Source organism: Stenotrophomonas sp. YJH_SMC_133 (assembly GCF_059370655.1).
Window position 1 is genome coordinate 112467 of the sequence record NZ_JCAFTW010000009.1, and the last position, 111065, is coordinate 223531.

The 111065-nt window shown below is 66.2% G+C and carries 109 protein-coding genes (2 of these 109 cut by a window edge); 42 read left to right on the forward strand and 67 right to left on the reverse strand.

The features are described from left to right. The 13 genes from AC5P78_RS14360 to AC5P78_RS14420 form a co-directional block, all read right to left on the reverse strand. Positions 1 to 319, reverse strand: partial view of a hypothetical protein gene (locus AC5P78_RS14360; protein WP_065184041.1) — the 5' portion only. The gene continues 26 nt to the left of window position 1, outside the view; only the first 319 of its 345 coding nucleotides appear in the window; its start codon is at positions 317 to 319; its stop codon lies off the left edge, out of view. Positions 320 to 353: 34 nt separating this feature from the next. Next, positions 354 to 1124 (reverse strand): LytR/AlgR family response regulator transcription factor, encoded by a 771-nt coding sequence (locus AC5P78_RS14365; protein ID WP_005407897.1) that lies wholly within the window; start codon positions 1122 to 1124, stop codon positions 354 to 356. Next, positions 1114 to 2373, reverse strand: a complete 1260-nt coding sequence (locus AC5P78_RS14370) for a sensor histidine kinase (protein WP_005407896.1) — start codon at positions 2371 to 2373, stop codon at positions 1114 to 1116. The genes AC5P78_RS14365 and AC5P78_RS14370 overlap by 11 nt, the downstream gene beginning before the upstream one ends. A gap of 212 nt (positions 2374 to 2585) precedes the next feature. Beyond that, the gene (locus AC5P78_RS14375; protein ID WP_043033935.1) at positions 2586 to 4235 is read right to left on the reverse strand and encodes a M28 family metallopeptidase; all 1650 of its coding nucleotides are present in this window, start codon (positions 4233 to 4235) and stop codon (positions 2586 to 2588) included. Between the two features lie 347 nt (positions 4236 to 4582). Further along, the gene (locus tag AC5P78_RS14380) at positions 4583 to 6229 is read right to left on the reverse strand and encodes a CsgG/HfaB family protein (protein ID WP_043033936.1); all 1647 of its coding nucleotides are present in this window, start codon (positions 6227 to 6229) and stop codon (positions 4583 to 4585) included. Positions 6230 to 6245: 16 nt separating this feature from the next. Beyond that, on the reverse strand, positions 6246 to 6923 hold the full coding sequence (locus tag AC5P78_RS14385; RefSeq protein ID WP_012479008.1) for a hypothetical protein: 678 nt from the start codon (positions 6921 to 6923) through the stop codon (positions 6246 to 6248). A gap of 97 nt (positions 6924 to 7020) precedes the next feature. Beyond that, complete coding sequence (locus tag AC5P78_RS14390; RefSeq protein ID WP_005407892.1) at positions 7021 to 8121, reverse strand: hypothetical protein; 1101 nt, start codon at positions 8119 to 8121, stop codon at positions 7021 to 7023. Continuing rightward, a complete protein-coding gene (locus AC5P78_RS14395; protein WP_033833696.1) occupies positions 8112 to 9308 on the reverse strand; it encodes a hypothetical protein in 1197 nt (398 codons plus the stop codon). Before AC5P78_RS14395 ends, AC5P78_RS14390 begins: the two co-directional genes overlap by 10 nt. A 107-nt stretch (positions 9309 to 9415) precedes the next feature. Further along, positions 9416 to 10678, reverse strand: coding sequence for an RNA polymerase sigma factor (locus AC5P78_RS14400; protein ID WP_099484182.1), 1263 nt, complete (start codon positions 10676 to 10678; stop codon positions 9416 to 9418). 45 nt (positions 10679 to 10723) lie between these two features. Further along, positions 10724 to 11080 carry a DUF1428 domain-containing protein gene (locus AC5P78_RS14405; protein ID WP_005407889.1) on the reverse strand — a complete coding sequence of 119 codons (357 nt, stop codon included), beginning with the start codon at positions 11078 to 11080 and terminating at the stop codon, positions 10724 to 10726. Between the two features lie 24 nt (positions 11081 to 11104). Continuing rightward, on the reverse strand, positions 11105 to 11515 hold the full coding sequence (locus tag AC5P78_RS14410) for a VOC family protein (protein ID WP_005407888.1): 411 nt from the start codon (positions 11513 to 11515) through the stop codon (positions 11105 to 11107). 34 nt (positions 11516 to 11549) lie between these two features. Next, positions 11550 to 11972: a VOC family protein gene (locus AC5P78_RS14415; protein ID WP_065184047.1), complete on the reverse strand. Its 423-nt coding sequence runs from the start codon at positions 11970 to 11972 to the stop codon at positions 11550 to 11552. A gap of 68 nt (positions 11973 to 12040) precedes the next feature. Next, positions 12041 to 12454 carry a YciI family protein gene (locus AC5P78_RS14420; protein ID WP_065184048.1) on the reverse strand — a complete coding sequence of 138 codons (414 nt, stop codon included), beginning with the start codon at positions 12452 to 12454 and terminating at the stop codon, positions 12041 to 12043. Positions 12455 to 13195: 741 nt separating this feature from the next. Between AC5P78_RS14420 and AC5P78_RS14425 the strand changes: the two genes are divergently transcribed. Further along, positions 13196 to 13603, forward strand: coding sequence for a YciI family protein (locus tag AC5P78_RS14425; protein ID WP_414498655.1), 408 nt, complete (start codon positions 13196 to 13198; stop codon positions 13601 to 13603). Here the strand turns inward: AC5P78_RS14425 and AC5P78_RS14430 are convergent. Further along, positions 13581 to 15662, reverse strand: a complete 2082-nt coding sequence (locus AC5P78_RS14430) for an NHL repeat-containing protein (RefSeq protein ID WP_099497478.1) — start codon at positions 15660 to 15662, stop codon at positions 13581 to 13583. The genes AC5P78_RS14425 and AC5P78_RS14430 overlap by 23 nt on opposite strands. Positions 15663 to 15827: 165 nt before the next feature. On the opposite strand from AC5P78_RS14430, the gene AC5P78_RS14435 reads away from it, so the two are divergent. Beyond that, on the forward strand, positions 15828 to 17348 hold the full coding sequence (locus tag AC5P78_RS14435) for a tetratricopeptide repeat protein (RefSeq protein ID WP_414498656.1): 1521 nt from the start codon (positions 15828 to 15830) through the stop codon (positions 17346 to 17348). 48 nt (positions 17349 to 17396) lie between these two features. On the opposite strand, the gene AC5P78_RS14440 is transcribed toward AC5P78_RS14435, so the two are convergent. Together AC5P78_RS14440 and cycA are read right to left on the reverse strand one after the other, a co-directional pair. Then, positions 17397 to 18173: a lytic transglycosylase domain-containing protein gene (locus tag AC5P78_RS14440; protein ID WP_005412099.1), complete on the reverse strand. Its 777-nt coding sequence runs from the start codon at positions 18171 to 18173 to the stop codon at positions 17397 to 17399. A 235-nt stretch (positions 18174 to 18408) separates the two neighbouring features. Continuing rightward, complete coding sequence (gene cycA, locus AC5P78_RS14445; RefSeq protein ID WP_164173150.1) at positions 18409 to 19782, reverse strand: D-serine/D-alanine/glycine transporter; 1374 nt, start codon at positions 19780 to 19782, stop codon at positions 18409 to 18411. A 230-nt stretch (positions 19783 to 20012) separates the two neighbouring features. Between cycA and AC5P78_RS14450 the strand changes: the two genes are divergently transcribed. Next, entirely contained in the window at positions 20013 to 21629 is a 1617-nt protein-coding gene (locus AC5P78_RS14450) for an EAL domain-containing protein (protein WP_005412097.1), read from the forward strand. 305 nt (positions 21630 to 21934) lie between these two features. On the opposite strand, the gene AC5P78_RS14455 is transcribed toward AC5P78_RS14450, so the two are convergent. Then, positions 21935 to 23119 carry an MFS transporter gene (locus AC5P78_RS14455; RefSeq protein ID WP_049459180.1) on the reverse strand — a complete coding sequence of 395 codons (1185 nt, stop codon included), beginning with the start codon at positions 23117 to 23119 and terminating at the stop codon, positions 21935 to 21937. After that, a complete protein-coding gene (locus AC5P78_RS14460; RefSeq protein WP_414498447.1) occupies positions 23116 to 24294 on the reverse strand; it encodes a serine hydrolase domain-containing protein in 1179 nt (392 codons plus the stop codon). The genes AC5P78_RS14455 and AC5P78_RS14460 overlap by 4 nt, the downstream gene beginning before the upstream one ends. A 228-nt stretch (positions 24295 to 24522) precedes the next feature. Between AC5P78_RS14460 and AC5P78_RS14465 the strand changes: the two genes are divergently transcribed. After that, positions 24523 to 25422: a LysR family transcriptional regulator gene (locus tag AC5P78_RS14465; protein WP_005407877.1), complete on the forward strand. Its 900-nt coding sequence runs from the start codon at positions 24523 to 24525 to the stop codon at positions 25420 to 25422. A gap of 225 nt (positions 25423 to 25647) precedes the next feature. After that, positions 25648 to 27255, forward strand: a complete 1608-nt coding sequence (locus tag AC5P78_RS14470; RefSeq protein ID WP_414498446.1) for an ATP-binding cassette domain-containing protein — start codon at positions 25648 to 25650, stop codon at positions 27253 to 27255. 105 nt (positions 27256 to 27360) lie between these two features. On the opposite strand, the gene AC5P78_RS14475 is transcribed toward AC5P78_RS14470, so the two are convergent. Further along, positions 27361 to 28686, reverse strand: a complete 1326-nt coding sequence (locus AC5P78_RS14475; RefSeq protein ID WP_133050820.1) for a GTP-binding protein — start codon at positions 28684 to 28686, stop codon at positions 27361 to 27363. Positions 28687 to 28755: 69 nt separating this feature from the next. Between AC5P78_RS14475 and AC5P78_RS14480 the strand changes: the two genes are divergently transcribed. Beyond that, on the forward strand, positions 28756 to 29142 hold the full coding sequence (locus tag AC5P78_RS14480; protein ID WP_099497472.1) for a MerC domain-containing protein: 387 nt from the start codon (positions 28756 to 28758) through the stop codon (positions 29140 to 29142). Positions 29143 to 29224: 82 nt separating this feature from the next. Here the strand turns inward: AC5P78_RS14480 and AC5P78_RS14485 are convergent, their stop codons facing one another. Continuing rightward, positions 29225 to 29509 carry a metal-sensing transcriptional repressor gene (locus AC5P78_RS14485; protein ID WP_019337974.1) on the reverse strand — a complete coding sequence of 95 codons (285 nt, stop codon included), beginning with the start codon at positions 29507 to 29509 and terminating at the stop codon, positions 29225 to 29227. 53 nt (positions 29510 to 29562) lie between these two features. On the opposite strand from AC5P78_RS14485, the gene dmeF reads away from it, so the two are divergent. Further along, the gene (gene dmeF / locus AC5P78_RS14490; protein ID WP_099490180.1) at positions 29563 to 30537 is read left to right on the forward strand and encodes a CDF family Co(II)/Ni(II) efflux transporter DmeF; all 975 of its coding nucleotides are present in this window, start codon (positions 29563 to 29565) and stop codon (positions 30535 to 30537) included. A gap of 88 nt (positions 30538 to 30625) precedes the next feature. Here the strand turns inward: dmeF and AC5P78_RS14495 are convergent, their stop codons facing one another. Continuing rightward, entirely contained in the window at positions 30626 to 30910 is a 285-nt protein-coding gene (locus tag AC5P78_RS14495; protein ID WP_208044070.1) for a hypothetical protein, read from the reverse strand. Positions 30911 to 31000: 90 nt separating this feature from the next. Between AC5P78_RS14495 and AC5P78_RS14500 the strand changes: the two genes are divergently transcribed. The 3 genes from AC5P78_RS14500 (at position 31001) to AC5P78_RS14510 (ending at position 32780) form a co-directional block, all read left to right on the forward strand. Further along, positions 31001 to 31417 (forward strand): hypothetical protein, encoded by a 417-nt coding sequence (locus tag AC5P78_RS14500; protein ID WP_414498445.1) that lies wholly within the window; start codon positions 31001 to 31003, stop codon positions 31415 to 31417. Positions 31418 to 31486: 69 nt separating this feature from the next. Further along, entirely contained in the window at positions 31487 to 31810 is a 324-nt protein-coding gene (locus AC5P78_RS14505) for a hypothetical protein (protein WP_495217229.1), read from the forward strand. 127 nt (positions 31811 to 31937) lie between these two features. Next, positions 31938 to 32780 carry a class I SAM-dependent methyltransferase gene (locus AC5P78_RS14510; RefSeq protein ID WP_414498443.1) on the forward strand — a complete coding sequence of 281 codons (843 nt, stop codon included), beginning with the start codon at positions 31938 to 31940 and terminating at the stop codon, positions 32778 to 32780. A gap of 3 nt (positions 32781 to 32783) precedes the next feature. Here AC5P78_RS14510 and AC5P78_RS14515 read toward each other — a convergent pair whose 3' ends face one another. Continuing rightward, entirely contained in the window at positions 32784 to 33752 is a 969-nt protein-coding gene (locus AC5P78_RS14515; RefSeq protein WP_414498442.1) for a polysaccharide deacetylase family protein, read from the reverse strand. Between the two features lie 70 nt (positions 33753 to 33822). Further along, entirely contained in the window at positions 33823 to 34482 is a 660-nt protein-coding gene (locus AC5P78_RS14520; RefSeq protein ID WP_043033956.1) for a hypothetical protein, read from the reverse strand. Between the two features lie 133 nt (positions 34483 to 34615). Here AC5P78_RS14520 and AC5P78_RS14525 point away from each other — a divergent pair, with 133 nt between their 5' ends. Further along, entirely contained in the window at positions 34616 to 35296 is a 681-nt protein-coding gene (locus AC5P78_RS14525) for a hypothetical protein (RefSeq protein ID WP_414498441.1), read from the forward strand. Between the two features lie 96 nt (positions 35297 to 35392). Here the strand turns inward: AC5P78_RS14525 and AC5P78_RS14530 are convergent, their stop codons facing one another. Beyond that, positions 35393 to 35566, reverse strand: coding sequence for a hypothetical protein (locus tag AC5P78_RS14530; RefSeq protein WP_005412082.1), 174 nt, complete (start codon positions 35564 to 35566; stop codon positions 35393 to 35395). 9 nt (positions 35567 to 35575) lie between these two features. Next, the gene (locus AC5P78_RS14535; protein ID WP_305730364.1) at positions 35576 to 36388 is read right to left on the reverse strand and encodes an alpha/beta fold hydrolase; all 813 of its coding nucleotides are present in this window, start codon (positions 36386 to 36388) and stop codon (positions 35576 to 35578) included. 221 nt (positions 36389 to 36609) lie between these two features. Between AC5P78_RS14535 and AC5P78_RS14540 the strand changes: the two genes are divergently transcribed. Continuing rightward, positions 36610 to 37089, forward strand: a complete 480-nt coding sequence (locus AC5P78_RS14540) for a nuclear transport factor 2 family protein (protein WP_305730365.1) — start codon at positions 36610 to 36612, stop codon at positions 37087 to 37089. Between the two features lie 76 nt (positions 37090 to 37165). Then, on the forward strand, positions 37166 to 37558 hold the full coding sequence (locus tag AC5P78_RS14545; protein ID WP_312384175.1) for an XVIPCD domain-containing protein: 393 nt from the start codon (positions 37166 to 37168) through the stop codon (positions 37556 to 37558). A 67-nt stretch (positions 37559 to 37625) separates the two neighbouring features. Here AC5P78_RS14545 and AC5P78_RS14550 read toward each other — a convergent pair whose 3' ends face one another. The 9 genes from AC5P78_RS14550 to AC5P78_RS14590 form a co-directional block, all read right to left on the reverse strand. Then, positions 37626 to 38771, reverse strand: coding sequence for a YncE family protein (locus AC5P78_RS14550; RefSeq protein ID WP_414498440.1), 1146 nt, complete (start codon positions 38769 to 38771; stop codon positions 37626 to 37628). A gap of 185 nt (positions 38772 to 38956) precedes the next feature. Beyond that, entirely contained in the window at positions 38957 to 39970 is a 1014-nt protein-coding gene (locus tag AC5P78_RS14555) for an XVIPCD domain-containing protein (RefSeq protein WP_414498439.1), read from the reverse strand. A gap of 2 nt (positions 39971 to 39972) precedes the next feature. Then, the gene (locus tag AC5P78_RS14560) at positions 39973 to 40608 is read right to left on the reverse strand and encodes a hypothetical protein (protein ID WP_049437017.1); all 636 of its coding nucleotides are present in this window, start codon (positions 40606 to 40608) and stop codon (positions 39973 to 39975) included. Then, positions 40605 to 41531, reverse strand: coding sequence for an XVIPCD domain-containing protein (locus AC5P78_RS14565; protein ID WP_414498438.1), 927 nt, complete (start codon positions 41529 to 41531; stop codon positions 40605 to 40607). The genes AC5P78_RS14560 and AC5P78_RS14565 overlap by 4 nt, the downstream gene beginning before the upstream one ends. Before the next feature lie 144 nt (positions 41532 to 41675). Then, positions 41676 to 42284: a hypothetical protein gene (locus tag AC5P78_RS14570; RefSeq protein ID WP_155761087.1), complete on the reverse strand. Its 609-nt coding sequence runs from the start codon at positions 42282 to 42284 to the stop codon at positions 41676 to 41678. A 74-nt stretch (positions 42285 to 42358) separates the two neighbouring features. After that, entirely contained in the window at positions 42359 to 45475 is a 3117-nt protein-coding gene (locus tag AC5P78_RS14575) for an XVIPCD domain-containing protein (protein ID WP_495217230.1), read from the reverse strand. After that, a complete protein-coding gene (locus AC5P78_RS14580) occupies positions 45472 to 45705 on the reverse strand; it encodes a hypothetical protein (RefSeq protein WP_495217231.1) in 234 nt (77 codons plus the stop codon). Before AC5P78_RS14580 ends, AC5P78_RS14575 begins: the two co-directional genes overlap by 4 nt. 34 nt (positions 45706 to 45739) lie before the next feature. Further along, the gene (locus AC5P78_RS14585) at positions 45740 to 46384 is read right to left on the reverse strand and encodes a DUF1629 domain-containing protein (protein ID WP_081284575.1); all 645 of its coding nucleotides are present in this window, start codon (positions 46382 to 46384) and stop codon (positions 45740 to 45742) included. A 188-nt stretch (positions 46385 to 46572) separates the two neighbouring features. Further along, complete coding sequence (locus tag AC5P78_RS14590) at positions 46573 to 46950, reverse strand: hypothetical protein (RefSeq protein ID WP_065183812.1); 378 nt, start codon at positions 46948 to 46950, stop codon at positions 46573 to 46575. Positions 46951 to 47117: 167 nt separating this feature from the next. Here AC5P78_RS14590 and AC5P78_RS14595 point away from each other — a divergent pair, with 167 nt between their 5' ends. From AC5P78_RS14595 to AC5P78_RS14610, 4 genes are all read left to right on the forward strand, one after another. Next, the gene (locus AC5P78_RS14595; protein WP_065183813.1) at positions 47118 to 47327 is read left to right on the forward strand and encodes a hypothetical protein; all 210 of its coding nucleotides are present in this window, start codon (positions 47118 to 47120) and stop codon (positions 47325 to 47327) included. Between the two features lie 91 nt (positions 47328 to 47418). Further along, the gene (locus tag AC5P78_RS14600) at positions 47419 to 47844 is read left to right on the forward strand and encodes an energy transducer TonB (RefSeq protein ID WP_065183814.1); all 426 of its coding nucleotides are present in this window, start codon (positions 47419 to 47421) and stop codon (positions 47842 to 47844) included. 452 nt (positions 47845 to 48296) lie between these two features. Then, positions 48297 to 48665, forward strand: a complete 369-nt coding sequence (locus AC5P78_RS14605) for a hypothetical protein (RefSeq protein WP_010484179.1) — start codon at positions 48297 to 48299, stop codon at positions 48663 to 48665. A gap of 624 nt (positions 48666 to 49289) precedes the next feature. After that, positions 49290 to 50198: an HNH endonuclease gene (locus AC5P78_RS14610; protein ID WP_065183815.1), complete on the forward strand. Its 909-nt coding sequence runs from the start codon at positions 49290 to 49292 to the stop codon at positions 50196 to 50198. A gap of 894 nt (positions 50199 to 51092) precedes the next feature. Here AC5P78_RS14610 and AC5P78_RS14615 read toward each other — a convergent pair. The 4 genes from AC5P78_RS14615 to aceE all read right to left on the reverse strand — a co-directional run bounded on the left by AC5P78_RS14615 (position 51093) and on the right by aceE (position 55912). After that, on the reverse strand, positions 51093 to 51797 hold the full coding sequence (locus AC5P78_RS14615) for a hypothetical protein (protein ID WP_155761089.1): 705 nt from the start codon (positions 51795 to 51797) through the stop codon (positions 51093 to 51095). A 9-nt stretch (positions 51798 to 51806) separates the two neighbouring features. Next, on the reverse strand, positions 51807 to 52187 hold the full coding sequence (locus AC5P78_RS14620) for a hypothetical protein (protein ID WP_065183816.1): 381 nt from the start codon (positions 52185 to 52187) through the stop codon (positions 51807 to 51809). An 89-nt stretch (positions 52188 to 52276) separates the two neighbouring features. Continuing rightward, positions 52277 to 53146 carry a ParA family protein gene (locus AC5P78_RS14625; protein WP_081284573.1) on the reverse strand — a complete coding sequence of 290 codons (870 nt, stop codon included), beginning with the start codon at positions 53144 to 53146 and terminating at the stop codon, positions 52277 to 52279. A 78-nt stretch (positions 53147 to 53224) separates the two neighbouring features. Continuing rightward, positions 53225 to 55912, reverse strand: coding sequence for a pyruvate dehydrogenase (acetyl-transferring), homodimeric type (gene aceE, locus AC5P78_RS14630; protein ID WP_019660853.1), 2688 nt, complete (start codon positions 55910 to 55912; stop codon positions 53225 to 53227). A 569-nt stretch (positions 55913 to 56481) separates the two neighbouring features. Here aceE and AC5P78_RS14635 point away from each other — a divergent pair. After that, positions 56482 to 57042 carry a PadR family transcriptional regulator gene (locus AC5P78_RS14635; RefSeq protein ID WP_414498437.1) on the forward strand — a complete coding sequence of 187 codons (561 nt, stop codon included), beginning with the start codon at positions 56482 to 56484 and terminating at the stop codon, positions 57040 to 57042. A 59-nt stretch (positions 57043 to 57101) separates the two neighbouring features. Continuing rightward, positions 57102 to 57899, forward strand: a complete 798-nt coding sequence (locus AC5P78_RS14640) for a siderophore-interacting protein (protein WP_414498436.1) — start codon at positions 57102 to 57104, stop codon at positions 57897 to 57899. 93 nt (positions 57900 to 57992) lie between these two features. Here the strand turns inward: AC5P78_RS14640 and AC5P78_RS14645 are convergent, their stop codons facing one another. After that, positions 57993 to 58814 (reverse strand): hypothetical protein, encoded by an 822-nt coding sequence (locus AC5P78_RS14645; protein ID WP_111198117.1) that lies wholly within the window; start codon positions 58812 to 58814, stop codon positions 57993 to 57995. Between the two features lie 209 nt (positions 58815 to 59023). Here AC5P78_RS14645 and AC5P78_RS14650 point away from each other — a divergent pair, with 209 nt between their 5' ends. Then, a complete protein-coding gene (locus tag AC5P78_RS14650) occupies positions 59024 to 59425 on the forward strand; it encodes a hypothetical protein (protein WP_138970212.1) in 402 nt (133 codons plus the stop codon). Positions 59426 to 59624: 199 nt separating this feature from the next. On the opposite strand, the gene AC5P78_RS14655 is transcribed toward AC5P78_RS14650, so the two are convergent. Both AC5P78_RS14655 and AC5P78_RS14660 read right to left on the reverse strand, forming a co-directional pair. Further along, positions 59625 to 60332, reverse strand: coding sequence for a YceI family protein (locus tag AC5P78_RS14655; protein WP_005407837.1), 708 nt, complete (start codon positions 60330 to 60332; stop codon positions 59625 to 59627). Between the two features lie 86 nt (positions 60333 to 60418). Continuing rightward, positions 60419 to 61009 (reverse strand): malonic semialdehyde reductase, encoded by a 591-nt coding sequence (locus tag AC5P78_RS14660; protein ID WP_005407836.1) that lies wholly within the window; start codon positions 61007 to 61009, stop codon positions 60419 to 60421. A gap of 126 nt (positions 61010 to 61135) precedes the next feature. Between AC5P78_RS14660 and AC5P78_RS14665 the strand changes: the two genes are divergently transcribed. The 6 genes from AC5P78_RS14665 to AC5P78_RS14690 all read left to right on the forward strand — a co-directional run bounded on the left by AC5P78_RS14665 (position 61136) and on the right by AC5P78_RS14690 (position 65074). Further along, a complete protein-coding gene (locus AC5P78_RS14665) occupies positions 61136 to 62095 on the forward strand; it encodes a mitochondrial fission ELM1 family protein (protein WP_005407835.1) in 960 nt (319 codons plus the stop codon). A 153-nt stretch (positions 62096 to 62248) separates the two neighbouring features. Continuing rightward, positions 62249 to 62479 (forward strand): hypothetical protein, encoded by a 231-nt coding sequence (locus AC5P78_RS14670; protein ID WP_005407834.1) that lies wholly within the window; start codon positions 62249 to 62251, stop codon positions 62477 to 62479. Positions 62480 to 62527: 48 nt separating this feature from the next. Further along, positions 62528 to 63379 carry a DUF2145 domain-containing protein gene (locus AC5P78_RS14675; RefSeq protein WP_060380533.1) on the forward strand — a complete coding sequence of 284 codons (852 nt, stop codon included), beginning with the start codon at positions 62528 to 62530 and terminating at the stop codon, positions 63377 to 63379. A 19-nt stretch (positions 63380 to 63398) separates the two neighbouring features. Continuing rightward, positions 63399 to 63893: a hypothetical protein gene (locus AC5P78_RS14680; protein ID WP_005407832.1), complete on the forward strand. Its 495-nt coding sequence runs from the start codon at positions 63399 to 63401 to the stop codon at positions 63891 to 63893. A 32-nt stretch (positions 63894 to 63925) separates the two neighbouring features. Then, entirely contained in the window at positions 63926 to 64438 is a 513-nt protein-coding gene (locus tag AC5P78_RS14685; protein ID WP_049397247.1) for a hypothetical protein, read from the forward strand. A 75-nt stretch (positions 64439 to 64513) separates the two neighbouring features. Continuing rightward, complete coding sequence (locus tag AC5P78_RS14690) at positions 64514 to 65074, forward strand: queuosine precursor transporter (RefSeq protein ID WP_111174409.1); 561 nt, start codon at positions 64514 to 64516, stop codon at positions 65072 to 65074. A gap of 631 nt (positions 65075 to 65705) precedes the next feature. Here AC5P78_RS14690 and glnE read toward each other — a convergent pair. Next, positions 65706 to 68501: a bifunctional [glutamate--ammonia ligase]-adenylyl-L-tyrosine phosphorylase/[glutamate--ammonia-ligase] adenylyltransferase gene (glnE, locus tag AC5P78_RS14695; RefSeq protein WP_414498658.1), complete on the reverse strand. Its 2796-nt coding sequence runs from the start codon at positions 68499 to 68501 to the stop codon at positions 65706 to 65708. Between the two features lie 421 nt (positions 68502 to 68922). On the opposite strand from glnE, the gene scpC reads away from it, so the two are divergent. Then, the gene (gene scpC, locus AC5P78_RS14700) at positions 68923 to 70437 is read left to right on the forward strand and encodes a succinyl-CoA:acetate CoA-transferase ScpC (protein WP_138970210.1); all 1515 of its coding nucleotides are present in this window, start codon (positions 68923 to 68925) and stop codon (positions 70435 to 70437) included. A 173-nt stretch (positions 70438 to 70610) separates the two neighbouring features. Here the strand turns inward: scpC and hglS are convergent, their stop codons facing one another. From hglS to AC5P78_RS14745, 9 genes are all read right to left on the reverse strand, one after another. Then, complete coding sequence (gene hglS, locus AC5P78_RS14705) at positions 70611 to 71975, reverse strand: 2-oxoadipate dioxygenase/decarboxylase HglS (RefSeq protein WP_414498617.1); 1365 nt, start codon at positions 71973 to 71975, stop codon at positions 70611 to 70613. 166 nt (positions 71976 to 72141) lie between these two features. Further along, on the reverse strand, positions 72142 to 72630 hold the full coding sequence (locus AC5P78_RS14710) for a hypothetical protein (protein WP_049448574.1): 489 nt from the start codon (positions 72628 to 72630) through the stop codon (positions 72142 to 72144). 31 nt (positions 72631 to 72661) lie between these two features. Next, complete coding sequence (locus tag AC5P78_RS14715; protein ID WP_049448571.1) at positions 72662 to 73414, reverse strand: HAD family hydrolase; 753 nt, start codon at positions 73412 to 73414, stop codon at positions 72662 to 72664. 84 nt (positions 73415 to 73498) lie between these two features. Next, positions 73499 to 73915 (reverse strand): EF-hand domain-containing protein, encoded by a 417-nt coding sequence (locus AC5P78_RS14720; RefSeq protein ID WP_005407824.1) that lies wholly within the window; start codon positions 73913 to 73915, stop codon positions 73499 to 73501. Positions 73916 to 74147: 232 nt separating this feature from the next. After that, positions 74148 to 74519, reverse strand: coding sequence for a hypothetical protein (locus tag AC5P78_RS14725; protein WP_183153732.1), 372 nt, complete (start codon positions 74517 to 74519; stop codon positions 74148 to 74150). Positions 74520 to 74917: 398 nt separating this feature from the next. Beyond that, the gene (locus AC5P78_RS14730) at positions 74918 to 75631 is read right to left on the reverse strand and encodes a M15 family metallopeptidase (RefSeq protein ID WP_099596239.1); all 714 of its coding nucleotides are present in this window, start codon (positions 75629 to 75631) and stop codon (positions 74918 to 74920) included. Further along, positions 75564 to 77117, reverse strand: a complete 1554-nt coding sequence (locus tag AC5P78_RS14735) for a serine hydrolase domain-containing protein (protein WP_049397775.1) — start codon at positions 77115 to 77117, stop codon at positions 75564 to 75566. The genes AC5P78_RS14730 and AC5P78_RS14735 overlap by 68 nt, the downstream gene beginning before the upstream one ends. 55 nt (positions 77118 to 77172) lie before the next feature. Continuing rightward, complete coding sequence (locus tag AC5P78_RS14740; RefSeq protein ID WP_183153731.1) at positions 77173 to 80196, reverse strand: TonB-dependent receptor; 3024 nt, start codon at positions 80194 to 80196, stop codon at positions 77173 to 77175. A 51-nt stretch (positions 80197 to 80247) separates the two neighbouring features. Further along, positions 80248 to 81720 (reverse strand): transglutaminase-like domain-containing protein, encoded by a 1473-nt coding sequence (locus tag AC5P78_RS14745; RefSeq protein WP_414498616.1) that lies wholly within the window; start codon positions 81718 to 81720, stop codon positions 80248 to 80250. 132 nt (positions 81721 to 81852) lie between these two features. On the opposite strand from AC5P78_RS14745, the gene AC5P78_RS14750 reads away from it, so the two are divergent. The 6 genes from AC5P78_RS14750 to AC5P78_RS14775 all read left to right on the forward strand — a co-directional run bounded on the left by AC5P78_RS14750 (position 81853) and on the right by AC5P78_RS14775 (position 88337). After that, positions 81853 to 83289: a C40 family peptidase gene (locus AC5P78_RS14750; RefSeq protein WP_138970206.1), complete on the forward strand. Its 1437-nt coding sequence runs from the start codon at positions 81853 to 81855 to the stop codon at positions 83287 to 83289. After that, the gene (locus tag AC5P78_RS14755; RefSeq protein ID WP_005412042.1) at positions 83290 to 84384 is read left to right on the forward strand and encodes a dipeptide epimerase; all 1095 of its coding nucleotides are present in this window, start codon (positions 83290 to 83292) and stop codon (positions 84382 to 84384) included. A gap of 595 nt (positions 84385 to 84979) precedes the next feature. Continuing rightward, positions 84980 to 85828, forward strand: coding sequence for a MurR/RpiR family transcriptional regulator (locus AC5P78_RS14760; protein WP_138970205.1), 849 nt, complete (start codon positions 84980 to 84982; stop codon positions 85826 to 85828). Between the two features lie 15 nt (positions 85829 to 85843). Then, on the forward strand, positions 85844 to 86605 hold the full coding sequence (locus AC5P78_RS14765; protein ID WP_043035505.1) for a L,D-transpeptidase family protein: 762 nt from the start codon (positions 85844 to 85846) through the stop codon (positions 86603 to 86605). Continuing rightward, the gene (locus AC5P78_RS14770; RefSeq protein ID WP_005407814.1) at positions 86602 to 87903 is read left to right on the forward strand and encodes an APC family permease; all 1302 of its coding nucleotides are present in this window, start codon (positions 86602 to 86604) and stop codon (positions 87901 to 87903) included. Before AC5P78_RS14765 ends, AC5P78_RS14770 begins: the two co-directional genes overlap by 4 nt. A 110-nt stretch (positions 87904 to 88013) precedes the next feature. Continuing rightward, entirely contained in the window at positions 88014 to 88337 is a 324-nt protein-coding gene (locus tag AC5P78_RS14775; RefSeq protein WP_005412038.1) for a hypothetical protein, read from the forward strand. A gap of 87 nt (positions 88338 to 88424) precedes the next feature. On the opposite strand, the gene yiaA is transcribed toward AC5P78_RS14775, so the two are convergent. Continuing rightward, complete coding sequence (gene yiaA, locus AC5P78_RS14780) at positions 88425 to 88877, reverse strand: inner membrane protein YiaA (protein ID WP_342289861.1); 453 nt, start codon at positions 88875 to 88877, stop codon at positions 88425 to 88427. A 168-nt stretch (positions 88878 to 89045) separates the two neighbouring features. Here yiaA and AC5P78_RS14785 point away from each other — a divergent pair, with 168 nt between their 5' ends. Beyond that, positions 89046 to 90215 (forward strand): PQQ-dependent sugar dehydrogenase, encoded by a 1170-nt coding sequence (locus AC5P78_RS14785; protein WP_024958188.1) that lies wholly within the window; start codon positions 89046 to 89048, stop codon positions 90213 to 90215. A gap of 64 nt (positions 90216 to 90279) precedes the next feature. Here AC5P78_RS14785 and AC5P78_RS14790 read toward each other — a convergent pair whose 3' ends face one another. The 4 genes from AC5P78_RS14790 to folB form a co-directional block, all read right to left on the reverse strand. Continuing rightward, a complete protein-coding gene (locus tag AC5P78_RS14790) occupies positions 90280 to 90825 on the reverse strand; it encodes a hypothetical protein (RefSeq protein ID WP_024958187.1) in 546 nt (181 codons plus the stop codon). A gap of 130 nt (positions 90826 to 90955) precedes the next feature. Continuing rightward, positions 90956 to 93130 (reverse strand): glycoside hydrolase family 3 N-terminal domain-containing protein, encoded by a 2175-nt coding sequence (locus AC5P78_RS14795; RefSeq protein WP_414498599.1) that lies wholly within the window; start codon positions 93128 to 93130, stop codon positions 90956 to 90958. Positions 93131 to 93258: 128 nt separating this feature from the next. Continuing rightward, entirely contained in the window at positions 93259 to 94530 is a 1272-nt protein-coding gene (locus AC5P78_RS14800) for a mechanosensitive ion channel family protein (RefSeq protein ID WP_005407808.1), read from the reverse strand. Between the two features lie 91 nt (positions 94531 to 94621). Beyond that, positions 94622 to 94975 (reverse strand): dihydroneopterin aldolase, encoded by a 354-nt coding sequence (folB, locus tag AC5P78_RS14805; RefSeq protein WP_005407807.1) that lies wholly within the window; start codon positions 94973 to 94975, stop codon positions 94622 to 94624. Positions 94976 to 95329: 354 nt separating this feature from the next. Between folB and AC5P78_RS14810 the strand changes: the two genes are divergently transcribed. Next, positions 95330 to 95983 (forward strand): hypothetical protein, encoded by a 654-nt coding sequence (locus AC5P78_RS14810; protein ID WP_032966371.1) that lies wholly within the window; start codon positions 95330 to 95332, stop codon positions 95981 to 95983. 33 nt (positions 95984 to 96016) lie between these two features. On the opposite strand, the gene tsaD is transcribed toward AC5P78_RS14810, so the two are convergent. Beyond that, positions 96017 to 97042 carry a tRNA (adenosine(37)-N6)-threonylcarbamoyltransferase complex transferase subunit TsaD gene (tsaD, locus tag AC5P78_RS14815; RefSeq protein ID WP_032966370.1) on the reverse strand — a complete coding sequence of 342 codons (1026 nt, stop codon included), beginning with the start codon at positions 97040 to 97042 and terminating at the stop codon, positions 96017 to 96019. 166 nt (positions 97043 to 97208) lie between these two features. Between tsaD and rpsU the strand changes: the two genes are divergently transcribed. The 6 genes from rpsU (at position 97209) to AC5P78_RS14845 (ending at position 102359) form a co-directional block, all read left to right on the forward strand. After that, complete coding sequence (gene rpsU / locus AC5P78_RS14820; protein ID WP_002808376.1) at positions 97209 to 97424, forward strand: 30S ribosomal protein S21; 216 nt, start codon at positions 97209 to 97211, stop codon at positions 97422 to 97424. 133 nt (positions 97425 to 97557) lie between these two features. Then, positions 97558 to 98001: a GatB/YqeY domain-containing protein gene (locus tag AC5P78_RS14825; RefSeq protein ID WP_005412032.1), complete on the forward strand. Its 444-nt coding sequence runs from the start codon at positions 97558 to 97560 to the stop codon at positions 97999 to 98001. Positions 98002 to 98106: 105 nt separating this feature from the next. Beyond that, positions 98107 to 99027 carry a YihY/virulence factor BrkB family protein gene (locus AC5P78_RS14830; RefSeq protein ID WP_043035498.1) on the forward strand — a complete coding sequence of 307 codons (921 nt, stop codon included), beginning with the start codon at positions 98107 to 98109 and terminating at the stop codon, positions 99025 to 99027. A 61-nt stretch (positions 99028 to 99088) separates the two neighbouring features. Further along, positions 99089 to 100828, forward strand: coding sequence for a DNA primase (gene dnaG, locus AC5P78_RS14835; RefSeq protein ID WP_033833640.1), 1740 nt, complete (start codon positions 99089 to 99091; stop codon positions 100826 to 100828). 27 nt (positions 100829 to 100855) lie between these two features. Then, the gene (locus tag AC5P78_RS14840) at positions 100856 to 101356 is read left to right on the forward strand and encodes a protein tyrosine phosphatase family protein (RefSeq protein ID WP_043035497.1); all 501 of its coding nucleotides are present in this window, start codon (positions 100856 to 100858) and stop codon (positions 101354 to 101356) included. A gap of 31 nt (positions 101357 to 101387) precedes the next feature. After that, positions 101388 to 102359, forward strand: a complete 972-nt coding sequence (locus AC5P78_RS14845) for a bile acid:sodium symporter family protein (protein ID WP_005407800.1) — start codon at positions 101388 to 101390, stop codon at positions 102357 to 102359. 116 nt (positions 102360 to 102475) lie between these two features. On the opposite strand, the gene AC5P78_RS14850 is transcribed toward AC5P78_RS14845, so the two are convergent. The 5 genes from AC5P78_RS14850 to AC5P78_RS14870 form a co-directional block, all read right to left on the reverse strand. Beyond that, positions 102476 to 103282 carry a hypothetical protein gene (locus AC5P78_RS14850; RefSeq protein ID WP_049396183.1) on the reverse strand — a complete coding sequence of 269 codons (807 nt, stop codon included), beginning with the start codon at positions 103280 to 103282 and terminating at the stop codon, positions 102476 to 102478. A 146-nt stretch (positions 103283 to 103428) separates the two neighbouring features. Next, complete coding sequence (cyoE, locus tag AC5P78_RS14855) at positions 103429 to 104322, reverse strand: heme o synthase (protein WP_005412028.1); 894 nt, start codon at positions 104320 to 104322, stop codon at positions 103429 to 103431. 4 nt (positions 104323 to 104326) lie between these two features. After that, the gene (locus AC5P78_RS14860) at positions 104327 to 105490 is read right to left on the reverse strand and encodes a COX15/CtaA family protein (protein ID WP_005407797.1); all 1164 of its coding nucleotides are present in this window, start codon (positions 105488 to 105490) and stop codon (positions 104327 to 104329) included. Between the two features lie 10 nt (positions 105491 to 105500). Continuing rightward, positions 105501 to 106070 carry a redox-active disulfide-containing membrane protein gene (locus AC5P78_RS14865; protein WP_005412027.1) on the reverse strand — a complete coding sequence of 190 codons (570 nt, stop codon included), beginning with the start codon at positions 106068 to 106070 and terminating at the stop codon, positions 105501 to 105503. Positions 106071 to 106178: 108 nt separating this feature from the next. Next, the gene (locus AC5P78_RS14870) at positions 106179 to 106892 is read right to left on the reverse strand and encodes an SURF1 family protein (protein ID WP_043035493.1); all 714 of its coding nucleotides are present in this window, start codon (positions 106890 to 106892) and stop codon (positions 106179 to 106181) included. 57 nt (positions 106893 to 106949) lie between these two features. Between AC5P78_RS14870 and AC5P78_RS14875 the strand changes: the two genes are divergently transcribed. Further along, entirely contained in the window at positions 106950 to 107168 is a 219-nt protein-coding gene (locus tag AC5P78_RS14875) for a twin transmembrane helix small protein (RefSeq protein WP_005412025.1), read from the forward strand. A gap of 20 nt (positions 107169 to 107188) precedes the next feature. Here AC5P78_RS14875 and AC5P78_RS14880 read toward each other — a convergent pair whose 3' ends face one another. The 5 genes in view from AC5P78_RS14880 to coxB are tightly spaced (at most 59 nt apart) and all read right to left on the reverse strand, a layout consistent with a single transcriptional unit that may run on beyond the window. Next, a complete protein-coding gene (locus tag AC5P78_RS14880; protein ID WP_005412024.1) occupies positions 107189 to 108064 on the reverse strand; it encodes a cytochrome c oxidase subunit 3 in 876 nt (291 codons plus the stop codon). 13 nt (positions 108065 to 108077) lie between these two features. Continuing rightward, entirely contained in the window at positions 108078 to 108668 is a 591-nt protein-coding gene (locus tag AC5P78_RS14885; protein ID WP_414498610.1) for a cytochrome c oxidase assembly protein, read from the reverse strand. After that, positions 108665 to 108901 (reverse strand): hypothetical protein, encoded by a 237-nt coding sequence (locus tag AC5P78_RS14890; protein WP_049417770.1) that lies wholly within the window; start codon positions 108899 to 108901, stop codon positions 108665 to 108667. Before AC5P78_RS14890 ends, AC5P78_RS14885 begins: the two co-directional genes overlap by 4 nt. Before the next feature lie 8 nt (positions 108902 to 108909). Further along, positions 108910 to 110517 carry a cytochrome c oxidase subunit I gene (gene ctaD / locus AC5P78_RS14895; RefSeq protein WP_005407790.1) on the reverse strand — a complete coding sequence of 536 codons (1608 nt, stop codon included), beginning with the start codon at positions 110515 to 110517 and terminating at the stop codon, positions 108910 to 108912. Positions 110518 to 110576: 59 nt separating this feature from the next. Next, positions 110577 to 111065: the 3' portion of a cytochrome c oxidase subunit II gene (gene coxB, locus AC5P78_RS14900; protein WP_495217232.1), read on the reverse strand. The gene runs 468 nt beyond the window's last position; 489 of the gene's 957 nt are visible here — the last part of the coding sequence; the start codon falls outside the window, past its right edge; it ends in the stop codon at positions 110577 to 110579.

Sequence of the window (111065 nt, forward strand, 5' to 3'; positions counted from 1 at the left end):
GATCCTCGCTGACGCACTGGGCGAAGCCCTTCGGCAGGTCCCTGAACTCCTGGGTGGTGCCGACCGCCAACGCGAACGACCGTATCGGCGCTTTCGCACACGCCGCGTCAGGACGACAGGCCGGGTCCAGCAACAGGTAATGGCACTGACCGCTGCGGCTGGCCATGCACTCAAAACGCGCCACGCCGTCCACTATCGTGCGCTTGCTGTACAGCGTGTCCACGCCATTGGCAGTGGTGCGGGTGATCGCGGTTTCGGTGGACTTCTGGCAACCGGCAAGCGCCAGTGCAGCGAGGCCTGCAAGCAGGAAAAGACGCATGCAATGCTCCTGGTAGCGGAAAGGTGCGGTGCGGCTACATGCCGCGGAACAGGCTCATGAATGGTTGGCTGACCACCAGTGTTTCCGTCCGGCCCCGCAGCCGCAGCACACCGCGCCCGGTATCGTCGCGGCTGACCGCCGCCACCGCCTTCATGTTGACAATGGTCGAGCGGTGGATCTGGCGGAAGTGCTGCGGGTCGAGTACTTCCAGCAGTTCGCGCAATGGTGTGCGCAACAGGCTCTCGCCGGCAGCGGTGACCACGGTGGTGTACTTGTTGTCGGCACGGAAGTAGGCGACATCTTCCAGCATGATCAGCTGCGTCTCGCGGCCGTTGCTGGCGGTGATCCAGGCCAGCGGCGGGCGCTCGGCAGCACCCTGCGATGGCCCCAGCCGCTGCAGCAGGCGTTCAAGCACGGCGTCATCCTGGCGCGTCGATGGCAGCCGCGACAGGATGCGCTCACGCGTCGCCAGCAGGCGTTCGTCACTGACCGGCTTCAGAAGGTAATCCATCGCGCCCTGCTCGAACGCGTCGATGGCGTACTGGTCATAGGCGGTGACGAACACCACCTGGGTGCGCGGGCTCAGCTCGGACAGCGAGCGCGCAACTTCGATGCCACTGATGCCGGGCATGCGGATGTCGAGGAACGCGATGTCCGGCTGCGTCTCGGCCAGTTGCTCCAGCGCACTGGCGCCGTCCTCGCACTCGGCCACCAGTTTCAGCTCCGGCCACAACCGGCGCAGCTGCTCCACCAGTGACTGCCGCAGCAGTTCCTCGTCTTCGGCAATGAGGGCTTCAAGCGGCATGGCTGCGCTCCTTGTGTGTCTGCGGCAAGGTCATGGTCGCGGCCACACCGCTGGGGAAGTTGGCAACGATCGCCACGCCGGCCTGCTCGCCACAGGTCAGGCGCAGGCGTTCGCGCAGGTTCTTCAGGCCGATGCCGGTGCCGCTGGTGCCCTGGCCGAAGCCGAGCCCGTCGTCGGCGACGGTCACGGTCACATGGTCATCGAAGCCACGCGCCAGGATCCAGATCGTGCCACCGCCGGGCTTGGGCTCCAGGCCATGCTTGATCGCGTTCTCCACCAGCGTCTGCAGTGCCATCGCCGGCAGGTGCACGCCATGCAGCTCATTCGGTACCTGCACTTCCACCGCCAACCGTGCGCCCATGCGGATGCGCAGGATCTCCAGGTAGGCGCGCGTGCGTTCCAGCTCCACCCCCAGCGTCGACACCGACTCGTCCACCTGCGGCAACGAGCTGCGCAGGTACTGGATAAGGTGGCCGAGCATCTGCTCGGCACGTGCCGGGTCGGTGCGGGTCAGCACCTGCGCGTTGGCCAGCGTGTTGTACAGGAAGTGCGGCTCCACCTGCGCATGCAGCAGGTTCAAGCGCGCGACCGACAGTTCCTTTTCCACCTGGGTCTGTTCGGCCGCGGCCTGCTCATCGCGGCGCTGGTCGGCCACGCGGCGGCTGATCGCGCGGGTGACCGCTTCGGCGTTCTCGAAGTTGCTGCCCTCATCCAGCGCCAGCAGATCGGCCCACCAGCCAGCATCCGGTTCGAACAGCAGAGTGACGGTACTGGTGCCCTGCCCCGGCGTGACCGTCGCCAGCACGCTGTTGCGCTTGATCGCCAGCCGCGCCGGCAGGTTCCAGCGCGACGGCTGGCGGCCATTCCAGAGGTCGACCCGGCGCACGTAGGCGCGCACCTGCAGGCTGCCGGCCGAGCTTTCCACATCTTCCACGCGCGGAAGTTCGGCAATTGCCGCTTCCACCACGGCATAGGCCTGGCCGGCATCCATCGGCAGTTCCACCTGGCGGCGCTGGCGCCCGGACAACGTGGTCGAATCCAATCGGCCGGCCACCAGCCAGACCCGGCGCACGTGGGTAATCGCGCTGCCCAGCGCGGAGATCATCAGGAACATCGCCAGCAGGCCGAACACCCAGCCCGGGCCATCGTTCATGCCGCTGAAGATGCCGCTCCAGACCATGCCGGCGACAACCAGCGCGGCGGCCCAGGCCAGCAGGTGGCGGATCAGGAGAGAGAGGCTGGCGAACACGGCGGCGCCTTGGAGGAAGGGGGTGAGCCGAGCATAGGGCGGCCCGCCGGGCAAACAAGCGGGCTGCGACGAAGGCGGGAAAAGCGGGGATGGAAGGCCATCTGGTAGTGCCGGCCGCTGGCCGGCTCCCCACTTTCTCCGCATGCATCACAGGGATGCCGGCCAGCGGCCGGCACTACCCGGGAGGCGCCGGGCGAACCCGGCGCATGCCCTTACTTGCGCTGGTCGGCGCTGGCATCACGCACGGCGCGGAACGATTCGTCCTTGCTCCAGTTCGGCCAGCTGCGCGTGTTGGCCAGCTGGTTGCCGAGCGTGTACAGCACTTCCAGGTCGCGGGCGGCACCGGCGAACACCCAGTCCGGCTGCCATTCGTCGCCCTGCTGGTGGTAGCGCTTGGCGGTGTAGTCCTCGGAGGCCTTCTTGCCTGCGGCCACCCCGCCGTCCACCCAGTCCTGGCCGGCCGACCACGACAGTGCCGGAACGCCACGCTTGGCGAATGGGAAGTGATCGGAGCGGAAGAACAGGCCGGCTTCCGGCTTCGGGTCCGGGGTGTAGCGGATATCCCAGCCCTTGGCCACGTCCTTCAGCTGGTCCAGCAGCTCGAAACGCGCGGCACCGTAGATGCCGAAGTCACGCGACGGCCCGAACGGCGCCATGCCGTCCATGTTGATCACCGCCACGGTCTTTTCCAGCGGATACAGCGGATGGGTGGCGTAGTACTCCGAACCCAGCAGGCCCTTTTCCTCGGCGGTGACCGCCAGGAACAGCACTGACCTCTCTGGACGCTTGGCCTTGGCGAAGCCACGGGCCAGTTCGATCAGCGAGGCGGTGCCACTGGCGTTGTCCAGTGCGCCATTGAAGATGCGGTCGCCACGTGCGTCGGGCTCGCCCACGCCGATGTGGTCCCAGTGCGCGCTGTAGACGATGGTCTCGTCCGGGTGGCGGCTGCCTTCCAGGCGTGCGGCCACGTTGTGCGAGGTGATCACTTCGGTCTTCACCGCATACTTCGCGTCCAGGCTGGCGCCGCTCAGCACCACCGGGGTGAAGTCGCGCTGCTGCGCCTTCTTCTTCAGCGCCTCGAAGTCCTGCCCGGCCGAGCGGAACAGCTCCACGGCCAGGTCGCGCTGGATCCAGCCTTCCAGCAGCGGGTGGCTGTCGGCCGGGTTGTCGCGCACCACGTCGAACATGGTGTTGGTGTTGGAGCCGGCCACGGTGGCCCAGCCATACGACGCCGGTGCGGTCTCGTGCACGATCAGCACGCCCAGCGCACCCTGGCGGGCGCCTTCTTCGTACTTGTAGGTCCAACGGCCGTAGTAGGTCATGCCCTTGCCGTCGAAGTCACCCTGGCCGGTCTCGAAGTCCGGGTCGTTGATCAGCACGACAGCGATCTTGCCCTTCAGGTCCACGCCCTTGAAGTCGTCCCAGTTGCGCTCCGGGGCCTTCACGCCGTAACCGAGGAACACCAGCGGGGCCTTGCTGATGTCGACGTTGCTGGCGCCGTTCATGGCGGCGCGCACGGCAATCTGCTTGCCCTGTTCCAGCGGCAGGGTCTTGCCGCCCTGGTGCAATGCCAACTGCGGCGCGCCGACGATGTCGCCCTTGCGCAGCGGCACGGCCTGGGTCCACAGGCGCTTGCCGTCCTTGAGGTCACCGCCCGGCTGCAGGCCAGCGTCGGCGAACTGCTTGCTGAGGAAGGCGATGGTCTTTTCTTCGCCGGCGGTGGCCGGGGAGCGGCCTTCGTAGGCGTCGGAGGCCAGTTCCTTGACGTCGGCGGAGATCCGCGCGCCATCGAATTTCGGGGTGGCCGCCATCAGTGCGCTCGACACCGACAGGGCCAGCAGGCCCAGTGCTACTCGTTTCATTGCTCTCTCCAGCAGGAAATCCTTCTGGAGTGTAATGGGATTCGGCAGGGCTGCGCCCTGCACCTGCCGAAACAACGGCAACAGCCGAAGCAACAGCAAAAGCTGGTTTCCTGAGGGTAGGCGGGGTGGGTCCGGTTGCGGGGGACGCTGCAAGTACATCCATGTAAGCTCGGTCGCCGCATCCATGCGGCTCACGCCCCCGCAACCGGACCCACCCCGCCTTCGACAGCTTCCCGCTGCTGTTGGTGGGTGTCGACCTTGGTCGACACGGACTGAAACAGGAAGGGGTCAGATCCCTTTCCCGGCGGGAAAGGGCTCTGACCCCATCGGTGTGTTGCTTGAGCCTGTTACCAGTTCGGGTCTTCGGCCGGCGCGGCAGCGGGCTTGGGCTTCGGCTTGGCGGCCGGGCGTGCGGCAGCTGCGGGAGCGGCCGAGGCAGTCGCGCCTGCGGCGGCGGCGGCCGGCTTGCTGCCCAGCTTCTGGCGCAGCTCGATCTGGCCCGGACGGAAACCGCCGCGCATCGCGTCGACGCCGTCTTCGATGGTGCCGTACGAGGTCTGTGCAGCGACGCGGTCGATGCGGATGGTGCAGCACGGGTGTTCGCTGCGGCCCAGCGAGCGGCCGGTCTGCGGGTCCTTCAGTTCTTCGCCCAGGCGCACGGCCTGCCAGCGCTGGCCGGCCTGCACGGTGTCACCGCCCTGGCTCAGCACCACCTGGTCACCGTCCACCGAGACCACCGACACCGGAAACAGCGTGGTGACGATGCTGGTGCCGATCTGGCCCGACAGCGATTCCATCATCGCCGCGGCCATGTTGCGGCCGTTGACCACGCGCGGCAGGGTGCTGGGGCCGGTCGAGGCCAGCTGGTGGTCGAAGCTGTCGGACATCACCACCTGGCCGGTGGTGGCGTTGATCAGGCGCAGGGTGATGCGGCCGCCACCGGAGTACGAGGTCACCTGGCGGTCGGACATGCGCAGGTTGCGCACGCTGCGCGGGTACTCGAAGCGTTCGATGGTCGGTATCAGGATCAGATCGGTCGCCAGTTGCTGGCCCACGCGCGCGGTGTCCTGCAGGCGCACGTTGCCGCTGTTGATGTGGTCGATCTCGGCCTGCAGTTCGTCGCCGAACTCGCGGTCCAGCACGATGAAGCGCTGGGTCTGGGTCAGCGTGTCGGACAGGCGCGCACGGATCGCGTCGGCCACTTCATCGGCATCCACGCGGCCATCGCCTACGGCGTAGCTGCCGGCCTTGGTGCGCGGCAGTGCAACCACGATCTTCGGCTTGCCCTGCTCGTCCGGCGCGCGGTACTGGGCGATCTGCGCGCGCACGCGCACCTTCCAGTAGCTGCGCATGCTGCGGTGGGTCACGTCGGAATCGAACGAGCTTGCACCACGCTTGGCATCGACGCTGACCTTCTCGTCGTAGCTTTCCCTGACACTGGCCGAGGCCGAACCGCTCTTGGCCGAGGCTTCGCCGGACGCAGTGGCCGACGCCGAGCCCTTGAAGCTCCAGCCTTCATCGCTGGCGCGCACGCGGGCGATGGTTTCCTCGTCCAGCTGCCGCACTTCATCCTGCGACAGGATTTCATAGCCCAGCACCGCGCCCTGCGAGCCGGCGATCATCTGCTGGGTGAACGCGTCGGCGCGGATATCGCCGACGTGTTCGCCATCCACATCCACATGCAGGCCTGCGCGTAGGCCCTGCATCTGGCTGGCCACGCGTACGCCGTTGACCTGCGCCACGGCCGACTGCAGTGCCGCCAGCACCGCCAGTTCCGGGGTGCTGCCGATGCCGTCGGCTTCGCGCGCGACCTGGGTGGTGCCGCCGAAATCCGGCGTACCACGCAGGGGCGCTGCTTCCACTGGCGCATTGCTGGCCAGTGCACTGGTTGCCTTGTCCTTGGCGGGCGCGGCGGCCGGGGTGTCCTGCTTGCCGCAGGCTGCAAGCAGCGCGGCGGCCAAGCCCAGGCCGATCAAACGGGTTGTCATACGCATGGAGATTCGCCTCGGATCAGATCGAGTCGAGCATCGAGTCGGCGTTGGACGGCACCTTCACCTTGCTCTTCCTGGCGAAGGTCACGGCCGACTTGGTCGAACCGTACAGGCCCTGGATGAAGCCCGGCGATTCCTTGGCCACCCATGCGCCCGCTGCCAGCTTGCGGCCAACGGTGGCCAGCTGGGTCGCGCCCAGGTTCTTCATGCCGGCGGTGAAGCTGCTGGCTTCGCCGCCCAGCTTCTGTGCTTCGGCTGCCGACGCCAGCAGCGAGACCAGGCCTTCGGCGTAGTGCTGCTTGGATTCAGCGTTCAGTTCCGGCTGAGCGGCCTGGCGCTCGTTGATCGCGGCCTGCGCAGCTTCGCTGACCGACACCGACTTCTTCATCGCATCGACGCTAACCGAACCCGACGACAGCGCCTGGCGCTCGGCTTCCAGCAGCTGCACCTGCTCGGCCAGGCCGAAGGCACGGGCGAACGAGGTCTGGGCCTGCAGCGAGTGCGACTGCGAGCTGACGAAACGACGCACCAGCGCTTCCTGCGCGGCTTCATCCGGAGCGGCGGCGCTGGAGGCGCTGCTGCTGGAGGTGCCGGTGGCGGCACCGGCCAGGTCCTTCAGCTTGCCCAGGCCCGCGTGGGCCGGCATCGACAGGGTGGCGGCAGCGATGGCCACGACAAGAGCGGTATTGCGGATCATATGAGTGTCCTTTGGGAGAGACGGCCGCGGAGCGGCACGTGGGAATCGGTAACCCCAGCGCGATGCCAAGCGAGCTCGGCACCCACCGGGTGGCGGATCAGCGGACTGCCTTGACGTTCAGTTCGTTGATCATCTGCTGGGCGGCCTTCTCGGCAGCCAGCTGCAGGGCATTGGTACGGGCCACGGTTTCATTCGGGCCGGTGCCGGAGAACTGCACCGGGCCCACCGACGACACGGTGCGCGGGAAACGGCCGGTCACGTCCAGCACCTTGCCGGTGACCGTGACGAACACGCGGGTGTTGCCGCTGGCCGGATCGCGGTCGCGCATGCCGACGTCGAGGGTACCGACGGCGATGTAGGGGATGTTGGCCGCACGGATGCCGTTGGCGGTATCGCGCAGGGTGGCGGCAGACAGGTCGTTGCCGGTGCTGAAGTCCTTGCGGATGCGCTCGATGCTCAGCAGGCCGCGCGATTCGCCTTCCACGTACTCGGCTTCAACCACTTCGTAGCCGGCGGCGCTGAAGGCACCGGTCATCGCGGTGTTCACTTCAGCGGCGTTGGCCACCTTCCAGCTGATGTTGTCGCTGCGCTGGGTGGTACTGCCACCGCTGGTGACCGACACCGAACCGTTCTGGTTGATGCTGCCGTTGGTGCTGACCGAGTTGCCGCGGAAGCTGTCGCCTTCACGGGTGTTCTCGCTGTAGCTGCTGCTGGCGTCGACGCGGCGGTATTCCTTGTCCTGGAACGACTGCACGGTGTCCTGCGAGCGTGCCATGAACAGGAAGGTCAGCAGCGAACGCTGCGCGGCGGTGGCACCGGCCACGGCCGAACCTGCGTCCAGCTTGGTCTGCAGCAGCGTGGTGTTGATCTCGGCGCGGACAGTGACGGTGTAGGTCTTGGCCTTCTTGTCTTCGGTGTCCGACAGCGGCACGGCACTGAGCACATAACGGTCGATCTCGCCGATGAACTCGGCGCGGCGGGCTTCGAACAGGCGCAGCTTGGCCGCACCGGTTTCAGCGATGTACGCCTCCAGTGCATTGACCTTGGCCTTGTTCAGGGCCTGGGCGCGGGTGTCGGCGCTCAGGCGCAGGCCGTAGCTGGCCGAACCGGTACCGCGCGAACTCGCGGTCTGCGCGGCGACCGGCGAGGCCACCACCAGCGCGATGAGGATGAGCAGGATGGTACGCATCAACGACATGACTTGATCAACTCCTGGAGGGCTTGGGTCTGCTGCTGCAACGGGCGGCCGCCCGGCTTCTGTTCGTCCAGCCATGCGCGCGAATCGGCACGCTTGGCGGCGGCGCCGGCGAAGGCATCGAAGCCGGCCAGCAGGGTTTCGTAGCTGGCCGACCACTGGTCGACCTGCCACTGCGTGACCGGCACCACCTTGGTGGCGCCCTTGCGCAGCGGCTGTTCGAAATAGACCTTGCCGGAGAAGGGCTCGGTCACTTTGGCGGTGAAGAACGCGCCGAACAGCATCGTCTTCATCGCCGGGGTTTCATTGATGACGCCGTTCTTCAGCGCATCGACCTGCACAGTGATGACGTAGTCCGGCTCGGGGATCTTCAGCTGGTAGACCTTGCCGTCGGCAAAGCGGGCGGCCATCGCACCACCGATCGCCTGGCCCGAGGCCGGCGGCAGCAGGCCGACGCCGGTATTGGACGACAGCGTCTTGGACAGTTCATGGGCCAGCGTGGCGCGCAGCGGGGTTTCCCACTTCGGGTCGGGCAGCTTGGCGCGGACCGCGTCGGACAGGGTTACGCCACCGACCTGCAGGCGACGCACGGCGGCATCGGGCAGCTTGGCCTGGGCGAGACTGGCGGCCAGCACCTGCGACAGGCTGGTATCGGCGCTGCCGTACAGCAGATCGGCGACGATCGCGTCGATATCGTCGTTGTCCGGCCGGTAATCCTGCACGTCGATGCGCTGCAGGGTCAGCGGATAGGACGCGATCACCTGGCGCTCGCGGAAATCGAAGAACAGTGCCTGCAGGGCCACTTCCACCAGCACTTTGTACTGGTTGCCGATCGGCTCGACCGAGACCAGTTCGCGGTCCAGTGCGGCGGCCAGCACCGTCGCGCTGGTGGTGCCGTCGAGCATCGCCACCGGCTGGTCGATCAGCTCCAGGTTCGCCGGCGGCCGGCGCTTGAGCGCCTGCGCCAGGGTCTGGTTCAGCGGGATCAGGCCGCGCTTTTCCAGCACGGCATGCGCATGCGGCGTGGTCGCCTGCACGGCAGCGGCATCCGCGGTATAGGCAAAACCGGCCCAGTAGGCCTGCTGCGATTTGTCAGCCGCCTGCGCGGCCATCGGCCACACGGCCAGGCACAGGGCACAGGCAAGCAGGCGCGCAAAAGCGCGCGATGCGCTCTTCGTCCTTGAATACATCCAACCGCTCCTCGGTCAATACGCACGGAATGCGGACGCTGATGCGTCCGCTGGGCGCGAAACATAGCCGCTCAGGCGCCTGCCGACAAGTGCTGCGTTCGTCGCAGTCACTCCTGGGGCGGCAGTCCGGCCCGTTGGCGCAGCAGGCCCCGCTCCGCCTGGTTCTGGCTGAGTCTGGCGGCTTCGGCAAAAGCCTGACGCGCGTCGAGGTCGCGCCCCAGCGCCTGTAGTATCTCCGCGCGGACTACCTCCAGAGGGGCATAGTCGCGCAGGCGTGCATCCACCAGCAACGGCTGCAGCTGCGCCCACGCAGCGAACGCGCCCTCGCTGCGCAGCACCGCCACGACCCGATTCAAAGCGACAACCGGCGAAGGCATCACCCGCAGCAACCGGGTATAGAGCGAAGCGATACGTGGCCAGTCGGTGGCTTCAGCCCGACGCGCAGCCGCATGGCAGGCGGCGATGCGCGCCTGCAGTACATAGGGATCATCAGCACCACCGGCGGCCAGCGCGCGGGCCAGCACCTGCTGCCCGCGTTCGATCTGCAGCCAGTCCCAGCGCGCGCGGTTCTGCTGGTCCAGCAGCACCGGCGCGCCCTGCGCGTCGGTCCGTGCCGCAGCACGCGATGCCTGCAGTTCCATCAGTGCCAGCAGGCCCAGCACCGGCGGCACCGGCAGCCGGTGCGCCAGGATGCGTGCGAGCCGCAGTGCCTCCTCGCACAGCGCCGGACGCATCCAGTCATCGCCGGCGCTGGCCGCGTAACCTTCATTGAAGACCAGGTAGATCGCCTCCAGCACCGAAGCCAGTCGCTCGGGCATCGCGTCCGCGCGCGGCACCTCATAGGGCACCTGCTTCTGCGCCAAGGTGCGCTTGGCGCGCACGATGCGCTGGGCGATGGTCGGCTCGGGCTGCAGGAACGCACGTGCGATCTCGACGGTGGTCAGGCCACCGAGCAGGCGCAGGGTCAGTGCCACCCGCGCATCGGCCGGCAGCACCGGATGGCAGGCCACGAACATCAACCGCAGCAGATCGTCACCCAGGTCATCCTCCAGCGCCTGGCTGTCATCCGGTGCCGGCAGCGCCGCTGGGTGCAGTTCCTCGCCCCACTGCGCATGCTGCTGCGCCACCCGCTGGTGTTGGCGCAGCACATCGATGGCACGGTTGCGCGCAGTGGTCATCAGCCAGGCTCCGGGGTTGTCCGGGATGCCCTGTTCCGGCCAGCGCTCCAGCGCGGCCAGCCAGGTGTCCTGGGCCAGCTCCTCGGCACGGCCGACATCGCCCCCGAGCAGCCGCGCCAGGCGCGCGATCAACACCGGCGACTCCATCCGCCAGAGGGTTTCCAGACGCTGCGTCAGTGCGGGATCGGGCATGCGCCGATCACAGCACGCACGCCCGGCCCGCACAAGCGCCGCAGCTCACGCTTCAACAATCGGCTTGAAGCCACCCCAGAACATGCGCCTGGTATCGAACGGCATGTCCTTCGGGCCCAGCGACGCCAGCCGCGGGTCGGCCATTACCCTGGCGTTGATGCGGTCGCGCGCCGCGCGCGAACGGAACACCACGAAGGCGACGATCACCGTTTCGCCGGGCTTTGCCTTGACCGCACGCGGGAACGAGGTGCTCTTGCCCGGTTCCACATCGTCAGCCACGCATTCCATGTACTGCAGCGCGCCATGGTCCTTCCACACCGCACCGGCCTTGCGGGCAAGGCGGCGGTAGGCCGCCACCTTGTCCTGTGGGCACGGCAGCACGTAAGCATCCACGTAAGCCATGAGGGTTCTCCCTTGCGGCGGCCGTCAGCCCGGCTCGCCGTCCATGTGTGCGATTTCCCAGAGATGGCCATCCAGGTCCTGGAAGCCGCGCTGGTACATGAAGCCGTAGTCGCGCGCCGGCTGCGGTTCGCTGGCACCTGCAGCCAGTGCCTTGTCCACCAACTCGTCAACTGCCTTGCGACTGGGGGCCGAGAGCGCATTGATCACTTCCGTGTGAGTGTGTGCATCGGCAATCGGCTTGTTGGTGAACTGCTGGAAGAAAGGTTGGGTCAGCAGCATCACGTAGATGCTCTCGCTGATGACCATGCCAGCCGCATCGTCATTGGTGTAGGTGGGATTGAAGCTGTAGCCCAACGCGGTGAAGAACGCCTTCGACTTCCCCAGGTCCTGCACGGGCAGGTTGACGAAGATCATCTGCGGTTGTGGTGCGCTCATCGGTGAAGCTCCTTGTGGATGACAAAAAGGGGGATCAGGGCTGCTTCATGCAGTTGACCATCCACGGCTTGCCGTAGCGGTCGATCAGCATGCCCCAGCGGTGGGCCCAGAACGTTTCGGCAATCGGCATCTGCACCTGGCCACCCTCGGCCAGTGCAGCGAACACGCGTTCGGCTTCTTCGATGCTGTCGACGTCGACATTGATGGTGGTCGAGCCACCCTCGCCGCCGCCGGGACCGTCGGCCGCCATCACGATGGCGCTGCCGATCTCCAGCTGGCTGTGCGCGACGTGGTCCAGGGTTTCCAGCGGCATCTCGTTGCAGCCCGGTGAGCCATCGGAGGGCGGCATGTCGCGGTATTTCATTTCCGAAGTGACCTGGCCACCGAGTGCCTTGGCGTAGAACGCCATCGCCTCATGGGCCTGGCCGCTGAAGCCGAGGAAGGGAATCAGTTTCATGGCAATACTCCGTTGTGCGGTTCTAGGGCAGTAGTGCCGGGTCGTGCCCGGCAGGGAGATGAATCGGGTCAACCTTCCAGCTGTGCACGCAGACGCTGTTCCTGCTGCTGTAAGTCGGGGGTGAAGGCTTCACCGAAGTCTTCGGCTGAAATCAGCGGACGCAGCTCCAGCGTGCCGCCACTGTTGAACGGCGCACGGCTGGCCCATTCAACGGCCTCGTCCAGCGAGCGCACGTCCCACAGCCAGAAGCCGGCGATCTGGTCGCCGGCGGGGCCGAACGGACCGGCCTCGACCCTGGGTGCGCCGCTGCCGAAGTGAATGCGGCGACCGCGCTGGGTGGCGTGCAGGCCTTCACCGGCCAGCATGATGCCGGCGGCCACCAGTTGTTCGTTGAAGGCGCCCATTTCGGACAGTTCCTGTTCGCTGGGCATGCGGCCGGCTTCGGAGTCGGCGTTGGCCTTCACGATCACCATCACTTTCATTGCGGTCTCCCGTGGGGACGCGCGGTGCGTGCCCTTCACTGGGTACAACGAACCAAGGGGCTGGGAATCGACACGTCTGTTGGAAATTTTTTCTTCCGCGGAAAGCGCGCCTTCGGCGAGGGTCGGCGAACGGCGGAGCCCCTCCGTGGTGGGGTTGGGTTGGTCGCTGAAAGCTCGGGTTCATGGGTTTGGCCGGGTGGGGAGGCAGGGCAGGGGACGCTGCAAGTACGTCCATGTAAGCTCGGTCGCCGCATCCATGCGGCTCACGCCCCTGCCCTGCCTCCCCACCCGGCCTTGGACAGTTTCCTGCCTCCGGCACGCACCACGGGAAGATCAAGAAAAAAGGCAAAAGCAAAAGCAAAAACAAAAACAACGGCGATTGGCTGGCGGCCTCGGCCTCGGCTTTGCGAGCGAAGCGACCCGCTTTTGCTCTTGTTTGTGATTTTCCGTGGTGGATCAGCTGCAGAGATCTGTCCAAGGCCGGGTGGGTAGGCGGGGCGGGGGTGTCCGCGGCATGGATGCCGCGGCCAAGCCCCCATGGACGGGTTTACGGCGTCCCCCGACCCGCCTACCCACCCGGCCAACCGCCAGAAACCCAGCTTTCAGCGACCAACCCAACCCCACCACGGAGGGGCTCCGCCGTTCGCCGATCCCCGCCGAAGGCGCCGCCTCCCGCGCTGCAACATGCCCACGCGCAATCCTGCGCGATCATGGACACTCCGCCCCCGCCAGGACCGTGCCATGCAGCAGTACCTGCTTCTGATCTACATCGAGCCTGCCCTGCTGCAGGCCCTGTCCACCGAAGAATTCAACGCGCTGATGCGCGACTGCCTGGCCCACGCCGACAAGCTGCAGGCCGAGGGCACGCTGCTGGCCGCGCAGAAACTGCAGCCGGTCGACACCGCGCAGACCCTGCGCGTGCGTGATGGCCACAGCCGTGTATTGGATGGCCCGTTCGCCGAAACCCGCGAACTGCTGGCCGGCTTCAACCTGATCGTCGCCCGCGACCGCGACGAAGCCATGCGCATCGCCCGCGACTTCCCATGGGCGCGCTTTGGCAGCATCGAAGTGCGGCCGCTGGAAGACATGGACGCCGAACGCGAGCGCTGCGGCGCCCCGGCTGCGGCTATGGCAGCAGCCGTACCCTGATCTCGCGCGGGCCGACGCCTTCGTTGCCGCTGTAATCGCGCACGCTGGCGCGCACGATGTACTCGCCCGGCGGCAGCGCCGCCGGTTGCCAGCGCCCGGTTTCCATCAGGCCATCACGCACGGTGTTGGTGGCCAGGTAACGGAACCGGGTCACCGCACTGCCATGCACCGTGATACCGCTGTCCGGTGCGTAGGCCACGCGCACCGCTTCCTTCTGCGGCGGCATGCGGTTGAACACGATGTTCCAGCGCGGCTGTTCGTAGCCCTGCAACGCCCGGCCACTGGCATCGAGGATCTGGTAGCCCACCTGGTACATGCCCAGACGGCGGCGCGGCAGGTTGTTGTCGACCTGGTCCCAGGCCTCGATCACGATCTGCACGCCGCGGCCCTGGCGCGCCACCATCACCACGCCATCGCTGCCGGCGGCCATCGGCTGGTCGTTGTCATCCAGCAGCGCCACATCGGTGATGCGCGGTGCGAAGTGGTCGGCGTAGTTGTGGAAGCCCAGCGCCACGGCATTGGTCTCGAAACCACCGGTACCCACGGCCAGGTGCACGTGCGCCTGGTTGTTGATGCTGCCCAGGCGGTCGCCGACGTGGATGCGCATGCCGCGGCGCACGCGCATCCGCTCCAGCTTGCCCTGCTCGTCATACAACGCCTGCCAGCGCGCATCGTAGGGCTCATCGCGCGGGGTGCGGCCGACCCGCATGTGGATGTACTTGAGGCGGTCCACCGCCAGGCCCTCGGCCTGCTCACCCAGGTTCCAGGCGGCCACCGGGCTGCTGATCTTGCCCTCGGCAATCGCCAGTACGGTCTGGCCCACATCACCGCGCACGTCGAAACCGCCATGCAGGTGGTGGCGGCTCTCGCCAGTGAAGTTGCCGCGCACCTCACCCAACGTACCGACCACTTCATGCCAACCGTCCTGCGGTGCCAGCGGCCAGCGACCGCCCGTCTCCGGCAACGCCGCATCGGCAGCCGGGCCGACCAGTGCCGGTGCCGGTAGTTCGCCCACCGGCAGCGGGCGCAGGCGATGCAGACGGTAGCTGGCGGCGTCGGCCACCAGCACGCTGCCATCGGCATCCATCGCCAGCCCGCTGGGGCGGGCCAGGCGCGGCAGGCGACCATTGCCAACCAGCGCGATCTGGTGACCCTGCGGCGTCACCTGCACGATGCGGCCATCAAGATCGCCCACGTACAGCACGCCATCGTGGGTGGTGGCCAGCGACAGCGGCCCATTGATCACGCCACCGGCGGCGACCACGGTGCTGACCGTGCCGTCGGCGCCTACGCGGCGCACCGCGTTGTTGAACAGGTCGGCCACCAGCAGCGCGCCCTGCGCATCGAAGGCCAGCGCCACCGGCGTATCGAAGCGCGCAGTGGCGCCGGTGCCATCGGCCAGGCCGGGCCGATCGCCGCCGGCCAGGGTGCGCACGTTGCCATCAGTACCGATCACCCGGATGCGGTCATTGAAGGTATCGGCCACGTAGACCTGGCCCTGCGCATCCACTGCGATGCCCATCGGCGCATCGAAGCGTGCCTGCGCGGCAGGGCCATCGGCGTGGCCCTGTTCACCACCGGCCAGCGTGGTCACCTGGCCATCGATGCCGATGCGGCGGATGGCATGGTTACCGGTGTCGGCCACATACAGGTTGCCCTGCGCGTCGGCGGCAATGCCCGAAGGCGTATTGAAACTGGCCTGCAGTGCCGGGCCATCAACGCGTCCCTCGCCCTGCCCGGCCACCGTTTCAACGCGGCCATCGGGCAAGCGGCGGCGGATCCGGTTGTTGTCACCGGCATCGGTGAAATAGACGCTGCCATCGGCACTGCGCAGCAACGCGTACGGATCGGCGAAACGTGCCTGCGCGGACGCGCCATCGCGGTCACCCGGGTGGCCATCGCCGGCCAGCGGTTCGATCTGCGCGGTCCACGCCAGCGGCGTTGGAACCGGACCCGCCGGTTCAGCCAGCGTATGCAGCGGTGTCTCCCACCAGGTTGCGGCCAATGCCACTACCGTCGCCAATGCTACGCCTGCCGCCATCCATTGCCACCGTGCCATCGTGCTGCGCTGCCTGCCTGCTGTCTGAAGAGGCACCGACAATAGTCGCTGAACGCACGATCCGCCATGGCCAATCGTGCGGTCAAACGCCAGAGTTCCATCCATCGCGCTTGTTCTCGCTGGCTGCAGCGGGTTCAATGCGGTTCCCACGGATGGAAATCCTCCATGCCCCGCATCCTCCCCGTCGCCGCCCTGCTGATTGCCGCATTGGCCAGCACATCCGCCACTGCTTCGATCACGGTGGTACCGCAGAAGCCGTCCGTCACCGCCGATGCGATGCACCAGGCCTATGCCACGCGATGGGATGAAGCCATCCAGCAGTCGCGCAGTGGCAACACGCTGGGTGCGCTGATCGCGATGGAACGGCTGATGGAAGATCCGATGCTGGATGACTTCGATGCCGAACACCGCGGCCGCGCCGCGCAGGTGGCCGGCTGGACCGCAATGGTGCAGAAGAAGCCGGAGCAGGCCCGACGCTACCTGCAGCGCGCGCAGGAAGCACTGCCGGAGGATGCGCAGGTCCTGCTCACCCTGATGTCGGTTGAACTGTCCGAGGACCAGCCTGCAGCGGCAACCCGTCATCTGGTGCAGGCACTGAAACACGCCGAAGCGCCGCTGCCGCTCGAACACCAGACGATCGGCTACCTGCAGTACCGCCTGCGCGATCAGCCGCGGCAGCGCATGGACCTGCTGCAGGCGCTGTTCGACAACGGCTGGAAGAGCGGTGGCCTGGAACCGACCGGACTGTGGCTGGCGCTGGCAACGCTGCAGGCCGAGAACGGCCGCGGCGACGCGATTCCGGCCACGCTGGCCCGCATCGACAGTCCGGCCGAGATCATCCAGCTGCGCAGCGACAAGCGCTTCGACCGCTATGTCGACCGCGCCGATCCGCGCTTCGACCCGGTACAGGTCGCGCAGAAGCACCTGGACGACCTGCGGGTGTCCGGCCTGCTTGATCGCAAGCTGGACGCGCGCATGGCCCAATTCAGCGTCACGCTGCTGATGCTGGACCGTAATGAGGAAGTGCTGGCACTGACCGACGGCATGGCCCGGGCGGCCGCCGACGGCGAATCGCCGTCGGCGGAGGAAGCCGAATGGGTGGCGTGGCTGCTCAACAGCCGGTTCACCGCATTGCGCCGGCTGGGCCGCACCGACGATGCCCTGGCGGCGGCGCAACAGGCGGCCCGCATCGGCGCGCTCGGCCCGGATGACATCGAGCACAGGTTGAATGTCGGCTTCGTGTTCACCTCGCTCGGCCGCATGCAGGATGCAGCGCAGGCCGTGAAAGATCTCCCCGACCTCGGTGGCTACGGCAAAGCCGCACAAGCCTTGGTGCAGCTCGCTGCCGCCCGCGAACGCGGCGATGCCCAGGCAATGGAAGCCGCCCGCTCGGTGATCCTTGCCCAGCGCGACGACGCACGCCTGTTCCATCGCGAGATGCTGCTGGACGAAGGCAACCTGGACGGCGCAGCCGCAGTGCTGATCGAACAGCTGCGCTCCCCCACCGACCGTGGCGAGACGCTGGCCTCCCTGCAGGACATGCGCACCTACCCCTCGCTGCCCGGTGACGTGAAGATCGATGCGGCCTGGCGTGCGCTGAAGCAGCGCGCCGACGTGCAGGCCGAGGTGGCACGCGTCGGCCGCATTGAGCGCTACGACCTGGTCAGCGCTTCCACTTCGCGCTGAGCCGATTTTCTGTGGCGCCGAGCGTGGGCTCGGCACTACACCTTCCGCCTAGCGGGCTGGCACCTCGGTACGGATGCCCATCGCTTCGCGGTAGCGTGCATACAGGGCCATCACCTTGTCCACATAGGCCAGGGTTTCGGCGTAGGGCGGCACGCCCTTGTAGCGGGTGACTGCACCGATGCCCGCGTTGTAGGCGGCCGCCGCCAACGGGCGATCGCCGTTGTAGCGGCGCAGCAGCGCGCGCATGTAGCGCGCGCCGCCCTCGATCGACTGCTGCGGCGAGAACGGATCGCGCACGCCATATTCCTGTGCGGTCTCCGGCATCAACTGCATCACGCCCTGTGCGCCCTTGGTCGAGACCGCCAGCGCATCGAAGTTGCTTTCGGCATGGGCAATCGCGCGCAGCCATGCGTCATCGACACCGGTGGCCTTGGCCGCGGCCTTGAACTGCTTGGCGTGCTGCGCCAACTGCGGCTTGCCGACCTTGCCCAGGCCTTCGTGGGCAGGTTCGCCCGGCGGCGTGGCCACTGTGAACTTCAGGAACACCCGCGAGCCGGGCAGGTTGCGGGTGGAGTAGACCAGCGCGCCATCCTGCTCGCGCTCGTACAGCACGCCGCTGAACACGCCCATGTTGCCCCACAGGTTCGGGGTCTGGATGGCGTTGTCGTCGATTTCCTTCGCGGTGCAGCGTGAACCGGGTTCCGGCGCGGTGGCCAGGCTGACGGTGTTGCCCTGCACGCAGCGATAAACGGTGCGCGCGGCGGCCAGCCCGGGCCACAGGCTGGGCAGCAGCAACAGCGCAAGCAGGAGAGGGTGACGGGACATGGCGGCCGGATCATCCGGCCGCGCCCGCTAATGTTGGGTGAATGGGGGCCGGCAGGGCTGCGCCCTGCACCCGCGCGGGCACCGGCGCCGGCGCCGGCGCCGGCGGCGGTAGAGTCGACTGTCAGTCGACTATCGCGCAGCGCGGGGTTTTCCGGAAGCCCACGGGAGAGCAGTCGACTAACAGTCGACTCTACCGACGTTCCCGATTTCGGCCTTGCCGCCCCCGCATCCCCGGTCATTTCGCGGTCCTCCGACGCACCCAATACCCCACGCCCAGCAGCACGAACCACGCCGGGCTGGCGATCAACGCCTGGCGGGTGTCGGCCTGCAGGCTCAGCAGCACCAGCACGGCGGCGAAGAACACCAGGCAGGCCCAGCACATGGCAACACCGCCGGGCATCTTGAAGATCGAGGCAGCGTGGCGCTCCGGGTAGCGACGGCGATAGGCCATGTAGGCCACCAGAATCAGCGACCAGACGAAGATGAACAGCACCGTGGCCAGCGTCGTCACCAGGGTGAAGGCGGTCACCAGGTTCGGAATCAGGTAGATCAGCAGCGTCCCACCGAGCAGGCACAGGCACGAGAACAGCAGGCCGCGGGCGGGCACGGCGGCGCGTGACAACTTCGACAACCCGCGTGGGGCGTGACCCTCTTCGGCCAGGCCGTACAGCATGCGGCTGGTGGAGAAGATGCCGCTGTTGGCCGAGGACGTGGCCGAGGTCAGCACCACGAAATTGATCAGGCTGGCGGCGGCAGGGATGCCGGCGAGCACGAACAGCTGCACGAACGGGCTCTTGTCCGGCACCACCTGGCGCCACGGGGTGACGGCCATGATCGCGATCAGCGCCAGCACGTAGAAGATGATGATGCGTACCGGGATCGAGTTGATCGCCTTGGGCAGGTTGCGCTCGGGGTCGGCGGTTTCGGCGGCGGTGGTGCCGACCAGCTCGATGCCGACAAAGGCGAACACCGCAATCTGGAAGCCGGCGAAGAAACCGACCAGGCCCATCGGGAACATGCCGCCGTCGTTCCACAGGTTCGACAGCGACGCCGTGTGGCCGCTGGGCGAGGTGAAGCCCCACGCCACCAGGCCGGCGCCGGTGATGATCAGCGCGCAGATCGCCACGATCTTGATCAGCGCGAACCAGAATTCCATTTCGCCGAACAGCTTCACCGTCACCAGGTTCAGCGACAGCAGCAGCATCACGCACGCCAGCGCCGGCTTCCAGGCGTCAAGCCCGGGGAACCAGAACTGCGCGTAGGCGGCAATGGCGATCACATCGGCGATGGCGGTGACGATCCAGCAGAACCAGTACGTCCATCCACAGAAGAAGCCGGCCCAGGGGCCGAGCAGGTCGGTGGAGAAATCGATGAAGGATTTGTACTGCAGGTTGGAAAGCAGCAGCTCGCCCATCGCGCGCATCACGAAGAACAGCATCGCGCCGATGATCAGGTAGACGAAGACGATGGACGGGCCAGCCAGGCTGATGGTCTTGCCTGAGCCCATGAACAGGCCGGTGCCGATGGCACCACCGATGGCGATCAGTTGCAGGTGGCGGTTGGACAGGCTGCGGCGCAGGTGCTCGGGGGGCGTTGCGGGCTCGGTCATGGGCGCGGGCAAAAGGGCGGGCGAAGCGTTCGACGGTAGTCCTCCACAGGCCGGAGCGCCAGCGTCGGATGGGCCAATCCCGTCAAACTTGGCCGCTTTCATCACAATGTGACCGAATACCGGATTCATCCCATTCCGCCCGGCCCGGCGCCATGCTCAGATAGCCGCACCTGCCCAAGGATCGGCCCGACCATGCGCCCTGCCCCGCCCGCCCCGCTGGAGCCCCGGCCATGAGCCGGCTGCGCGTGATCATCGGCGGCACCGCACTGGCGCTGCTGGCCGCAGCCGTGCCGATCGCGGTGATGGCCTATGCCACCTGGGACCGTGCGGTCAGTGTCGAGCAGCAGCGCCTGCGCGACATCGCCGGCCGCACTCTGCGCCGCGCCGACCAGTCTTACCTGGAAGCGTTGGCCGCGTTGAAGTCCGCCGAGGCCGGCGCCTACGATCCGTGCGGGCCGGACCACATCCGGCGCATGCAGACGCTGGTGATGACCTCGCCGTCGGTCGACCAGATGGGCTACTTCGAGGGTGGCAAGCTGCGCTGCACGTCGTGGGGCCCGTTCCTGTCCGACGTCAACCAGCCCAGGTCCGACCACGTCACCAGTGATGGCGCCGGCATCGCCGTGGATGTGCGCCCCGAGGCAAGCGGACGGCGCCAGGTCCTGTCGATCCTGTATGGCAACTACGACGTGCTGGTCGATCCGCGCCGCTTCGTCGATGTCATCGCCGACCCGAACGTGCGCCTTGCCCTGGCCAGTCCGGACGGCCGCCTCCTGGCCAGGCAGGACGGCATGGATCCGGCATTGCTGGAGACCCTGCTGCGCGCGCCCGGTGAGGGTCTGGACCACAACACCCTGTACGCCACCGCGCGCAACGAAGAGTGGCTGGCGATCGCAACCACGCCGCGTACCGCGCTTGCCGCGACCTTCCGCCAGCAGGCCTGGCTGTTCGTGCCGATCGGCGTTCTGCTGGCCGCCATCGGTGCCGGCCTGGTGATCTGGCTGTCGCGTCGCCGCCTGTCCCTGCGCGGCGAGCTGGCCACGGCGATCCGCCGCCGCGAGCTGTACCTGCACTATCAACCCATCATCGAACTGGATACCGGCATCTGCGTCGGCGCCGAGGCGCTGGTGCGCTGGCAGCGCCCGGATGGCACCCAGGTACGGCCGGACCTGTTCATTCCGCTGGCCGAAGAGGCCGGCATGATCGCCGCAGTCACCGATCTGGTGATCGAGAACGTGGTGCGCGACATGCGCGAACTGCTGGTGGCCGACCGCAGCGCGCACATTGCGATCAACCTGGCCGCCGAAGACATCAGCAGCGGCCGTGCGCTGAAGATGATCTCCAAGCACATGGCCGGCAGCGGCATCCTGCCGCAACAGATCTGGATGGAAGCCACCGAGCGCGGCTTCCTCGATCTGGACCGCGCCCGCACGATGCTGGCACAGGCACGTCGGGCCGGGCACAGCGTGGCCATTGATGATTTCGGCGTCGGCTTCTCCAGCCTGCAGTACCTGGAGCAGCTGCCGCTTGACGCGCTGAAGATCGACAAGTCGTTCATCGATGCGATCGGCACCGAGAGCGCGACCAGCCCGGTGACGCCGCACATCATCGACATGGCCAAGGAGCTGGGCCTGTGGGTGGTGGCCGAGGGCGTGGAAACCGAGGCACAGCTGGCGTACCTGCATACCCGGAAGGTCGAGTTCGCGCAGGGCTGGCTGTTCTCGCGGCCGCTGCCACGGGATGAGTTCGTGGCGTTCCATCACAAGCGGCAGCAGCGCTATGGCGCGGCGCGGGAGCACATGCAGAATCCGCGCAGCGTGCCGATCGAGCGTGAGGGGGTGGAGTAGGACGGCGAACGGCGGAGCCCCTCGTGGCGGGTCGCGTATTGGCTGGCCGGGACGGTCGGGTTCGCGGGGGACGCCGTAAACCCGTCCATGGGGGCTTGGCCGCGGCATCCATGCCGCGGACACCCCCGCGAACCCGACCGCCCCGGCCTCTGACAGGTTCCGGCGGCGTCTCGCCACGGAATCAACAGAAGAAGGCAAAGGCGAACGCGGGTCGCTGCGCTCGGTGGATCCACGCCATGCGTGGATGGCGGGGACCACGGTAGTGCCGGCCGCTGGCCGGCACCTCCGTAACGTTTGCTCTGGGCCTACGCCCAGGCCTTCGGCCGTGCCAGCAGCCACGCCACGCTCACCGCCAGCAGCAGCAACGGCAGCCATCCCAACTGGTTCGGGCCGCCCGCCTGCAGCAGCACACCCCCTGCAACGCCTCCGGCGGCGATGGCGAGGTTCCAGCCGGTCACCAGCATCGACTGCGCCAGATCCGCGGCGGCACCCGCACGCCGTGCCAATGCGGTCTGGAACAACGTAGGCACCGCACCGAAGGCCACGCCCCACAGGATCGTCGCCAGCAGCAGCGCGGTCGCGTCGCCCGGCCACAGCAGCAGCGCCAGCACCGGCACGATGAAGCCGATCACCGCCGCCCACACCAGCGTGCGCAGATGACGGTCCACGCCCCAGCCGGCAATGCCGATGCCGGCGATGGCGGCCACGCCAAAGGCCAGCAGCAGACGGTCCAGCCACGGGCCGGCGCCGGCCTCCACCGCCAGCGGTTCGATGTAGGTGTAGAGCACGTTGTGCGCCAGCACGTACAGCACCATCACCAGCAGTGCACTGCGCACGCCCGGCATGCGCCACACCGTGCCCAGCGGTATGCGCCGGCCGGCACCGGCGGCGGGCAAGGCCGGCAGTGCCCAACGTGCATACGCCAGCAGCCCCACGCCCAGCACGCTCATCAGCGCGAACGCCCAACGCCAGCCGATCTGCTGGCCCAGCAAGGTGCCCGCCGGTACGCCCAGTGACAGCGCCAACGGCGATCCAACCATCGCCACCGCGATTGCCCGGCCCTGCAGCGACGGCACCACCATGCGCGCGGCGTAACCGGCCACCAGCGACCACAGCAGGCCACCACTCACGCCGGCCAGGAAACGCGCGGCCAGGATCAGCGGATAGCTGCTGCTCAGTGCGGTCAGCGTGTTGACCAGCACGAAGCCGGCAATCGCAGCGAGCAGCAAGGGGCGTCGCGGCAGGCGCTGGGTCAGTGCGGTCATCGGCAAGGCGGCCATCACCGAGCCCAGTGCGTACACGCTGACCAGCTGGCCGACCGCCGCATCACTCACGCCGAGGCTGTCGCCCATCGGCCGCAGTACACCGGCCGGCAGGGTCTCGGTCAGCAGAGTGATGAAGCCGCCACCGGCCAACGCCAGCAGGCCGGCCCATGGCAGGCGCGTGGCTTCACCGGCGGGGCTGGCTGCATCGATGGCATGGCCGCTCATCGCACGGTCCCCACATCGGCATACACCGCATCGCGCAGTTGATCGACGAAGGCACCGTCCATGCCTTCGTAAAGGGTGTTGGTCAGCGCCACCACGCTCAGCCCGCGCACAGGATCGACAAACCAGCTGTGCCCGTAGGCACCGCCCCAGCGCCATGTACCTGCGTTCTGCGGCGTACCGCTTGCGGCCGCATCGCGCAGCACCGCAAAGCCCAGGCCGAAGCCCCAGCCGGCCGGTTCCGGCGGTCCCTGCTCGCCGACCTGCGGGCTGGCCATCTCCGCTGCCAGTGCGGACGGCAGGAGGCCTGAACGCTGCACATCACGCAAGGCTTCCAGCACCGCCATCACGTCATCGGCGGTACCGACCAGGCCGGCCCCGGCCGAGGGGAAACGGCTGGCATCGGTGGCGCGCGCGAGGCTGTATTCGATGCCGACCGTACCCTCGAACGGAGCGACCACCTCGCCTTCCTGCAGGCGATGCGGCTGCGGCGCGTCGCTTACATAGGGCGTGGCCAAGCGTGCCGCGTTGCGCGCAGCAAAGGCGGTGTCGCGCAGGCCCAGCGGTGCGGCCAGCAAGCGCTCGTACAGTGCCTGCAGCGTTTCACCCGTCGCTGCTTCGGCAACGGCACCGGCAACGTCCACGCCCAACGAGTAGAGCCATTGGCTGCCCGGCGCGAACAGCAGTGGCGCCTGCGCGATGCGGCGCACGTTGTCGGCCAGGGAGAGCGCGTTCGCGTCCAAGCCATCGCTGACCCCAGCGCGCGCATACGGGCCGTCGGCATCGGCTTCGAGGAAGCGATAGCCCAACCCGCTACTATGGCTGAGCAGTTGGCGCAGGCTGATCGGCGGCGTGCTGCCGTCGGCCAGTGCCGGGCGGAAGTCCGGCAGCCAGCGCTGCACCGGCATATCGAGGTCGAGCACGCCCTCTGCTACCAGGCGCAGGATCACCGTGGTCAGCAGCGGCTTGCTCACAGATGCCAGCCGGAACAACTGGTCGCGCTGCATCGGCGTTGCCGACTCGCGATCGGCCAGCCCGGTGGCGCTGGCGTGGCGCTGCACACCGTGCTCGCACACCAGCACCACCGCACCGACCAGGCGCTGCGGGTGCACCTGCTGCAGCAGCCGCTGCACCGATGGCAGCGTCGGCGTGGGTTCAAAGGAAGGAGCGGCATTCATCGCGGGAATCCGTGGGGAGAGGCCCGCCACGTTAGGCAGCACGGCGCAGCGCAAAAAGCCGGTTGCCGCTCCGGGCATCATGGACCGTGCAGTCCGCAATCGGCATGATGGCCGGAACTGCAAGGCCGCAACGGTCCCAACGCCACCCCGCACCACAGTGTTGCGATGGCGGAGCCGTCCACTACGGCCGCGCCGACCTACCCTGCCGCTTTCATCGCCCACACGCCCATGTCAGTCCTGGACAACCTCGCCAACCTGCAGACCTTCGTGCACGCGGCCGATACCCGCAGCTTCGTCGAGACCGGGCGCCTGCAGGGCATCTCGGCCTCGGCCGCCGGCAAATGCGTTGCCCGCCTGGAGCATGCGCTGGGCGTGCGCCTGTTCCACCGCAGCACGCGCAGCATCACCCTCACCGCCGAAGGCCAGCTGTTCCTGGCGCGTTGCCGGCGCATCCTCGACGAGCGCGATGCCGCACGCACCGAGCTGGCACAACCGCACGCCACGCCTCGCGGCACGCTGCGCATCGGCCTGCCACTGGTGGGCGACCTGACCCTGCCGCTGATGGCCGAGTTCATGGCGGCCTATCCCGATATCCGCCTCGACCTCGATTTCAGCGATCGGCTGGTCGACGTCATCGAGGAAGGTTTCGATGCCGTACTGCGCGTCGGCGAGCCCAGCGACTCACGCATGAACGCACGACGCCTGGGTGTGTTTCCACGCCGCATCGTCGCCTCACCCGCCTACCTGCAGCGGCGCGGCACGCCGCGCACACCGGCCGATCTGATGCAGCACACGCTGCTGCACTATCGCTTCCCCAGTACCGGCAAACTGGAACTGTGGCCGATCCACTGGCCCGACCATGAAACACCGCAGGAACTGCCAGTGCACATGGTGGCCAACACCATCGAAGCGCGCGTGGCATTGGCCCTGCGTGACATCGGCCTGGCCTTCGTGCCAGTGCACTCGGTGCGCGATGCGTTGGCCGATGGCCGCCTGGTCACCGTGCTGGACGAGCATGTGCATTCCTGCGGCATCTTCCACCTGCTGTGGCCCTCCGGCCGCCACGTGCTACCGAAACTGCGCGTGTTCATCGACTTCGTCAGCGCACGCCTGGAAACCGTGCCCTAGGCGATCGATCCACCCCATGCCCGGCCCACAGTAGATCCACGCCATGCGTGGATGCCTTTGTAGAGTCGCGCCATCAAACCATTCAGCCAGCCCCGCTATACTGGCCGCTCATTCCTCCCAGAGGCTCGCGACCAATGCGCCATTGATGCCGCCGTCTTCCCACCAGACGGCCTGACTCTTCCCGCCCCTGCGCGCAGGGGAGAACCCGGCATCCATGGAGGTCGCATGACTCCGCATTCCCTCACGCTCGATCGCGTGTCGTATCGATTGGCCGACGGCCGCCCGCTGTTTTCCGATCTGACGTTTTCCTTCGAACCGGTCGCCACCGGCCTGGTCGGTGCCAATGGCGCCGGCAAGAGCGTGCTCGCACGCCTGCTGGCCGGACGGTTGCTGCCCGACACTGGCCAGGTGCGCGGCAGTGGCCGCGTGTTCCTGTTGCCGACGCCCGGCTATCCACCCGCCGGCACGGTCGGTGAACTGGCCGGCGTCGGCGCGGAACTGGCCGCACTGCAACGCATCGAAGCCGGCAGCGTGGACGAGGCCGACTTCGCCTGCGTCGGCGACCGCTGGGATCTGCGCGAACGCCTGCAGCAGCAATGGCAGGCGCTTCGGCTGCCCGACGATCTCGATCCCGCCCAGCCGGCCGCGCGCCTCAGTGGTGGCCAGGCCATGCAGGTCGCGCTGTCCGGTGCCTGGGCCAGCGGTGCCGATTGGCTGATCTTGGACGAACCTAGCAACCACCTCGATGCACGCCATCGCCAACAGCTGTACGAGCAGTTGCAGCAGTGGCGCGGTGGCCTGCTGGTGATCAGTCATGATCGCGAGCTGCTGGCGCACATGCAGCAGATCGTCGAACTCGATGGGCGCGGGCTGCATCGTTACGGCGGACCGTGGCAGCACTATGCCGATGCGCGCGCCGCCGAGCGCGAAGCTGCCGCCGCTCAGCTCGATCATGCGCGCGCCCAGCACCGCCAGCAGCAACGCAGCGCGCGCGAACAGCACGAACGGCAACAACAACGCCAGGCGCGTGGCAACCGCGATGCGAAGCAGGCCAACCAGGCCCCGATCCTGCTCGGCCGGCAGAAGCAGCGCGCCGAGGCCAGCCACGGCCGCGCACAACAGGTGCAGGCCGAACGCCTGCAGGCCAGCGCAGAGCATCTGCGCGCAGCGGCATCGGCGGTGCACGCGGCGCCGGAACTGGCACTGTTCGCCGGTGCGGGTGACCGTGGCAGCACGCGCCTGCTACAGGCCGAGGCGCTGGTGCTGCCACATGGCTGCAGTGCACCGTTGCAGCTGGAGATCCGCCGCGGCCAGCGCATCGCCGTGGTCGGTGACAACGGCAGCGGCAAATCGACCCTGCTGCGTGTGCTGGCCGGCCAGCTGCCGGCACGCAGTGGCACCGTGCAACGGCATGCGCCACTGGCCCTGCTCGACCAGCAGCTGCTGGGGCTGTCCGGCGAGCGCAGCATCCTCGACACCGTGCAGGCCGCCAACCCGGGCGCGGACCCAGGCGAGCTGCGCACGCGGCTGGCCCTGCTCGGGCTGGATGCACAGCGCATCCAGCGGGCAGCCCACAGCCTCAGCGATGGCGAACGCGTGAAAGGTGCGCTGGCCAGCGTGCTGTACGCCGATCCCGCGCCCCAGCTGTTGCTGTTGGACGAACCCGGCAATGCGCTGGATCTGAGCGCATTGCAGGCGTTGGAGGAACTGCTTGCGGCGTGGCCGGGCGCGCTGCTGATGGTGAGCCACGACCGGCATCTGCTGCAGGCATTGCGACCGACCCACGTGCTGCAGGTGAGCACCGGGGGCTGGCAGTGGCGCGACAGTCTGTAGAGTCAAGCCATGCTCGACTCCGCCATGCATCCATCCACGCATGACGTATCGACCAGGGGGTAGTGCCGGCCGCTGGCCGGCAACCCATGGATCCTCAATGCACCGTCAACGCTTCCACACCGGGAACGCCTGCGGCAACTGCTGCCACAGCAATGGCCCCGCACGCAGCTCCTGGTCGTTGAGCAGACACGCATCCAGCTCCGCACGCACCGCGCGCTCATCCATGTGCACGCCAATCACCACCAGTTCCTGGCGGCGATCCCCCCACAACGGGTGCCAAAGCCGCTGCATCGCCGTGTGCGCTGCCTCATCCGGGAATTCTTCAGGCCCCGGGAGCGGCGCGCTCCAGCAATCGGCCTGCTGCCGCGCCCATCCGAGGTCGCTGTAAGGCAGCGGCGTGGGCGGCAACAACGGCGCGGTGTCTTCCAGCCCGGCCCGCACGCGGTCACGTGCGGCGTACCAGAAGCCCGCCGCCTGCGTGCGCGTCGCCGCGCCCACGCTGTTCAGCTCACCCACCCAGTCCATGCGGTTGGCCAGCCAGAACCAGCCTTTGCTGCGGATCACGCCGGGCATGCCGGACTGCAGCGCGCGGGCGAAGCGCGCCGGGTGGAACGGACGTCGCGAGCGGTAGACGAAGCTGCCGATGCCGTACTCCTCGGTTTCCGGTGTGTGCTCGCCCTGCAGTTCCTTCACCCAGCCCGGCGCACGTTGCGCACGCTCCATGTCGAAGCGACCGGTATCCAGCAGCTCGGCCAGCGGCACATCGCCGAAGCTGGACAGCAGCAGCTTCGCGTCGCGGTTCAGGCCACGCAACACGGCCAGCGTGTCCTGCAACACTTCGTCATCCACCTGGTCCACCTTGCTGACCACGATCACGTCGGCGAACTCGACCTGCTCGCATAGCAGGTCAACCACACCTCGATCATCCTCCGGGCCGGCCTGTTGGCCGCGCTCGGCCAGTCGCGACGTCGAGCCGAAGTCGGCCAGGAACGCGCTGCCGTCGACCACCGTCACCATCGTGTCCAGCCGCGCGATATCACTCAGGCTGAAGCCATGCTCGTCGCGCACCGCGAAGGTGGCCGCCACCGGCATCGGTTCACCGATGCCTGTCGATTCGATCAGCAGATAGTCATAGCGACCCGCATCGGCCAGGCGCCGCACTTCCTGCAGCAGGTCATCGCGCAGCGTGCAGCAGATGCAGCCGTTGCTGAATTCCACCAGCGTCTCTTCAGTGCGGCGCAGCTCGGCGCCACCCTCGCGCACCAGCTGCGCATCGATGTTGACCTCGCTCATGTCGTTGACGATGACCGCCACGCGCAGGCCTTCGCGGTTGCGCAGGATCTGGTTGAGCAGGGTGGTCTTGCCGGCCCCGAGGAAGCCGGACAGCACGGTGACCGGAAGGCGACGGTCGGCGCGGGAAACAGTGTTCATGTCGGAGCGGGTTGGCTGCGGAACGGAAATGTTACTGTATAACAATTGTTGCGCAAGGAACCTCCCCCGATGAAGTCGCCTTCTGCCGCCCTGCTTGATGCCGGCGCGGTCGCCCTGTCCAGCCTGTGCCTGCTGCACTGCCTGGCGCTGCCCCTGCTGGCCGCTGCGCTCCCCCTGTTCGGCACCTGGGCCGAAGCGGAATGGGTGCACCTGCTGTTCGTGGCCATCGCCCTGCCGCTGACCGGCTACGCGCTGTGGCGGGCCGAACGCCGTCACCCGCTGCCCGTACTGGCCTGGGCCACCGCCGGCGTCGGTCTGGGCCTGTTGCTGGCCGGCGCGCTGGCGCTGCCCTCACATGACTGGGAAACGCCGATGACGGTCACCGGCAGCCTGCTGCTGGCCGCAACGCATATCTGGAACGCGCGGCACCGGCACGGGGGTAGAGTCGACTGTTAGTCGACTATCGCGCGAAGCGCGGGGTTTTTCGTTGGTTGTACGAAGAGCAGTCGACTGACAGTCGACTCTACCGCCCCCCGGCCTATTTGCCGTAGCGGCGCAGCAGCTCCACCAGCACCGCGGCCTCGTCCGCCCGCTGCTGCGGGTCGTCGGCACCCACCACGTGTTCCTGCAGGTGCTCGTGCAGCAGCTCCATCAGCAGGCTGTGGGCGGCACCGCGCACGGCGGCGACCTGCACCAGCACGTCCGCACAGTCGCCGGCTTTACCCTCGGGCTGGTCCAGCGCCTGCTCCAACGCCGCCACCTGGCCCGCGATGCGGCGCACCCGGGTCAGCAGCTGCTTTCGATTCCTGTGTACATGGGCCATGGCGGGATCATATACCCTATGGGGGTATCCACTCCACCCCCCTTGGTCCCCCCATGCACTTGGACGCCCTCGCCGCCGCCCGTCGCCACGAACACCGCTTCGACGACGGCAACCCGCTGGCCGAACGCAATACCCGCCGCGCCCTGTGGCTGACCGTCGGCATGATGCTGGTGGAGATCGTAGGAGGCTGGTGGTTCAACTCCATGGCCGTGCTCGCCGACGGCTGGCACATGAGTTCGCACGCGCTGGCGCTGGGCCTGGCGGTGTTCGCCTACCGCTGCGCGCGCCGCTACGCGCACGACCCGCGCTTCGCCTTCGGCACCTGGAAGATCGAGATCCTGGCCGGCTACACCAGCGCCATCGCCCTGCTCGGCGTCGCCGCGCTGATGGCCGTGCAGTCACTGCAGCGGCTGTGGGTACCGGCGCCGATCCACTACAACGAAGCCATCGCCATCGCTGCGGTAGGCCTGGGCGTGAACCTGCTCTGCGCATGGTGGCTGCACGACAGCCCGGGCCACGCGCATCACCACCACGGGCATGACCATGGCGATCATCACGGGCATGACCACCAACACCACGATCACGGCCATGCGCACGGTCACGACCTCAATCTGCGCTCGGCCTACGTGCACGTGCTGGCCGACGCCGCCACCTCGGTGCTGGCCATCGTCGCCCTGCTCGGCGGCAAGCTGCTGGGCCTGACCTGGCTGGACCCGGTGATGGGCCTGGTCGGCGCCGTGCTGGTCACGGTGTGGGCTGTAGGCCTGCTACGCGACAGCGGCCGCATCCTGCTCGACGCGCAGATGGACGCACCGGTGGTGGCCGAAGTTCGCGAAGTGATCGAACAGGGCCCCTGGCCGGCGCGCCTGGCCGACCTGCACGTCTGGCAGGTCGGTCGCGGCAAGTACGCGGTCAGCGCCAGCGTGGTTACCAGCGACGCCCGTCTGGATGCCGATACCGTGCGCAACGCGCTGGCGATTCATGAAGAGCTGGTGCATGTAACGGTGGAGATCCACCGCAGCGCCTGATCCACGCCGGGTAGTGCCGGCCGCTGGCCGGCAACCTCATGGGCTCCGGAAACAATACAGCGTTGCCGGCCAGCGGCCGGCACTACCGCTAGAGCTTCAGCATCATCCGCAGCAGGTACATCAGTAACGGCAGCGCACTCAGCACCGCACCACCGATGCCGATCCACGGCCAGCGCTCGCCGCGCACGCGCGAGGCCACCGCCAGACCGCAGCCCACCAGTGCCGCGCCCAGCACGCCCACACCCAGCCCTGCGGCCATGCCATTACCGCCTGCGGCCACCGCCGCCTGCGCAGCCAGGCTGCCTGCCCCCCAGCCCACCACGATCCCCAGCCAACTGGCCATGCCGCACCACGGTGCCTTGCCCTGCGCCATCCGAAAACCCCTGTGTCCTTGCCGAATTTCTGTACGGACCACGCCCGTGTGCTGCCTACACTAGCCGCACCTGCCCCGTCGGGACATCCCATGCGCACGCTCCGCCTGCTGCTGCCCGGTGCCGTCCTGCTGCTCACCGCCTGCAGTGGCGATGCCGGGCTTCCTTTCAGCGCCGACCCGTTGCAGGGCTGCTTCGCCACCGGCGCGCGCAAACCGGCCGACTTCCGCATCGACAAGGAAGGCGGCCAGTACTTCGTCTCCTTCAGCCGCGGCGAGCAGTGGCAGCGCGAGCCGAATGCCCTGCACAAGGCCACCCGCAGCGAGATCAGCCGCTACTTCCGTGATGACGCAGAACAGATCGACGAGGCGCTGATCCGCATGGCCGGTGGCTTCGGCATCTTCCACTTCAACAAGGGCGCGACATTGAAGGGCAAGGCCAGTGATAGTGACTACATGGCGCTGATGCTGATCGGTGCTGGGCCGGTGTATGCGGTGAAGTGCCCGTAAGACGCAATGATTCTGATGGCGACTCAGGGCACTATGGGCGCATCCTGTCTTCTTTGAGGAGCGATGCCAATGCTGCTGTTTCTGCTGCTTGCGGTAAGCGCGCCAAAGACCCAGGGTGCCTATGACGAAGTCCGGCAGCTGGCCGATGGCCAGACCCTGATCATGCGCACCCTGGACTGGGATCTCGGTGATGGTCGCCACGAGCGCGTTACCGTGCATTGGCTGCTGCAGGAAGACGGCAGCCTGCGCTACGACTTTGATCGGCAGCCACCGGAAACCCAGGACGTCCATCGTCGGTCGTGCGCGCTGCAGGGCATGCAGCCCTCGCGTGGCGTCAACATGATTTCAGGACAAGGAGCCACGCACGGCTTCAGCTGCACCAGCCAGCGGTAGCGCCGAGCCCGCGCTCGGCTCCTCCCGTCTACATCCACGCATGGCGTGGCTCTACTGCAGCAGCCACACGTGGCCCCGGCAACAGCTGCGGTACCATGCCCTCCCCCGAACCGCCCCGGTACCCGCCGTGCCCCATTACACCGGCCCCCTGCTGACCCGCGACAGCGCCGATACCCTGCGCCGTGCCCATGACAAGGGCGCTGCCGACTGGCAGGGCTCGCTCGACCTCGGCCGCAGCGAGGACAGCGTGGCGCTGGATGCCGACGGCTTCCGCTTCCGTGGCCAGCCCTACCCGTGGCCGGGCAAGCTGAAGGACCGCACGCTGTACTACTGGGACGGCGAGGACTTCGAACCGATCTCGCGCTACAGCGGTTCGCTGATCAAGCTGGTGCCGACCGAATGGGGCGCACCGACCTTCGAGATCGACGGCATCAAGATGCTGCCGACCTCCAAGCTGTCACCGTTCGAGGACGCGCGTCGCAAGGTGGAGCTGGTCGCCCCGGCCGGCAAGGTCATCCTCGATACCTGCGGTGGCCTGGGCTACTTCGCCGCCTGCGCGCTGGAGGCCGGCGTCGGCCAGATCCGTTCGTTCGAGAAGAATGCCGACGTGATGTGGCTGCGCACGCTCAACCCGTGGTCGCCGGATCCGGAATCGGCTGCGGCTGGTGGCCGCCTGCAATTCAGCCACGGCGATGTCTCGCAGCAGATCGAACAGATGGCCAGCAACAGCGTCGACGCGATCCTGCACGACCCGCCGCGCTTCGGCATCGCCGGCGAACTGTACTCGCAGGTGTTCTACGACCATCTCGCCCGCGTCATCCGCAAGGGCGGTCGCCTGTTCCACTACACCGGCGCGCCGAACAAGCTGACCAGCGGCCGTGACGTGCCGCGTGAAGTGGCCAAGCGCCTGGAAAAGGCCGGTTTCAAGGCCGAACTGGCGCTTGACGGCGTGCTGGCCGTCAAGCGCTGAGCCTCATTCCGAGTCTACCTTCGCCAGCTTCATCACCCACGACGGCACCTCAGGTTCACCGGCGTAGAAGTCCTTCGGTTTCTTCTCCGCCATCGCCCAGCGGTGCAGCCAGCTCGGGCCGTAACGGCCGCTGTAGCCTTCGGCACCACGTGCATAGGCCGGGTCACGCATCGCTTCGTCCAGCGAAATGAAGCGATAGCCGCGCCGCTTCGTCGCCGTCACCAGTTCGGCGAACGTGGCTGCATTGAGTTCGTTCGCATGCATCAGCCAGACCTGCGGCAGCGCGTAGCCCAGCAGCGCCTGGGATTGCTTCTCGTAGTAGTCCAGCTTGTTCAGCATGTACGGCACATAGCCCTTGCGCAGCTGCGCCAGCGTCGCCTCGCGCGCCGGGGAATCCGGCTGCTCGTTCATCACGTTGGCATAGGCGAACGCCCACACCCACTCGCCGTTGTCGACCGTCACCGGTGCCACGCGGTAGCCATGCTGCTTGAAGAACACGTCCATCTCCGCGCGTTCTTCAGGCGTGCGCCCGGCACGCAGATAGGGGTGACGCATCCACTGCGGCTTGAGCCCGCGCTCGGCCAGCAACGGCCGCAGCACCGCCTGGCCACGCAGGAAATCCTGCTGGAACGCAGGCACGCCCTTGGCGTTCAGGTCCATGTGCGAGTAGGTGTGGTTGCCCAGCACATAACCGGCGTCCAGCCAGTCGCGCAGCATCTGCACCCGCGCCGGCTGCACCTGCCCATCGATCTCTAGCTTGTTCTCGTTGACGAAGCCAACTACCGGCACACCCGCCTGGTGCAGCTGCGCCATCAGCGCTTCGTGCCGCGCCTGAAGATCCGGCGGAACGATCTCGTCCACCCGCGCCCAGGGCAGGTCGTCGATGGTCACCGCGATCCGGCGATCCACTTCAGCGGCGTGTACCGCCAACGAGCAGAGCAGTAGCGGTACAGCACGCAGCAACCAACGCATCAGCACATCCTTGCAGGAGCGAAGCGCAGACTGTAGCGCGATTGCGGGCGCGTGGTCGGTCACACCCCCCTCAGGGGCTGGGCGACTGCACCTGACGTTCGCGCACGATCGCCCGCCACAGCATGAATCCTGCAGCCATTGCCACCAGCATCAACGCGACCAGCACCAGGGCAAGGTCATCGGGATTGCGCAGCAACGGCGCATGCTCATGGGTCAGGATCTCGAACACCACCTGCTGCGCCTGTGCCAGTGGCAGCCGGCCCTGTTCGCCCAGTTCCACCAGGCATGCCGCCGGAGACAGCTTGGCCACGCTGGTCCATGCCATGTCGTACAGATGCAATGCCCTGAGCGCCAGCGCCAGGATCGCGGCATGCAGGGCCATCACCCCCCAGTTGGCGCGTCGCAGGCGTTCGGACAGACGCCCCAGGCGGTAGACGCTGATCGACATCGCGCCCAGCAGCGCCAGTACCACGCCTGCCATCGGAATCCACTGCAACGGTTGCCATGGTGCAAGCGCAGCGGACCGCGCCAGCAGCTGTTCTGCAACCTGCATGCGCGCGACAGGATCAGGCCCACCGCATGCGTCATCCACCGGCTCCAGCAGCAATCCCACGCGGTAGTGGAAGAAGCCGGCTGCAAGGGCTACCGCCAGCAGCGCCACCACCTGCAGTGCCAGCAGAATCGGGCCAGGACCACAGATACGACAGAAGCGGGCAGCAGCAGAGACCATCGGTTCATCCGTGACAACAAAGGACCATCCTAACCAAGCGCCCTGTGCTTGTCGGCTGGCGGATACGACAACCGCCGCGTGGTCCCGGTAGGATGTGGATGAGCATGGATGGTCGCATGTAGAGGTGTTGTGGATGGTCACGCTGTATCTGTGGGTGCGAACGCTGCTTCCGCTGCTGGCGTTCGTGATCGCGTGGATGCTGCTGTCGCGCCTGATCAAGGCCCGCGTGGCGCGCCTTCCACGGGTGCCCTTGAACCTGCCCGAGCACAGCAGCAGCCCGCGCAGGAAGGACCGGCGCATCTACGCGCGCAAGCTGCGGCGCAGACCGGGCCTGCGCACCGCAACGCGCCCGGCCACCGCGCCGCGCAGCTGGAACCTCGCGGCGGTGTTCGTTTCGTTCTCTGCGTTGATTGCCGCCGTGCTGGTCATGCCGGATGGCGCGCGCTTCCAGGTGCTGGTCGAGAGCCTTACAGGCTACCCGGCCACGATTGCTGAAGTACATGTTCCCGCTGCCGGGCAGCCCCTCGTGCTGCAGGCGTGGCAGCCCGCACTGGCGCAGCTGTCACGGCCGGTAACAATGCGCTACCCGATCGGGCGCACCGGCGGCCAGCATGACGCGCGCGCCACGCTACCGGTTCAAGTGAGGCATCAGGGTGATCGGCTGCAGGTGGCTACGGCCGCGCCGGTGGATTCCGAGCTGCTGCGTGCAGAGCTTGCGCACTTGGCGGGGCTGCCGACGGAGGCAATCACCGTCCGCCAGAGCGAGATCTCACCATGGCTGGAACCCGGCTGGACGCCGCTGGACGGCATGTAGATGCCGGGCTAAGCCAGGCTGCTGTTGCAGTAGATCCACGCCATGCGTGGATGGGCACCGTGCGGGGTCGAACACGGCTCGGCTCGACTCTACAGATCAGGACCCGCGCGGCAGCTTCGCGGCCCACATGTTGTCCACCAGATTCGGATAACGCCGCCCATTCTCTTCCGCCCGCTGCCGCGCCGCCTCTTTCTGCGCAGGCGACAGCGGCTGCGAGGTCTGGCCTTTGGGGTTGGGCTTCTTCCACGGGGGTGTCTTGGTCTGGCGCATGGCCGCAGCTTACCGCTTCAGGAAGTTCAGCAGCGCCAGATTGAAGTGGTCCGCATGGCTCGTGTTGCAGCCATGCGGCGCACCTTCCAGGATCACCACTTCGCTGCCCGCGATCGCCCGGTGCGTGCGCTGGCCAGAACCTTCAAACGGCACGATGGCATCGCTGTCACCGTGCAGGATCAGGGTTGGCACCGTGATCTTCTTCAGATCGTCGCGGAAGTCGGTAGTCGCGAACGCGTGCATGCAACCCAGCGCCGCCGTCTGATCGGATTGATGGCACAGCGCGATGGCCGCCTGACGCGTCTCTTCGGTCACCATCAGCTGGCCATTGGCACTGAAGAAATCGCGGGTGAAGCCATCGAAGAAGGCTTCGCGGTCCTTCTCCAGACCGCTGCGCATTTCATCGGCCTTCTCCTGGGTGAGTGGACCTTCCGGATTGTCCTCGCCGCGCAGCAGATACGGCGGCACGGCGGCTGCAAACACCACGCTGTGCAGGCGCTCCTGCCCGTGATTGGCCACATAGCGCGCCACCTCACCGCCGCCCATCGAGAAGCCGACCAGGGTGACGTCGCGCAGGTCACGTTCCTCGATCACCCCGGCCAGATCCGCCGCCAGCGTGTCGTAGTCGTAACCTTCTGCCGGCTTGTCAGAACGGCCGAAGCCACGACGGTCGTAGCTGAGCACCCGGTGCTGGGCGTCGCGCAGGATCGACACCTGCGTCTTCCAGGCATCGGCGGACAGCGGCCAACCGTGAATCAGAATGACCGGGCGGCCATCGCCACCGGTGTCTTCAACGTGCAGGCGGACGCGGGAAGCAGGCATGGGAGCTCCTGTGGAAGGGGAGGCTTTCAGGCTATGGGTCGGCTCCTATCGCGACTGTGATGGAATCGCCGGCCGCCATGACACCACCTGCACAGGCCACGCCACCCGGCCAATCCATAGATGCGGGCATTCACTCCCTGGAAATCCCGTTTCGTCGCAGGGCGGCTGCGGCCCCCGGAGCGCCGTGCGAGCCTGCGTGAATCCCGTCCTGGAGCCTCGCCATGCTGCTGCTCACCCTGCCCCTGCTTGCTGCCGGCCTGGCCGCCGCCCCGAGCGCTAACGAAACCCTGCGCGAGCAGATCCACCAGGCCGACGCGCAGCTGTTCGCCGCCGCGTTCGACGACTGCGACCCCGACAAGGCCGCGACCATGACCACTGAAGACATGGAGTTCTTCCATGACAAGGCGGGCAAGTCCGCCAGCAAGCGCGACGACTTCCGCCGCAGCGTGACCGCCCTGTGCGACAGCACCCGCGCCAACCGCACCCATCTGCGCCGCGAGCTGGTGGAAAGCTCGCTGCAGGTGTTTCCGCTGCACGACGATCGCGCTCTGGAGATCGGCGACCACCGCTTCCACGAGCGCGATGCAAACGGCATCGAGCACTGGACCGGCCAGGCCCGCTTCATCCAGGTCTGGCGCCGCGTGGACGGGCGCTGGCTGGCCGAGCGGGTGATCAGCTACGACCATCGGCCGGCGGACTGATCGCCGCGATGCGGTGGTTCACTAGCCGGTTCTATACTGCCCAGGTCCATCACGACCTACCGCTGCAGATCGACCCATGGCAGAGATCACCCCCAACCATCCCGAGTACGGCCTCAACCAGCAGATCCGCCAGGGCGTGGCCGCCCTGGACGCGCAGCATGGCCGTCCGTTCGACCAGACCAGCGAGCGTCTGACCGCCAGCCTGACCGTGCTCGCCCGCGAGCAGGGCCTGCAGCAGGTCGACCACGTGCTGGTCAGCAACGCCACGGCCAACCAGCCGGCGGGACACAACATCTTCGTGGTACAGGGCGACCCGGCCAATCCGGCGCACCTGCGGGCGATGATGCCGACCGCGGTGGCGGCGCAGACGCCGGTGGAGCAGTCGATGCAGAAGTTGGGGCTGGGTGTGCAGCAGCCGGCGGAGGCGCAGGCGCAGGAAATGCAGAACCCCGCGCCGCGGCTGGGGTAAACGCTGCGACATGAAAAAGGGGCAGCGCGTTGCGCCCTGCCCCTGCGTTTACAGCCTGTGCACGCAGTTACAGCTGAATCCGCGCCACGCTCTCGTCAGCGCCCTTGTCATCCTTCTCGCCGTTCTTGATGCTCACGAACAGCACGTTGTTCTTCGCATCCAGCGCCAGGCTGTTCGGGTGGGTCGGCACGGTGTAGGTGGCCACCTTCTGGTAGCTGTCACTGTTGTAGGCGGTCACCGTACCGGCTTCGCGGTTGGTCACGTACAGGCGCTTGCGCGGTGCATCCAGCAGGATGCCCAGCGGGCCGGCATCGGTCGGGATGCTGGCCAGTTCCTTGCCGGTACTGCGGTCCAGCACCAGCACGCGCTGGCCCGGATGCTTGCTGACCAGGCCACTGCTCTTGGCCTGGTAGCCACGCAGGAATTCCGAGCCCTGGTCGGTTACGAACAGGCGCTTGCCGGCCGGGTCCAGCGCGATGTTCATCGGCTGCTCGGCGGCGATCTTGTGCTGCGCCACCACCGTGTTCGAATCGGTGTCCACCACCACCAGGTCGGCCAGCAAGTTGCTGGTGTAGACGCGCTTGTTGGCCGCATCCAGTGCCAGGCCCGGCGCCTTGGCATTGCCCAGGCCGTCGATGGTGTTGATCACCTTCAGCGTGTTCGTATCGATCACGAACAGCACGCTGCTCACGTCCGGCTGGCTGCTGTGTCCGGTCACGTACAGGCGGTTGGCCGCACTGTCGACCACCAGCTCGCGCAGGTCGTGGGTGTAGGCGGCCTTGCCGTCCTTGCCGGTCTTCTTTTCCATCAACTGGATGGTGCCGACGGCCTTGTTCTGCGCGGTGTCGACCACCGTCACCGACAGGTCTACGGTGTTGCCCACGTACAGGCGGTTGTGGGCGTCATCCAGCACCACGCCGAAGGCTTTGCGCTCCAGCGGGATACGGGTTTCCACGGCCAGCGTGGCCGGGTTCAGGCGCAGCACCTGAGCCGGGCCGGCGTCATCACCGAAGCCGCCGGACGAGGCCACGAACACGGCGTTCTGCTTCGGGCTGTAGGCCAGCTCGTACAGGCCCTTGGCCACGGCCTGGCGCTGTACGGCGGCGGTGGCGCTGGCGGCAGGTGCATTGTCGGCAAACGCCGAGGGCGCGCCGAGGCTAAGCGAAACGGCAACGGCCAGGGCGGCCGAGCGGAAGAGAGGAGTACGGAACATGCGAGCGTCCTTGAATGGGCACGGGAGGGTGTCCTGGCTCGCTGGGCCGTTCTACGACGGCCCGCACCGCATCTGTCTGCGCGGGGTGGGCTGGCTGGGGTTGCGGGGGAATGGTAGCAGGTGGGGGGCGTGGCGTGCGCCGGCGCGGGTATGGCCGACGCTCGACTTCGATGCTGCGCCCGCGGCTATGCCATCCGTGGACCGTGGCTCTGCTGAAGCTGCTGCTCCTCCTGCAGGCGCTGCGCGTCTCGCTGCGGCTCGTTCTGCTGCAACTGCGCGACACGATCGAACGAGGCCTCCACCGGTGCCTGCGCAGCCACCTCCGCCGGCATGCTGGCGCGCTGGTGTGCCGGGTCACTGCGGTCCCCCTGCACGATGAACAGCTTCGGTGCGGTATCACCGCGCTGCTCGCCCAGCACCACTTCGTCCACGCGCGAGAACTGCTGCTCCTTCGACAGCGCGAGCAGGCTGGCACTGACATTGCCGTTGCGTGCACCGAAAGCGCCGAGGTCGGCCACCTGCTGGTGGATCTGGTTGAGGCGGGCATGATCGTCGTGCGCCGGGTCTGCGGGCGTGGCGCTTGCCGCGAGGCTGCTGTTGCCGCGCCACTGCTCGCCGTTCTCGGTGAACATCCATTCGCGGAACGTCTGCTTCGGCATCGGGTTCCACTGCACCCTGTCCAGCTCGCTGCCCTTCACCTGCTGCGGAATGGCGTTGACCGCGCGGATGTTGTCCAGGACCCTGGTAGCGCCCTCGTAGTTGGTGATCTCCCCGGCCAGCCCCACCGGGCGCAGCCCTGCGTGGTTCAGGGCACCCCATGCGAAATCGGTGCAGGCGTTGGAGAAGAAGTCGTAGTTCATGTCGAAGCCGTGCTTCTTCGGGTCTGCGGAGAACTCGAGGATGCGGTCGTACTGCTCCTTGCTGATCTCGATCGTGCGCTCGAAGCGGGGCTTGTCGTAGACCGACACGTCCATGTCATCGACTTTGCCCCTGTTCGGCTCGTCCTTGGTGCCTGCGTGGGTGAAACCCATGCTCTCCGGGAAGGGTTCACCCGAACGGCGCAGCGACAGGAACATGTGACCCGCGAACGAGGGCTCCAGCAGAAACCTGTTTCCCTCAGCATCTCGGCCGTAGCGCGGCGTGCCGGGGGCCGCCAGATGGATGGTTACGCTGTAGCGCTCGGCATCGTCCTTGTGCATGTCTACTTTCCTAGTGATTGGTAGCCAACGATCAGTTCTGCTTTCAGGCCTTCCAGCTGGGGCCGATCCTCCACGAGGTCCACCCGCAGAAGGTAGCGCCCGGGTGTAATGCCTCCGACCTGCGCCAGCTGCAGCGTGCGATAGAGCACGCCTTCAGAGTACAACCCGGCCTCGGCCAAGCTGTTGATGTCCACGCTCCCCGTCGTCAGGTCTGTGACCACGCCATCATCGGCGATCTTCTGCGAGTCGCGTCCATCGCGAGTACGCTGCCAGAGCTGTACATGACGAGGCGCGCTGCCATCAATTCGCTCCAGGTGCAGCCGCGTTGGCAAACGTCCGAGAGTGATCTTCTCCGACGCATCCAGCAGCCGTCGGGCGTCGGTATCCTGCAGCCGCAGCCCGATGTTCAGGATCGGAATGGCCGGCTTCTGGGGTGCCGGCAAATCAAACGTGACCTCGGCAATCCGGCCGGCCTTCTGCAACTGCACGGCTCGCGTGAACGGCACAACCGTGCGCGCCTCGGCCTGTGCGCGCGTCAGCAGGGGCGGCGCAATCTCAGGCGCTGGTGACACACGGCATGCCGCCAGCGCGCCTAGCACCGCCAGTAACACCAGCCTCTGCCGCAGTGGCCGCGTCATTGCTCCTTCAACCGCAGCGAATCGGCCACATCGGTCGTGGCCGCCACTTCAGTGGCGATGCTGGCGCGGCGGTGCCCCGGGTCATTGTGATCGCCTTGCACGATGAAGATGCTCTCTGCCGCATGGCTGCTCTTCGTTGGCTGGCTGAGCAGCACGTGGTCCACCCGCGAGAGATTGTTCTGCTTGGCCAGCACCAGCAGGCTGGCGCTGATGCGCTGGCTGGCCGCATCGAACGGGCGACCATGCGCCGCATCCAGCTCGGCCACTTTCTGGATCAGCTGCGAGAACAGACGGTGGTCTGGATGCGAGGGGTCCAGCAGCGTGCCGGCCACTTCGATCGGCGTCGGTGGCGGCTCATCGCTGGCGCGGTCGCCCTGGCGATGACGCTCGGCCTCGCGCTCGGGCATCGCGTGATGGGTTTCGGCATTCAGATCGCTGCCCGGGAACGGCGCGGCAATGCACTGTATTTCCGGCAGGTTGAACAGCACCGCGAACTCGCCCAGGTTGCTGCCGCCGTCCAGCGGCGCCGGCAGCGGATGCAAGCCCGCATAGTGCAGCGCCGCCCAGACGAAATCGCTGCAGCGATTGATGGTGGCCGGGCGATCGACGTCGAATTCGAACTCGGCCGGTTCCTCGGCGAAATCACGCAGGCAGCCGTAATGCTCCTCGGTGATTTCCAGGGTGCGGCTGTAGTACGGGTCCAGATGCTCGTCCGCATCATCGTGGCGCACCTGCGCGTACTGCACGCCGGAGCGGGTTTCGCCCGGCACCTGGCGCGGTGGTGCGAAGCCATAGCTGTGGGCCTCGTCGCCCGCCGCCACCTGCAGGTACATGTGGCCGCGCGGCGAAATGCCCCCGCTCTTCAGTGGGGTGCCGGGGGCGGCCAGGTACAGCGTTGCGGTGTAGCGTGTTGCCTGCTCCATGCCTGTTCAGCCTTGATGGGTGCTGCGGTCCTGGCCGGATGATGGCATAGGTGGGATGGGGGGCAGGTGGAGGACAAAGTTGGGGCCACGACTGGCATGCTGAATGTGTGAACCAGCCAGCAATCCAAGAAGCTGAGTGCTTCGCTACTTGGGCCTGCGCAGGTAGGCAATCAGCAGTTCGGGGTGATACGGATCAAGCTGCGTCAGAGGCGAATGCAGTTGCACTTCAACCCGGTATCGGCCCGGCGAGGGATTGCTTGCCCATGCGAAGGCCAGCTGTGCGTAGGTATCACCGGGTCGTTCCAGCCCAGCATTCTGCAGCGCCAGTACGTCAGCATCGTCCAGCCACGCGCTGGTTACTCGACCATCGGCGGGGATGGGAATCGTCCGGGCAGGTTCCCCGATGATCGATTCCAGCCGGAGCAACGGCACGTCCTTCCATCCACCCGATTCCAGGCGCGCCATGGAGACGTTGGCCTGGAGCCCGGATGCCTGAACATCGACCAGTGCCTCCAGTGCCGGGACGTCGTCCGTACGATTGACCCGAATGCCGATCATGAGCGTTGGAGAGGAATTCCTGCTGGGAACATCCACATCGAATTCCACCGCCAATGGTTCATCCATTGACCAGGTGGGCATGGCGCGCACAAGCGGCACCAGATCCGGACGATGGGCCTCTGCGATCGAGCCTGCGTCGCGAGCCGCCTCGGGTCGGCACGCGGTAGCCAGAAGAACGAGCAGTCCAGCGAGCATGCATATCGGGCGCTTTCCTTGTGGCTTCATCTTCGGTCCTTTTCGCAGGTCGCCCAGTGCAGCTCATACGTTGATCACCCCCCGCTGGCCGCACGAATCTGGATGTCGTGCTGCACCCGCTGGTCTTCCAGCTGCTGGTCCATCTGATTCGCAAGCGCACGCTGATGCGCTTCACGGCTGACAGAGTCGAACTGTTGCAGTGACTCTTCAACTGATGTCTGCGCCGCCAGCTCGGTCGGCATCGCAGCGCGCTGATGGGCCGGATTGCTCGGTTCGCCCTGCACCACGAACAGCGTGTGCCCGGCCGGATGTTCACTCGTAGCGTTGCTCACCAGCACATGGTCCACCCGTTCCAGGTCGTTGTCCTTGGCCAGTACCAGAAGGCTGGCTGTCATGCGTTCGCTGACTTCATCGAAGCTTCGGCCGTGCTTGGCGTCCAGCGCTTCCACGCCCTCACGGATCTGCTGATACAGCGCGTGATCGGGGTGGCCGGGCTGCGTGGGGTCCTGCAGCGCCCGGTTCGGGCCCGATGCCTCATCCGGTGCGGGCGCGGCCGGTTCAGGGCCTGGCGCTGTCGTGGGCTCGGCAGGAACAGTGACAGCCGCAGTGACGGGCTGGAGGTCATCCGATGGAGTCGGTTCGGGCTCCGGCACGTGTTGTGCCGCTTCCTGCTCCGTAGGCCACGGATCGCGCGCAGGTTCAGCAGGCAGCGGCTCCTTGAAGGGCACCGGTTCCACCTCCTGCACTGCCATGTCCTGCTTTGGAGTGGGGGCAACCGCAGGCACCGGGGCCATCCGCTCCGGCTCCGATGCCTGCTCTGTGCGCTGCGTGGGCACCGTCTGCGTTGCCGCTGCCAGAGGCGTGGCAGCGTGTGGCGTCGCGCGCTCAGATGCGGCCGTGGGCGCCTGCGTAGGCCCCGCGGGCTCTGGCGTCTGTGAGGCGGTACGGTTTTCGGTGGGCGCCTCGCTGTTTGGATGGGGCTGAGGTTGGGGCTCCGCCTCACGCCGCGGTGGATCGCGCTGCTCGGCGTGCCGCTGAAGGTCGGGCTTGTCCTGAGGGGCGGGCGTAGGCGGTGGCGTGACCCCTATCGCGGGCGGCGCTGCCGCAACCGCCGCAGGCGCGATGGTTTGCGCAGTCGCCGGCTCTTCAGGCCGCTCTTCCACGTTCCCATCCTGCTCGGATGGCTTGTCGCCATGTGCCACCTGAGCGGCTGCTCGTGCAGCCTGTCCTGCATCTACCTGCGCAGCACCCAGCCGATTGGCTTCCTGCAGTGCCTGCCGGTACGCCTCCTGCTCACCCGCCGACAGCGCAGCAATGCGCAGCTCGGGCGAGTCGGGCAACGGCGCCTGCTCATTGGTACGCGCGCGCACCTCATTCCATGCGGCCTGCAGCTCCTGCGTGCTGGTGGTCGCGACGGCGCGCGCCACGCCATCCTGACCCACCTGGTAATGGGTGATGGGCCGAGACGCGCCCGCGTTGCCCTCGGCTACAGGCCCCAGTTCCTGCAGCGTGGGACCCGTAATGCCGTGCTGCTCGCGCGTGCGTGCCGTGGCCAGGGCAATGGCCTGCTCCCACGCCGGTGACAGCGCGACGCCCGCAGCGTAGTAGCTGTGGCGCAGCTCGTTCTGGTTCACTTCCGCCGCAGATGGCAACGGTCGCGCGTCCAATGCGGCAATGGTCTGGTTGAACTGATCGAGCGGCGGCTGCTGGATGGTGCGGGTCAGCTCCAACTCCAGCGCCATGTTGCCCTGCGCGATCTGGCCAGCATGGCTCCATTGTCCTGCTTCATCTCGCTGGTAAAGCTGGTTGTCCGAGCCCTGGATGGCGTCGGGCCTGGCACGGGCCTGCTCCACCACCTCCGGCACCAGCGGCACGAAGTCGCTGGCACGGGTAGCGGCGTAGGTCTCCAGATAGCTGGCGGCAATGGCGGCCTTGCCGTTGGCGATGTTGTTCTCGATGCGCTGCACCGCCTCGCGATTCAACTCGTCGGCGCGCTCGGGGGTGGCGGTCTGGGTCTCATACATACCCCGGTCGGTGGCACCGGACACGCCAATCTTGACCTGCCGCGTCCACTGTTCGGTCTGCGCATCGCGGTGCCAGTTGGGATTGTCCAGACGGCCCTCGCCGTCCTTCGCCGGGATGCTGAAAGGATCCTGCGGTGGCGGTGCCTTGCCCAGCGCCAGCTCTACCGCTTTTACATGGGCGTATGCGCCCAGCTCGCGGGCCTTCTCGTAACTGGCGCCCACACTGCGCTCAGCCGGATTGCCCAGGCCGTCGCCTGTGCTGTCCATAACCGCCTGGCGCTGCCAGTTGCGGCCATCGAACTGCCATGTGACATCGGCCTTGTCGGTCTGCCGGTAGACGGCGCGGTTGTCGAGCAGATCTGCGCCCCTGTCGAACGCCTTGCTCATCAGCAGCGCATCACCCGCGACGATGGCGGCTGGGACGAAGCTGGACGTGCCGATCACCGACGCCGTGGCCATGCCACCGATCCAGCCACCGCCGTTTCGCGCCAGGGCATGAGTAAGCTCGGACTGGGCGGCGGTGCCGTTGCCTTCTTCCAGCAGCTGTGAGGTTCGGCGGGCGGTGATAACGGCGTCGGTGCCGGAGGCGAGCAGGCCGCCGGAGCGGATCAGTTGGCTGGTGGAGGCTTCGCCGAGGAGGAGGTCCATAGTGATGCCGCCTTGCTGCAAGCGGGGCGCACGAATGCGATAGGCAGCCTCCTCACCCAGCACACGCTCCACTTTCAGGATGCCGGGCTCCGACATGACGATCCGACCAGATTGTTGTGCATCGGAAATGGCCGCCGACAGGCTGTTCCTCTGAAGCTCAAGATCACTTCCTTTAGTCAGCTTGGCGCCGAACTGATTATGGACATCCAGCAAGGCCACAATGCGCGATTCAGTTCTGGTCACTAGAAGGTGCATTCGCTCGTCTGGACGCATGCCAGTCAACGCGCCGTACTGCAAGGAGTGGACCTGCGCGTAGCGATCGACATTCCCGAAGAATGCCTGCGTTCTGGGCCTGATGGCATCTGAATCCATGCCAAGAGGGGCGTTCGTGTAAAGATCACCGTTGACTAGGCCAATCGTCATCGTGTCGCGAAGGCCGTTGACCTGAGCTGCCACGCGCTGCATCGCAGCCACGTCACCGCGAAGCGCAGCTTGGCCGTCTGGTGATGCCTCGATCATCTCCAGAGAAAAGGTGATTCCGTTTTGATAGTCCTTGATCGGCCCCCGCCGTGAGGGGAAACACCCATGGCAGCAGCGAGCCTCTTGTCTGCCGGCATGTAGAGCAGGTTCTCGAACACATCCTTCTCAACAAGCTCTGCGTCCACCAACGCCTGCAGAAAATCGTTGTTATTGAAGGTTTGTTGCTCAAGCACATGGTGCTTCTGGAGAATCGGACTGTTGCGCGGCATAGAGCGCCCTCTTCCTTGAGCTCAATCAGCGGACTCAGATATCAGCTGCGTCCGTAAACGATAGTCCTCGCGACTCGCCCTTACCGCCGATACCGGCGGCCAGAACCGCATTACGCAAAGCGCTGTCACAGAAAACAAGGTTCCCTGAGTACGGCGTTCGGAATATGTGCGCCCGGCTGACGGCATCCTTTCGGAACGCCAGGGAACTTCCACCCCTGAGGTCGTAAAACTTGCCTCCGGGATAGCCCTCGTCGCGAACAACGCGGAGCTTTGACGCAGCTTCATCGACCGCATCGATCACTCGGGTCACATCGCAGAGGAAGTAGCGCGGCCCTTCAGATCCATTGGCGAGGCGGTATTCGCTCTCCGCAAACTCGAATCCGTCGGGATCGACAGAGACGAACGCGTTACGCAAGCGCTCCGAGACGAGCCAGTAACCGCTCATTCCTCCTTCAAGATCTTCAGGAAGCCCCCCCTTCTTGGGCGAGTGAACCAACAGTGGTTTCTCTGCCATAGGTGGAAATCCACCACCTTCAGGGCGCAGGATCAACCGTGGAGGTGTGCGAAGTTTCTTCACATTCTCGAACACTACCCCGTGCCCCTTTCCCCCTCGCGTGGTATCCGGCATCAAGAGGAAGAATTCTCCACGTCTGGGCTGAGTTGACTCCATTTGCTCCATGATATTCATCCCTTACAAAATCCTAATTGCTAGCCTAGAGCCAACCTGAAGGAGAGGAAAGTGACCTCCTTTCATTTACGTGAAAGCTGGCGCCACGCCTGCCGGACGTTGCCCCTGCGTGACATAGCTGTCGTACGTTCCCAACGCACCGAAGCTCCAAGAGCTGGCACTCCCCAGGTTCAGCTCCGCTATGCCAACACCAGATCCCCATTGATCAGCGCCACCCTCACCGTGTCCTGCAGCATCCTCACGGCCTCCACTGCCCGAACGGTAGAGCCTAGGTCGCCTTCAAGCGCCCCCTGCCCGTCTGGCGAGGCCTCGATGGCAGCCAACTGCTGCAACATGCCCTGTGAGTAGGCGTCAATCGGCTCCTTCACATAGCGCGCGCATCCCAGCTCATCTGCGAACGCCTGCTCAATGGGCAGGTACAGCCAATTGTGTGCAGAGTTGATGTCGAACTCGCCCGCCGCCTGCAGACGGCGAAGCAGGTTGCTTCCCGCAACGATCGTGGGACCGATGATCAACTGAGAATCGAACAGCGCGTCATTGTCTTCGATGGCAGCCATGGGTCTCCTTTCCTATGGATGTTGCGATGGGTAACCACGGTCCCCTTTTACTCTGGCATGCATTGGTGCGCAATCGGACCACAATGAAATTTTGCGGAGCGCTGACGGCGCGTCCCGCCGTGTGAGACCCATCGCAGCCACACTCCTCTTCTCACTGGAGGAAGACCGTGACCAGGATCGACCCCACATGGCTGGAAGCCTTCGACAAGGAGCTCCTCCACCTGTTCGCCATCGACCACTGCGATGCCGGCATGGATGAGTACCTGCTGGGCTGCTACGCAGACCTACCGCCACGCGAGGCGGCGCTCGCCTTCGGCAGCGACTACGACCTCGAGCGCGACGATGCGCTGTGGCCACGGCCGGGCGTGCCTATGTGATCCGCGCAGAGATCCCGCATACCGGCATTCAAGGCAAGCGATGCCAGGGGATGGCCGCTATGCTGGCAGCGCACCGGAATGGAAACCACGTATGCCCCGTTTGAACACTGCCCTGGCACTGAACTTCGTTCTGATGCTGCTGGGCGCTACACCTGCCATGGCCATGGCGGCAGACCCGCAGGTTTCCACTGAAGTGTTCGTGGAGCGCGGTGACAATCCCACCTTCGAGCTGCAGCAGGCACCTGCCATTGAGTATTCAACGGCCCCTGCCACGCCGCCCGATACCTTCCTGCAGGCTCCCATGCAGGTGGTGCTGGTTGCTCAGTTGGATGAGCTGGGCCACGTTTCCAACGTGATGGTGGCGCGGTCCAGCGGACTGCGGGAGATGGATCGTGCGGCCCTTACCTCAGTGCGCCAGTGGCGCTTTGATCCGGTCGTGGCTGACGGCGTCGCGCTGCATGCGCGGGTGCGGATCCGTCTGACCTTCGTGCCCACGGCCGGGGCGCCGCTCGGCTGAACCGCTGCTCCAATCTGTCGCAATTGGCCCTAGGCCATTGGCATGGCTGCAGGTATTCCTGCGCTTGGAGCCAATAGCGCCAAGCCCATCAAGACCGTTGCGGCGCAATCGCTTGCCGGCTTAACACCGTGTGCGACAATGCCGAAAGCGTCAGGACTGGCAATCATCAGTCCTGTGGTTTCTTGGCATTTGGCAGCTGCGCGGGTATCTCTTGGCGTGCCACCGGAAAAGGGTGGCGCGGGACTCGAAAACCCGTCTATGTACCAGATGTATGCGCTTGCCGGCCGGCGTCACCTTTTGTGTGGCGCCGGCTGGCAATCCGTTCGCGTTCTATGGCGGGCGGTGCGTGGGGATCTCCGGATCCGCCGGTCTGGTACATACCGGTTTTCGAGCCCGCACCGTCCGCCACCTTTATTGGTGGCGCTGCTATCTGTCCTGTACGGAGCATTGCCATGAACACATCGGACTTCCGTTCCCTGCACGCGCAGTACGATCCGGACAACGCCGAACCCGAGCGCGAACCGTCCGTCGATCCCAACGCCTTCGTCGCCACGCTGCACCGCATCGGCACTGGTGCGGCTGCGGACGGGCAACCTTGGCCGGAGCGGCATCAACTGCCTGGGCGTTGCCTTCAGCTGGCGGACGCGGATTGCGCGCTGGCGGGGCTGCGTGTGGTGGCGGAGCTGATGTTGGCTGCGGAGCGGACTCGGCAGAACGGAGCGCCTGAGGAGTACCTGGGGGATCGGGTGATGGAGGGGTTAAAGATGGCGTGTGTGGCGTTGACTGCGCAGGTGACTGAGCGGTTGCAGGTGCGGGAGTAGAGCGCGCCTCGCTGCGCACATCGAATGCAATGCTTCGGATAGTGTGCAAGCTCCGAAGCATTCGCCACTGTCTGAGCCTTTAGCCTCCAACACTGGCCTCACTATGCCGAGCCGCACTCTACTTGCCCTGACGGCGGCAACCCTATTGGGATTGATCATTGCTGGGGCGTACGCGCCAGCCACCACAATGAGTCTTGAGAACTACCCAAGACTCACCGACGCGGAGTTTGCCCTGTTTCGGGCCGATGCCGAGAGCTTCGCCGAGGAGTTGGCCTGCCAAGGCATCACCATCGGAAAGCATGATTCCAGTAGACGCTTCTTCGATATGAGCGTACGTGGCGATGTCATTCTATTCGTAGACAACTCTGGGGCAAGTTTTCAGATAGTCACCATATCTACGATCACAAGCGATGCAATAGAGCTACAGCGCTGGAAAGATGGTTGGGGCTCACCAGAGAGACGCAGGAGGAACTTGAGCCCACCTGAGAACAGCTGCCCTCCACTCTCTTCCAAATAGCCCCCATCTGCCCCCTGCCCCGACAGCCGAATGCGTCAACCAATGACACAAGCAACGTGGTTCTGGCTAGAATCCTGGGCACTTAGCTTCTGGGACAGGGATCTAGGATGGAACTCCCATTCGAGGTGGGCGCGCTCTACAACCGTCAAAAGCAGATCCACGGTGTATTTGGCGGGCAACAGCAAGGCGGCATTTCGACACCAAAGGAGCATCCGCTAGTCATCGCGTTCACTGGCGAGGCCGGCGTGTCTCACGGCTACCATGACTTTTGGGACGACGACGAAGTCTTTCATTACTTCGGCGAGGGTCAAGTCGGAGACATGAAGTATGTGGCGGGCAACCGAGCCATTGGCGACCACGTCAAGGATGGCAAGACGCTCGTAGTGTTTCAGATGATGGGCAAGGGGCGGCCCTACCGGTACCTTGGTAGGTTCATCTGTCAGTCCTCCTACGTTCGACCTGACACGCCAGATGGAAAAGGGCAGCCAAGGTCTGCGATCGTGTTCCGCTTGAAATCACTGGAAGCCTCACTGGGCCTCGCGGCGAGCGAGACGGAGCAAGCTGAGATTGAAGCAGCTATCGATGACGTTGGCGCGACGAGCGCAAGACGCGAAACCGAAGTGCGGACGAAGCAACGCCTATTCCGAGAGCGGCTGATTGGCGTTGAAAAGGGTTGCCGGTTGACCGGCATTGAAGACCTTAGATTCCTCCGCGCGAGTCATATCAAGCCCTGGGCAGATAGTACTCATAGTGAGCGCGTTGATGGCGAGAATGGGCTTCTTCTAGCTCCGCATGCGGACCTGCTGTTTGATCGGGGGTGGATTAGCTTCTCAACGAGCGGTCGCCTACTAGTCTCGAGCAGCCTACCATCGGATGTGCAAGTTCGGCTTGGCTTGAAATTGAATACATCACTCCGATATGGATTCTTCTCCTCGAAGCAGCTTAGCTTCCTGGAGTTTCATCGAGAGGTTGTTTTTGATCGGCGCCTTCGGCCGTCACATTCCTCAATGTACTGACTCCAGAGCTTTCTGTTATGCCAGTGGTTCGGCTTGGCGCTCGGGACGAAGCAGTACAAACCAACGAGCCACGCGGCCAAGTTCTTATCCAAGCTGGCCGAGCCGACCGATGAGCAATCTAACCAGAGCCTTCGTTCGGATACCAAGCTGTACCTGCGTGCTGGGCATGCACGAGAACACCGTGCAACGGATATTCCAGCTCAAGGGTTGGCATCTGTGCACACGCGCGCTTGGCTCGCGCGCTCGAGTTGAAGAAGGCTTCTCGGGTAGAAGAGCCAGATCATAGCTAGGCCACCGCCCTGTGCCGGGTCTAGGCGGCAGGGATGGCTGTCTGAGCCCGACTCTGTTGATCGACTGGGGCGCACGAATGCCGCTTGGTTGGCGCTTGTCGCGAACTTGAAAGGTTAGCGCCGCGCGAGGCCATGCGCGGCAGACCTTGATCATCCGCTACGTCAGGCGATGCCCTGCACCATGCCCGTTCCTGTCGCGATTTAACAATGGCTCGATGCTCAACAATTGCGGCTACCCGCGCCCGGTGCGAGTGCATGGCCTGCATCAGGAGTCCATTACGTCATGGTGACCGTAGCAAAACGGCGTGGCGAAACGGATGATCCGGACACTGAAGGGTCAATTCATATACCGGCGACGTTTCGAGCGCTAAGCGAATGTTTACACAGGTTATTTCTGACGAAATCACCTTCCATAACCAACAGCACCCTCATCACATACAGAGGACAATGACACCGGAGGCCACTACGTCACTACATTAACGCATGATCTGAGAAAAAACCGGCGGACCATTTACACGCGCGGCCATTATATCGGCCATCAAACATACGCAGCAGCGAGCTTTACGCGGCTAAGCGAACACGCCAAATAATCGCGCACCATTTACTATGCTTTATCCAAACCAAGCGCCAACCTAACTTCTGGCGCAACACCTTTTGTGAAATAACATTTCGACGGCGTACTCATGTATCGCCATGCTTCCGCACCAAGAACACACAAGAATAGATCACTAATGATCTTGGAACATTGTTCGAAGTGAGCCGCAACCTCAGCACTGATTGCCGACTCATGAAGTGTATCTTCAAGTTCAAGGGTGGATTTCCAGTCCCCTGGAATTTGGCCATGAACGATAGCAGAGGTTCTGCTATACCACTTATCCAAAGCGTCAGACAAGTTTAACGAAGATTGACGCAACGCGTATCCAGGAACGTGTTTCTTATAGAACTCTAGAACATCCTTCTTCGAAATGTAGAACTTATCATCTCGAACAAGCGTACCGAGCTCTGCAGGATGACTTCTAAAGTACGTATAGTACAGCGCGCACTCCAGCATTGATCGCATAGAGGCTGCAGCTGGCTTATAAAGCGCCAATGCAAAACATTTGGCCACGTTATGACTACCGTGCTGCATCTCCCTAACGAAGGGTAACGCGATGTTGCCGCCATCAATCAGCTCAAGCTCTCTAGCCCAAATCGCTACCCGAAGTATGCTTGTATGGACAGAGTCAACAAGAGCTCCATTCGAGACGAATGAATCTCTATTCTTGTTCCAATCGACCCCATTGAGAGCATCAGCCAGATCAGCACTCATTCTCGCACCTCAGAATCGCCGACTTATCCCACCCAAGTAGGGATCCACCGCAACTTCAACACCAAGCTCCTTTAGGAATTCCTGGCGCGCCGCTGTCGTTGCCGACATGAAGAATTTACTTAGAATCTGCCTAGCAGAATCTTTCTCATTAATTTTCTTCGCAGCGGGAGGATAGACACTGTAAATGATATCGTAAATTCTATGCTTCGTGAGCCGCTTCCTATTAACAATACCTAACGCAATCTCTACTAAGGCAGAGTCTTCAGCCACATCCTCAATCGGCTCATCGATGTCCAATTCAAATCCGGCCTTTACACTCAATGACTGCGAAGTCTCATAGAGCGAACGCCCCAATGCATGCCGAAACTCAGGATCACTTTCAATAAGCATCGCAAGCTCCTTCAACTGCGATGTAGAGAGAGACGAGCCTATTAGGGCAGCAAGCGTCGGCCGCAGCAATGATCCTTTTCTCCTGCTCATTACAGGCCCATCCTATCAGTGAGCTCTCTCGCAACGGACGTCAAGTTTCGCTTCGCCTCATGACTATATGGCTTCGAGCTATTCCATACGAAACCAGTCCCCCCAACCGGGGCCGCAAAAGCAGAGTATTTCTTTAGCGTTCCAGTCATGCAGAATGGTGAAAACTTCTTATCCGATCGAATCGCATACTCCTCCGGAGTTACACCGGACCGAGGCACCCGATTGAAAAGTATTTGCGGCTGAGGACCATTAACTCCAACTTTCTTTGAGTTTATAAAATCCAGCATCAAACCAATACCCCTAACCGCATAACCTTCCGGCACGACAGGGATAAGTACGTGATCAGAATTTGAGAGGGCCGTTTTAGTCAGAAGCGAACCCGCAGGATGGCAGTCAATAATTATCAGATCATAAATCGATCTAGCTTCACTAATGAAATTACTAAACCTATCTTCAATAATCGAAATATGGGCGTCTGCCCTTCCGAGCGCGACATACATGAGATCGAGAGTCGACGGAACTAGATCAAGACGCCCTCCTGAAGAACTAGCCAGGACAGTCCTGGCTAAATCTGCAACTTTTGGAGGGGAGCTACTACCCGGCACCTGGAGCTTGTATGGATTAAGATTAACAGAATTGTCTTGAAGCACAGACATTACTGTCTTTCCATTCTTCTCTAACGAAAAATAATCTGCTGCCGCCAGGCAGCCCTGGGAAAGGTTAAACTGTGGGTCATAATCAATAAGCAGAACCTTTCTTGTCGGCTTATCTTTCCACTTATAGTGCCCCACAGCACCGCCAATATTCATCGAAACGGTGGTTTTCCCTACCCCACCTTTCATATTCATTACTGTTACAACTTTCCCCATCTCACACTCCTTGTATCTGGGCTCACTCGTGACTGATGATAACAAAAAAGGGGCTAGAAGCCCCCTTTTTGTCTGATGTCAAACCCCAACAGGATTAGCCTTCTCCGGATCAATCTTGTACTGCTTGATTGCCCGGGCCACATCCTTCGCGGTCATCTTCCCTTCCTTCGCCAGCGCCGCAATCGCGGCATGCGCGATGTAGTACCGGTCAACCTCGAAGAACCGGCGCAGGTTCGCACGCGTATCCGAACGGCCGAAACCATCCGTACCCAGCACCGTGTACGACATCGGCACGAATGCACGGATCTGGTCCGCATACGCACGCACGTAGTCGGTGGCGGCAATCGCCGGGCCCTGGCGGCCTTCCAGCAGCTCGGTCACGTAGGCCTTGCGCTGCTCACCTTCCGGATGCAGGCGGTTGGCACGTTCCACGTCGAAACCATCGCGACGCAGTTCGTTGAAGCTCGGGCAGCTCCAGATGTCGGCGGTCACGCCGAAGTCCTTGTCCAGCAGTTCGGCCGCGGCAATGGCTTCGCGCAGGATGGTGCCCGAGCCCAGAAGCTGCACGCGCAGCTCGCCCTTCTTCGGCTTGCCGGCATCGGTCAGCAGGTACATGCCCTTGACGATGCCTTCGGCCGCACCTTCCGGCATTTCCGGGTGGGTGTAGTTCTCGTTCATCAGGGTGACGTAGTAATACTCGTCCACCTGGTCTTCCATCATGCGCTTGGTGCCGTGCTGCAGGATCACCGTCACTTCGAAGCCGAAGGTCGGGTCATAGCTGCGCACGTTCGGGATGCCACCGGCCACCAGATGGCTGAAGCCATCTTCGTGCTGCAGGCCTTCACCGTTCAGCGTGGTGCGGCCGGCGGTGCCACCCAGCAGGAAGCCACGGGTACGCATGTCCGCTGCCTGCCAGGCGATGTCGCCCACGCGCTGGAAGCCGAACATCGAGTAGTAGATGTAGAACGGCAGCATCGGCACGTTGCTGACCGAGTAGCTGGTACCGGCGGCCATCCACGAGCTGATCGCACCCGGCTCGCTGATGCCCTGCTGCAGCACCTGGCCGCTCTGGTCTTCGCGGTAGAACATCAGCTGGTCGGCGTCGACCGGCTTGTACTTCTGGCCGAACGGCGCGTAGATGCCGATCTGGCGGAACAGGCCTTCCATGCCGAAGGTACGGGCTTCGTCGGCCACGATCGGCACGATGTGCGGCCCCAGTTCCTTGTCGCGCAGGGTGATGTTCAGGCTCTGCACGAAGGCCATGGTGGTGGAGTAGCTGCGCTCGCCGCTGCTCTTCAGCAGGCGCTCGTAGGCCTCCAGCTTCGGCGCCACGAATGTCTTGTCAGCCTTGCGGCGGCGCTGCGGCAGGTAACCGCCCAGCGCGGCACGGCGTTCCTGCAGGTACTGCACTTCCGGCGAATCCGGGCCCGGGTGGTAGAACGGCACCTGGCCGTCGGCCAGCTGCGCGTCGGTCACCGGAATGTTGAAGCGGTCGCGGAAGTGGCGCACCGCTTCGTCGTCCAGCTTCTTGGTCTGGTGGGTCGGGTTCAGTGCCTCACCGGCGCTGCCCATGCCGTAACCCTTCACGGTCTTGGCCAGGATGACGGTCGGCATGCCCTTGGTGTTCACGGCCTGGTGGTAGGCGGCGTACACCTTGTGCGGGTCGTGGCCACCACGGTTCAGGCGCCAGATGTCGTCGTCGGAAAGGCCGGCGACCATCGCGGCGGTTTCCGGGTACTTGCCGAAGAAATGCTCGCGGGTATACGCGCCGCCGAAGGCCTTGCAGTTCTGGTATTCGCCGTCGACGGTTTCCATCATCAGCTTCTTCAGGACGCCATTGGTGTCCTTGGCCAGCAGGGCATCCCAGTAACCGCCCCACAGCAGCTTGATCACGTTCCAGCCGCCGCCACGGAACACGCCTTCCAGTTCCTGGATGATCTTGCCGTTGCCGCGCACCGGGCCGTCCAGGCGCTGCAGGTTGCAGTTCACCACGAAGATCAGGTTGTCCAGGCCTTCACGGCCGGCCAGGGCGATGGCACCCAGGGTTTCCGGCTCGTCGCTCTCGCCGTCGCCGATGAAGCACCACACCTTGCGGTCGGACTTCTCGATCAGGCCACGGTTTTCCAGGTAGCGCATGAACTGCGCCTGGTAGATGGCGGCCAGCGGGCCCAGGCCCATCGACACGGTCGGGGTCTGCCAGTAGTCCGGCATCAGCCACGGGTGCGGGTACGACGACAGGCCACCGCCGTCCACTTCCATGCGGAACTTGTCCAGCTGCTCTTCGCTGATGCGGCCTTCCAGGAAGGAACGCGCGTAGATGCCCGGGGCGCTGTGGCCCTGGATGAACAGCAGGTCGCCCGGGTGGTTCTCGCTCGGGGCGCGCCAGAAGTGGTTGAAGCCCACGTCGTACAGGGTGGCGCCGGAGGCGAACGAGGCGATGTGGCCGCCCAGGTCACCCGGCTTGCGGTTGGCGCGCACCACGGTGGCCATCGCGTTCCAGCGGATGATCGAACGGATGCGCCATTCCAGCTCGGCATTGCCCGGGCTCTTGGCCTCGAGCTGCGGCTCGATGGTGTTGACGTACTCGGTGGTGGGAGAGAACGGCAGGTAGGCGCCCGAACGACGGGTCAGTTCCACCATGCCTTCCAGCAGCTGATGCGCGCGCTCGGAGCCCTCGACATCAATAACGGCCTTCAACGACTCGATCCACTCCTGGGTTTCCACAGGATTCGGGTCGTTGTTCAGCACCTCGTTCAACCAGTTCATTAGCGCTCCCATAACCGCACGCACGCGCGCGACTGTTGTATAGATTTCTAGACCGCAAAGTGTAGCGCACCAAGGGCTTTCGTCACTTGGCTACGCAGGCGTATGGATGCAACCGGCCAGTGTCCGCAAGGGGCTTGCCGGGCCCGCTGAAGGCCCTGCGGCGGGCCTTGGTGGCTGCGCGGGCTGTCGCTTGCGGGCCGCTGCGCCCATGTGCAGGACGCAGTGTTACCGCTGCCGATGACGGTTGTAGGGCAGCGCCATGCCCACCTGTATCGGCTGCGCGTGCCGGCGCTGAACCGGCGACAACGTGTCGCACCTGCCTCTGGATTGGCCCCCCACCCTGCCCTCAGGGTAGGCCTCGAGTGTTGGCCTTGCCCGCTTCGGTCCGCCGTCTGGCCCTGCCTCGCTCCCTTCCACAGTGTTGCCCGGGGCGCCTCGCAAGGGGCGCCCCTTTTGCCGTGCGCGGGGCTGGCCGTGGCCCAAAACTGACCCGCTTGTGGCCGGATCGATGATTGCCGGCTTCGATATATCGATATATCGTTTGCACACTCGTTTACCGATATATCGAAATGAGCCGCACCGCTTCTCCCAGAGCCCGTTCCACCAATCTGGAAGTGCCGCGCCGCAACGGCCAGCCGCGGGTGCTCAGCCGTGGCGACCTGCGCCTGCTGGTGCTGGCCCTGATCGGCGAGCAGCCGCGCCATGGCTACGAGCTGATGCAGCTGATCAGCAACCAGTTCATGCAGGCCTATACGCCCAGCGCCGGCACCATGTACCCGCTGCTGGCCAGCTTCGAGCAGGCCGGCTGGATCGAGGCCGAGGAAGTGGACGGCAAGCGGATCTTCCGCATCACCGCCGCCGGCGAGTTCGAGCTGAAGGTGCAGCGCACCCAGGTGCGGTTGGCGCAGCGACGTGCCTTCGACCGTGCCCGCGAGATCACCAAGGCCTCGCTGCCGCCGCCGCTGGCCTGCGCCCTGCGCGAGTTCAAGCGGGCGCTGGTGCATCACCACGGCCGCTGGGCCGAGGGCGAAGCGGAAGAAGTAGCGGCGCTGCTGACGCGGGCGTCTGCCCTGCTCAACGGTACGGCCGGTAGCGAGAGCCCACCCATTTCAATGACCCAGCCAGACTGAATCCAGCCAGGTCTCCCCTACGCCGCGCGCCCCCGCGCGACACCTTTACTGGTAACCCTATGACCGAACACAACAACACGCGCCTGCGCCTGGATGTGCGCTTCCGTGAACTGACCGTGCTGCGCACCGAAGAGGTCACCCCGCACATGCGCCGCATCGTGCTGGGTGGCGCCGAGCTGGCCGGTTTCGATTCGCCCGGCGCCGACGACCACATCAAGCTGTTCTTCCCCAATGCCAGCGGCGAGATGGTGCTGCCGGTGGTGACTGCCGAAGGCCGCAGCTATCCGGCCGGCAAGGAGCCCTCGCCGGCCCGCGACTACACCCCACGCTGGTGGGACCACGAAACCGGCGAGCTGGCCATCGACTTCGTGCTGCACGACCAGGGCATTGCCGGGCCGTGGGCCGAGCGCGCGCAGCCGGGCGACACGCTGGTGATCGGCGGCCCGCGCGGCTCGTTCGTGGTGGCCGACACCTACGACGCCTACGTGCTGATCGGCGATGAAACCGCGCTGCCGGCCATCGCCCGCTGGCTGAACGTGCTGCCGGACGGCGCCGAGGTGCAGGCCTTCATCGAAGTGAGCGACGAGGCCGAACGCCAGGACCTGCCGCAGTACGAGAACGTGCGCATCCACTGGCTGGAGCGCAACGGCTTCCCGGCGGCCAGCAGCACGCTGCTGGAAGACATGCTGACCGACTTCGAGGCCCCGGACGGCGATGTCTTCTACTGGATCGCCACCGAATCGCGCCGCGCGCGGATGATGCGCAAGTTCATCGAAGGCCACCTGGGCGTGCCGCGCGACTGGATTCGTTCGACCGGCTACTGGAAGGCGCACCCGGACGAAACCGACGGCGATTGATCCCAAGACGGTGGGTGCGGCCCCCGCTTGGTGGGTGCGGACCGTTGGTCCGCACGCCCTGCAACAGGTAGTGCCGGCCGCTGGCCGGCAACCTCATGAACCTTCGGCAGGAACCTGCAATTGCCGGCCAGCGGCCGGCACTACCTCCCGCCGCGCCCACCCGAACCGCTGCGCGGCCCAGATCTCCAGCGCCACCAGCAGCGCGATGATCAACAACGGCAACAGCAGCCCGAAGTACACGCCGGGCATCATGCCGTTGATCTGCGCCTTCACCAGCCGCAGCACACCACGGGTGTGCAGCAGCTCATCCACATGCATGGTCAGCGCCTCGCGCACCACCTTGGGCTCCAGCCCGACCGTGCCGGCCTTGTCCACCAGCGTGTCTTCCACCATGCCGCGCAGCAGGCCTTCGCGCACCTTGCCGATCACCCAGCCGGTGCCGCGCGCCAACGGACCGTTGCCAAGACGATCAAGGCCGGGCAACGGATATTCGCTGAGGTAGGCCGAAGCGATGGTATCGGCCACGTCGCCCACCGTGCCCTGGCTGCGCAATGCCTCGCGCATGCGCGGGTCGTCCAGCGAGTCGGTGAAGCCTTCGCTCCAGCCTTCCACCAGGGTCTGCAGGTGCGGTTGGAAATGATCGAGCTGCTTGAACAGCGCGCGGTGCGCACCAGCAGTAAAGCCCAGCTGCAGCCCGAAGAAGGCGGTGGCCAGTGGCAGCAGCACCACGTAGCTGGCCAGCAGCCAGTGATGCCAGCGCTTGCGCCGCTGCAACCACCCCCGGCGGTGCAGCCCGCGCCAGGCGAAGATGCCCAGCACCAGGCCAAGCAACGTGCCGAGCACGCTGCCGCCCAGCAGATCGAGCACGCTCAGGCCCGACCAGAATTCGTTCAACCAGTACTGCGCGTCCTGCATGGATCTTCCTTCCGTGGTTGCGGCTGCGCCTGAAACGCCAGCCAGGTAGAGTCGACTGTTAGTCGACTATCGCGCGCAGCGCGGGGGTTTCCGGCATCGCGCCAAGAGCAGTCGACTAACAGTCGACTCTACCAAACGGAAGACCGCCGCTCCGGAACACGCCAAGCAATGCGACAATCGCGCTCCTTTCCTGCAGCGACGAGGCCCACATGGCCAAACTGACCCTGGCCAGCGTGGATGCGCTGCGTACCCGCTTTGCCGATGACGCCGCCTGCGACGCGGCGCTGGCCGCCTTCGCCGACACCGCCGCACTGCGCACGCCGCTGCGTGAGCTGGTGGAGGCACAGCACCGCTACCTGCAGGCCGAATTCGAAGTGGCGCAGGTGGCCGATGTATTGCGCCGCGACCAGAAATACGCGCCGGTGGGCCGGCCGTCGGTGCACATCGTGCAGCTGCGCAAGCAGCAGGCCGCGACCAAGCAGGCGGCGCTGATCGCACGCCAGGTGGTGGCGCAGGCCGCGCAGACCTTCGTGCGCGTGAGCGGGCTGACAGTGAAGGCCAAGCAGAGCCCGAGCGAAGCGTGCGTGGCATGGTTGGGCGCGTTGCGCTGAGGGATCGTGCGGACCAACGGTCCGCACCCACCAGATGCAGGTTGGCGTCTACCGGGTAGTGCCGGCCGCTGGCCGGCAACCCCATCAGCATCGGGCACCCCGCATGCAGCCGGCCAGCGGCCGGCTCTACCGGCACCCAAAAAGAAGGCCCGCTTTTCAGCGGGCCTTCTGCCTTCTCACGACGAGTGAGCGGGGTGCATCAAGCCGCCGGCTTTTCGCCGGTGGCTTCGGTGGTGATGCGGATCTTCACTTCATCGCTGACGTTCGGGGCATAGGCGCCGACGCCGAAATCGCTGCGCTTCAGGGTGGTGGTGGCATCGAAGCCGGCGGCCGGAACCTTGGCCATCGGGTGCTCGCCGCCGCCGTTGACGGTCACGTCCAGGGTGACCGGCTTGGTGATGCCCTTGATGGTCAGGTCACCGGTGACGGTCAGCTTGTTGGTGCCAGCGGCTTCCACCTTGGTGCTCTTGAAGGTGGCATCGGCGAACTTGGCGGCGTCGAAGAAGTCGGCGCTCTTCAGGTGCTCGTCGAACTTGGCGGTGAAGCTGTTCAGGCCGCTCAGCGGCAGCTTCACTTCCACGGTGGACTTGGTCACGTCTTCGGCGTTGTACACCAGGGTGCCTTCGACGTTGCCGAAGTGCGCGCTCGGGTTGGAGAAGCCGAAGTGGCTCCACTGGGCCAGCACGTCGGTGTGGGTCGGGTCCAGCTTGTAGGTGCCCGAGGCGATCTTGATCGCTTCGGCGGCCGGCGCGGCAGCGGCGGCATCGGCGGCCGGGGTGGCGGCCTGTTCGGTGGTGGCCGGGGCGGCGGCATCGGCAGCCGGGGCAGCGGTGTCGGCCGGCTTGGAGCAGGCGGCGATGGCCAGGGTCAGGGCCAGCGGCAGCAGCAGTTTACGGGTGGCGCTCATCTGAGGAACTCTCCGGATCGTAGGGTGGGTACACGGTGCAGCAAGAGCCTGCCACGGGACAGCAGGCCCGAAACCGATACAACGACTTACGCGATGCGCGCCGCTTCGTCGAACGACAGGCGCGGCAGACGCGGGAACAGGCCCGCCGGGTCACCGTAACCCAGGTTGACCAGGAAATTCGACTTGATCGAAGTGCCGGCGAAGAACGCTTCGTCCACCTTGGCCGGGTCGAAGCCGGACATCGGGCCGGCATCCAGGCCCAGCGCGCGTGCGGCCAGGATCAGGTAGGCGCCCTGCAGGCTGCCGTTGCGGAGGGCGGCTTCGTGGCGGCCTTCCTGCGGGCCGTCGAACCAGGCCTTGGCATCGGTGTGCGGGAACAGGTACGGCAGCTTCTCGTGGAAGTCCAGGTCGAAGCCGATGATGGCGGTGACCGGAGCGGCCATGGTCTTGTCGTGGTTGCCTTCGGACAGGGCCGGGGCCAGCTTGGCCTTGGCTTCCTTCGAGGTGACGAAGACGAAGCGGGCGGGCGTGGTGTTGGCGGCGGTCGGGCCCCACTTCACCAGGTCATACAGTTCCTGCAGCAGGCTGGCCGGGACCGGCTTGTCGAGGAAGGCGTTCTGGGTGCGGGCAGTACGGAACAGCTGGTCGAGGGCAGCAGCGTCGAGCGCGTGGGACATCGGTGGATCTCCAGGGCGGCTAAGGGAAGTCAGTGCCCGCGGGCGGCGCGGGGCGAAACGACGAGCCGCAGTGTAGAGTGTCGCGACTGTTGCAACACCCAGCAGGGCTGAAACGAATTAATGCCAATGGTGAAACGATCGAGCGCGCCATGGACGGTCACTGACGGCCGTGCGGGCAATGTCCGCCAAGCGGTCGCGCTGGCCTCGGCGCTGCGCCAGGGCACCCACCGACCGCTGGTCCTGCAGCCCCGCGCACCCTGGCGCTGGCTGTCGCCGCGGCGCCTGCCGGGTGATGTGAACGGCTATGGCGAGGCTTTCGCGTCATTGGCTGCCGAGGCCCCGGCGCTGGCGATCGGCTGTGGCCGCCAGGCCGCCGGCGCACTGCGCGTGCTGCGCGCACGTGGCAGCCAGGTGGTGCAGATCCTCGACCCGCGCATCGGCGCACGCCACTGGGATGTGGTGGTGGTGCCCGAACACGATGCCCTGCGTGGCAGCAACGTGCTGACCCTGCTCGGCAGCCTCAACCCGGTGGACGACGACTGGCTGGCCTGGGGCCGCGCCGCGTTCGCCGGCTTCAGTACCTTGCCCGGCCCGCGCACCGCGTTGCTTGTCGGTGGACCGACGCCGCTGGCGCCGTGGGATGAAACGGCGATGGTGGGCGTGTTCCAGGCGCTGGCCGGGCAGATCCGCAGCGAAGGCGGCAGCCTGCTGGCGACCACCTCGCGACGCACGCCGCCGGCGTTGGCCGAGATCCTGCGCGCGACGTTCGCCGACCTGCCGCATGTGATCTGGGGCGACGGCGGCGACGGTACGAATCCTTATGGCGGCCTGCTCGGCTGGGCCAACCGCGTGGTGGTCTCGCCCGATTCGGTGAACCTGCTGTCTGAAGCCTGCGCCACGCGCATGCCGGTGATGGTGGCGCTGGCCGATACCGCGCAAGGCCGGCTGGCGCGCTTCCAGCAGCAGCTGCGCGAGCGCGGGCGGCTGCAGGCGCATTGGCTGGACTGGCAGTACGACCGCATCGAACCACTGCGCGAGACCGCGCGGGTGGCCGCGGAAGTGAAACAGCGTCTGGCATTGGGGTAGTGCCGGCCGCTGGCCGGCAATGCTCTACGCGCTACCGAAGATCCTGACGTTGCCGGCCAGCGGCCGGCACTACCGGGTGCGCAGCGTTTTCTGAACATTTCGATCCGACTGTGCGGTTAGAGTCCAGCGTCCCCCATCACGCTGAACGTCTTCATGCGCACCCTGCTCCTGCTGCCCCTGGCCCTGCTCGCCGCCTGCTCCACCACGCCCACCGAGCTGGATCCGATCTCGTATCAATGCCAGCAGCAGCTGGACGCGTACCGCGAACAGCCGGCGCTGCGCGATCCGAAGACTGGTCAGCGCCCGCCGCTGCCGGTGGCCCCGATCAGCGACGCCTGTGACAAGGAACTCCAGCGCAAGGGCCTGGACCGCCCGCTGCGCTGACCGGCGTATGATCGGCGCGCGGGCCTGCCCGCCGTTGAAGGTACCGACATGGATCGTTTTTCCCGCCTGCCCCGCGCCGTGCTGCTGATCGCCAGCCTGCTGGTGACCGCGCCCGCTTGGGCCAACAGTTCCGAGTGCCGCGAACGCTACCCGAGCGTGGCGTCGCAGGCGGCGATGCTGGACGTGGCCTGGACCACCGCCGAACGCCTGGACGCGCTGCCCGATGTGGACGTGGTGGTCGCCGCGCGCGGTGGCCAGGACCTGAGCCGCTACGGCCTGCGCCACAGCCACCTGGCCTTCCTGCTGCGCGAGGACGACGGCCGCTGGCGCGCGATGCACCTGCTCAACCGCTGCAAGACCGACAGCTCGCAGCTGTACCACGAGGGCCTGGGCAACTTCGTCGGCGAGAGCGGCGGGCATACGGACCTGCGCATCGGCGTGCCGTCGGCGCCGCTGCGTGCTGCATTGAAGGCGATGCTCGTGTCGCCGTCGATCCAGTCCAAGGCGCTGCACGAGACCAAGTACAACGTGGTCGCCTACCCGTTCGCCACCGACTACCAGAACTCCAACCAGTGGGTACTGGAGGTGCTGGCGGCAGCGATGGCACAGGCCGACGGTGCGCCGGCCATCGTCAAGCGCGAACAGGCGCAGCAGTGGTTGCGCCAGCAGAAGTACCAGCCCAGCGTGCTGCATATCGGCCTGGGCAAGCGCGTGGGTGCGCGCCTGTTCATTGCAAACGCCACCACCACCGACCACCCCGCCGGCGAACGCATTTCCGGCAACTATTCGGTGGTGACGGTGGAATCGGTATTCGACTTCCTGCACCAGCGCAGCCAGCTGCAGCAGGAACTGGTGATCCCCCATGTGCCGGTGGCCGGTGCTGCTGCCGCCACGCCCTGAATCCCGCGAGGAGAACGACATGCGTCCGCTGCCTGTTTCCCTGATGTCGATGGTGATCATTGCCGGCCTGCTCGGCGCGAACACCGCCCATGCCGAACGCCGCATCATCATCCTGCAGGACCCGGGTCCGCAGGGGCCGAGCCTGGAAATGTCCGCGCCCCTGGTGGCTTCGGCGCGCGCCGCCGCTGCCAAGGAAGCCCGGGATGCCGGGCTGCCGCCCGGCCACGGCGCATCGGTGAAGCTGCCGCAGATGCAGGTGAGCGCCATCGCCACCACCGTCGACGGCCGCCGCGAAGTACTGCTGCGTGATGCCAACAACCCGCAGAACACCGCGTCGATGCAGTGGCCGAAGCGCCCCGGCGATCCCGCCGTGCAGTTCACCGTGGGCCAGACCGTGAACTTCGAGCCGACCGGCACCGACCAGGGCTGGCAGGTGAAGGACAACCAGGGCCGCCCGCTGGAATATCTGCCCGAGGCCACCGGCCCGCGCGACATCTTCGATACCCGGCGCTGAGCCGCCGCCCCCACGTTGACCAGGAGGTCTCCATGTTCCGTTGCCTGCGCATTCCCGCGTCCGCCCTGCTGCTCTCGGTGCTGCTGGTGCCCACTGTCCATGCTGGCGCCGCGCCGCAGTTGAACAGCAGCGAGGCCAGCGTGATCGTGACATCGTTCGTGGTGCTGTCGTTGCCACTGGCGGCCTCGATGGGCTTGTCCGAACTGTCCAAGGCGCCGTTCAAGGCCAGCGAACGCAACGGCCGAGCCACGCGCACCAAGGCAGTGCCGCTGCCGCCGATGGAGGTGAAGAAGGTGGAGACCACGCCGGAGGGCGAGCGCCAGGTACAGCTGCAGGTGCCGGACAAAGCCGACCAGACCGCCACCCTGCGCTGGCCGGCGCACGTGCATGAAGACCAGGCGGCAGGCTTCGTGGTCGGCCAGCAGGTGCACTTCGACCCCACCGAAGCCGGTGCCGGCTGGACCGTGAAAAGCGCGCAGGGCCAGGCACTGGCTTACGTGCCCACCGCCTACGCCGCTGGCGATGTGATGAGCGAAGCGCTGTAAAGCTGAACGACCGGTTTTGGCTTTGACGCGGGCCGGGCGGATAATGGGCGATCCCCTTTGTCCCCCTGGCTCGCCATGTCCGTGCGTCCTGCCCCTCTTTTTGCCCCGCTGACCGCCCGCGCCCTGGTGCTGGCGGTACTGGCGATGGGCGCGGTGGTGCTGTTGTCCAACGTACTGGTGCAGTACCCGATCAACGATTGGCTGACCTGGGGTGCCTTCAGCTATCCGGTCGCGTTCCTGGTCAGCAACCTGATCAACCGCCGCTTCGGCCCGGGCCCGGCGCGCCGCGTGGCGTGGATCGGCTTCCTGGTGGCGGTGGTGTTGTCGGTGTGGGTGGCCACGCCGCGCATCGCCATTGCCTCGTGCTCGGCCTTCATCGTGGCGCAGCTGCTGGACATCACCGTCTTCGACCGCCTGCGTCGTGGCAGCTGGTGGCGCGCACCGATGGTGGCCACCACCTGCAGCGCGACGGTGGATACCACCATTTTCTGGTCGATCGCGTTTGCCGGTTCCGCCCTGCCGTGGGTGAGCTGGGCCACCGGCGACCTGGCGGTGAAGCTGGCGATCGGCGTCTGCCTGCTGGCCCCGTTCCGCGCATTGTTGTGGAAGATGGCGCCGCTGCGGGCCACCAGCTGACCGCACATGCTCTGGTGGGTGCCGACCTTGGTTGGCACGCCCTGCAGAACTCATCGCTGCCGACAGATTGTGCCGACCAACGGTCGGCACCTACCAGGAGCGGGCATCGCAGGGCCATTGATTCGGTGGGTGCCGACCGTTGGTCGGCACGCCCTGCAGAACTCATCGCTGCCGACAGATTTTGCCGACCACCGGTCGGCACCTACCAGGAGCGGGCATCGCAGGGCCATTGATCCGGTGGGTGCCGACCGTTGGTCGGCACGCCCTGCAGAACTCATCGCTGCCGACAGATTGTGCCGACCAACGGTTGGCACATACCAGGAGCGGGCATCGCAGGGCCATTGATCCGGTGGGTGCCGACCGTTGGTCGGCACGCCCTGCAGAACTCATCGCTGCCGACAGATTGTGCCGACCAACGGTCGGCACCTACCAGAAGCGGGCATCGCAGGGCCATTGATTCGGTGGGTGCCGACCGTTGGTCGGCACGCCCTGCAGAACTCATCGCTGCCGACAGATTGTGCCGACCAACGGTCGGCACCTACCAGAAGCGGGCCATCTCAGGGCCATTGATCCGGCGGGTGCCGACCAACGGTCCGCACCCACCCAAAGTGGTTGCAGCATTTGCCCCCGCTCAGGCGAACGGCAGCTCCGCGGCTCTGCACGCTGCCGTAATCGCGGCACACGCCTCTTCAATCGCGGGCGTGGTCGGCGCCAACCGCGGGCGCCGGTCCAGCGTGCAGGCCAGGCCCACGTCCAACAGCGTGGCGTGCGCGCCATGCAGCGCCTGCGCGGTGGCATCCGGCAGGAAACCGGCAACCGCCAGCGCATCGATCAACGACGGCGTATCGCGAGGCTGCAGCAGCGCCGCATGCTGCGCACTGCGTGCCAGCACGCCGGTCTGCAGCAGGAACTCCAGGTCCACTACGCCGCCGGCACCTTGCTTCAGGTCCAGTCGAGCGGCATCGCTGCGGTCCAGCTCGGTGCGCATACGGCCGCGCATCTTCAGCACGTCGGCATACAGCACGCCCGTGTCGCGCTCACGCCCAAGCGTCTGTGCACGCACCTGCTCGAAGTCGGCCAGCAGGCTGGCATCACCGGCCACGCCACGCGCGCGCACCAGCGCCTGGTGTTCCCAGGTCCACGCGCGTTCGCGCTGGTATTCGGTGTAGCTGGCCAGCGAAGACACCAGCGAACCCTTGCCACCGTCCGGGCGCAGGCGCACATCGATGTCGTACAGGCGGCCGGCGGCGGTGACCGCGCCGAGCAGGGCCATCACTTTCTGCGCCAGGCGTGCATACCAGCGGCCCGGCTCCAGCGGCCGCGCGCCATCACTGGCATCCACGCCGGCCGGGTTGTCATGCAGGAATACCAGGTCCAGATCGGAACCGAAGCCCAGTTCAAGCCCACCCAGGCTGCCGTAGCCGATGATCGCGAAACGTCCGCCGGGAATCCCGCCGTGTGCGGCGTGCATGTCCGCTTCGGCCATCGCCAGCACGGTGACCACCACCGCCTGCGCCAGCTCGGCCAGTTGCCGGGTGCTGTCCACCGCGCCCTGGCGGCCATCCAGCGTAGCCATCGCCATGCGGAAGCTGAGCGCCAGCCGCGTTTCGTTGAGCCAGCGCAGCGCGGATTCGGGATCCTCCACCGCCAACACCTGCTGGCACTCGGCCAGCATGCCGGCGGCATCCGGCATCGGCCCGGACACGCGTACGTCCAGCAGTTCGTCCAACAGCAGCGGATACGCCGCCAGGCGCTCGGCCAGCAGCGCGCTGCGCGCCAGCACATCGACCAGCCGCGCCAGCGCACTGGGCTGCTCGTCCAGCAGCGCGAGATAGCTGGTCCGGCGCAGCACCGCCTGCAGCAGGCCAAGCACACGCTTGAGCGCGGCGTCGGGTTGTGGCGAGCGCGTGGCCGCATGCAGCAGTGCCGGCAGCACGCGATCCAGCCGCGCACGCGCCGCATCGGACAAGGACTTCACGCCGGTGCCCTGGGCGAAATCGCGCAGCGACTGGTCAGCGCCGTTGGCATCGAGGAACCCGGCTTCGGCCAGCAGTGGTGCGTTGCTGCCTTCGGGCAGGCTGCGCCAGTAGTTGGCCAGCGCGTCGGGCGCGGCCTGGCCCTTGCGCGGCGCCAGCAGCGCGGCAAATTCAGTACTGACCCGCTGCTGCTGTTCGGCCAACGCCGCGCGCAGCACGTTCCAGTCCGCATGGCCGAGGCCGACGGCGATGCGTTCGCGGTCCAGCGCGTCGCTGGGCAGTACGTGGGTCTGCGCGTCGCGCAGCATCTGCAGGCGGTTCTCCAGCCGGCGCAGGAACAGGTAAGCCTCGCGCAGTGCGGCGCCATCCTCGGGCGCGATCTGTCCGGCGGCGACCAGTGCATCCAGCGCCACCAGCAGGCGACGCTCGCGCAGTGCCGGTTCACGGCCACCGCGGATCAGCTGCAACGCCTGGCACAGGAATTCGATTTCGCGGATGCCACCGGCGCCACGCTTGATGTCCTCGTGCAACTCGCGGCGCGCGACCTCGGCGGTGATCGCCGCCTTCATTTCGCGCAGGCCATCGAGCGCGGTGAAATCGAGGTAGCGGCGGTACACGAACGGGCGCAGGGTCTGCAGCCACGCTTCACCGGCGGCGATATCGCCGGCCACCGCGCGCGCCTTCAGCCACGCGTAGCGTTCCCAGTCGCGGCCCTCGCGCTGGAAATACTGGTCCATCGCCGCGAACGACAGCGCGACGCGGCCGGCGCTGCCGAACGGGCGCAGGCGCAGGTCGACACGGTGGCTGAAGCCATCGACGGTGGTTTCGTCCAGCAGCTTGGCCAGGCGCTGGCCGAGGCGGGCGAAATACTCTTCGGCGGCCAGCGCGCGCGGGCCGTCGGATTCACCACCGTGCGGATAGGCGTAGACCAGATCGATATCGGAACTGAAGTTGAGCTCGCCGCCGCCCAGCTTGCCGAGGCCGAACACGACCAGCTGCTGCGGCGTGCCTTGGTCATCGGCGATGACGCCGTGGCGCTGGGCGAATTCCTGCTGCAGGGCCTCCAGCGCAAGCCGCAGGCAGTCTTCGGCCAGGGTGGTGGCGCCGGCCAGGGTCTGCGCCACGTCGTCCAGCCCGGCAAGGTCGCGCCAGATCAGCCGTGTGGACATCGCCGCACGCCAGCGCCGCAGCTGTGCCGGCCAGTCGCTGGGCTGCAGCGGGTCGAGCACCGGCGCCGGGATCGGCGGGCAGCCGGGCGCGGCCAGCTGCGCCAGCAGCGCGGGTTGACGCACCAGGGTGTCCAGCGCGAAGTCGCTGGCCACCGCCAGCCGGGTCAGCAACGGCAGCAGGTCGGCCGGGATGGGCTCGGTCAGGACCTGGGCCAGGCGCGCCAGGGCGCGGTCGACAAGAGGCTGCAGGGAGGCGGGCAGATCAGCGGGGGCGAGGGTCATGGGCTGATTGTATCGACCCGGTCGGGACGCAACGGACCCGGTAGTGCCGGCCGCTGGCCGGCAACCCCGGTAACCTTCGGCAGCATCATCGGATCTGCCGGCCAGCGGCCGGCACTACCAAGTCAACGGATCTGCCGGCCAGCGGCCGGCATTACCAACAATGGAGGCCGCGTATTCATACTGGGCGACAGGCAATAAAAAAGCCCGCTTGCAGCGAACTGCCAGCGGGCTCTGCTCCCTCCCCCACGTCGGGATGCAGGGCCATCGTGCGGGCTGCGAAAGCACTTTGCACGCTGCACTGCAAAACAAAACCGACGGGTTTGGGTGAGTCCCTGGGGAAAAGCCATTCCACGAAGGTAGAACCCCCCGTACGGATGAGGATGGCCGATAATCGGAATTCCCCCCAGCAACACGTGTCGTCATGTCTGTTGATCGCATCGCCAACGCGCGTCTCCGTGACCGCGTGGTCTCCGCAGAGGCCGCAGCCGCGCTGATCCAGCCCGGTGAAACCGTGGCCATGAGCGGCTTTACCGGCTCCGGGTATCCCAAGGCCGTTCCCGTCGAACTGGCCCGCCGCATCGAAGCGGTGCATGCCCAGGGCAACCCTTTCCAGATCAAGCTGATGACCGGCGCCTCCACCGCGCCGGAACTCGATGGCGCGCTGGCCAAGGCCGATGGCATCGCCATGCGCATGCCGTTCCAGAGCGACCCGGATGCGCGCAACCGCATCAACGAGGGCAAGCTGGACTACATCGACATCCACCTCAGCCACGTTGCCCAGCACGTGTGGTTCGGCTTCTACGGCGAGATCGATACCGCCGTGATCGAAGTCTCGGCCATCCGCGAGGATGGCTCGCTGGTGCCCTCCACCTCGGTCGGCAACAACAAGACCTGGCTGGACCTGGCGAAGAAGGTGATCGTCGAGGTCAACGAATGGCAGCCGGCCGGCGTCGACGGCATGCATGACATCTACTACGGCACCGCGCTGCCGCCGCACCGCAAACCGATTCCGCTGGTGAACGCCAACGACCGCATCGGCGACACCGCGCTGCGCTGCGACCCGGACAAGATCGTGGCCGTGGTACGCACCAACGGCCCGGACCGCAACAGCCCGTTCAGCCCGATCGATGCGACCAGCGAGCAGATCGCTTCGCACCTGATCGAGTTCCTCAAGCACGAAGTGAAGAAGGGCCGCCTGCCGCCGAACCTGCTGCCGCTGCAGTCGGGCGTGGGCAACATTCCCAACGCGGTGCTGGCCGACCTGGCCAAGAGCGGTTTCCGCGACCTGGCCGCGTTCACCGAAGTGATCCAGGACGGCATGCTCGACCTGCTGCGCGACGGCGTGCTGAGCTATGCCTCGTGCACCGGCTTCGCGCTGAGCCCGCAGGCCAACGAGACGTTCAAGGAGAACATCGATTTCTACCGCGAGCGCATCATCATGCGCACGCAGGAAATCTCCAACCATCCGGAACTGGTGCGCCGCCTGGGCTGCATCGGCATGAACGGCATGATCGAGGTGGACATCTACGGCAACGTCAATTCGACGCACGTGATGGGCACGCGGATCATGAACGGCATCGGCGGTTCCGGCGACTTCGCCCGCAACGGTTTCCTGTCGGCGTTCCTGAGCCCGTCCACCGCGAAGAACGGCACCATTTCGGCGATCGTGCCGATGGCCAGCCATGTCGACCACACCGAGCACGACGTGTCGGTGATCGTCACCGAACAGGGTCTGGCCGACCTGCGTGGCCTGACCCCGCGCAAGCGCGCGCAGGTGCTGATCGACAACTGCGCGCATCCGGATTTCCGTCCGCAGCTGCAGGATTACTTCGACCGCGCCAGCCGCGAGAGCTACGGCAAGCACACCCCGCACCTGCTGCCGGAAGCGCTGTCGTGGCACCAGCGTTGGCTGGATACCGGAACGATGAAGGGCTGATTGCGTTGGGGGTCAGAGCCCTTTTCTACCAAAAGGGGATCTGACCCCGATCATGCGCAACGTCGGGGTCGGATCCCTTTCCACAGGAAAGGGCTCTGACCCCAGCTACGGAATCGGGTAGAGCCGGCCGCTGGCCGGCTTCCCCAACAGCCGGCCAGCGGCCGGCTCTACCTTCACGCGATGCGCAGGCTCGCCAGCGATTCGGCCTCCAGCCGCTCGTAGATCTCGAATTCGTCATTCACCGCCACGCCCAGCGCCTGCTCGAAGGCCTCGCGGTTGGCATGTGCGGCATAGGCGCGCTGTTCTTCACCACCCAGGTTCGACTGGAAGATGCCCGCGGCACTGACCGGCAGGAAATCCTCATAGACGATCGGGTCGGCCGTGGCCAGGCCGGCGGCCACCAGCACTTCAGCCGGCAGATCCGCCACGCGCTCGGGCGCGGCACGGCCGGCGTCGGTCAGCTGGTAGCGGTAATAGCCCAGTCCTTCCTGGCGCAGCGTGTCATGGTCATCCGGGAAGCTGGCGAACACCGCCTGCAGGCGTTGGCCGTAGTCGCCACCGGTGCTGCCTTCGCCACCGGCATCGCGGGCCTGGGACAACAGCTGGTCGTACAGCGCGCGGCCCTTCGGGGTGAGCGCAAGGCCGCGTTGTTCGATCTCGCCGAAGCGCGCGGTATGGGTGCCGGCATCGCCGCCTTCGCCGCCCGGGAAATGCACGGCCTCTTCCAATGCCTTGAAGCTGGTCTGGCGCAGCAGGATCGGGCAGGCGCGGCGCGGCGGGCCTTCGATCACCGCCTTGGCGGCCATGCCGTGTTCGATCATCGCCGCCTGCGCAGCGTCGATGTCCAGCGTGCGCGGGGTCAGGTGATTGATGTGCGGGCCACGGAAACTGACCACGTCGGCCACCAGGCGGTGCGCGTTGTGCAGCGCGTGGTAGGTCGGCAGGTCGACGGTGGCATCGCCGTGCCAGCGGAAGGTTTCCAGCGCTTCGTCGACGAAGCGTTCGGCATCGGCCTGCGACAGGCCGCCGTCACGCTCGGCCTGGTCGATCAGTGCCAGCGCGCCGTCGGTGAAGATGCGGCGGCGCGCAAGGATCTTCGCCGATTCGGCACGCAGCGCTTCGTCTTCGATCAGCTCCAGGCGCAGCAGCGAGGTGAACACGCGGAACGGATTCTGCGCCAGCGCCGCGCCGGTGAGCGGGCGGAACGCGGTGGAATGCACCGGCACGCCCGCGACCGACAGGTCGTAGTAGCCGACCGGGTACATGCCCATCACGGCGAACAGGCGGCGCAGCGTGGCCAGTTCCTGCACGGTGCCCACGCGGATCGCGCCGTGGCGCTCTTCATCCAGGCGTGCGCGCTCGTCGTTGCGCTGCAGCTGCGCGGCCAGCGCCGGGTCCTGCTCCAGCACCTGCGCGTTGATCCGCTCCACCAGTTCCACCAGCGTGCCGTACAGCGGCACTTCGGTGCGGTACATGCGGGACATGGCCTGTGCGAACAGGCGGCGGATCACATCAGGCGAAACCAAAGAGGCGCTCATCAGTCACTCGATTACGGGAACGGGGGAACAGCTCGGACCCGTATTGTCGCCGGAGCGCGCGGTGGCGGCGATATGCAGAGCAACATGAAACAAACCGGTAGTGCCGGCCGCTGGCCGGCAATCTCCGGATGCCTGGAAGGGTGCAATTACCGGCCAGCGGCAGGCACTACCGCTTGAGCTGGCGCTTCAGGGTGGCATCCAGGGTGATCGGCCGGTCCCAATGCTGGTAGCTGGCCACGATGGCGTGGCGCACGGCACGGTAATGCAGGTTGTCCGGATTGGTGGGCATCCGCTTCACCACCGCTTCCCAGCCGCCGTCCGGGTCCTGGCTGAAGGCGCGCACGCTGTCGCGGCAGGTCTGGCCGCTGGCCTTGGCCCAGAAGCAGGCGAAGTAGATGTCCCCGGCCTGCCAGCCATGGGTGGTGAACAGCGCGCTGATGTAGCCACGGGGCACGTCGGCATAGCGCGATACCTCATCGAGAAAGGCATCCGGGTAGCGTTCGGCGTAATGGTTGATGTCCTGCAGCTGGGCATCAACCCAGCTGTCGCCGGTTGCCACCTCATACGCAGCCGAACGCTCGGCGGTCTGCTGGGCCAGCACGGTGGCCGGCGCCAGCAGCAGGGACAACAGCAACACGCGCAGTCGGTAATTCATGCCCCGATTCTGCCGCAGCCGCCGGGCCCTGTCAGGCCGCCGCAGCGGCCTTGGCTTCGATCGCCGCCAGTGCGGCCGGCCAGTCGTGGGCGGTGTCGGCGGTGACCATGCGCGGTTCATCGTCGGCCACGCCGTGCTGGGTCTCGTGGGCCCAGGTCACCGCGTACGGGGTATGCACGCCCCAGCCACCCAGGGTAACCACCGGCTCGATGTCCGAACGCAGCGAGTTGCCGACCATTACGAAGCGCTGCATCGGCAGGTCGAACTCGGCCAGCACGCGGGCGTAGGTTTCCGGGTCCTTCTCCGAGACGATCTCGATGCGCGGGAACAGCTCGCCCAGGTTGGCAACCTTGATCTTCGCTTCCTGGTGGAACAGGTCGCCCTTGGTGATCAGCACCACCGGGTAGTGCTCGGCGATGGCCGCCACCGCTTCGCGCACACCGTCGATCAGTTCGACCGGGTGGCGCAGGGTGTCGTGGCCGATATCCAGGATGCGCTGGATGTCCTTCGCTTCGATGCGCTGCCCGGTGATGTCGATGGCCGCTTCGATCATCGACAGCGTCATGCTCTTCACGCCGTAGCCGAAGGTGCCCAGGTGGCGCTGCTGCACTTCCAGCAGGTGGCGCGCAGTCTGGGTGTCGTGCACGTCGACGTAGCGCGACAGCAGGTCAAGGTAGTCCTGCTCGGCCTTGCGGTAGTAGTCCTCGCTCTTCCACAGCGTATCGTCACCGTCAAAACCGACCAGGCCGATGGCGCTCGACGGCGCAGGCGTGGAGGTGTTCATCGCGCAAGGATACAGGGGCCGTGGTGACGAAAAAAACCCGGGCGGCCGAAGCCGCCCGGGTTCCCATACGCCCCGATACAGGTCTTACCTGCCCTGCGCACCCTGCGCTGCGCCACCGGCGCCGGCCTGCTGGGCGGCGACATAGGCCTTGTACTCATCGGCGCTCAGCTCGCCATCCTTGTTGGTATCAGCCTGGTCGAACACCTGGGCCAGGCCCGCGTTCACCTGCGCCTCGGTCTTGCTGATGGTGCCGTTGCCATCGGTATCGATGCTGGCCCAGGTCTGGCCACCGCCGTTGGCCTGCGCCGATGCGGCTGCGGCAGCGTTGGTCGCCTGGTCGGCAGCCTGGCCGGCCTGTGCAGCCGCCTGCTGGGCCTGTGCGGCCTCGTTCTGCGCATGCGCCGCCTGCTGCTTGGCCGACTGGGCCATCGCCGGAATGGCCAGCACGCTGCCAGCGGCGACGATCAGGGCGATCAGGGGCTTGCGGTTGCGAATAGTCATCAGGGGTGTCTCCTGCCAATTGGGTGGTGTTGCGCGGCGTGTTGTCTCCGCACGGCACCTACCCTGCCACTCCGTTTCTGAATCGATTTTGCCCCGCGACCCGCGTCAACACGCACCATTAACCACTCGCCCCCGCGCATGCATTAGCGCGGTGGTTAGCAGCAAGTGAGCAGCTCATAAGATGCGCATTCAGCGCTGCCGGATTTAACCGGCAACCAACGAAAAACCTGCGTCAGTCGACGGTTTTTTCCGATGACCGCGAACTGAACAACACCCAGCCGAGCGCAACACCGGCGAGCGCACCGGCGATTTGCAGCACCACGCGGCTGCCGAGTTCGTTCGGATCGTGGATGGTTGCCAGGAACAGGCGCGCGTACAGCGGCGACTCCAGCCGCACGATGCCCATGTAGAACAGCTTCCATGCATCGATGCCGGCGGAGATGATCACGGCGATGACACAGGACCACCCGATCGCGTGACCCGCGGTCCAGTGCAGGAGCCGGCACAGCTGCGACCACAGGAAGTACACCAGCAGCCCGACCAGCAGGGCGATGGCGCCGGCTTCCAGGGTACCGAGCAGGCCGAAGTGCAGGGGAAGGTTCATCGGGTGGGCAGGGATGAAGAGGCGGCCAGTGTAAGGGATCTGCCCCGGACCCAATCCGGTAGCCCCAGTAGATCCACGCCATGCGTGGATGAATCTCCATCGAAATCGAGTATCTCGACGATTGAACAAAAAGCAGCCGATGAACAAAGAGCAGCCGAGTATGGGCTCGGCTCTACAACGGACCGCGCGGGAAACTGTCAGAGGCTGGGCGGTGCCGGAGTGCGGGGTGTCAGCCGCATGGATGCGGCTGCCAAGCCTCCATGGACGGATTTACGGCGTCCCCGCACTCCGGCACCGCCCAGCCAACCCACGGAACGCACGCTGTTGCTGTTGCGTCTGATGTTGCCGGCCAGCGGCCGGCACTACCGCGGGTGCAGGGCGCAGCCCTGCCGATACCCCTACCGCACCGGGACGTCGTACGCGGTGCCGGGATCCGGTTCGGGCTGCAGGGTGTAGTGCCACCACTCCTGCGGATAGTTGACGAAGCCACGGCGCGCCATCGCCTGCACCAGCTGCTGGCGGTTCGCCTGCTGCACAGTGCTCAGCCCGCTCGTCCGGGTATGCGCGCGCGGGCCAAAGAAATCGAAGTCGGTGCCCATGTCCAGCGGCGTGCAGGCGCCAGTGCGGCAATCCAGCAGGCCAAGATCAACCGTGGCGCCACGACTATGGCCAGAACGCTCGGCGATGTAGCCGTCGGCCAGCAGCCGTGGCTTGTCCAGGTCCGGGTACTGCTGTGCCTTGCGCGAGAGTTCGCGCGGATCGTTCACCCAGGCCATGAAGGCCTGCACCGAGCGCACCGGCCGGTAGCAGTCGTAGAGGCGCAGGCCAAAGCCCTGCGCGCGCAGATCCTGTTCTACCTGCGCCAGCGCTTTCGCCACGGGCGCCAGCAGGTAGCAGGATGGCGCCTCATAGCCGGGCACGCGCGCGCCGGTGAAGTTGTTGGCATTGGCGTATCGGATGTCCATGTCGATGCCTGGCGACAACGTGCGGATTTCCACCAATCCGGCGCTGGCCGCATCGGTGGCCGGCGAAACGCGCGGTGGCTCAGCGGCGTCGGCGGTCGCCGCCAGGGCAGTCGCCAGTACGAGTGAAATGCAGGTCCTGGAAGTCATAGCTGAAGTCGATGTCCGGATCGATGGCACGCAGGTCCAGTGTCGGCGCCGGGCCCTCGCCCGGCTGCAGCCACGCCTGCGTCTCGTCACCCAGCGTATCCCAGCGCAGCAGCCAGTGCCCCTGCAGTTGCAGCACCGTGGCCTGCAGTCGGGGCGACTTGTCCACGCTGAAGCGCAGGCCATCCTTGCCCGGGCACAGCGAAGCCGGGCCCAGCCAGGGGTCGGAGTAGCGGCCCTGCCAATGCGGCAGGTCATTGCCGCGTGCCGGCGGTGCGGCGGTGGTCGCTGGCCGTTGATGACCAGATGCTGCCTGCGCTGCCCGGTCAGCCTTCAGTTCGGCCAGGTACTCCATCGCCGGGCGCGCATCGTCTGGTGCGGTGAAGCGCTTCAGCGTGGCCTGCATCAGCGCCGTGCGTGCATCCTCGCCTTCGCCGTTGATCAGCATCACCACGCCGACCCTGCGGTCAGGAAGCAATGCCACCGACGAGTACATGCCCGACAACGTGCCGGTATGCGCCACCTTCCACTGCCCGTCCATGTCCGACACCCGCCAGCCATATCCATAGCCGTAGAAATGCGCGTTGTCCCAGCGCCGCTGGCGTTCACCCAACGGCATCGGCATGTGCAGGGTCCACAGCGTGCGCCGCTGCTCGCTGCCCAGCCAGTCCGGCACCAGCGCGGGATCGAGCAGCACCTGCATCCAGCGTGTCATGTCGCGCAGCGAACAACGGATGCCTCCCGCCGCCATCGAGGGCAGGTCCGGGCTGATCGCAGCATCGGCGTTCACCACTTCGTTGCGTTCACCACGCCAGGCATGCGGCTGTGCCACGTTGCCCACGTGTTTCACCGACCACGCACCCACCTGGCAGCGCGTCATGCCCAGTGGTTTGAACACCTGCTCGCGCATCAGCTGGTCATACGGCTTGCCACCCGCTGCCGCCGCCACTTCGCCGGCCACCACATACATCAGGTTGTCGTAGGCGTAGTGACTGCGGAAGCTGCTGACCGGCTTGAGATGCGCCAAGCCGGCGATGATGTCGGCGCGGGTGAACGCGTTCGGCTCCGGCCACAGCATCAGGTCCCCGGCGCCCAGGCCAAGGCCACTGTTGTGGATCAGCAGGTCGCGCACCTGCATCTGCTCGCCCACCCACGCATCGTGCATGCGGAAGCCCGGCAGATGCCGCTGCACCGGATCATCCCAGCGCAGCGTGCCCTGCTGCACCAACCGCGCCAGCAACGCAGCGGTCATCGCCTTGCTGTTGGAGGCGATCTTGAACAGCGTGTCCTCGTTGATGCGGCCGCCATCGCCGCGCGCCCCCTCTGCATGGCGATGGACCACCTGTCCGTTCTCGACCACCGCCAACGCCAGCCCGGGCAGATGCTCGGCCCGGACCACGGTCGCGATGTCGGCCTGGATGGCTGCACTGTCGGCCGACGAAGCGGACGGTGCGGCCAGTGCCGCCGCGAGGATCAGCAGGTGGTGCATGCGGGCAGCTCCTCCATTGCCCGCGCCGTCACGGTGGACGGCGCGGATCGTGGCCTCAGAAGTTCCAGGTCACCACCAGCTGGGTGTAGCGCGGTGCCTGCCAGCGCGTACCGGTAGCGAACGTCGCCTCGCGATACTGGCCGGGCTGCGCCTCGTAGCGCTGGTGCACGTTGATGGTCTTCTGGTTGTTGAACAGGTTGTACACCGACAACCGGGCACTTAGGTCGATGCCCTCCACCGGCAGGCGCCAGGTCACGTTGGCGCCCATGGTCCAGGTCCACGGCAGGCGACCAAACGCGCCGCGCGGGCTGTACTCGAACTGGCGCTGGTTGTACGGGCCCGAACAGTTGGCCACGCACAGCCAACCGGTGCCACCACCACTGCCTTCACTGGACGTGCTGCCACCGGCGATGGAGTCGTTCGGCCACATCACGCCGTAGGCGGTGATCGGGCCACCGGACTGCACCTGCAGCGTGGTGCCGAACGACCACTGCTTGTTCAGCGCATACGCGGCACGCAGCTTGAACTGATGGCGGAAATCGTTGAACAGAACCCCATAGCGTTCATTGGTGGCCGGGTGGTCCCAGAACTGCACCATGCCGGTGTCGCCGTAGTTGGTATCGGAGTTTACCGGGCCTTCGAAGTTGCCCTCGCTCTTCGACCACAGATAGGACGCGTTGAACATCCACTTCTCGTCCCAGGCGCGGTCGATCTGGAACTCCAGCGCCTTGTAGGTGCGCTTGGGCTTGGAGTAACCGATCACCTCGCCGCTGCCGCCCTTTCGATAGCCGCTGTTGGCGGTGTCGATGGTGATCCAGCCTTCGTTGGCGCAACCGATGCTCTTGTCGCCCCAGATCGTCAGGCTCTCGCCCGGGTTGGCGATCGGCCACAGCGTGCTGGGGGTCGGGCCGCACGGGGTGTAGTTGATGCGGATGTCATCCAGCGCGCGGGTCATGCGCCGGTAGGTGGCATTGACGCCCCACGACCAGGCCTGGTTGATCATGTTCTGGAAGCCCAGGATGTATTCGTCCTGGTAGACCGCCTTCAGGTCGCGGTCCACGCTCTGGCGCAGGTCGGCACCGCCGGTGTTCATGCGGGTGTCGGTCGGCCCGATCTGCTGGCCGACGATCGGTGCCATGTACGGCGAACCGGTCGGCGAGGTTTTCTGCTCCCAGCCGTTCAGCACGTAATAGCTGTATTCGTCGGTCAGGCCACCGGCGAAGTTCACATTGATGTTGTTGGTGACCGGCAGGTAATAGCGGCCGGCGTTGCCGAACAGCTTGGTGCTGCCATCGCCGCGCATGTCCCACGAGAAGCCGACGCGTGGCGCGATCAGGTCGTCCATCTTGATGAACGCTTTGCCGGCAGCGGTGCGGTTCTCGAAGCGGTCCCAGCGCACGCCGAGGTTCAGCATCAGGTTCGGGGTGATGTTCCAGATGTCTTCCAGATAGAAGGCATTGGCCTCGGTCTCGAAGGTGCCGCCGGAGCGGCGGTTGCGAGCGCGCAGCATCTCGGTGACGCCAGCCGGTACGTAGGCGTTGGCGCCATCCCACACTTCATCGCCGGGGCGCGCCACGTAGGCGGTGTAGCTCAGCTCGGTCGGCCCTGGATAACGGGTGGACTGCTTGGTGGTCATCAGTTCGCGGTCGACACCGAAACGCAGCAGGTGATCACCGAGCTGCCATTCGAAATCCAGGCGCGCGACATCGCGGGTGTCATCGCGCTCGGCCACCGCCGCGCCGGTCGGGTGGCAGCCCGCGCGCAGCCCCTGCAGCTTGCCCAGCCGCGGGCCGTAGGTGCTGTCGGTGAACACCGGGCTGCAGGCCTGGTCCAGCGACGAGTTGGTGAAGGCACGCTGCTTGTTCTGGCCGACCATGGCGCGCGCGGTGAAATTCTGGCCGAAGTGGCCGGTGTAGGTGGCCGACCAGTTGCGGCCGCCGGTCTCGGTGACCGAGTCGCCACCCCAGGAACCGATCCGGTCCGCATTCCAGTTGTAGCCGTACGACGCGTTGGTGACATCGCCCTCGTCGGAGAACGCCAGCAGCGCCAGGCTGTGGTTGTCGTTGATGTTCCAGTCCAGCTTGGTGCCCCAGAAGCCGTTGCCGGAGTCGTTCTTGAACCAGGTACTGCCATCGGACGAGGTGTTGTGGCCCTTGTCGCTGCGGTCCTCGTACATCGCGAACAGGAACAGCTTGTCCTTGACGATCGGTCCCGAGCCCCAGACGTTGGTCTTCAGGAAGGAGTTGTTGTCGCGGCTTCCGTAGGAATGCGGGGTGCCGTCGCGGTGGAAATGATCGCCGCCACTGGCGCGCCACGCACTGGGCTCGGCGGTGACTTCAACGCCGCCTTCGAACTCGTTGCTGCCCGAACGGGTCACTGCATTGATCACGCCACCGGTGGAGCGGCCGAACTCGACCGAGTAGCCACCGGTCTTGACCTGGAATTCCTTGAAGAAGGCGAACGGCGCGGTGCTGAAGCCACGACGGGTATACATGTCGGTGACATTCAGGCCGTTGATGAAGACCGCATTCTCGGCCACCGATGAACCGGCGAACGACAGGCCTCCGAATGACGAGTTGCCGCCGGCCACGCCCGGCGCCATCAGCGCGACCGCGGACAGGTCCTGCGCCACCGGCAGCCGCGAGATCTCCTGGCGGTTGATGTTGAACGAGGTTTCGGTGGAGTACACATCCACGCGGTTGACCACGCGGGTGCCAACCACCTGCAGTGCATCCAGGTTGGTGACACCGCCGCCGCTGCCCAGATTGACCGTGGTGGTACCGCCGACGGCAACGCTCACCGATACCTGGTCGCCCAGCTTCTGGCCATCGCGGCTGAGCTGCAGCTGGTAGTCGCCCACCGGCAGCTGGCCGAGGCGGTAGCTGCCATCGGCGCCTACGGTGACGGTACGGGTCAGGCCGGTGCTGCTGCTGACCACGGTCACCTGGTCACCGGCGGTTGCACGGCCGGCGACTGCACCGCTCACGTTCTGTGCCATCGCGATGCCGGGCAGCACTACGCCCAGACACGCCCCGAGGGCGACGCACAACGCCGCCCGCTTGATGCTGTAAGCCTTCATCCCCTGCTCTCTCCTGCAAGAATTGAATGGTGTGGAATGCGATGTGTCGCGCTAGCGTTGCCTGGCTGGCAGTACCCGCCACTGGAAGTCGTAGCTCCATTGGTCGAAGTACAGGTTGCCGCCTGCCCACTCGGCCTCGCCGCGCTGCGAGTCGACCGTTTCCGAGCGGAAGTGCTGCTTGGCCGGCACGAAGGGCTGGCCGAAATCGTCGTTGAAAGCAATGCGGTAGCCGTCGAGGCCACCCAGATAGAAATCGCGCAGTGCAGGCACATCGCTGGCAAGCGCGCCGGTGGTCACGTCCATCGGCAGCCAGCCGTATGGCGCCAGGTAAACCTGTCCCCAGTCATGCAGGTTGTTGTAGCCGCTGCCATCGTCGGAGAACACCATGCCCGACTGCCAGCGTGCAGGAATGCCGTTCATGCGCAGCAGCGCAATCAGCAGCAGGGTCTGCTGGCCACAGTCGGCATGGCCGGCGCGCAGCCCGTAATCGCTGATGTTGCTGAGCGTCGAGTATTCGCGCGCACCGGCCCATGGAATGCGGTCCACGGCAGCAAACAGCTTGCGCACCACTTCATAGGGGCGAGTCTCGCCCTGCAGCACCTGGTCGGAGAACAGCTTCAGCGCCGGGGTGAAGCGCACATGTGGCAGCTGCTCGGCCAGATAGGGCTTCAATGCGGGATCATTCGGGGTGGCCTGCACCTTCGCGGGATCGATCGCGGTGTGTCGCGCGAAGACCGTTACCGCATAGCGGATCTCGAACCGGGTCGGCTTGCCGGCTACGGCTTTGGCTTCCAGATAGGCGGTGCGCTGCAGGGTACTGGCCGGTGCCACCCGTGCCTTGGCCGGGGCGCTGCCCAGCCACTGCACCTGTTCCTGCTGGCCCGGGATCTCGCGCGGGTATGGAATCCAGGCGCGTACGGTTTCACCCGCCGGGACGGCATCGGCTTTCACCGTGAGCGACTGGGTGAACTCAACACGCTGCGGCAGTACGGACGCCTGGCCACTCTGTTCGGCCGCGGCAAGCACGCGCGCGTGGTGCGCGTTGAGCACTTCGTTCGGGCCCGGCGGTGACATCGGTGCATCCGCGCGGCGGCGTGCGCGTGCTTCGTCACTGAGCAGGAACAGGTTCGCCGGTGCACGCTTGAAATACCAACGCGTACCATCGATATCGAGATGCTCGATCAGGCCGAGTTGATCCCACCGCGCGAACTCCTCGTCGGTCAGGTCGGGAATCCAGCGGCGCACGGCCGCCTTGGCGGCGGTTTCGTCGAGGGAAAAATCCTGGCGGATGCGGCGCATGCGCTCACGCTGGAACGCGCCTTCGGCAGCATCGCTCCCGGCCGCCAGCAGCGCATCGGCGTCGCTGAAGCGGCCGCTGTCGATCAGGTCGATCACCTGCGTTTCGCGCGCACGCTGCTGGCTGCTGCGCCCGTCTGCCGCCTGCGTGGCCGACGCCCACAGCAGCAGCGCGGCACACAGGCCGGCAGCAGCAGGCAGACGCGGTTTGCGAACGGCAGGATCCACAGCGACACTTCCCCAGCGCGGGTGGTAACGGCTGTGTAACACGGGCCGGAATGCCGGTCAATAATTTATTCTTGCTTTCGATGCCAAAAGGAATAAATATTCCAACAGGCATTCGAGGAGGGTGTGCACCGCATGAGCCTGGCTTCCCGCGAACCGCACCGGCGTTGGCCGCGCCGGTTGACCCTGGCCCTGTGCCTGCTGGCCGCACCAGCCTTTGCACAGGCGGCACCACCGCCCGACCCGGGTGCGCCGCTGCCCTATGTGATCGGCCTGCACGAGGCCTACCTCACCCCGCATTACTGGGCCGCGCGCCTGGACAACGCTGATGCGCCGATTCTGGATCGCACACAGATCGAGGCGCAGAACGCGCGGATGCGGGCGCAGGACAGCCATATCCAGGACATCGCCACACTGCCCGCCCAGCTTGATGCGGCGACGGTGCGTGCCAGCATCAGCGCGCTGTCCAGCTGGCCCACGCGTGCACTGTTCAACGAGACGGGCCAGGCCATCGCCCCCGCGCTGCGCAGCGGCATCGAAGCCAACCTCGGCCTCGATGCGATTCCTGCCCAGGTGGCACCGGCCTATGGGCTGGTGGTGAAGCGCGCGGCACTGCGTACCTTCCCCACCCGCGAGCGCGTCTTCAGCACCGCCGGTGACACCGACATCGACCGCTTCCAGGAATCGGCGCTGTTCCCCGGCGACAAGGTCGCGGTGGTTCACCGCAGTGCCGACGGCCGCTGGCTGTTCGTGCACAGCGAGCGCTACAGCGCGTGGATCGAAGCCGACGCCATCGCCAGCGGCGACAAGGCCACAGTGCTCGGCTATGGCACGAAGGGCCCGTACCGCATTGTCACCGGCGCCACCGCGCAGACCGCCCACACCCCGGAGGAACCGCGCGTATCGCGCCTGCAGCTGGACATGGGCGTACGCCTGCCGGTGCTGGCCGACTGGCCTGCGTCAGAGCCGGTGAACGGCCAGCAGGCGCATGCCTCGTGGGTGGTGCAGTTGCCGGTGCGCGAGGCCGATGGGCGTCTGAAGCTCGTACCGGCGCTGCTGCCGCGCTCGCAGGACACCGCCGCCGACTACCTGCCACTGACCCCGCGCCTGCTGCTGCAGCAGGCCTTCAAGTTCCTGGGCGAGCGCTACGGCTGGGGCCATGACTACGACACCCGCGACTGCAGCGGGTTCGTCTCCGAGATCTACCGCAGCTTCGGCGTGCTGCTGCCGCGCAATACCAGTGCACAGGCGGTCAGCCCGGCACTGGATCGCCTGCCGTTCACCGACAAGGTCGGCAAGGCCGCGCGCGACCGTGCGGTCACCGAACTACAGGTCGGCGACCTGGTCTACATCCCCGGCCACGTTATGATGGCCATTGGCCACGTCGACGGCCGCACCTGGGTGATCCACGATACGGCGGGCGGCAGCTGGTTCGGTGCCGACGGCAGACGTGTGCAGGCCCATCTCAATGGTGTTTCGGTCACGCCGCTGGAGCCGATGATGGCCAGCGATACCGTCCGCTACATCGACCGCATCACCAACATCCAGCGCCTGCGGGCCAAGACCCCCTGAATGAAGATCACTGCCATCGAACTGGGCATGCTGCGCGTGCCGCTGAAGACGCCGTTCAAGACTGCCCTGCGCACGGTGGAAACCGTGGAAGACGTGGTCGTACTGATCCGCACCGACACCGGCAACACCGGTTACGGTGAAGCCCCGGCCACCGCGGTGATCACCGGCGATACGCACGGCTCGATCATCGAAGCGATCCGCCACTTCATCGCCCCGCGCCTGATCGGCCAGGACGTGGTCAACCTCAACCATCTGTGCACGCTGGTGCAGACCGCGATGGAGCGCAACACCAGCGCCAAGGCGGCGGTGGAAATCGCGCTGTACGACCTGTGGGCGCAGCTGCACGGTGCGCCGCTGTACCAGATGCTCGGCGGTGGCGACCCGGTGATCACCACCGACATCACCATCAGCGTGGACTACATCGACAAGATGGTGGCCGATTCGCTGTCGGCCATCGAGCGTGGCTTCGAGTCGCTGAAGATCAAGGTCGGCAAGGACATCGGCCTGGACATCGAACGGGTCAAGGCGATCCATGCCGCCGTGGAAGGCCGCGCCCTGCTGCGACTGGATGCCAACCAGGGCTGGACCGCCAAGCAGGCGGTGCATGCGATGCGTACGCTGGAAGAGGCCGGCGTGGTGCTGGAGCTGCTGGAGCAGCCGGTGAAAGCCGCCGATATCAGCGGGCTGAAGTACGTCACCGATCGCGTCAACACGCCGGTGATGGCCGATGAAAGTGTGTTCAGCCCCAGCCAGGTGATGGACCTGATCCAGCAGCGCGCGGCCGACATCATCAACATCAAGCTGATGAAGACCGGCGGCCTGTCCAACGCGATCCGCATCGCCGACATCGCCGGCATCTACGGCGTGCCGTGCATGATCGGCTGCATGATCGAGTCGAGCATCAGCGTGGCTGCCGCCGTGCACCTGGCCGTGGCCAAGAGTGATGTGATCACCAAGGTTGACCTCGACGGTCCCTCGCTGGGCCAGTTCGACCCGGTCAGCGGCGGCGTGCATTTCAACGAATCGGAGATCAGCATCAGCGACGTGCCGGGGCTGGGCATTACTGAGGTGCGTGGGCTGGAGATGCTGGGGTGATTTCTGCCTTGCGGCTGACGTTGCGTGCCACTGACGCTGGGTCGCGCGTTACTTTTCTTTTCGCGAAAAGAAAAGTAACCAAAAGAAACGCTCCGCCGGCCGCGAGCCGACGTGCTGCGCACGTCGGTGCCCTGCGCTCCTCGGTCCGCCGAGGGACGGCGCGGAACTCGCTGCGCTCAGACACCCGCGCCTCTTCGCCCTCGCCGGACCTGCGGTGCTCGGCTCGCTACAAGGCGGACTCAACGTCCAATGCAACAGCTGCACCCAGTAGATCCACGCCACGCGTGGAAGCGCTTGTTTTTGCCCTACCCCGTAATCCCTTCGCGGCTGGCACGCGCGCGATGTGTCCAGGGTCGGGCGGGCGGGGCTTGCGGGGGTGTCCGCCCCATGGGCCCGAGGCATGCCTCGGGCGGGTTGGGCAGGACGCCCAACCCCGGTCTTGCCGTTTGCGCAGGACAGCGCAAACGAGCAAGCGCGGCCAAGCCTACACGGACGTACTTGCGGCGTCCCCCGCAAACCCCGCCCGCCCGAGCCACCACATAATCTGCTCTATGCTGCCAACCGCAACGCGCCTACACATGCCCGGACACCCCGCATGCCGCCCCTGCTGAAGATCCGTTCCGAGCGCGGGCAGATGTCGGCCATCGAGCGACGCATCGCCGACTTCATCCTCGACAACTCCCACCTGCTGCGCGACTACTCGTCCCAGCAACTGGCCAGCGCGCTGGGCATCAGCCAGTCCAGCGTGGTGAAGTTCAGCCAGAAGCTTGGCTTCAAGGGCTACCCGGACCTGAAGTACTCGATCGGCCAGGACGTGGCCCGCGCCGGTGTCGATCCACAACAGGCCCCCAGCGAACCCGACAGCGGCGACGACTACCTGCGCCTGGGCGACACCCTGCGCCGCAGCAAGGCGCAGGCCGAAGAGGAAACCCGCCAGGCCAACCCACGCGAGGAAATCGAGCGCATCGTGCAGCTGCTCGACGGCGCGCCCAAGCTGTTCGTGTACGGCCTGGGTGACGACGGCCTGTATGCCCGCGAGTTCGCCATGCGGCTGTCGCTGCTCGGCCTGCTGGTGGTCCCGCATACCGACCCGATCCTGATGCTGGCCAACCTGTCGGCCGCGCGCCCCGGTGATGCGCTGCTGGTGTTCTCCGAATTCGGCAACCTGTCTCAGCTTTCGCAGCTTTCGCGCCAGTTCCAGGACATGGGTGGCAAGGTGATTTCCATCACCCGCCATACCGCCAACCCGCTGCGCGCGCATGCTGACGCAGCGCTGGTGGTGTGCGCGCACGAGCGCACGCCGCAGGTCGCGCAGCTGCTGTACCGTAGCGCCATGCACGCCCTTCTCGATTTCCTGTTCGTGCTGCTCTGCCACACCAATCCGGACCGCCAGCAGCAGCTGGCGGTGAACCTGGAGCGGATCGACCACCTGCTGGATTCCTGACCGGAGCACCTGTTGATGAAATCGCTGGTCCGTCTCGCTACCGCTGCACTGCTGCTTGCCGCGGCGGTATCCGTCCACGCTGCGCCGCTGCAGGGTGCGCGCCAGCTGATCGTGGTCACCAGCGAAAGCTGGGACAGCACACAGGGCCAGCTGCAGGCCTATGTGCGTGATGGCAAGGGCTGGCATGCACATGGAGAGGCGTTCCCGGTGGCACTGGGCCGCACCGGCAGCGCCTGGGGCCTGGGCCTGCACCCGGCGCAGGCCGATGGCCCGCAGAAGCAGGAAGGCGATGGCCGCAGCCCGGCAGGCGTGTTCGCGCTCGGCAGCGCGTTCGGCTATGCCGTCACCCGCCCCGGCACCGCCATGCCCTACCAGCCGATGCTCGACAGCAGCTACTGCATGGATGTGCCGGCGTCGCCGTTCTATAACCGCATCGTCGACGCGAAGAAGGTCGGCAAGGCAGCTGTGGAAGGCTCCACCGAGCCGATGCGGCTGGATCTGCACAACAAGGGCGACGTGCGTTACCAGGAGGGCTTCGTGATCGCCCACAACCCGGACAACCAGCCCGGCAAGGGCAGCTGCATCTTCGCCCATCTGTGGCGCCAACCCGGCGAGGCCACGGCCGGCTGCACCGCCATGCCGCAGGCCCGCATGCAGGCCCTGCTGGACTGGTTGCGGCCGCAGGATGCGCCGCGCTTCGTGCTGCTGCCGCGCGCCGAGTACACGCGCCTGCAGGCCCAGTGGCAACTGCCCGCACTGCGTGGAGACGCCCGTTGAGCGCGCAGGACGAACCGCAGCTGCAGCGCGCGGTCAGCCGCTGGCAGATCGTCGGCTTGTCGATCAACGATGTGATCGGCAGCGGCATCTACCTGCTGCCGGCCGCCACCGTCGCCCTGCTCGGCCCCTTCAGCCTGTGGGGCGTGGTCGCTGCCGGCATCGTGGTCGCCCTGCTGGTGCTGTGCTACGCGCAGGCCGCCAGCTACTTCGATGAGCCCGGTGGTAGCTACCTGTATGCACGCGAGGCGTTCGGGCGCTTCGCCGGGTTCGAGATCGGCTGGATGATCTGGCTGACCCGCATCAGCTCGGCGGCCGCACTCAGCAACGCGCTGGCCGATGCCGTCGCGCGTTTCTGGCCGTGGGCCGGTGCCGGCATGGGGCGCATCGCGGTGATCGTGGTGTCGCTGGGCTTCCTGACCGGCGTCAACATCATCGGCGTGCGCTCGGCCGCGCGCACCGGCGTGGTGCTGGTGATCGGCAAGATGTTGCCGCTGCTGCTGTTCGTGGCCATCGGTGCGTTCTACATCGACCCGCAGCTGGCGTTCTCCGGCCAGCGCCCCGACCCGCACGACCTGCAGCGCATGGGCGAGGCCGCGTTGCTGCTGCTGTACGCCTATGCCGGCTTCGAGAACATCCCGGCCGCCGCCGGCGAGTACCGTAATCCGCGTCGCGATATTCCGTTCGCGCTGATCACCATGATCATCACCGTCACCGTCATCTACGGCGCGGTGCAGGTGGTGGCACAGGGCACGCTGGCCGGCCTGGCCAGCTCGGCCACGCCGCTGGCCGATGCCGCCGCCGGCTTCGGCGGCGAAGCACTGGCGCTGATCCTCACCGTAGGCGCGACCATCTCCATCCTCGGCACCAACAGCAACACGATGATGATGGGCCCACGCTTCCTGTTCGCACTGGCCCGCGATGGCTATGGGCCGAAGATCCTGGCGCAGGTGCATCCGCGCTTCCACACGCCAGCCGCGTCGATCCTGTGCCAAGGCCTGATCGCGCTGGGCCTGGCCCTGTCCGGTTCGTTCGTGCAGCTGGCCCTGCTGTCGATGACCACGCGCCTGTTCGCCTACATCGGAACGGCCGCTGCGGTACTGGTGCTGGCCAAGCGCTATGCGGACCGGCCGGGCGCACTGAAACTGCCGGGTGGCCCGCTGATTCCGGTACTCGCGCTGCTGCTGTGCCTGGCGCTGTTCGCCAGTGCCAGCTGGCAGAACATCGCTGCTGCGCTGGTGGCGTTCGCCATCGGCGCGGTGATCTACAAGCTGCCGCGAAAAGATGCCGACGCCGGATGACCGATAGCGCCGGGCCATGCCCGGCGGATTGATCTGGTGATCACGCTGCCGGACCGGGCCGTTAACCGCCACGCAGGCAGGATCAGGCTTCGTCCACAACGGAGCCTTCCATGACCGAGTACCAGATCCCCGGCCGCGTACCGGACGACAGCACGCCGCGCGATGCGGTCAGCAACTACTGGCGCGAACGCTACACCGCCGAACCGTACTACGACGACCAGCTGTTCTTCGAGGACTATGAACCGGCCTACCGCATCGGCCATGCCGCGCGTGCGCAGGACATGATCCGCGCCTACGAACAGGTCGAAGCTGAACTGGAGTCGCGCTGGGCCAGCGAGCGTGGCCGCAGCCGGCTGGAATGGGCGCAGGCACGCAATGCCGTGCGCCGTGGCTGGGAGGACGCGCAGCAGGCGGATCCGCTGTTGAAGCGATAGCGCCACGCTTTTGTCGGGCCGAGCCTACGCTCGGCTCGACTCCGCAAACGCCGCGGGACAGCCGAGCATGGGCCCGGCTCTACACATTCACTGCTGTTCCGGCAGCGGCGGCACGACCGCGCTGCGCTTGCTCTCACCGCCACCGGCGGCGATCAGGTCGCGGGTGTTCTTCTGCACCGCCACCGCGCCGAACAGCGACAGTGCATACGCCATGCCGTAGAAACCCTTCTCGCTCGGTGCCAGCGTGGCATTCCACAGGCCAACCAGCAGCAGCATCAACGCCGACATCAGTGCGAACCAGCACAGCGCGTAGTACAGGCCACTCACCGGAATGCCCTCGACGCGGTCACGCACGCTCTTCTGCAGCGACACCGCCGCGAACAGGCCGAACAGCAGCAGGGTCAGGTAGTAGCCCTTTTCGTTGAGCGCCATCGTGGCGTTGAACAGACCGATCAGGTAGGCCGCCGCACCCAGCAGCAGGGCCACCCATGAGGCGGCGATGAAGGCGGTGGAGGGCTTGTGGGGCATGGCAGTGTTCATTGCAGATCCTTGGCAGGCAGACGGGCACGCTTTGCCCGGGCGTGCCCACCCTAGACGATCCCGCCGCGCTCGCACAGGGGTCGCAGGACCTTCGGGCCACGACGCTCACGGCGCCGGTGGTATACAAGGGACAGCCCGGCCATCCGCATCCCCGCACTGGAGATACCCATGACCCGCACGCCCCTGCTGCTCGCCCTCGGCCTTGTGCCGATCCTTGCCACCTCCGCCTGCAATGCCGCCGACCCGGCCGCCAACGGCGCCCAGACCGCAGCGCCCGCAGCCTCCACCACTGCCGACCAGCGCCCGTTCACCGCCACCGAAATCAGCCGGTTCGACCAGCCGTGGGCGATGACCTTCCTGCCGGACGGCAGCCTGCTGGTCACTGAAAAGCGCGGCAAGCTGCAGCACCTGGACCTGGCCAGCGGCCAGAAGCATGAGATCACCGGCGTTCCGAAGGTCGCTTACGGCGGCCAGGGCGGCTTCGGTGACGTGATCCTGCACCCGCAATTCGCCAGCAACCACGTGGTCTATCTCAGCTATGCCGAGGAAGGCACGCTGGACACCCGCGGCGCTGCCGTGGCCCGTGCCACGCTGGCGCTGGATGCCAACGGTGCCGGCCAGCTGAAGGACCTGAAGGTGATCTGGCGACAGAGCCCGAAGGTGAGTGGTGAAGGCCACTACGGCCATCGCCTTGCTTTCGGCCCGGACGGCAAGCTGTGGATCAGCTCCAGCGAGCGCCAGAAGTTCGATCCGGCGCAGGACATGGGCGGCAACCTCGGCAAGATCATCCGCCTCAACGAAGATGGCAGCCTGCCTGCCGACAACCCGTTCGCCTCGCAGGGCGGCGTGGCCGCGCAGGTGTGGTCACTGGGCCACCGCAACATCCTCGGCATGGCCTTCGATGCCAACGGCAAGCTGTGGGCACACGAGATGGGCCCGGCCGGCGGTGACGAGCTGAACCTGATCGTGCGCGGCGCCAACTACGGCTACCCGATCGTTTCCAATGGTGACCATTACGACGGCCGGCCGATTGCCGACCACAGCACCCGCCCGGAATTCGCCGCGCCGAAGGTGACCTGGACGCCGGTGATCTCGCCGGCCGGCTTCGTGATCTACAGCGGCAACCTGTTCCCGCAGTGGAAGGGCAGCGGCTTCATCGGCGGCCTGTCCTCCACCTCGCTGGTGCGCGTGGCTTTCGACGGCGACAGCGCGCGCGAAGCCGAACGCTTCAACATGGGCGAGCGGATCCGCGAAGTGGAACAGGGCCCGGATGGCGCCCTGTGGCTGCTGGAAGACGGCAGCAAGGCGCGCCTGCTGAAGCTCACCCCGAGCACCTGAGGTAGTGCCGGCCGCTGGCCCGCACGTTTGTCCGCAACGGCCCCGCACGCGGGGCCGTCTGCGTTCATTGGATGGTGATGACCTTCACCTCGGTCTTCGTGCAGGCCTGGTCCAAGCACTGCCCGTTCAACCACACCTGGCCGCTGCCGATCATCACGCCCTGCTGGTTGACGAACACCTTGCCGAAATCCTGCTCGGACACCGCCTTGACCACCGCCGGGGTGATGATCTTCTCGTAGTTGCGCTGGAACTCACCGGGGCCGGTGATCTTCTTTCCGCCACCGACGTTCAATGGAAAGCGCACTTCCTCGACCACCGCAGCGCGATCGCCGCCAACCACGGCGGCCTTGAACGCATTGAAGACCTTCTCGAACTGCGCCGCATCGCCAAGCAGCGTTTCGATGCGCGCGCGTGCGTCTTCGGCGGGCGCTTCCGCTACGGGCGCGGCCGGTGCCGAAGCAGCGGGTTCAGTGGCAGATGCCGCAGGCGTTGCCGGGGCGCTGGCCTCCATCGGCGGCGGTGCATCCGCCGCAGGCTCGGCCGGCGGTGCCGCCGGCTGCGAACAGGCGGCCAGCATCAGGGCGGGAATCAGACAAGCCATCCGGCGCATGCGCGCACTCCATCGAAACAGGGAGCCCGATGGTAGCGCCGCCGCGGTGAGGACAACAAAAAGGGGACGGAGGGGATTAAGTCGTCAGTGGCACAAACGACTTAATCCCCTCCGTCCCCTTTTTCTTCGATCAGGCCTTCAGCAGCTCGAACTGCACGGCTTCGCCGGCCGCCGAGGACGCGCAGACCCACAGGTCGAAGTGGCCCGGCTCGGCACGCAGCACGCCGTCGCGGCCAGTGAAGGCCAGCAGCTCGCGGGTGAGGGTGAACACCACGTCGGTCGACTCGCCTGGCTGCAGTGCCACCTTGCGGAAGTCCTTCAGTTCACGCACCGGACGCACGCGGCTGGCCACGCGGTCGTGGATGTACAGCTGCACCACTTCCTCGCCGGCCACGTCGCCGGTATTGGTCAGCGTGGTGGTGATGGTCAGGGTGTCGTCCCAGCCGAGCTGCGCCGCACTCAGCTGCGGCACGCCGTAGGCGAAGGTGGTGTAGCCGATGCCGTGGCCGAACGGGTACAGCGGCTCGTTCGGGATCTCGCGCCAGCGAGCCTTGAACTCCGACATGGTCGGCAGTTCCGGGCGGCCGGTGCGCGGGTGGTTGTAGAAGTACGGCTGCTGGCCGGACACCTGCGGGAAGCTGACCGGCAGGCGGCCGGACGGGCTGTAGTCGCCGAACAGCACATCAGCCACGGCATGGCCGGTCTGCGTGCCCAGGTACCAGGTGACCGCCACCGCGTGCGCGTTGCGCACCGCGCCCTGCAATGCCAGCGCACGGCCGTTGCGCAGCAGCACCACCAGCGGCTTGCCGGTCATCGCCACCGCCTCGGCCAGTGCCTGCTGTGCCGGCGGCAGGGTGATCTCCACGCGCGACTGCGCTTCACCGCTGTAGCGCTGCGGTTCGCCCAGCGCCAGCACCACCACGTCGGCGCGCAGCGCGGCAGCCACCGCTGCTTCGGTGCCGCCCGGAATGGCAGTTTCCAGTTCGCAGCCCGGCACGATCTCCAGCAGCGCTTCATCGCCGATGGCGGCGCGCACGCCGGTTTCCAGGTCCACGTAACGCTGCTTGTCGCCGAACAGGGTCCAGCAGCCTTCAATGTTCTCGCGGTCCTGCACGAACGGGCCGATCAGCGCGATCTTCTGCCCGGTCTTCTGCAGCGGCAGCACGTTGTCACGGTTGTTCAGCAGCACGATCGAACGGCGCGCGGCATCGCGCGACAGTTCGTCATGCGCGGCGAGGTACGAGGTATCGGCTTCGCGCGCCGGGTCCAGCGAACGGTACGGGTCGTCGAACAGGCCGATGGTTTCCTTCAGCCACAGGATGCGGCGCACGCCCTCATCCAGCACCGCCATCGGCACCTCGCCGCTCTCGACCAGGCCCGGCAGGTGCTCGGCGTAGAAGCCGCTCTGCATGCTCAGGTCCAGGCCGGCGGTGAACGCCTTGGCGGTGGCATCGCGGTCGTCGGCGGCATAGCCGTGCGCGACCAGTTCCATATCGGCGGTGTAGTCGGAGATCACCACGCCCGGGAACTTCCATTCACCGCGCAGGATGTCGGTCAGCAGTTCGGCGTTGGCACTGGCCGGCACGCCGTTGATGTCGTTGAACGAGGACATCACGGTGATCGCGCCGGCGTCGAAGGCGGCCTTGAACGGCGGCAGGTGCACGTCGCGCAGGGTCTGCGGCGAGATGTCCACCATGTTGTATTCCATGCCGGCCATCACCGCGCCATAGGCGGCGAAGTGCTTCGGCGTGGCCAGCAGCGAATCGGCGGCGCGCAGGTCGCTGCCCTGGAAGCCGCGCACGCGGGCGGCGGCAAAGGCACAGCCCAGCACCACGTCCTCACCGGCACCTTCGGCGCCACGGCCCCAGCGCTGGTCGCGGGCGATGTCCACGGCCGGGGCATAGGTCCAGTGCAGGCCGGCAGCGGTGGCCTCGATGGCGGTGGCGCGCGCGGTGCGCTCGGCCAGCGCCGGCTCGAAGCTGGCGGCCTCGCCCAGCGGAATCGGGAACACGGTGCGCATGCCGTGGATGACGTCGGCCGCCAGGATCACCGGGATGCCCAGGCGGCTCTCTTCGGTGGCGACCTGCTGGATCCGGCGGCCCAGTTCGGCGCCCACACCATTGAACAGCGAGCCGACCTTGCCCTCGCGCACCTGCTGCAGCACCTGGTCGGCATTGCGCACGTTGGCTTCCGGGTTCACGTCCGGGGCGAACGGGCGGACCATGTCCGCGAAGACACCCAGCTGGCCGACCTTTTCCTCGACGGTCATCTGGGCAATGAGGGATTCGATGCGATCGGAGGCCACCGGCAGTCCTTGATGAAAACGTTTACAAGCCCGGCATTCTAGCGATCCCGGACGATTTGGCGAGGGGTTTGTTCATTCAGTTTCAGCCACCAGCGGGGTCCGTATGGCCCCGCCGGGGGCACCGCAGCTTACTCCGAGCCGGCCAACTGGCGCTGCCCGGCCATCAACATGGCGTCGCTGGAGGCCTGGAACACCCGCAGGCCGAAGGCCGGCAGGATCGCCAGCAGGTGGTCGAAAATGTCCGACTGCACCGCCTCGTACTCGCCCCAGGCGGTGCTGCGGGTGAAGCAGTACAGCTCCAGCGGCAGGCCTTCGGTGGTCGGCTGCAGCTGGCGTACCAGCAGGGTCATGTCGGTATGGATGCCCGGGTGGCTGCGCAGGTAGCGCTCCACATAGGCCCGGAAGGTACCCAGGTTGGTCACCCGGCGGCTGTTGACCTCGGCCACGCCCTGCTCGCGCAGGCGCCCGTTCCACTGCCCCAGCTCCTGCTCCTTGGCCTGCAGGTAGTCGCGCAGCAGCGCGAATTCACCGAGGAAGGCCAGGTCGCCCTCATCCAGGAAGCCGACGCTGTGCTGGTCCAGGTACAGCGCGCGCTTGATCCGGCGCCCACCCGCCTCCTGCATGCCGCGCCAGTTCTTGAACGACTCGGTCACCAGCTTCTTGGTCGGGATGGTGGTGATGGTCTTGTCGAAGTTCTGCACGGTGATGGTGTGCAGGGCGATGTCGATCACATCGCCATCGGCGTTCTGGCTGGGCATCTCGATCCAGTCACCGATGCGCACGCGACCATCGCCACTGATCTGTACGCTGGCCACCAGCGACAGGATGGTGTCCTGGAAGATCAGCATCAGCACTGCGGTGGCGGCGCCGAGACCGGTGACCAGATAGCGGAGGTCGACGCCGGCCAGGGTGGCAACGATCGACAGGCCGGCGATCACGAAGATGACGATCTTGGCGACCTGCAGGTACCCCTTGATCGGCTTGTTGCGTGCCTCGGGGCGGCGCTCGTAGAGATCATTGGCCGCATCCAGCGCATGCGAGATGGCCAGCACCACGGTCAGGATCGCCCACGCCTGGCAGGCGCCGATGATGAAGCTCACCAGCCCCGGCGGCAGGTCCGGCACGATGCGGATGCCCGAGGCGATCACCTGGCTGGGCACCACATTGGACAGACGCGAGATCACCCGCATCAGGTGGCTGCCGCGGCCGGTATCAGCGCCCGGCAGGCGGCTGAGCAGGCGTCGCAGGCCGCGCAGCAGGATGCGCTTGGTCACCCAGTTGGCCAGGCCAGCGGCGATCAGCAGCGCCGAGATCATCAACGCCAGGTAGGCGCCAGGATAGGGTTCCAGTGTGTTCTGCAGCCGTTCCAGCCACTGTACCGCCACCACCGCGTCCACCATCGGTTGTCTCCTGTCTGTTTCGTTGTTGCCAAGGTTGCCGGCCAGCGGCCGGCACTACCGGGGTTGCCGGCCAGCGGCCGGCACGACCGGGTCAGTCCCGCGTGCGTTCGATGATCACGCCCACCGCGCGCGCGCCGCGCACCGCGCCCGGCTTGCTCAGCTTCAGGCGCAGCCACTTCACGTCGAATTCGTCCAGCACGATCTGCGCGCAACGCTCGGCCAGGGTCTCGACCAGGCCGAACTCCGACTCGCGCACGAACTGTTCCAGGCGCTTGCTCACCGCCTTGTAGTTCAGGGTGTGGGCGATGTCATCGGTGGCTGCGGGGCGACGGTTGTCGAAGCCCATTTCCAGGTCGAACACCAGGTCCTGGCGGATCCGCCGCTCCCAATCGTAGATGCCGATCAGGGCGTCGATCGTCAGCCCCTCGATGAAAACCTTGTCCATTGCGGTTACCAGCCGAATACAGACGGCCATGGTACCGGCACGGCGGTGAGCCTGCCCGGAACGGGCGGCGGGCCACCGGCGTGGGGCGGTCCGGAAAAAACAAAGGGCCCTGCTAGCGGGGCCCTTTGGTACCTCTCAACGTCCCCGGGGGGAGCTGGAATCCAGCCGCGAGTCCCGGAGCACACGATGCAGATCGTGACGTTCATTTCCTCTACGGTCCAGAGTCAATCACGACATACTGGAGGAAGCCCAAGGCGATACAGGAATTTTGCTGCCTGACACGGCGGCATTGCCCGATATCACGCCTGCGGCAACCAGCGCAGGCTAGTGATCCGCCATGTGGTCCCGTATTTGATGAGAGAGCAACGAATCCTGCAGGCAGCGCTGTCACGCCCACGGTGGGCGACGTACAAACGCATTGCATACCGGCACTGTTTGGACGCCGCCTCACTTTACGTATGGAACATGCAGATGTGCGGCGCGCTGCTATCTCCCCTGCACGTCTGTGAAATCGTAATCCGCAATGCGGTGGCCGCGGCGCTGGCGCATACCTTCGGGCCGCGCTGGCCCTGGCATCCTGCACTGCTGCAGCGGATGCCAGCAGATGGCGCGTTGTCGGCCTTGCAGGATATCCATAGACAGGCAGATCCTCGGATGGACACTCCAGAGATCATCGCCAGTCTTCGTTTCGCTTTCTGGCAGCAGCTTTTCACGCGGCGCTTCGAGGGAGCCGTCTGGGCGCGGGGCTTGAAGATTGCGTTGCCGAACGCGCCACAGGATGCTCTCAGCGTGGTCCGCACGAACATCCATGCTGACCTCGACCGCATCCGCCACCTGCGCAACCGCATCGCCCATCACGAGCCCATCCTCGAGCGCGACATCGGCGCCGACCTGGCCGCGATCGGGCGGCTGATCCATGCCCGCTGCCCACACACGCTGGGCTGGCTGCAGCGCCATGAGCGGGCGACAACCGTGCTGGCGGCGTCGCCGTTGGCAGTGCATCGGTAATGCGTCCGCCGGCCGTGGCCCGACGCTACCGGTTCACACCGCCGGCAGGGTCGCCATGTCCCAGCGCGGGGTCACATCCACTTTCGGCGGGCTGTGCTGGCCAGCCTGCAGGCGCAGCGCGCCGGCGAAGGCGATCATCGCGCCGTTGTCGGTGCACAGTGCCGGCCGCGGGAAGCAGGCACGGCCGCCGAGGCGCTCGGCCATCTGCTGCAGGCGGGCGCGCAGGCGCTTGTTGGCGCCGACACCGCCGGCCACCACGATCACGTTGGTGCCCGCTGCTTCCAGCGCGCGCTCGCACTTGATCGACAGGGTCTCGACCACCGCATCTTCAAAGCCACGGGCGATATCGGCACGGGTCTGCTCGCTCTGGTCGCTGTCGCGCCAGGCCATCAGGACCTGGGTCTTCAGGCCGGAGAAGCTGAAATCCAGCCCCGGGCGGTCGGTCATCGGCCGCGCGAAGCGGTACGCGCCCGGCGTGCCCTGCTCGGCCAGCCTGGCCAGCTGCGGGCCGCCCGGGTACGGCAGCCCCATCAGCTTGGCAGTCTTGTCGAAGGCCTCGCCGGCCGCATCATCCAGGGTTTCGCCCAGCAGGCGGTACTGGCCGATCGCATCCACCGCCACCAGCTGGGTATGGCCACCGGACACCAGCAGTGCCACGAACGGCGCTTCCGGCGGGTCGTCTTCCATCAGCGGGGCCAGCAGGTGGCCTTCCATATGGTGTACGCCCACGGCTGGTACCTCCAGCGCCCAGGCCAGCGAACGCGCCACGCCCGCGCCCACCAGCAGCGCGCCGACCAGGCCGGGACCGGCCGTATAAGCCACGCCATCGATATCGCCTACCCCCAGACCGGCTTCGGCCAGGGTCTGGCGCACCAGCGGCAGCAGCTTGCGGACGTGGTCGCGGCTGGCCAGCTCTGGCACCACACCCCCGTATTCGGCGTGCAGGGCGATCTGGCTGTAGACCGCATGGGCGCGCAGGGCCGCGCTGCCGGACAGGCCGGTGTCATACACCGCCACGCCGGTCTCATCACAGGAAGATTCGATGCCAAGGACTCGCATGCCTGCTATTATGACGCCCCTGCCGCCCCCTCGGGGGATGTGCAGATCTCACTGCTTTCGAACTTCCGGCCCGTATTCAGGGTTGGCCGCTTGCAGTTTGTCTATTCGCCGCTATAATGTGCGGCTCGCCGGGCGTGACCCGGTTCTACTGTGTCCCGGAGATTCCATGCCCAGCGTCAAAGTCCGCGAGAACGAGCCCTTCGAGTTTGCTCTTCGCCGCTTCAAGCGCACTTGCGAAAAGGCCGGTGTGCTGGCCGAAACCCGCAAGCGCGAGTTCTACGAAAAGCCGACCCAGGAGCGCAAGCGCAAGGCCGCCGCTGCTGTGAAGCGTCAGCTGCGCCGCTCGTCGCGCGACGTCACCAAGCGTCAGCGCCTGTACTGATCGGACGCATCTTCATTGCGGCGGGCCTGCCTGTCGCGATGGAGCCGAAGCCGGCACGCGCGAGCGTCGCCGGCTTTTTGCGTTTCCGGGCTCGGGCATCCGCCCCGCCCCACCTACCACCACGAGGTTCCTCATGAGCATGAAGCAGCAGCTCACCGAAGACATGAAGGCCGCCATGAAGGCGGGCGAGAAGCACAAGCTGGGCGTGATCCGCCTGATCAATGCCGCCATCAAGCAGCGCGAAGTGGACGAGCGCATCGAACTGGACGACACCGCTGTGATCGCCGTGCTCGACAAGATGGTCAAGCAGCGCAAGGACTCGGTCAGCCAGTACGAAGCCGCCAACCGCGAAGACCTGGCCGAGATCGAGCGCGCCGAGATCGTGGTCATCGAAGCCTACCTGCCGGCCAAGATGGGCGAAGCCGAGATCGTGGCCGCCATCCAGGCCGCCATCGCCGAAACCGGCGCCTCCGGCCCGGCCGACATGGGCAAGCTGATGGGCGCACTGAAGCCCAAGCTCGCCGGCCAGGCCGACATGGGCCTGGTCTCCAAGCTGGTCAAGCAGCTGCTGGCGTAATCCAGCACTTGCGGTCGGATCCCTTCCGCGACACGGAAGGGCTCTGACCCCATTGATGCACCCGCTTCACCGCACCTTCGTCGGTCGCCTGCTACAACCGCACACATGGTTGAACCCGAGCCCAACGTTCCCGTGTCACTGCACAAGTACATCAAGCGCCTGCAGGACAGCTTCCCGATGGCGGTGGCCAAGCGCTTCGTCGACGTCGACGTGCTGACCCAAGCAGCTTCCGTCTCCTTCTACGCCCTGCTGTCGATGGCACCGTTGCTGGTGCTGCTGCTGTGGCTGACCGCCTCACTGTACCCACCGGCCCAGCAGGCACTGATCGACCAGATCAGCTCGGTGGCCGGCAGCAGCGCGGCCACCGTGGCCGAAACCGTTCTGAAGAACGCCGACAACCAGCCGGATGTCGGCTCGCTGGCGGGTGTGTGGAGCACGCTGCTGCTGTTCGTCGGCGCCACCGCCGTGTTCGCCCAGCTGCAGAACGCACTGAACCTGATCTTCCGCACCAGCGGCGAGCGCCTGGAAGGCCTCAAGGCCTGGCTGCGCAAGCGCGTGTTCTCGTTCGGCGTGGTGCTGGCGCTGGGCTTCCTGCTGATCCTGTCGATGACCGCCACCACGGTGCTGCAGGTGGCCTTCGCGCAACTGCCCTCGATCCTGCCCGCGCTGGGGTACGTCACGAGCCTGCTGCTGTACGCAGTCGGCTTCGCCTTCATGTACCACTACCTGCCCGACCGTCGCGTGGCGTGGCGCCAGGCCTTCATCGGCGGCGTCATCACCTCGGCACTGTTCGCACTGGGCCGGTACGGCATCGGCGTCTACATCGCCACCGTGGCACCCGGCAGTGCCTACGGCTCGATGGGCGCGCTGGTGATCTCGCTGGTCTGGATCTACTACGCCACCGTCGTGTTCTTCGTTGGCGCCCTGATGACGGCGGTGATCGATGAGCGCCTGCGCGCGCGTCATCACCTGGCCGCAGCCGGCATTGATCCGGCAACCGCCAGCCAGGTGCCCGACAGGGGGTAAACTAGGCCGACCGCCCCCGGTTCCGTCGCGTGGTCCTGCACCGCGCCCTGCCCTGTTGCCCATGGCCCGTATCCCCGACGCTTTCATCGACGACCTGCTCGCCCGCACCGACATCGTCGAGGTGGTGGGCAGCCGCGTGCCGTTGAAGCGCCAGGGCAAGGAGTACGCCGCGCGCTGCCCGTTCCATGACGAGCGCTCCGCGTCGTTCACGGTCTCGCCCACCAAGCAGTTCTATCACTGCTTCGGCTGCGGCGCGCACGGCACCGCGATCAGCTTCCTGATGAACTACGACCGCCTCGAGTTCCTCGACGCGGTGGATGAGCTGGCCAAGCGCGCGGGCATGGAAGTACCGCGCAACGAGAACCCGCGCAGCCCCCAGCAGCAGGACGACAGCCGCGAGCTGTATTCGGCACTGGATGCCGCCGCCCGGTTCTTCCAGAAGAACCTGGAAGGCAGCGACAAGGCACGCAGTTACCTCGATGGGCGTGGCGTGGACGAAGAGAACCGCGCGCGCTTCCAGATCGGCTACGCCCCGGACGGGTACAGCGGCCTGCGCGATGCGCTGGGCAAGGACGAGCGGCGCATGAAGCTGCTCGACCGTGCCGGCCTGTTCTCGAAGAATGATCGCGGCCACGTCTACGACAAGTTCCGCGACCGGGTGATGTTCCCGATCTTCGATCGTCGCGGCCGGGTGATCGCCTTCGGCGGCCGCGTGTTCGAGAAGGACGACGGCCCCAAGTACCTCAACTCGCCCGAGACCGCGCTGTTCCACAAGGGCCGGGAGCTGTACGGCCTGTGGCAGGTGCGCCAGGCCAACCAGAAGATCGAGCGGTTGATCGTGGTCGAGGGCTACATGGACGTGGTCTCGCTGTTCCAGTTCGGTGTCACCCAGGCGGTGGCAACACTGGGTACCGCAACCACGCCGGACCATGCCGAGCTGCTGTTCCGCAACGCGCCGGACGTGTTCTTCTGCTTCGACGGCGACGCCGCCGGCCGCCGCGCCGGCTGGAAGGCGCTGGAGTCGGTGCTGCCGCGCATGAAGGACGGCCGCCAGGCCTTCTTCCTGTTCCTGCCCGATGGCGAAGACCCGGACACCATCGTGCGCAAGGAAGGCGCCGAGGCCTTCAACGAGCGCCTGAAGCAGGCCACGCCGCTGTCGCAGTTCTTCTTCGATGAACTGACCCGCGAGATCAACCTGGGCACGCTGGACGGCAAGGCGCGCCTGGCCGAACGCGCAAAGCCGATGCTGGCGCAGATTCCCGACGGTGCCTTCGGCGACCTGATGAAGCAGCAGCTGGCGCAGCTGACCGGGCTCGGCGGCAACGCCCAGGCTGCACGCACGCCGATGCCGCAACGCCAGCCTTCGCGCACGATCCAGCCGGTGGCCAGGCGCAGCCTGGTGCGCGGCGCGATCGCCGTGCTGCTGCAGCAACCCTCGCTGGCGCTGACCTTGGGCGGCAAGCATCACTTCCAGGGCCTGCGCCTGCCCGGTGTGGAACTGCTTCTGGAGCTGCTGGGGCTGGTCGAACAGCGCCCGGACATCAGCACCGGCGCCCTGCTGGAACACTTCGACGGCCGCGAGGAACAGGCCTCGCTGCATACCTTGGCCGCACAGACGCTGCCCGGCACCGAAGCCAGCTGGACCCAGGAACTGCACGACGCGGTGGCCCAGCTGGAGAAACAGCTGCTGGTGCAACGTCTGGAGGAGTTGTTGGCAAAGCAGCGCCAGCAGGGTCTGGACGATACTGACAAATACGAATTGCGCGAGCTGTTGAAGGCCCGCGCCGGACTGCGCTTGTAGCGGCAGGACGTTTTCACGGAGAGGACCATGCTGCTGCGCCTGACCTGCCTGCTGTTGTTGTCGCTCTGCCTGCCACTGACGGCCCTGGCCGAAGACGTGCCTCTCAACGAAGTCCGTCCCGGCCTGTATGCCGGTGGCCAGCCCAGCGCCGCACAGCTGCAGGCCCTGGCCGCGCAGGGCGTGCGCACGGTGATCGACCTGCGCCAGCCTGGCGAGGACCGGGGCTTCGATGAAATCCACGCGGCCGAATCGCTGGGCCTGCGCTATGTGCGCATTCCGGTGGCCGGCGCCGAGGGGCTCGATGCCGCCAACATCCGCGCCGTGCACCAGGCCCTGCAGCAGAGCCAGGGGCCGGTGTTGCTGCACTGTGCGTCCGGCAACCGCGCCGGCGCCGTGCTCGGCCTGGTCAACGCACGCTACGAACACGCCAGCCCGGAACAGGCACTGCAGCTCGGCCAGCGCGCCGGCCTGAAGTCACTGGAAGCCGCCACCCGCCAGCGCCTGGCCACACCGGTCACCTCGCCCTGAACCACCCTCCGCACCAAGGACTCTGCCCACCATGACCCGCTGGTGGTCGCGCCTGCGACCGGACAACTTCACCCTCGCCCTGCTGTGCACCGTCGGCCTGGCCTCGCTGCTGCCGATGAAGGGCGCCGCCGCCATCGTGCTCGACGATGTCACCACCGTCGCCATCGCCGCGCTGTTCTTCCTGCATGGCGCGCGCCTGCCGCGCGAGTCGATCATCGGCGGCATGCTGCACTGGCGGCTGCACCTGACCATCCTGGCCTGTACCTTCCTCCTGTTCCCGCTGCTGGGGCTGATGTTCAAGCCACTGTCGGGCTGGCTGCTGACTCCGGAGCTGTACCTGGGCGTGCTGTTCCTGTGCACCCTGCCGTCCACCGTGCAGTCGTCCATCGCGTTCACCTCGATGGCCCGCGGCAACGTGCCGGCAGCGGTGTGCAGCGCCTCGCTGTCGAGCATCCTCGGCGTGTTCCTGACCCCACTGCTGCTGACCGCGCTGGCCGGCACCTCCGGCGGCGTGCATGACCCACTGCACGCGATCGGCGGCATCATGCTGCAGCTGCTGGTGCCGTTCGTGGCCGGCCACCTGCTGCGGCCGTGGATTGCCGGCTGGGTTGAGAAGCAGCGCGCGCTGCTGCGCTACACCGACCAGGGCACGATCCTGCTGGTGGTGTATTCGGCGTTCGGCGAAGCGGTGACCGAAGGGTTGTGGAGCAAGACACCGCTGCTCTCGTTGCTGGCCGTGGCCGTGGTGGCTGCCGTGCTGCTCGGCATCGCCATGCCGCTGATCACCTTCATCGCCCGCCGGCTGCGCTTCAACCGCGAGGACGAGATCGCCATCGTGTTCTGCGGCTCGAAGAAGAGCCTGGCCACCGGCGTGCCGATCGCCAAGGTGCTGTTCGCCGGCGGCAGCCTCGGCGCGATCGTGCTGCCGGTGATGATCTACCACCAGATCCAGCTGATCGTCTGCGGTGTGATCGCGCAGCGGTATGCGCGGCGCAAGCCCTGACAGGGCGCGCGGGTTGTTCCGAGTGAACCATCCACGCATGGCGTGGATCTACTCCAAACCACGGATGGCGTGAACCACCAGTAGATCCACGCCATGCGTGGATGGGTTGCCTGACGCTACGGATCCACGAGCGTGCCGACGCTCAGCTCCGGCATCCACACCCACAGGTCGTACGCCCGTTCCGCATGGGTATCGCCCCGCAGCCGCGGGGCCACCTGCTCTGGAAGTGGCCGCGCCATGCAACGGTCCGCGCACGCCCACGCCTGGCCACGCAGCGCACCCAACCGCACGCTGTAGATATCCAGATCCCGCAGCTGGGAGGCCATCGGCTGCCTCTGCATTTCCGGCGGCATACCTTCCGGCCGCCGCAGCATGGCGTGGACATTGCCAGTCAGCACCAGCATGCGTGCATTGTCTGGCAACCCTCGATAGAGCCGTCGCAACTCGGCTGCCATGAAGTCATCGCGCGCCTGGTTGCCGCCACTGCTGGCATTGACGTCATAGCCAACCAATTCGATCACGCGCCCCTGCATCTTCAGCACACGCAGGCCTTCGATCATCGCCAGCATGTCGCGGCTGCGGCGACCATCATGCTGGTCATCGCGCACGGTCCAGAACGCGCGGCCGTGCAGGTGCCGGCGCGCCCTGGCCCCGCCATCGGATTCCAGATAGTCGCGCAGCACAGGGTTCTCGGCACGTGGCAGTTCCAGCGCCAGCAGGACCGGGCCGTTGCGGCTGTAGTCGTCCACCAGCTGGCGTACCAGCAACGGGGTCTCGCGGGTGCCGTGGAATTCGCCCAGTACCAGCAGGCGGTGCTCACCGGCATGCTGGCGGATCTGCGCGGCGGTGTCATCGGCATGCGCGGTGAGGGCCACACCCAGCGCCAGCAGCAGCGCGGTGGTCCAACGGAAGATCGAATGCATCCCTGCGCCTTCCTTTCCTTTGCGGTCAGGAACAGCAATGGCGACGCAGCAACCGCGGTTCAAGTAGATCCACGCCGTGCGTGGATGCTCCCGCCATCAGACCGGGCCTGAGTCGAGCGTGGCTCGACTCTACAAAGGGCAGCCCCTCACAGCCAGGGCAGGATCCAGTGGTCCACCAGCAGGAAGGCGAACAGCGCCATCAGGTACACGATGGAGTAATAGAACATCTTCATCGAGAACAATTCGTCCGGCGGGTTGAGCATGCGCCAGGCATACCAGAGGAACACCGCGTTGAGCACGATCGCGCCGCCCAGGTAGAACGCACCGCTCATGCCCACCAGGTACGGCAGCAGGCAGACCAGCGCCAGCACCACCGAATACGCCATGATCTGCTTGCGGGTATGCACCACGCCGTGGGTCACCGGCAGCATCGGGATCTCTGCCTTGGCGTAATCCTCGCGGCGGAAGATCGCCAGCGCCCAGAAGTGCGGCGGGGTCCAGATGAAGATGATCAGCACCAGCAGCGACGAGTACGCCCAGTCCGACGAACCCTGCATGCCGGTCACTGCGGCCCAGCCCAGCATCGGCGGCATCGCGCCGGCCAGGCCACCGATGACGATGTTCTGCGAGGTCGCACGCTTGAGGTACACGGTGTAGATCACCGCGTAGCCGATCAGCGAGGCGAAGGTCAGCACGGCGGTGATCAGGTTCACCCACAGCACCAGGATGGTCATCGACAGCACGATCAGCACGCCGGCGAACACCAGCACCTGCCACGGCTTGACCTTGCCCACCACCAGCGGACGCCACGAGGTGCGCGCCATCTGCGCATCGATGTGTGCGTCCAGGAGCTGGTTGATGGCGGCTGCGGCCGAGGCCGCCAGCCAGATGCCGAGGAAACCGAGCACGCCGGCGCGCACCTGCTCCCAGCTCGGCACGCCCGGAATGGCCAGGACCATGCCGACCAGGGCGGTGAAGACGATCAGGGCAACGACCTTGGGCTTGGTCAGGTCCCAGTACTGGCGGTAATTGGAAAACATGGAGTCAGTCCGGGGCGCGCAGGCGGGCCAGCAGGCTGACCAGCACGAACAACAGGGCAACGGCCACGCCGTTGTGGGCCACCGCCACTTCCAGCGGCAGCGCCAGCTTCACGTTGAGGATGCCGAGGGTGACCTGCAGCACCAGCAGCGCGATCAGCGCGCTGGCCCAGCCACGCATGCTCGGCAAGCGGAACAGGCGCACGCCCAGCCACAGCAGGTAGACGGCCACCACCACCGCGAACAGCCGGTGCGCCATCTGGATGGCGATACGCGAGGCGCCATCCAGCACGCCGCCTTCGTAATCCACGCCGATGCCGCGCCACAGGGTGAAGCCTTCGACGAAGTTGTGCTGCGGCCACCACTGGTTGGCACAGCGCGGGAAGTTGTCCAGCGAGGCGCTGCCGCCGCCGCAGGCCAGCGCCGCATAGTTGGCACTGACCCATCCGCCCAGTGCGATCTGGGTGACCAGCACCGCCACGCCGATGCGCAGCACCCACTTCAGCTTCGGTGCTTCGGCCAGGGTGATCGGCATGTGCGTGGCGCGCCAGGCCATCCAGACCAGCAGCGCGAACATCAGCATGCCGCCCAGCAGGTGCCCCATCACCACGATGGGCTTGAGCAGCAGGGTCACCGTCCACATGCCCAGCAGGGCCTGGAAGATCACCACGGCCAGGGTCAGCAGTGCAGCGCGCGCCAGGTCGATGTTGCTCCAGCGCAGCGCGGCGATCAGCAGGATCGCCTCGCCGATCAGAGCCAAGGTACTGGCGGTGCCATGCCAGCCCATCATGTACAGGGGTATGCCGGCGGCCACCAGCACGCAGGCGGTCACCACCGCCGTGCTTCCGAATCGCCGCTTGCGCGTGGCCAGCAGCGCCAGGGTCAGGATCTCGATGCCCAGTGCGCCGGCCAGGAAGCGGTGCACCTGTTCACGCCAGGCCTTGTGGGTCTCCAGCGGGCGGATCTCCGCCGCCGGGTGGCCGATGGTCTCTTCCACGTGCTGCGGCCAGGTGGCCTGGCCATAGCAGGTCGGCCAGTCCGGGCAGCTCAGGCCGGCATCGGACAGGCGCACGAAGGCGCCGAACATGATCGTGCTCGCGGTCATGATCATGGCGAACCACGCCAGGCGGTGGAAATTGCGGTGCAGCGCCGGACGCGCGGAAAGGCTCATCAAACGGGACTCACTTCAGTTTCAGCAACGTGGCCATGTCCTTGCGCAGGCCACCGAGGTCGGTGCCCGGGGCATGACGCATGATCACGAAGCCGTTCGGATCGATCACGTAGACCGGCAGGCCAGCCGGATCGTCGACGCCGGGCAGGGCCGCGCGCAATGCTGGCGACGGAGCCAGCGGCCGCAGCGCGGGCAGCGAGGCGATCGACGCCGGTGGCGTTCCCAGCCACAGGATTTCGACATTATCGGCGTTATGGCCGAACAGCTGCCACACTTTGCCCAGTCCCTGCGACAAAGTGACGCACTGGGCGTCGCAGGCACCGGCCGGCGCCACCAGCAGGCGCCAGGTACGGGCTTCGGGGTTCCACGGGTACGGCTGGCCGTTGGCCAGGGTCGGCGCCTGCTGGCGCAGGTCCACAGGCGGCTTCAGCAGCTGGCCGGCATTGCGGTGCCCGGTGGGCTGCCAGCCAGAGAAGCGCAGCACGGCGGCCAGTGCCATCGCCCCGAAGAACACGGCAAACAGCAGCACCAGGGTCCGGCGGCCGGAGCCGCGCGCCTGCGGAGACGTAGCAGTGTTCATGCGGGGCATTTTCTCATGGTTGGGTGAGGGATGCGGGTATGACGCCGCGGTAGTGCCGGCCGCTGGCCGGCATCCAGGAATGCGGGGGTTGCCGGCCAGCGGCCGGCACTACCGGGCAGCACGTCGCCTGCGCCACTCCAGTACCAGCGCGACCACCAGCACGGTCAGGGCCAGGCCGAACCACTGCACGGCGTAGCCCAGGTGGCGCTGCGGCGGCAGCGTGTTCGGCAGCAGGTCCAGGTCGCGTTCGTCGCCGAAGGGCAGCGCCGGGTCCAGCCGCAGGACGCGATCAGGCAATCCCGGCAAGCCAAGCGCCGCCGCCAGGCCCTCGGCGGGCAAGCGGCTGGCCAGCCAACGCCCGGCCTCATCGGTAGCGGAGAACGCCGGGCCCAGGGCCAGCCCCGCCGAGGGCGGCGGCGCCAGCAGGCCACGCACCGCCACCGGCGAAGGCGGTGCCGGCAGCTCCGGCAGGGTGCGATCGGGCGGCAGCGCGCGCCAGCCCAGATCGACCAGCAGCACGCTGCCCCCGTCACTGCGGAACGGGCGATAGATCTTCACGCCCGCGCGGCCGTGCCGGGTCTGGTTGTCCAGCAGCACCACGCCGGGCAGGAAACGGCCGTGGTCGGCCACGCCGTGCAAGGCGCCAGGTGCAGCCAGGGCCTGCGCCAGTGGCAGCGCCTGTGCAACAGCTGGACCTTGTGCATCCAACATTGCCTGCTTGGCATGCATGCGCTGCAGCTGCCACAGCCCCAATGCGGTGAAACCAACCATTGCCAGCACCGCCAGCAGCCATCCGATCACGCGCGTGTGCTGGCGCATCATGACAAGTCCGCGCAAACGCGGTCAGATAGGCGCATCCACCCTGCCCTCGAGCCGCGCATGAGTGATTCGCTGAAGACCCTGCTGGTAATCGCGTTTCTGATCGTCATCGTCTGGAATCTGGGCGCCGGCCTGTATTACCTGCTGGTCGACCGCGGCCAGACCAAGCGCACGGTCAACGCACTGACGCGCCGCATCGCGGTGTCGGTTGCGTTGATCCTGCTGGTGATCGTGAGCATCTACATGGGCTGGATCAAACCGCACGGCATCGGCGGCTGAGGCCACCGATGCGTGCGCGGTCAAAGCACGTAGACGAACATGAAGAGCATCAGCCACACCACGTCGACGAAGTGCCAGTACCACGCGGCCGCTTCAAAACCGAAATGGTTGTCGCGGGTGAAGTGTCCCTTGGCCGAACGCAGCCACATCACGATCAGCATGATCGTGCCCAGCAGCACGTGCGCGCCGTGGAAGCCGGTCAGCATGAAGAACGTTGAACCGTAGATGCCCGAGCCGAGCGTCAGGTTCAGTTCCTTGTAGGCGTGGATGTACTCCTCCGCCTGCAGGGTCAGGAAGCCCAGGCCAAGCACCACGGTCAGGCCCAGCCAGATCAGCAGCTGGCGGCGGTTGCCGGCCTTCAGTGCGTGATGGGCGATGGTCAGGGTCACGCCGGAGGTGAGCAGGATCAGCGTGTTGATCAGCGGCAGGCCCCAGGCCGGGATGGTCTGGAACGCGCCGCCGATCGCCGCGGGGCCGTTGGTCGGCCAGCCGGCGGAATAACCCTGCCAGAGCAGCTCGTTGGTCATCACCCCGCGGCCTTCGCCGCTGAGCCACGACAGGCCCAGGTTGCGGGTGTAGAACAGCGCGCCAAAGAAGGCGCCGAAGAACATCACTTCGGAGAAGATGAACCAGATCATCCCCATCCGGAACGAGCCATCGACCTGGTGGTTGTAGTTGCCCGCCTGCGACTCGCGCACCACGTCGCTGAACCACCAGAACAGGGTCAGCACCAGCATCGCGATGCCGATGTAGAACGTCCAGCGCCCCCAGCTGGCATCGTTGAGCCAGCTGGCCACGCCCACCATGGTCACCATCATCGCGATGGAACCCACGAACGGCCATTTGCTCTGGGCCGGGACGAAGTACACGTTGGCGTCGGTCGGTGTCTGGGCCATGTCGGTATCCGGGTCAGGGTGCGGCGTGCGCGCCTTCCGAGGTGGCGGCCGGGGCCAGCCGATCGGACAGCGCGTCGTTGCGGTAGAAGGTGTAGGACAAGGTGATCGTCTTGATCTCCGGCGGCAGGTCCGGATCGACGATGAAACGCACCGGCATGTCGCGCTTCTCGCCAGCCTGCAGCGTCTGCGCGGTGAAACAGAAACATTCGGTCTTGCTGAAGAAGCCCGAGGCACGCGCCGGCGCCACGGAAGGCACCGCACTGCCGACCACCGCCTGCTGGCTGTCGTTGCGGGCGAAGTACAGCGCTTCGTTGAGTTCGCCGGGCACCACGTCCATGGTCAACTGCTCGGGATGGAACGACCAGGGCAGGCGCGAATTGACGCCGCCATCGAACTCCACGCGCACGGTGCGCTTGCCGGTGGCGGCGTCGGTGCTGGCCTCGCTGCCGGGGCCGCGTTCCAGGCGCACACCGAACACCTTCTCGCAGGCAATGCGGTACAGCGGCACCAGCGAGAACGTGAGCAGGAACACCGCCACCGCCACACCGATCAGGCGCGGCAGCCCCGCACTGCGTGACGGTGTGCTGGCTGGCGCCTCGCTCATCGGCCGATCACCCCGCTGAGGATGAAGCCGACGTAGACCAGCACGGCGATGGCGCCGACCCACATCGCCGTGCGCCTGGCGCGCTGGCGTTGCTGTTCGATGCTTCCGCCCTGGTAGAGCCGACCGCTGGTCGGCTGCTCTTCGTTGTTGTAGAGCCGACCGCTGGTCGGCTGCTTCTCGTCAGCCGAGCATAGCTCGGCTCTACCGATCGGCAGCGGGCTCTCGTTATGCATGCCCCACCTCAATGCGTGATGTCGTCATGCGCCAGATCTCCCGGACGGATGGTCGGCGGCGTGGTGAAGGTATGTGCCGGTGCCGGCGACGGCAGCGTCCACTCCAGGCCGCGCGCACCCTCCCAGGACCGCGCCTCGGCCTTCTCGCCGTTGCGCAGCGAGGACAGCAGGATCGCGGCCATCATGAACGGGGTAACGAACATGCCGAACGCACCGATCGAGCTGATCAGGTTCCAGTCGGCGAAGGCCACGCTGTAATCGGGAATGCGGCGCGGCATGCCGGCCAGGCCGAGGAAATGCTGCGGGAAGAACAACAGGTTGACGAATACGATCGACCACCAGAAGTGCACCTTGGCCCACTTCTCGCTGTACATCCGCCCGGTCCACTTCGGCCACCAGTAGTACACCGCGGCGATCAGTGCGAACACCGCACCGGTCACCAGCACGTAGTGGAAGTGGGCGACCACGAAATAGGTGTCGTGGTACTGGAAGTCGGCGGCGACGATCGCCAGCATCAGGCCGGAGAAGCCACCGATGGTGAACAGGATGACGAAGGCCACCGACCACAGCATCGGTGCCTCGAACGTCAGCGAGCCACGCCACATGGTGCTGACCCAGTTGAACACCTTCACGCCGGTCGGGATCGAGATCAGCATGGTGGCGAACATGAAGTAGATCTCGCCGCCCAGCGGCATGCCCACGGTGAACATGTGGTGGGCCCAGACGATGAACGACAGGAAGGCGATCGCGGCGGTGGCGTACACCATCGCCTGGTAGCCGAACAGCGGCTTGCGGCTGAAGGTCGGGATGATCTCGCTGACCACGCCGAAGGCGGGCAGGATCATGATGTAGACCTCGGGATGGCCGAAGAACCAGAAGATGTGCTGGTACATCACCGGGTCACCGCCACCGGCGGCGTTGAAGAAGCTGGTGCCGAAGAACTTGTCGGTCAGCAGCATGGTCACCGCACCGGCCAGCACCGGCATCACTGCGATCAGCAGGAAGGCGGTGATCAGCCAGGCCCAGCAGAAGATCGGCATTTTCAGCAGGTCGATGCCCGGCGCACGCATGTTGAGCACGGTGGCGATGATGTTGATCGCGCCCATGATCGAACTGATGCCGGCCACGTGGATGGCGAACACGCTGAAGGCGACGTTGTAGCCGCCCTGCAGCGACAGCGGCGGGTACAGCGTCCAGCCGCCGGCCGGTGCGCCGCCCGGCAGGAACAGGGTCAGCAGCAGCAGGCTGAAAGCCACCGGCAGCAACCAGAACGACCAGTTGTTCATGCGTGGCAGCGCCATGTCCGGCGCGCCGATCTGCAGCGGGATCATCCAGTTGGCCAGGCCGACAAAGGCCGGCATCACCCCACCGAAGATCATCACCAGCGCATGCACGGTGGTCATCTGGTTGAAGAACTCGGGCTTGACGAACTGCAGGCCCGGCTGCGCCAGCTCGGCGCGGATCACCACGCTCATCGCCGCGCCGATGATGAACATGATGAAGCTGAAACCGAGGTACAGCGTGCCGATGTCCTTGTGGTTGGTCGAGAAGAACCAACGTTCGAAGAAGCTCTGGTGGTGATGGTGATCGTCGTGCCCAACTGCCGAGTGCGCCATTGCAAAACACCTCTCAGAATCGGTTGTCACCGCGGCCGCGAACGGCCGCGGGCTTTACATCACGCTCCGCTGGCCGCGGTGGCAGGCGCGCTGCCGGCTTCTGCAGCAGCAGGCGCAGCCGGTGCCTCGCCCGTCGGTGCAGTCGGTTCGGCAGGTGCCGCAGGCGTGGCGGGCTCGGCGGGCGGCGCCGGCTTGCGCTGCGCCAGCCACTTCCTGAAGTCCTCCTTGGACACCGCCTCGACCACGATCGGCATGAAGCCGTGGTCCTTGCCGCACAGCTCGGCGCACTGGCCGCGGTAGACACCGGGCTGCTCGATGCTGGTCCAGGCTTCGTTGATGAAGCCGGGGATGGCGTCCTGCTTCCAGCCCAGCGCCGGCACCCACCAGGCGTGGATCACGTCGTCGGAGGTGATGACGAAACGCACCTTGGTATCGACCGGCAGCACCAGGCGGTTGTCGACATCCAGAAGGTAGTGCGGATGGCTTTCGCGGGTCGGCACGATGCCGCTCTGCCGCACCCGGTCGGACTCGCGGTCCAGGCGGCTGGT

Excerpts from the sequence above, each read along its gene's own strand:
- dnaG (WP_033833640.1), top strand. The coding sequence starts at position 99,089 with ATGGCCCGTATCCCCGACGCTTTCATCGACGACCTGCTCGCCCGCACC.
- AC5P78_RS14430 (WP_099497478.1), bottom strand. The coding sequence starts at position 15,662 with ATGGCACGGTGGCAATGGATGGCGGCAGGCGTAGCATTGGCGACGGTA.
- AC5P78_RS14535 (WP_305730364.1), bottom strand. The coding sequence starts at position 36,388 with ATGCCTGCTTCCCGCGTCCGCCTGCACGTTGAAGACACCGGTGGCGAT.
- AC5P78_RS14670 (WP_005407834.1), top strand. The coding sequence starts at position 62,249 with ATGCGCACCCTGCTCCTGCTGCCCCTGGCCCTGCTCGCCGCCTGCTCC.
- AC5P78_RS14660 (WP_005407836.1), bottom strand. The coding sequence starts at position 61,009 with ATGTCCCACGCGCTCGACGCTGCTGCCCTCGACCAGCTGTTCCGTACT.
- AC5P78_RS14570 (WP_155761087.1), bottom strand. The coding sequence starts at position 42,284 with ATGCTCGCTGGACTGCTCGTTCTTCTGGCTACCGCGTGCCGACCCGAG.
- yiaA (WP_342289861.1), bottom strand. The coding sequence starts at position 88,877 with ATGAACACTGCCATGCCCCACAAGCCCTCCACCGCCTTCATCGCCGCC.
- AC5P78_RS14530 (WP_005412082.1), bottom strand. The coding sequence starts at position 35,566 with ATGCGCCAGACCAAGACACCCCCGTGGAAGAAGCCCAACCCCAAAGGC.
- AC5P78_RS14625 (WP_081284573.1), bottom strand. The coding sequence starts at position 53,146 with ATGGGGAAAGTTGTAACAGTAATGAATATGAAAGGTGGGGTAGGGAAA.
- AC5P78_RS14655 (WP_005407837.1), bottom strand. The coding sequence starts at position 60,332 with ATGAGCGCCACCCGTAAACTGCTGCTGCCGCTGGCCCTGACCCTGGCC.
- AC5P78_RS14590 (WP_065183812.1), bottom strand. The coding sequence starts at position 46,950 with ATGGCTGCCATCGAAGACAATGACGCGCTGTTCGATTCTCAGTTGATC.
- AC5P78_RS14440 (WP_005412099.1), bottom strand. The coding sequence starts at position 18,173 with ATGTCCCGTCACCCTCTCCTGCTTGCGCTGTTGCTGCTGCCCAGCCTG.
- AC5P78_RS14830 (WP_043035498.1), top strand. The coding sequence starts at position 98,107 with ATGGTTGAACCCGAGCCCAACGTTCCCGTGTCACTGCACAAGTACATC.
- AC5P78_RS14825 (WP_005412032.1), top strand. The coding sequence starts at position 97,558 with ATGAGCATGAAGCAGCAGCTCACCGAAGACATGAAGGCCGCCATGAAG.
- AC5P78_RS14485 (WP_019337974.1), bottom strand. The coding sequence starts at position 29,509 with ATGGCCCATGTACACAGGAATCGAAAGCAGCTGCTGACCCGGGTGCGC.
- cyoE (WP_005412028.1), bottom strand. The coding sequence starts at position 104,322 with ATGTTTTCCAATTACCGCCAGTACTGGGACCTGACCAAGCCCAAGGTC.
- AC5P78_RS14875 (WP_005412025.1), top strand. The coding sequence starts at position 106,950 with ATGAGTGATTCGCTGAAGACCCTGCTGGTAATCGCGTTTCTGATCGTC.
- AC5P78_RS14495 (WP_208044070.1), bottom strand. The coding sequence starts at position 30,910 with ATGGCGCAGGGCAAGGCACCGTGGTGCGGCATGGCCAGTTGGCTGGGG.
- AC5P78_RS14425 (WP_414498655.1), top strand. The coding sequence starts at position 13,196 with ATGCAGCAGTACCTGCTTCTGATCTACATCGAGCCTGCCCTGCTGCAG.
- AC5P78_RS14500 (WP_414498445.1), top strand. The coding sequence starts at position 31,001 with ATGCGCACGCTCCGCCTGCTGCTGCCCGGTGCCGTCCTGCTGCTCACC.
- AC5P78_RS14715 (WP_049448571.1), bottom strand. The coding sequence starts at position 73,414 with ATGAACACCTCCACGCCTGCGCCGTCGAGCGCCATCGGCCTGGTCGGT.
- AC5P78_RS14735 (WP_049397775.1), bottom strand. The coding sequence starts at position 77,117 with ATGCACCACCTGCTGATCCTCGCGGCGGCACTGGCCGCACCGTCCGCT.
- AC5P78_RS14890 (WP_049417770.1), bottom strand. The coding sequence starts at position 108,901 with ATGCATAACGAGAGCCCGCTGCCGATCGGTAGAGCCGAGCTATGCTCG.
- AC5P78_RS14650 (WP_138970212.1), top strand. The coding sequence starts at position 59,024 with ATGGCCAAACTGACCCTGGCCAGCGTGGATGCGCTGCGTACCCGCTTT.
- AC5P78_RS14420 (WP_065184048.1), bottom strand. The coding sequence starts at position 12,454 with ATGAAAGTGATGGTGATCGTGAAGGCCAACGCCGACTCCGAAGCCGGC.
- AC5P78_RS14565 (WP_414498438.1), bottom strand. The coding sequence starts at position 41,531 with ATGGAGCAGGCAACACGCTACACCGCAACGCTGTACCTGGCCGCCCCC.
- AC5P78_RS14580 (WP_495217231.1), bottom strand. The coding sequence starts at position 45,705 with ATGCCGCGCAACAGTCCGATTCTCCAGAAGCACCATGTGCTTGAGCAA.
- AC5P78_RS14365 (WP_005407897.1), bottom strand. The coding sequence starts at position 1,124 with ATGCCGCTTGAAGCCCTCATTGCCGAAGACGAGGAACTGCTGCGGCAG.
- AC5P78_RS14740 (WP_183153731.1), bottom strand. The coding sequence starts at position 80,196 with ATGAAGGCTTACAGCATCAAGCGGGCGGCGTTGTGCGTCGCCCTCGGG.
- AC5P78_RS14800 (WP_005407808.1), bottom strand. The coding sequence starts at position 94,530 with ATGGTGGACGCGGTGGTGGCGGTACAGTGGCTGGAACGGCTGCAGAAC.
- AC5P78_RS14605 (WP_010484179.1), top strand. The coding sequence starts at position 48,297 with ATGAACACATCGGACTTCCGTTCCCTGCACGCGCAGTACGATCCGGAC.
- AC5P78_RS14385 (WP_012479008.1), bottom strand. The coding sequence starts at position 6,923 with ATGATCCGCAATACCGCTCTTGTCGTGGCCATCGCTGCCGCCACCCTG.
- AC5P78_RS14635 (WP_414498437.1), top strand. The coding sequence starts at position 56,482 with ATGAGCCGCACCGCTTCTCCCAGAGCCCGTTCCACCAATCTGGAAGTG.
- AC5P78_RS14475 (WP_133050820.1), bottom strand. The coding sequence starts at position 28,686 with ATGAACACTGTTTCCCGCGCCGACCGTCGCCTTCCGGTCACCGTGCTG.
- AC5P78_RS14690 (WP_111174409.1), top strand. The coding sequence starts at position 64,514 with ATGTCCGTGCGTCCTGCCCCTCTTTTTGCCCCGCTGACCGCCCGCGCC.
- AC5P78_RS14600 (WP_065183814.1), top strand. The coding sequence starts at position 47,419 with ATGCCCCGTTTGAACACTGCCCTGGCACTGAACTTCGTTCTGATGCTG.
- AC5P78_RS14870 (WP_043035493.1), bottom strand. The coding sequence starts at position 106,892 with ATGATGCGCCAGCACACGCGCGTGATCGGATGGCTGCTGGCGGTGCTG.
- AC5P78_RS14520 (WP_043033956.1), bottom strand. The coding sequence starts at position 34,482 with ATGGTCTCTGCTGCTGCCCGCTTCTGTCGTATCTGTGGTCCTGGCCCG.
- AC5P78_RS14545 (WP_312384175.1), top strand. The coding sequence starts at position 37,166 with ATGGCAGAGATCACCCCCAACCATCCCGAGTACGGCCTCAACCAGCAG.
- AC5P78_RS14775 (WP_005412038.1), top strand. The coding sequence starts at position 88,014 with ATGACCGAGTACCAGATCCCCGGCCGCGTACCGGACGACAGCACGCCG.
- AC5P78_RS14640 (WP_414498436.1), top strand. The coding sequence starts at position 57,102 with ATGACCGAACACAACAACACGCGCCTGCGCCTGGATGTGCGCTTCCGT.
- AC5P78_RS14465 (WP_005407877.1), top strand. The coding sequence starts at position 24,523 with ATGTCAGTCCTGGACAACCTCGCCAACCTGCAGACCTTCGTGCACGCG.
- AC5P78_RS14620 (WP_065183816.1), bottom strand. The coding sequence starts at position 52,187 with ATGCTTATTGAAAGTGATCCTGAGTTTCGGCATGCATTGGGGCGTTCG.
- AC5P78_RS14400 (WP_099484182.1), bottom strand. The coding sequence starts at position 10,678 with ATGCCCGATCCCGCACTGACGCAGCGTCTGGAAACCCTCTGGCGGATG.
- AC5P78_RS14840 (WP_043035497.1), top strand. The coding sequence starts at position 100,856 with ATGCTGCTGCGCCTGACCTGCCTGCTGTTGTTGTCGCTCTGCCTGCCA.
- AC5P78_RS14395 (WP_033833696.1), bottom strand. The coding sequence starts at position 9,308 with ATGTATTCAAGGACGAAGAGCGCATCGCGCGCTTTTGCGCGCCTGCTT.
- AC5P78_RS14585 (WP_081284575.1), bottom strand. The coding sequence starts at position 46,384 with ATGGAGCAAATGGAGTCAACTCAGCCCAGACGTGGAGAATTCTTCCTC.
- AC5P78_RS14880 (WP_005412024.1), bottom strand. The coding sequence starts at position 108,064 with ATGGCCCAGACACCGACCGACGCCAACGTGTACTTCGTCCCGGCCCAG.
- AC5P78_RS14810 (WP_032966371.1), top strand. The coding sequence starts at position 95,330 with ATGAGAGAGCAACGAATCCTGCAGGCAGCGCTGTCACGCCCACGGTGG.
- AC5P78_RS14575 (WP_495217230.1), bottom strand. The coding sequence starts at position 45,475 with ATGATCGAGGCATCACCAGACGGCCAAGCTGCGCTTCGCGGTGACGTG.
- AC5P78_RS14785 (WP_024958188.1), top strand. The coding sequence starts at position 89,046 with ATGACCCGCACGCCCCTGCTGCTCGCCCTCGGCCTTGTGCCGATCCTT.
- AC5P78_RS14560 (WP_049437017.1), bottom strand. The coding sequence starts at position 40,608 with ATGACGCGGCCACTGCGGCAGAGGCTGGTGTTACTGGCGGTGCTAGGC.
- ctaD (WP_005407790.1), bottom strand. The coding sequence starts at position 110,517 with ATGGCGCACTCGGCAGTTGGGCACGACGATCACCATCACCACCAGAGC.
- AC5P78_RS14680 (WP_005407832.1), top strand. The coding sequence starts at position 63,399 with ATGCGTCCGCTGCCTGTTTCCCTGATGTCGATGGTGATCATTGCCGGC.
- AC5P78_RS14415 (WP_065184047.1), bottom strand. The coding sequence starts at position 11,972 with ATGAAACTGATTCCCTTCCTCGGCTTCAGCGGCCAGGCCCATGAGGCG.
- cycA (WP_164173150.1), bottom strand. The coding sequence starts at position 19,782 with ATGACCGAGCCCGCAACGCCCCCCGAGCACCTGCGCCGCAGCCTGTCC.
- hglS (WP_414498617.1), bottom strand. The coding sequence starts at position 71,975 with ATGAGCGCCTCTTTGGTTTCGCCTGATGTGATCCGCCGCCTGTTCGCA.
- AC5P78_RS14455 (WP_049459180.1), bottom strand. The coding sequence starts at position 23,119 with ATGAGCGGCCATGCCATCGATGCAGCCAGCCCCGCCGGTGAAGCCACG.
- AC5P78_RS14550 (WP_414498440.1), bottom strand. The coding sequence starts at position 38,771 with ATGTTCCGTACTCCTCTCTTCCGCTCGGCCGCCCTGGCCGTTGCCGTT.
- AC5P78_RS14405 (WP_005407889.1), bottom strand. The coding sequence starts at position 11,080 with ATGGCTTACGTGGATGCTTACGTGCTGCCGTGCCCACAGGACAAGGTG.
- AC5P78_RS14665 (WP_005407835.1), top strand. The coding sequence starts at position 61,136 with ATGGTGAAACGATCGAGCGCGCCATGGACGGTCACTGACGGCCGTGCG.
- AC5P78_RS14760 (WP_138970205.1), top strand. The coding sequence starts at position 84,980 with ATGCCGCCCCTGCTGAAGATCCGTTCCGAGCGCGGGCAGATGTCGGCC.
- AC5P78_RS14480 (WP_099497472.1), top strand. The coding sequence starts at position 28,756 with ATGAAGTCGCCTTCTGCCGCCCTGCTTGATGCCGGCGCGGTCGCCCTG.
- AC5P78_RS14885 (WP_414498610.1), bottom strand. The coding sequence starts at position 108,668 with ATGAGCGAGGCGCCAGCCAGCACACCGTCACGCAGTGCGGGGCTGCCG.
- AC5P78_RS14750 (WP_138970206.1), top strand. The coding sequence starts at position 81,853 with ATGAGCCTGGCTTCCCGCGAACCGCACCGGCGTTGGCCGCGCCGGTTG.
- aceE (WP_019660853.1), bottom strand. The coding sequence starts at position 55,912 with ATGAACTGGTTGAACGAGGTGCTGAACAACGACCCGAATCCTGTGGAA.
- AC5P78_RS14555 (WP_414498439.1), bottom strand. The coding sequence starts at position 39,970 with ATGCACAAGGACGATGCCGAGCGCTACAGCGTAACCATCCATCTGGCG.
- AC5P78_RS14515 (WP_414498442.1), bottom strand. The coding sequence starts at position 33,752 with ATGCGTTGGTTGCTGCGTGCTGTACCGCTACTGCTCTGCTCGTTGGCG.
- AC5P78_RS14450 (WP_005412097.1), top strand. The coding sequence starts at position 20,013 with ATGAGCCGGCTGCGCGTGATCATCGGCGGCACCGCACTGGCGCTGCTG.
- AC5P78_RS14460 (WP_414498447.1), bottom strand. The coding sequence starts at position 24,294 with ATGAATGCCGCTCCTTCCTTTGAACCCACGCCGACGCTGCCATCGGTG.
- AC5P78_RS14390 (WP_005407892.1), bottom strand. The coding sequence starts at position 8,121 with ATGTCGTTGATGCGTACCATCCTGCTCATCCTCATCGCGCTGGTGGTG.
- glnE (WP_414498658.1), bottom strand. The coding sequence starts at position 68,501 with ATGACCCTCGCCCCCGCTGATCTGCCCGCCTCCCTGCAGCCTCTTGTC.
- AC5P78_RS14865 (WP_005412027.1), bottom strand. The coding sequence starts at position 106,070 with ATGAACACTGCTACGTCTCCGCAGGCGCGCGGCTCCGGCCGCCGGACC.
- AC5P78_RS14505 (WP_495217229.1), top strand. The coding sequence starts at position 31,487 with ATGCTGCTGTTTCTGCTGCTTGCGGTAAGCGCGCCAAAGACCCAGGGT.
- AC5P78_RS14860 (WP_005407797.1), bottom strand. The coding sequence starts at position 105,490 with ATGAGCCTTTCCGCGCGTCCGGCGCTGCACCGCAATTTCCACCGCCTG.
- AC5P78_RS14380 (WP_043033936.1), bottom strand. The coding sequence starts at position 6,229 with ATGCGTATGACAACCCGTTTGATCGGCCTGGGCTTGGCCGCCGCGCTG.
- AC5P78_RS14845 (WP_005407800.1), top strand. The coding sequence starts at position 101,388 with ATGACCCGCTGGTGGTCGCGCCTGCGACCGGACAACTTCACCCTCGCC.
- AC5P78_RS14470 (WP_414498446.1), top strand. The coding sequence starts at position 25,648 with ATGACTCCGCATTCCCTCACGCTCGATCGCGTGTCGTATCGATTGGCC.
- AC5P78_RS14725 (WP_183153732.1), bottom strand. The coding sequence starts at position 74,519 with ATGAACCTTCCCCTGCACTTCGGCCTGCTCGGTACCCTGGAAGCCGGC.
- AC5P78_RS14755 (WP_005412042.1), top strand. The coding sequence starts at position 83,290 with ATGAAGATCACTGCCATCGAACTGGGCATGCTGCGCGTGCCGCTGAAG.
- AC5P78_RS14410 (WP_005407888.1), bottom strand. The coding sequence starts at position 11,515 with ATGAGCGCACCACAACCGCAGATGATCTTCGTCAACCTGCCCGTGCAG.
- AC5P78_RS14850 (WP_049396183.1), bottom strand. The coding sequence starts at position 103,282 with ATGCATTCGATCTTCCGTTGGACCACCGCGCTGCTGCTGGCGCTGGGT.
- AC5P78_RS14435 (WP_414498656.1), top strand. The coding sequence starts at position 15,828 with ATGCCCCGCATCCTCCCCGTCGCCGCCCTGCTGATTGCCGCATTGGCC.
- rpsU (WP_002808376.1), top strand. The coding sequence starts at position 97,209 with ATGCCCAGCGTCAAAGTCCGCGAGAACGAGCCCTTCGAGTTTGCTCTT.
- scpC (WP_138970210.1), top strand. The coding sequence starts at position 68,923 with ATGTCTGTTGATCGCATCGCCAACGCGCGTCTCCGTGACCGCGTGGTC.
- AC5P78_RS14730 (WP_099596239.1), bottom strand. The coding sequence starts at position 75,631 with ATGACTTCCAGGACCTGCATTTCACTCGTACTGGCGACTGCCCTGGCG.
- AC5P78_RS14375 (WP_043033935.1), bottom strand. The coding sequence starts at position 4,235 with ATGAAACGAGTAGCACTGGGCCTGCTGGCCCTGTCGGTGTCGAGCGCA.
- AC5P78_RS14790 (WP_024958187.1), bottom strand. The coding sequence starts at position 90,825 with ATGCGCCGGATGGCTTGTCTGATTCCCGCCCTGATGCTGGCCGCCTGT.
- AC5P78_RS14720 (WP_005407824.1), bottom strand. The coding sequence starts at position 73,915 with ATGACTATTCGCAACCGCAAGCCCCTGATCGCCCTGATCGTCGCCGCT.
- AC5P78_RS14685 (WP_049397247.1), top strand. The coding sequence starts at position 63,926 with ATGTTCCGTTGCCTGCGCATTCCCGCGTCCGCCCTGCTGCTCTCGGTG.
- dmeF (WP_099490180.1), top strand. The coding sequence starts at position 29,563 with ATGCACTTGGACGCCCTCGCCGCCGCCCGTCGCCACGAACACCGCTTC.
- AC5P78_RS14675 (WP_060380533.1), top strand. The coding sequence starts at position 62,528 with ATGGATCGTTTTTCCCGCCTGCCCCGCGCCGTGCTGCTGATCGCCAGC.
- AC5P78_RS14610 (WP_065183815.1), top strand. The coding sequence starts at position 49,290 with ATGGAACTCCCATTCGAGGTGGGCGCGCTCTACAACCGTCAAAAGCAG.
- AC5P78_RS14540 (WP_305730365.1), top strand. The coding sequence starts at position 36,610 with ATGCTGCTGCTCACCCTGCCCCTGCTTGCTGCCGGCCTGGCCGCCGCC.
- tsaD (WP_032966370.1), bottom strand. The coding sequence starts at position 97,042 with ATGCGAGTCCTTGGCATCGAATCTTCCTGTGATGAGACCGGCGTGGCG.
- AC5P78_RS14765 (WP_043035505.1), top strand. The coding sequence starts at position 85,844 with ATGAAATCGCTGGTCCGTCTCGCTACCGCTGCACTGCTGCTTGCCGCG.
- folB (WP_005407807.1), bottom strand. The coding sequence starts at position 94,975 with ATGGACAAGGTTTTCATCGAGGGGCTGACGATCGACGCCCTGATCGGC.
- AC5P78_RS14615 (WP_155761089.1), bottom strand. The coding sequence starts at position 51,797 with ATGAGTGCTGATCTGGCTGATGCTCTCAATGGGGTCGATTGGAACAAG.
- AC5P78_RS14645 (WP_111198117.1), bottom strand. The coding sequence starts at position 58,814 with ATGCAGGACGCGCAGTACTGGTTGAACGAATTCTGGTCGGGCCTGAGC.
- AC5P78_RS14525 (WP_414498441.1), top strand. The coding sequence starts at position 34,616 with ATGGTCACGCTGTATCTGTGGGTGCGAACGCTGCTTCCGCTGCTGGCG.
- AC5P78_RS14710 (WP_049448574.1), bottom strand. The coding sequence starts at position 72,630 with ATGAATTACCGACTGCGCGTGTTGCTGTTGTCCCTGCTGCTGGCGCCG.